Consider the following 115,343-nt stretch of genomic DNA (forward strand, 5'->3'; position numbering starts at 1 on the left):
GTGCAGCAGACGATGATCGCCCCGCCGCGCTGCCGGATGGGGCCGGTCACCGACGCCGAACGTGCGCAGGTACGCGCCGGCAGCCCAGTCGGCAGCCGCTACGACACCGCAATCAACCGCGAATCGGCCGCCGAACTGCTGGCCCAGCGCGCACAGAAGACGGTCGAGCAGGCGCAGGCCCCGGCCGCGCGCAGCCGCGAGCAGGACGATGCGCAGGAAGGCGGATTCGGCCAGTCGATCAAGGATGCGATCTTCGGCACCAAGCGCCGCCAGGGCATGATCGAGACCATGGCCAAGCAGACCACGCGCACCGTCGGCACCAAGCTGGGCAACCAGATCGTGCGCGGCATCCTCGGCGGCATTTTCGGCGGCAAGCGCTGAGATCGCTTCATGGGGTCAGAGCCCTTTCCGTGGGAAAGGGATCTGACCCCGGGTCGGATCCCTTCCGCAAGGAAGGGCTCCGACCCCATCGTTCCCCCTGAAAAGAAGTCTTACCGCATGTCCCGTTGGCGTCCCCCCGCAGAGAAAAGCACCGCCCTGATCACCGCCTCCGGGCACGCACGCCTGAAGGCCGAGCTGGATGAGCTCTGGCGCGTGCGCCGTCCAGAAGTGGTCAAGGCGCTGGCCGCCGCGGCCGCGGAAGGCGATCGTTCCGAGAACGCCGAATACACCTATCGCAAGAAGCAGCTGGGCGAGATCGACCGCCGCGTGCGCTACCTGACCAAGCGGCTGGAATCGCTGCGCGTGGTCGACACCACGCCGACCGATCCGCAAGCGGTGTTCTTCGGCGCATGGGTGGAACTGGAGAACGTGGACAGCGGTGACACCACGCGGTACCGCATTGTTGGCCCGGACGAGACCGACGCGGGGCTGGGCTGGATCAGCATCGATTCGCCGCTGGCGCGGGCGTTGCTGAAAAAGCGCCTGGATGACGAGTTCTCGGTGGAGCTGCCCGGCGGGCAGTTCACCTTCGCGGTGATCGGCGTGGAATACGAGCCGTTGTAGAGTCGAGCTTGCTCGACTGCGTCGCCGTTGTAGAGCCGAGCCCACGCTCGGCTGCACCTGCCACCAGTCGAGCAAGCTCGACTCTACGCATCAGGCCAGTCGAGCAAGCTCGACTCTACGCATCAGGCCAGTCGAGCAAGCTCGACGCTACAAAGGCGGCGGGTAGTGGCGCCCCGCGCGCAGCGGGCGGAAGTAATCGGTGTTGGCATGGAAGGCGGCGTCCTGCCCCTCGTGCCAGCCCGGGATGCCGGCCAGCGGCAGCGGTCGCAGCTGCAACGGATCGGTCAGCACCCGGCCCTCGCGGATGGCCGCAGCAACTTCGGCGATACAGGCATCGTCATCGTCGCCCTGCACCACCACGCATTTGCCGACCAGCAGGCGGCCCGGCAGCAACGCCTGTTCCATCAGCGCATGACCGAACACCGCCGCGACGGCCACAACGCCGCTTCGCCAGTGCATCGGTTCAAACAGCGTTGGCCAGTCGTGTGCATCCCATGCCGCCAGCACTCTCTCATCGCGCACCCGCGCGATCACGCCGCTTTCGTCGAACTGGGTCAACGCGGCCTGAGCGCGATTGCGCTGACCTGCTGGCATGGCCTCGATATGCAGGCACTGCTGCACATTGAGCACATGCTTGAGCTGCCGATGGCGTGCCCAGGCCAGCGCATTGAACAGGTCATGCCAGTTGTCGGCGCGGGTGGCAATGCATCCCTGTGCGATGCGCGCCTCGTAGTGCAGGCCGTCGGCCAGCAACGCGGCATCCTGTTCAACCAGGCGCTTGCCCGGCACGGCCAGGCGTGCATCAAGCGCCGCGATGGAGGGCCATGCCGTACCGTCCAGCAGGTCGCGGAAGTCCTGCATGCCGGCAAACAGCGGGTGCGCGAACAGCCGTGGATCGACCGCTGCGCGTGGCGGCGGTACGAAGCGCCGTGAACCGCCGTCGTCACCGGTGGCGGTCGGCACCGTGGTCACAGCACCTTGAGGTCGAACGCCGGACGCGCGGCGGCGGCCAAGGCATCGCCGTACAGGTCGTGCTCGTCGCTCTCGGTGATTTCCACGTCGACGAACTCGCCCACCCGCAGCGGAACCTGGTCGGCGTTCTGGATATGCACCAGACCGTCGATCTCCGGCGCATCGGCCTTGGAGCGGGCCACCGCGATGTCACCCTCGATGGCATCGACCAGGCACTGCTGCACGGTCCCGACCTTGGCTTCCAGGCGCGCGGCGGAAATCTGCGCCTGCTTTTCCATGAAACGGGCCAGGCGTTCCTGCTTCACCGCTTCCGGCACGGCATCGGGCAGGTCGTTGGCGGTGGCCCCCTCGACCGGCGAGTAGGCAAATGCACCGACGCGGTCCAGCTGTGCCTCGTCCAGGAACGACAGCAGTTCTTCGAACTCGGCTTCGGTCTCGCCCGGGAAGCCGACGATGAAGGTCGAACGCACGGTGATGTCCGGCGCGATGCGGCGCCAGTTCTGCACGCGCTCGAGGGTTTTCTCGACCGCGCCGGGGCGCTTCATCAGGCGCAGGATGCGCGGACTGGCGTGCTGGAACGGGATATCCAGGTACGGCAGGATGCGATTCTCGGCCATCAGCGGCACCACCTCGTCCACGTGCGGATACGGGTAGACATAGTGCATGCGGACCCACGCATCCAGCTCCGACAGGCCTTCGCACAGTGCCTTCAGGCGGGTCTGGTAGGCCTTGTTGCGCCACATCTTCTCGGCGTACTTCACGTCCACGCCATAGGCCGAGGTGTCCTGGGAGACCACCAGCAGCTCGCGCACGCCGCCGCGCACAAGGCGCTCGGCCTCGCGCAGCACTTCATCGACCGGGCGCGAAACCAGCTTGCCGCGCATCGACGGGATGATGCAGAAGCTGCACTTGTGGTTGCAGCCCTCGGAAATCTTCAGGTAGGCGTAGTGACGCGGGGTCAGCTTGATGCCGTAGTCGGGCACCAGGTCCACGAACGGATCGTGCTTGGGCGGCAGCGCTTCGTGCACCGCTTCCATCACGCTCTGGTAATCCTGCGGACCGGACACCGCCAGCACGTTCGGGTACGCCTCGCGGATCTGCTCCGGGCGCTTGCCCAGGCAGCCGGTGACGATCACCTTGCCGTTCTGGTTCATCGCCTCGCCGATGGCGTCCAGCGACTCGGTCACCGCCGAATCGATGAAGCCGCAGGTGTTGACCACCACCACGTCGGCCGAATCGTAGGACGGGACGATGTCATAGCCCTCCGAGCGGAGCTGGGTAAGGATGCGCTCGGAATCGACAAGGGCCTTCGGGCAGCCAAGGCTGACGAAGCCGACTTTGGGGTTCAGCTGGGACATGGAATCGCGGGACTCTGGGGGCCTGGGCCCCTGCCGGCATGGCAGGGGGTCCTGGGGGCCGGGGCCTGAAAGGGCGCCAGTATACCGGGGTTGGGGCCGCGCCCTGAATCGCCAGCCGCCCGATGCTGCACAGCCGCTGACGCCGCGCTAACCCGCGCACCACCGACAATGCAGCCCTGTCCCCTGCAACTGAGGTAGATGACGATGGCCGAGTGGATCACCCTGGATACGCACCATGGCCCGGTGCGGGCCTGGCAGGCCCTGCCGGAGGGCACCCCGCGCGGCGGCCTGGTGGTGGTGCAGGAAATCTTCGGCGCCAACCCGCATATCCGCGGCGTGGCCGAGCGTTTCGCTGCCGAAGGCTACGCGGTGCTCGCCCCCTCGTTCTTCGACCTGGTCGATGGCGCCGATGCCGATCCGGACGCCCTGCCCTATGATGCCGACGGCGTGAAACAGGGCCTGGAACGGGTGGCAGCGCTGGGCATGGAGAAGGCACTGGAAGTGGTCCGCGCGGCAGCCACGCGGCTGGCCCCCTACGGCAAGGTCGGCACCGTCGGCTACTGCTGGGGTGGCACGGTGGCGATGCTGTCCGCAGTGCGCCTGGGGCTGCCGTCGGTCAGCTACTACGGTGCGCGCAACGTGCAGTTCCTCGACGAAACGCCCAAGGCCCCGGTGATCTTCCACTTCGGTGCCCAGGACCGCAGCATCCCGCCGGAAGCCGTCCAGGCCCACCGCGAGAAGCTGCCGCAGATGGCCACCTACGTCTATCCGGCCGACCATGCCTTCAACCGGGAGGTCGGACATGCGTATGATCCAGACAGCGCCGCCCTGGCGCTGCAACGCACCCTGGACTTCTTCTCGGAGCATCTTGGATGAGCGAATTCGAACTCGATTCACGCCTGGCCACCGATAGCGTGCTGGTGGCCGAAGGACCGTTGTCGCAAGTGCGGCTGATGAACGACGAACGATTCCCCTGGCTGGTGCTGGTACCGCGCCTGGCGGGGGTGACCGAGTGGATCGAGCTGGACGGCGAGCAGCAGGACAAGCTGCGCACCGAGCTCAACCGCGCCTGCAAGGCCCTGAAGGGCGCCGACGGGGTGGAAAAGATCAACATCGGGGCGCTGGGCAACATCGTGCGCCAGCTGCATTTCCATGTGATCGGCCGCCATGACGGTGATCCGGCGTGGCCGGGCCCGGTCTGGGGCAGCGGCCCGGCGCACCGCTACGAGCCGGCCGCACTGGACCAGCATGTCGCCTACTGGAAGGAACGGCTAGGATATCAGGCCCAGTCCTGAGCCCTTGCCGACCCGATGCGATTCAATCTCGTTGCCGCCATCCTGCTGATCCTGATCGGACTGTTCATGCTCGCCAGCAATCTGGGCTGGACGCACCTGAACCTGTCCCGGCTGCTGATGACCTGGTGGCCGGTGGCCCTGGTGGGTGTCGGCATCGCGATGCTGTTCGGTCGCGGCAAATAAGGAAGGCGGCGCATTGCGCCGCCTTCGTTCATGTAGAGCCGAGCCATGCTCGGCTGCCCTGCCAGCAAGCCGAGCATGGCCCGGCGCAACCGCTCAGGTCCGCGGCAGGGTGACCCCGGTCTGGCCCTGGTACTTGCCACCGCGGTCACGGTAGGAGGTCTCGCAGACGTCATCGGCAGCGGCCTGGAAGAACAGCATCTGCGCCACGCCTTCGTTGGCGTAGATGCGCGCCGGCAACGGCGTGGTGTTGCTGAATTCCAGCGTGACGTGGCCTTCCCACTCCGGCTCCAGCGGCGTCACGTTGACGATGATGCCGCAGCGCGCGTAGGTGCTCTTGCCCAGGCACACCACCAGGGTATCGCGCGGAATGCGGAAGTACTCGACGGTACGCGCCAGCGCGAAACTGTTCGGCGGGATGATGCATTCGTCGCCGACGATATCGACGAAGCTGCCCGGATCGAAGTGCTTGGGATCGACGATGGTGGAGTTGATGTTGGTGAACACCTTGAACTCGCGCGAGCAGCGCACGTCGTAGCCGTAGCTGGAGGTGCCGTAGCTGACGATGCGCTCGCCGTTGGCCTGCTTGACCTGCCCGGCCTCGAACGGCTCGATCATGCCGTGCTGTTCGGACATGCGGCGGATCCAACGGTCACTCTTGATGCTCATGCTTTGTCCTGGGGGTACGAGGGGGCGCGAGGATTCTAGCAGGGGGCCGGCGCCTGCCGGCGGCCCCTGCCCGGGCACTTACAGCAGCGACGACAGGATCGGGATCGAGGCCCGCGGGCGCTTGCCGACTTCCTCGATCAGGCGCTGCGCGGCATGGCGGTAGGCCTGGGCCGGTGCCGAATCCGGCTGGGCCACGGTGATCGGGGTGCCAGCGTCGCCCTGTTCGCGGATGCCGATCTGCAGCGGCAGCGAACCCAGCAGCGGCACGCCGTACTGGGCGGCCATGCGCTCGCCGCCGCCCTCGCCGAACAGGTGTTCAACATGGCCGCAGCTGCTGCAGGTGTGTACCGCCATGTTCTCGACGATACCCAGCACCGGCACCTCGACCTTCTCGAACATCTTCAACGCCTTCTTCGCATCCAGCGTGGCGATGTCCTGCGGCGTGGTGACGATCACCGCCCCGGCCAGCGGAATCTTCTGGGTCAGGGTCAGCTGGATGTCACCGGTACCCGGCGGCAGGTCGATCAGCAGGAAATCCAGGTCGTCCCACAGGGTGTCGTTGAACAGCTGGGTCATCGCCGAGGTGGCCATCGGGCCGCGCCAGATCATCGGCGTGTCTTCCTCGATCAGGTAGCCGATGGACATGGTGTCCACGCCGAATGCACGCAGCGGCTCGATGCTCTTGTTGTCCGGGCTTTCCGGGCGGCCGGACAGGCCCAGCATGGCCGGCACGCTGGGGCCGTAGATATCGGCGTCGAGCACGCCGACGCGGGCCCCCAGCTGCTGCAGCGCCACGGCCAGATTGACCGCCGTGGTGGATTTGCCGACGCCGCCCTTGCCCGAGCCCACCGCGATGACGTTGCGGATGCGGGCATGCGGCGTCAGTCCCTTCTGGACCTGGCTGGCATGGGGACGGCGGGGAGAACTGTTCACAACGGGCACCGGCGGGATCGGAAGGAGTAACCCCGCATCATACAAGCTGGATGCAACCTGACTGAAATTCAGGATTGCGACAGATTCGTCCACGGATTGTTAAGTTCATGTTACGTTCGCCGCGCACTGTTTCCAGGCCTCGGGGCTGGTTGTCCAGCCCGCGCGACGGCGTATGCGCAGTGCCGTTTTTGTTTTTGCTCTTATTGGAACTACATGAAACACTTCAGCAATACCGCACGTCGCAGTACGCTCTCCGTCGCCCTGATTTCCGCCCTGATGGCCGCCGCACCGGCCATGGCCCAGGACAAGGCGACCAACCTGGACAAGATCACCGTCACCGGTTCGCTGATTCCGCAGACCCAGGTTGAAACCCAGACCCCGGTGATGTCCATCACCGCCGAAGACATCCAGACCCGCGGCTTCAGCAGTGTTGCTGAAGTGCTGCAGCAGTCCTCGCTGACCACCGGCGGCCTGCAGGGCGGCCAGACCTCGGGCGCCTTCACCCAGGGCGCCGAAGCGGCCGGCATGTTCGGCCTGAACCCGGGCTACACCAAGTACCTGATCAACGGCCGCCCGATGCTTTCGTATCCGGCGCTGTACAACGGCAGCGAGTCGTTCAACAACATCAGCGGCATTCCGATCGACATCGTCGAGCGCATCGAAGTGCTGCCGGGCGGCCAGTCCTCGCTGTACGGCTCGGACGCGATCGCCGGCGTGGTCAACATCATCCTGAAGGAGCGCATGGACGGCGGCACGATGACCGTCCGTGGCGGCACCTACACCGAAGGTGGTGGTGGCAACATCCGCTTCAGCGCCGCCAAGGGCTTCAACGCGTTCGACGACCGCTTCCACGCGCTGGTCAACGTGCAGATCGAAAACGGCAGCCCGATCTGGGGCTACCAGCGTGACATCACCAAGCAGAACAACCCGGTCGGCTACACCGCACAGGTGCCGTCGAACGACTTCGCCGTCATCACCAACGCCGACAACAAGCTGCTGATGATGGACCCCAGCCGCTGCGCCAACGTGGCCGGCCTGTATGACGGCACCACCACCGTCGGCAAGCGTGCTTCGGGCGAATCGTGCGGTTCGGTGTACAGCGCCGGCTACAAGACCCTGAAGAACGGCAAGAACAGTGGCCAGTTCTACTCGTCGATGACCTTCGACGTGAACGACAACTTCCAGCTGTTCGCCGACGTGCTGTACAGCAAGGAAAAACCGAATTCACCACCGGCTCCAGCGCCCTGTGGTGGGGTACCAAGTCGGTGATGGGCGGCTTCTACGACCAGGGCCTGGGCAAGGTGGTGAACCTGCAGCGCGCCTTCGCACCGGAAGAAATCGGCCCGGGCCACTACAACAACATCCTCAATTCCGATGAAAGCCGTTCCTACCAGGTCACCCTGGGTGGCAAGGGCATGGTCGGCGACTGGGATTACAGCGCCAGCTTCACCCGTGGCGAATACCGCCTGGACCAGAACCGCTTCGCACGCTGGAAGGACAAGATCGAAGGCTTCTTCGGCGACACCGTGCTGGGCCCGCGCCTGGGCACCACCGCCGATGGTTTCGGCATCTACAACCCGAACTACGCCGCGTTCTACTCGCCGATCACCCCGGACCAGTTCGCCAGCTTCACCGGCTACGGCACCCACCGCAGCAAGACCTGGCAGAACCTGGGCCGCGTGCAGGTGACCAACGGTTCGCTGTTCTCGCTGCCGGGCGGCGACGCCGGCCTGGCCGTGGTGCTGGAAGGCGGCAGTGAAGGCTGGGACTACTCGCCGGACCAGGCCTTCATCGATGGCAACGCCTGGGGCGCGAGCGCCGTGGCCGGTGCCGGCCACCGCAGCAACTACGCGGTGACCAGCGAACTGCGCATGCCGGTGTTCGAATCGCTGACCATCAGCGCCTCGGGCCGCTATGACGCCTTCAAGATCGCCGACAAGACCGTGGACAAGGCCACCTACAGCCTGGGCCTGGAATACCGTCCGATCGAAAGCCTGCTGCTGCGCGGCAAGTACGGCACCGCGTTCCGCGCGCCGACCCTGTCCGATGCCTTCCAGGGCATGAGCGGTTCGTTCGCCTCCGGCCAGAACGACTACTACCGCTGCAGCCAGCTGAACTACGCGCTGCATGACGACGCCTGCTCGTTCTACAAGACCACCTCGGTGTACAGCGAAAAGTCCGGCAACCCGGACCTGAAGCCGATCACCGCCGACGTGTGGAGCGCAGGCGTGGTGTGGGCCCCGGTGAGCAACTTCTCGCTGTCGGTGGACTACTACAACTGGAAGATCAAGAACGAGGTCAAGACCCTGAGCACCGACCAGCTGCTGCTGGCCGAGTACCAGTGCCGCAATGGCCTGCCGAACAACACCTCGGCCAGCTGCCAGAACGTGACCGACTGGGTGAGCCGTGACGCCGCCGGCAACCTCACCCGCGTGTACACGCCCAAGCTCAACGTCGCCAGCCAGAACCTGCAGGCGGTGACCGTCGGTGCCAAGTACCAGCAGGACATCGGCCGCTTCGGCTCGCTGATGTTCTCGGGCAACTACACCAACATGCTCAAGCGTGAAGTGGAGCCGCTGCCCGGCGCCAAGAAGCTGGACCTGCTGAGCGATCCGTACAACATGTGGTACTACGACAACTTCGCCAAGGTCCGCGGCGACGTGTCGGTGGCCTGGGCGATCTCCAGGTTCACCACCACCGTGTACGCCAACTACGTCGGCAGCACCCCGAACTACCTGGCCTACACCGGCCGCAGCTATGACTACGTCCACTCCTCCGGCGCCAAGGCCGGCAAGTGGGGCTCGTACACCACCTACAACATGAGCCTGAACTACCAGGCGCAGGATGATCTGACCCTGTCGCTGATGGTCAACAACGTGTTCAACAAGCTGCCCGAGGGCCAGCGCTACAACTACCCGGGCAACGAATCGACCCCGTTCAACAGCGGCTTCTACAGCGTGTACGGCCGCCAGATCTCGGCCCAGGTCAAGTACGACTTCTGATCCCGTCGTTTTCCGGACTTCGTGTCCGGGCCAGGCCCCGCTTCGGCGGGGCCTTTTTTGCCTGCGATCTGGCCGAACCCGCTTGTTCAGAATCCAGACACCTTCGATCACGCCCGGAACAATTCAAAACAGATCAATGAGATATGCAGAAATCGACGTGCTTTGTCGCAGTCAGGACGGCGCGTGACGCACAGCTCCATGACTGCATGATGAACGTTTGACAGCCTTGGTTAATGTCGTGTTAATCTCGGATCATCGGCACGTGAAGCCGGTACCAGCGCCGGGCGGCGGCACGCTGCCGACACCGGGCAAGGGGCACACGGAGACGTCGACAAGGACCAGTCCCGGTGTACGACGCAATCATTCGATTCAAGGGGATTTCAGATGATCAATCGCAAGTCGCTCAGCAAGCATCCGCTGAGCTTCGCCCTCGCCTCTGCCGTGCTGCTCGCCGCAGCCGCCCCGGCGATCGCACAGGACGCCTCCAGCACGACGCAGACCGAGGAAGCGCCCAAGTCGAAGGCCACCAACCTGGACACGGTGACCGTCACCGGTTCGCGCATCAGCCGCGACGTGTTCAACTCGGTTTCGCCGGTGCAGGTCGTCACCCGTGAAGAGACCACCCTGGCCGGCTTCAACTCGACCACCGCCGCCCTGCAGAGCACGGCGGTCACCGCCGGTGCGGCACAGATCAACAACGCCTACGGCGGCTACGTCACCGACGGCGGCCCGGGCGCCAATACCCTGGGCCTGCGCGGCCTCGGTCCGACCCGCACCCTGATCCTGCTCAACGGCCGCCGCGTATCGCCGGCCGGTACCCGCGGCTCGGTCGGCTCGACCGACCTGAACGTGCTGCCGAATTCGATCGTCGACCGCGTCGAGATCCTGAAGGACGGCGCCTCGTCCATCTACGGCTCCGACGCCGTGGCAGGCGTGATCAACATCATCACCAAGACCAAGGTCGACGGTGTCACCTTCGAAGCGCAGCACAACGCCACCGACGGTGGCGGCGGTGAAGAGCGCCGTTACTCGATCATGTTCGGCTCCACCGGCGAGCGTTCGCACTTCTCCGGTTCGTACGAGTACTACACCCGCAACGAACTGACCCTGGCCGACCGCAGCTGGGCCGGCGGCTGCCCGACCGACATGTACCGTGACATCGAGGCCGGCGACTCCTGGGGCAGCGGTGACTTCATCGATCCGCTGACCGGCAAGCCCAAGTGCTGGTCGCTCGATGCCGGCGGCACCACCCTGAACACCATCGGCACCAACACCCGTACCGGTGTGGCGGCCCCGGGCGGCGCCGGCACCCGCTTCAACCGCTGGCGCCCGAACGCGGCGATCACCACCGGCCTGGTCGGCTACGAAGGCGTGGACCTGAACACCCGCGACACCTTCGACCCGGCCATGCGCAACGAGTCGCTGATCTCGCCGACCAAGACCCATACCCTGTACTTCCAGGGCGGCTTCGACCTCAATGCACTGGGTGATGCCGAGCTGTACTACGAGTTCCTGGGCAACAAGCGCAAGTCGACCCAGACCGGCTACCGCCAGCTGACCCTGGACTACGCCGTGGGCAGCCCGCTGATCCCGGCCAACCTGCGTGACAGCGTGGCCGGCGCCCCGACCGACCAGACCAGCGGCAAGAACCTGGGCGTGCGTGCGTTCATCGGCTTCGGCAACGACACCAACAAGCAGAACGTCGACTTCCTGCGCTTCAATGCCGGCCTGCGTGGTCACCTGAGCTCGGAGTGGAACTATGACTTCAACGTCATGCACGCCCGCAGCGACGCCGACTACACCTTCGAAAGCTTCCTGACCAGCCGCCTGCGCCAGAGCCTGGACGTGGTCTCCAACGGCGCCGGTGGCTATGTCTGCCGCGACGCTTCCAACGGCTGCATCGCCGCGCCGGCGCTGAACACCAACACCATCGGCGGCAAGCTGCCGCAGGACTGGAAGGACTGGGTGTTCGTGCCGGTCACCGGCAACACGCTGTACAAGGAAACCACGGTCAACTTCAACGTCAACGGTCCGCTGTTCGACATGCCCTACGGCTCGGCCGGCGGCGCGTTCGGCGTCGAGTACCGCAAGGCACGCATCGACGACACCCCGTCGCCGTACTCGATCAATGCCGACCTGTACAACCTGACCAACGCCACCCCGACCCGCGGTTCGGACTCGGTGCTTGAAGCCTACGGCGAACTGGAACTGCCGCTGCTGTCCGGCGTCACCGCTGCCGAGGAACTGACGGTCAACCTGTCCGGCCGCTACACCGACTACAAGTCCTACGGCTCGGATGAGACCTACAAGATCGGCGCGCTGTGGACCCCGGTGAAGTGGCTGTCGTTCCGTGCGTCGTACGGCACCTCCTACCGCGCACCGGCCCTGTTCGAACAGTTCCTGGGCGGCACCACCGGCTTCCTGAGCAGCAGCGCCGACCCCTGCAACGAATACGGTGATCGCAACCCGAGCTCGCCGCGCTACCAGAACTGCGCATCGCTGGGCCTGGCGCCGGACTACCTGGCCACCCAGGGCGTGACCGTGGTTACCCAGGGTGGTGCCGAGGCCGGCCTGGAAGCCGAAACCTCCAAGGCCAAGACCCTGGGCGTGGTGATCCAGCCGGAATTCGGCAGTGGTTTCGGTGACCTGTCCTTCGCCGCCGACTACTTCGACATCGAAGTGAAGAACGGCGTCGACAGCGCGGGCGGTGCGAACATCCTGTCGCGCTGCTACGACAGCGGCAGTGCCGACTTCGCCTCCGGTTCGGGCCTGTGCCGCCTGGTGGCGCGCAACCCGGTCAACAACCAGCTGGTGGTGACCAACGGCTTCATCAACCTGTCCACCGACAAGGTCCGCGGCCTGGACTTCACCACCCGCTATGTCCGCGAAATCGGCCCGGGCACCCTGCGCACCACGCTGCAGTTCACCCACTACCTGGAACAGGCCAGCAAGGTCTTCTCCGACGATCCGCTGGTGGACTACAACGGCATGCTGTCGCGTCCGGAAAACACCGCCTCGCTGGACCTGAGCTACAAGTGGAAGAACTGGCAGGTGCGTTACGGCCTGGACTGGATCGACAAGATGGACAGCTACGCGTACTACGAGGAGCGCAACCCGGGTGACTTCGATCCGGCCACCTCGGCGTACAAGCTGTACACCCCGAACTACTTCCTGCAGGCCATCTCGGTGAAGTATGAAGCGGACAAGTGGTCGGTCACCGGTGGCGTGCGCAACTTCGCCGACCGCAAGCCGCCGACCATCTCCCAGGGCATCTACAGCACCGTCGGCAACGCGCTGCTGTACAGCGGCTTCGACTACTTCGGTCGCAGCTACTTCCTGAACATCACGCGTTCGTTCTGATCCTGCTCCCTGCAACCGCCGCCCTTCGGGGCGGCGGTTCCATTTCCGGCACTGCCTTTTCCGCAGGCAGGTGCCACTGCATTCCGAGGTTGCAATGAAGCGAACCCTGTTGCTGGCGGCCCTGGCCAGCGTTTCCCCGTACCTGCACGCCAAGCCCGAAGCGCCCACCATCGAGCAGATGGCCGCCTTCCCCGCCATCTCCAGCCTGTCGCTGTCGCCCGATGGCCAGCACATCGCCGGTCTGCGCGCCAATGGCGAAGAGCGCGTGATCGTGGTGTGGCGCACCGACGCGCTGGACAAGCCGCCAACGGTGATCGGCGCCAACCGCATGAAGTTCCAGAGCGTGTCGTTCATCAAGAACGGCCAGCTGGCAGTGGTGCTGTGGCAGCCCTACGACCTGCGCGCAGACCGGGTGACCAAGACCTTCGTCAGCAAGTTCTTCATCACCGACATCGAAGGCAAGCAGTGGAAGGAGCCGATCACCCCGCCGCGTGCCAGCAGCCGCAGCGAGGAACTCGAGCAGGCCCTGGCCAACGCCACGGTACTGGACACCCTGCCCAACGATCCGGACCACATCCTGGTGGTCAACGGCAGTGGCAGCAGCTCCGGTGACGTCTACAAGGTCGACCTGCGCAACTTCACCTCCCAGCGCATCCAGAAGACCGAAGAACGCGTGGCCGGCTACATCACCGACCTCGACAGCGAGCTGCGCGCACGCCTGCGCCAGGATGTCGACGGCACCGGTGCCTACGTCGCCACCGAATTCCGCTCGCCCGCCACGGGCACCTGGGAGGAGCACTTCCGCTCCTACGTGAAGAACCGCGACGTCAACCAGGTGATCGGCTTTGCCGATGACCCGAACATCGCCTTCGTGCTCAGCAATGTCGGCCGCGACAAGGCGATCGTGTACGAGTACGACATCAGCGCGCGCAAGCAGAAGGAAGTGCTGTTCGAGCACAAGCTGTTCAATGCCGGTTCGATGCTGATCAACCGTTTCCGCAACGGTGCGGTGCCGTTCGGCGAGATCATGGGTATCGGCTACGCCGGTCCACGCGGTGACGACATGCAGTGGACCTCGCCGCGCATGAAGGCGCTGGACCAGGGCCTGCGCCAGGCGCTGGGCATCACCCAGGAACCGCTGGCGATGGTCGACACCGCCAACGGCCAGCGCTTCACCGCCAACTACGATACCGGCGTGAGCCTGCGCATCCTCGACTACACCGCGGACCTTGCCAACGTGCTGGTCGCGACCTCCGGGCCGTCCAATCCGCCCGAATACCACCTGCTGCACAACGGCAAGCTGACCCTGCTGGCCAAGACCTACCCGCAGATCCAGCCTGCCGCACTGGGCCAGACCCGCCTGGTCTATTACAAGGCACGCGACGGGCTGGATATTCCCGCATTCCTCACCACGCCCAGCACCGAACTGTGCGGCGCCGGCCCCTGGAAGGCGGTCGTGCATCCCCACGGCGGGCCATGGGCGCGCGATGGCATGGACTTCGACGGCTCGATGTGGGTCCCGCTGATGGCATCGCGCTGCATGGCGGTGCTGCGTCCGCAGTTCCGCGGCTCGGCCGACTGGGGCCGCAAGCTGTGGATGGCCGGTGACGCCGAGTGGGGCCAGAAAATGCAGGATGACAAGGACGACGGCGCACAGTGGATGATCGACCAGAAGATCGCCCGCCCCGGCCACATCGCCATGTTCGGCTTCTCCTATGGCGGCTACTCGGCGTTTGCTGCCTCGGTGCGCCCCAACGGCCTGTACAAATGTGCCATTGCCGGTGCCGGCGTCTCGGACATCAAGAAGATCTGGTCGCGCTTCTATACCAATCCGTTCTTCCGCCAGGCCCAGGCCCCCACCGTGGCCGGCCTGAACCCGGTGGACAAGGCCGGCGAGATGAAGATCCCGTTGATGGTCTACCACGGCGATCGCGACCGCACGGTGCCGATCGAACAGTCGGAGTGGTTCGTGAACAAGGCGAAGGGTTCCGGCCAGCCGGTCGAGTTCCACGCCATCGCCGACTATGCCCACGGGCCGGCCTGGACGCGCCGGATCATGGCCGACCAGTTGCAGCTGATCGACGACTACCTGGGCAAGGGCTGCGGCGGCGGCGGCCTGTAAGCGTTACCGGCCCACAGCAGGGGCGCCCGCCGGGCGCCCTTGCACGTTCTGGCCCTTGCGCCCGGGCATGACCTTCGACACCCTTGCAGCGCAGGCCGGCGGCGTATCGTTCGGCCCACGGCCGTACCTGCGGCTCTTTCCTGACTCACTCGGCCTGGAGGCCAACAATAGTGATGACGCGCACTCCCAAGATCGTCCTGCTCAGCCTGGCCGTGTCGGCCGTGCTGGCCGGCTGCGGCAAGAACGAAACCCCGGCCAAGGATGCCGCGGCCCCCGCCCCGGCCACCGCCGAAGCCACCGTTTACAAGCTGGATGAGAGCAAGCTGCCGGCCTACAACGCCTTCCAGCCCAGCGACCTGGATACCACCAAGGACGCCTGCACCGCCTTCGGCGACTACGTCAACAGCAAGTGGCTGGCCGCCAATGAGATTCCGGGCGACCGCACCAGCTGGGGCGCGTTCACCATCCTCGACGAGCGTTCGGTGGCCGTGCAGCACCAGTTGGCCGAACAGGTCGCACAGGTGAAGAACCCGAACCACATCGAGAAGATCGTCGGCGACCTGTGGGCCACCGGCATGGACGAAGCCAAGATCAATGCCCAGGGCATCGAGCCGCTGAAGGCCGACCTGAGCGCGATCGACGGCCTGCAGGACAAGGCGGCCATTGCCAACTACCTGCGCAGCAGCGCCGCCAAGGGTGACAACGTCCTGTTCGGCTTCGGCGCTGAAGCCGACTTCAAGAACTCGGCCGTGAACCTGGCCTACGCCAGCCAGGGTGGCCTGGGCCTGCCGGACACCACCTATTACACCGACGCCAAGAACGCCGACAAGCTGAAGGCCTACCAGGCGCACGTGGCCAAGGTGCTGGAACTGTCCGGCGTCGCTGCCGCCGATGCGGCCAAGCAGGCCGAGGACGTGGTCAAGTTCGAGACCCGCCTGGCCAAGGCATCGAAGTCGCGCGTGGAGCTGTCGCGCAACGTCGAGCTGTTCTACAACCCGGTCACTCTGGCCGACGCCGACAAGCTGACCCCGAACTTCAGCTGGACCGAGTTCTTCAAGTCGCAGGGCGTGGCCGCGCCGGAGAAGTTCTCGCTGGCCATGCCGGCCTTCCATGAAGAAGTGAGCAAGGCGCTGGGCGACACCGATCCGTCGGTGTGGCGCGCCTACCTGCGCTTCCACACCGTGGACAGCGCCTCGCCGTACCTGGCCGATGCCTTCGTGCAGGAGAACTACGAGTTCTACGGCAAGACCCTCAACGGCCAGAAGGAACAGAAGCCGCGCTGGAAGCGCGTGCTGGGCACCATCGAGAACGATGCCGGCGAAGCCTTCGGCCAGCTGTATGTGAAGGTGGCCTTCTCGCCGGAAGCCAAGGCGAAGATGGAAGAGCTGGTGAAGAACCTGGCCGCATCGCTGAAGGAACGCATCCAGGGCCTGAGCTGGATGAGCGAGGAAACCAAGGCCAAGGCCATCGCCAAGTGGGAAACCTTCACCCCCAAGATCGGCTACCCGGACAAGTGGCGTGACTGGTCGGGCCTGCAGACCCAGCGCGACAGCTTCCTGGGCAACGTGCGCGCGGCCAACGAGTTCAACTACAAGTTCAACCTGTCCAAGATCGGCAAGCCGGTGGACAAGACCGAGTGGGGCATGACCCCGCAGACGGTCAACGCCTACTACAACCCGCTGCAGAACGAGATCGTGTTCCCGGCCGCCATCCTGCAGCCGCCGTTCTTCGACCCGAAGGCCGACGACGCGCTGAACTACGGCGGCATCGGTGCGGTGATCGGCCACGAGATGACCCACGGTTACGACGACCAGGGCGCGCGCTTCGGGCCGACCGGCAACCTGGAAGACTGGTGGAGCCCGGCCGACAAGAAGAACTTCGAAGGCCTGACCGGCAAGCTGGTCAAGCAGTTCGACCAGTACAAGGTTGACGGCCAGGCGGTGAACGGCCACCTGACCCTGGGCGAGAACATCGCCGACCTGGGTGGCCTGGCCACCGCCTACGACGCCCTGCAGAAGGCCAGCGCCGGCAAGGAAGACGCCAAGGTTGACGGCTTCACCCGCGACCAGCGCTTCTTCTTCAACTGGGCCACCGTGTGGCGTACCAAGTACACGCCGGAAAACGCCAAGGTGCGCCTGGCCACCGACCCGCACGCCCCGGCGCAGTTCCGCGCCATGGGTGCGCCGTCGAACCTGCCGACTTTCGCCGCAGCGTTCCAGTGCAAGGCCGGTGCGCCGATGGTCCGTGCTGGCGATCAGCAGGTGGTGATCTGGTAAGCCCCGGCTGACGCTGCGGCAGACCTGCAAAGGCCCGGGGATTCCCGGGCCTTTGTTTTATTGCCGAACCGCCATCCACGCATGGCGTGGATCTACTGATCCCGTCGCTCTCCGGTAGCTGCCGGCCTTGGTCGGTGAGAGCAGCGTGATGCGTGCATGCCGCGTCCATGCCCGGCTTGCTATAGTGCGCGCGCCCTCAATCCATCACGGATTCGTTCTACATGCCCAACTTCCGTCCGCTTGCCATCGCCCTGGGCATCAGCCTGGCGACCCTGGTCCCGAGCCATGATGCGTTCGCCGCCGCCAAGAAGAAGGCCGCGCGTGCCCCGGCCGTCAGCGCCCAGTGCAGCGATTTCTATGCGGCCACCAATGCGGGCTGGCTCAAGGCCAACCCGGCGCCGCAGGTCGGTGCCACCACCGCGCTGGGCCAGCTGGTCGAGCGCAGCCGCCAACAGCAGCGTGAACTGCTGGACGCCTCGATGAAGGCGCCGCAGGGCAACGTGCAGAAGCTGCTGGGCGATTTCTGGGCCAGCGGCCTGGACGAGGCTGCGGTCGAAGCCGACGGCTCCAATCCGATCGCACCGCTGTTGACCCGCATCAACGCCATCAAGAAGGCCAAGGATGTTCCGGCCTCGATCGCCGCGCTGCACCAGGTCGGCATTCCGGTGGCCTTCAACTTCGGTCCGGACGTGGACCTGAAGGCATTGGACCGCCACATCGGTTACTTCATGCAGGGCGGCATGGGCCTGCCCGATCCGGCGTTCTACACCCGTACCGACGCCGATACCGTGGCGTTGATGGGCCGCTACCGCAACTACGTCAAGCAGATCCTGGCGCTGACCGGCACCCCGGCTGCCAAGCTGGATGCCGAATCGCAGGCAGTGATCGCGCTGGAAACCGAACTGGCGCGCAATGCGCAGTCGCTGGCCGGCATCAACAATCCGTTCAACAACTACGCGCCGATCTCCACCAAGGAGCTCAACAGCCGCTACCGCAACCTGCAGCTGGATGCGTTCCTGAAGGCGCAGGGCGTGGACGACGACCTGGTCTCGCTGGCCGACCCGGGCCTGTTCAAGCAGCTTGACGGCATGGTCACCAAGCTCAAGCCGGACCAGTGGAAGGCCTACCTGCGCTGGCGCGTGGGTGACTCGATGGCGCCGTATCTGTCCAAGGCCTACCGCGACGCCGAGTTCGAATTCCGCGGCCGCGTGCTGCGCGGCGAAACGCTGCCGCCGCAGCGCTGGGAAGACGTGCTGGACGCGATCAACGTAGCCGCCGGCCCGATGGTCGGCCGCGAGTATGCCGCGCGTTACCTGTCGGCCGAAGACCGTCGCCAGGCGGCATGGATCGTCGACAAGGTGCGCGAGGTGCAGATCGAGGCGGTCAAGAACAGCAGCTGGATGAGCGCCGAGGCCAAGACCGAAGCGCAGGCCAAGCTGGCCGCGCTGAAGATCGAGATCGGTACGCCGCTGCGTGACCTCGACTACACGGTGCAGCCGATGGGCCGCGGCTCGTTCGGCGGCAACATGCTGATCGCATCGACCTGGCGCCACCGTGAGGAGATGCGCCGCATCGGCAAGGGCAATGCCGACCGCCGCTGGGACGTGCTGCCGCAGCAGCCGTCGCTGGCCTATGACCTGGCGCAGAACCGCCTGATCGTCACCGCTGCGATCCTGCAGGGTCCGGTGTTCAACGCCAAGGCCGACGCGGCCGACAAGTTCGGCAGCTTCGGTGGCCTGGTCGGCCATGAGCTGACCCGCGCGATCGACGCCAAGGGCGCGCTGGTGGATGCCAAGGGTGAACTGCGCAGCTGGTGGACCCCGGCCGACAAGACCGCCTGGACCCTGCTCGGCAACCGCGTGGCCGCCCAGTACGGCGCCTACGAATTCCCCGGCGTGAAGGGTGCCAAGGTCAACGGCACGCTGACCCAGGAAGAGAACCTGGCCGACATCGCCGGCCTGGAACTGGCCTGGGCCGCGTATACCGCGCAGGAACCGAAGGCCAAGCAGGCACAGCAGCAGGGCTTCTTCCGTGCCTGGTCGGCGCTGTGGGCACAGCAGCTGTCGCCGAACGAAGCTGTGCGCCGCCTGACCGCCGACATCCGTGCACCGGGCGTGTGGCGCAGCAACGGCACGCTGGCCAACCTGCCCGCGTTCGGGGCCACCTTCAGCTGCAAGGCCGGCCAGCCGATGCAGCGCAGCGAGGCCGAGCAGATCAAGGTCTGGCGCTGAGCCAGGGCTGACGCAGCACAGCAAAGGGCGCCTTCGGGCGCCCTTTTTTGCGGGTGCAGCACGATCCCGGGTTAACACCGGGCATGTTATCGCTGCGGCCTCGTCCATCGTGGAGCCCCGACATGGCACACAAGAACACGATCTGCATCTGGTACGACAGCGGCGCACTCGAGGCCGCTACCTTCTATGCCAGCATCCTGCCCGACAGCGCGGTGACGGCCGTGCACCACGCCCCCGGTGATTACCCGGACGGCAAGGAAGGCAACGTACTGACCGTTGAGTTCAGCGTCTGCGGCATTCCCTGCGTCGGCCTCAATGGCGGCACTGCGTTCAAGCACAGCGAAGCCTTCTCCTTCCAGATCCAGACCGAAGACCAGGCCGAGACCGACCGCCTGTGGAATGCCATCGTCGGCAACGGCGGCCAGGAGAGCCAGTGCGGCTGGTGCAAGGACCGCTGGGGCATTTCCTGGCAGATCAGCCCACGCATGCTGATCGAAGCGGTGACCAGCAAGGACAAGGCGCTGGCCAAGCGCGCCTTCAACGCGATGATGCCGATGAAGAAGATCGACATCGCGACCCTCGAAGCGGCAATAAAAAAGGGGACGGAGGGAATTAAGTCGTTTCTCCCCATCCCCGGCGCATCGATGCAGAATGCGACTTGATCCCCTCCGTCCCCTTTTTGCGAGGTGCAGATGTCCTGGGATGCGATCATCATCGGTGGCGGTCACAACGGGCTGGTCTGCGCGGCCTATCTGGCGAAGGCCGGGAAGCAGGTGCTGGTGCTGGAACGGCGCAGCGTGCTCGGCGGGGCGGCGGTCACCGAGGAGTTCCATCCCGGCTTCCGCAATTCGGTGGCCTCGTACACGGTGTCGCTGCTGCAGCCGAAGGTGATCGACGATCTGCAGCTGCATGCGCATGGGCTGCGCATCGTTGCGCGGCCGGCCAACAACTTTCTGCCATTGCCCGATGGCCGCTACCTGTTGTCGGCGCCGGGCCGTACCCAGGCCGAGGTGGCCAAATTCTCCCAACGCGATGCACAGGTGCTGCCCGCCTACGAGGCGCGGCTGGAGGTCTTCGCCGACGTGCTGCGTGCGTGGGCCCTGCGCGCGCCACCGGATCTGGGCATGGCGGGTGGTTGGCGCGCGCTGCCCGCACTGTGGCAGATGGGAAAGCTCGGACGCGAATTGTCGGCGCTGGATGCTTCACTGCGCCAGGAACTGCTGGACCTGTTCACGCTGTCGGCGGCCGAGTACCTGGACCGCTGGTTTGAAAGCGAGCCGATCAAGGCCTTGTTCGGCTTCGATGGCATCGTCGGCAACTACGCCAGCCCCTACTCGCCGGGCAGTGCCTACGTGCTGCTGCATCATGTGTTCGGCCAGTGCAATGGCGTGAAAGGCGCGTGGGGCCACGCGATCGGTGGCATGGGCGCGATCAGCCAGGCCATCGCAGCCGCTGCACGCCAGGCCGGTGCCGAACTGCGCGTGGATGCCGATGTGCGGCGAGTGCATGTCGAGCAGGGCCGCGCGGTCGGCGTGGAACTGGGCAACGGCGAAACGCTCCGCGCACACGCGGTGATCGCCAACGTCAACCCGAAACTGCTGTACGAACAGCTGCTGGAACCGGCGCAGGTACCGCAAGCAACCCGCGAGCGGATGACGCACTGGCGCTGCGGCTCCGGCACGTTCCGGATGAACGTGGCGCTGTCGCGGCTGCCGGACTTCCGCGCCCTGCCCGGCTCGGGCGAACATCTCAGTGCCGGCATCATCCTGGCCCCCAGCCTGGACTACATGGACCGCGCCTGGCTGGACGCACGCCGCGACGGCTGGTCGCGCGAGCCCATCGTGGAGATGTTGATCCCCAGTACGCTGGATGATTCGTTGGCGCCGCCCGGGCAGCATGTGGCCAGCCTGTTCTGCCAGCACGTGGCGCCGGTCCTTTCCGAGGGTCGGCACTGGGATGACCACAAGGACAGCGTGGCCGACCTGATGATCGCCACCGTCGAACGTCATGCACCCGGCTTCGCCGACAGCGTGCTGGGCCGCCAGGTGTTGTCACCACTGGATCTGGAACGCACCTTCGGCCTGATCGGCGGCGACATCTTCCACGGCGCGCTCAGTGCCAACCAGCTGTTCTCGGCACGGCCGATGGTCGGCCAGGCCGGCTACCGTGGTGCCCTGCCCGGCCTGTATCTGTGCGGTTCGGGCACCCATCCCGGCGGTGGCGTTACCGGTGCACCGGGGCACAATGCCGCGCAGGTGGTGTTGCGGGATCTGTGAAGGCGTGCCGACCAACGGTCGGTACCTACGGCGTCAAATGATCCTTCGGATCATTTGACGCTGCGCAGATGGTTCGGGCGATTCGGTGGGCCCGGCGGGCGGCGCTTGTTGAACGGCGGTTGCCCGCGCCAGTAGCGGATCAGCAGCCAGCCGAACAGCATGCCGCCCAGATGCGCGAAGTGGGCCACGCCTGGCTGCCAGCCGGTCATGCCCAGCACCAGTTCGCCCACACCGAACAGGATCACGAAGGTCCGTGCCTTCATCGGAATCGGCGGGAACAGCAGCATCACCCGCTGGTTCGGGAACAGCATGCCGTAGGCCAGCAGCAGGCCGAACACGCCGCCGGAAGCACCCAGCACCGTGGCCGGATTCTCCAGCAGGGTACCGACCAGCAGCTGGCAGACGCCGGCACCGGCCACGCACACCAGGTAGTACAGCAGGAAGCGCTTCTCGCCCCAGGTCTGCTCCAGCGGCGCGCCGAACATGAAGACCGCCAGCATGTTGAAGAACAGGTGGCCGAAGCTGCCATGCAGGAAGCCATAGGTCAGCAGCTGCCACGGCTGGAAGTTGCCGCCCGGCGAGAACGCATCGAAGCCCTGCTGCAGCGGTTGCAGCATGAACGGCTCGAAGGTCTGCATGCCGAGCAGGAACGGCTGCTGCAGCAGGAACAGGATCGCGTTGGCGATCAACAGGGCCTTGGTGACGGTTGGCAGTCGCGGGAACATGGGAGCACCGGCATGGAACGGCCTCCATCATAGCCGCAGCACTGCGTCTTGTTGGCGACCGGCAGGCGCGGCCTGTTCAGTCGCCCGCCACGCTCAGCCGGGGCCCCACACCGCGGCATCCAGCGCAGCGGCCGGATCGGTCGCCGCCATTCGCACCCGGCCATTCTCCACCACCACGCCCTCGGCACGCAACCGCTGTGACTGCTCGCGCCAGCCGGCCGATCCCTCCGCCATCGCGATGCGCCCATCCGAGCGCAGCACACGGTGCCAGGGCAGGTCCGGGTCGTCGTTCTGGCCGAGGATGCGCGCGGTCAACCGCGCCCGCCCGGGCAGGCCGGCACGCATCGCCACCTGGCCATAGCCCAGCACCTGCCCCGGCGGAATCGCGCGGATCACCGCCAGGATGCGTGCACGCGCCTGCTCCGGCGTCAGCGCCGCAGGCGGGTCACCAGCAGTACGCCGATCAGCACCAGCACGGTGCCGGCGATCTGCGCCGGCCCCATCGGTTCGTCGAGCAGCCATAGGCTCATCACGATGGTGGAAACAGGGCCCAGCATACCGACCTGCGCGGCCAGCGACGAACCCACGCGCTGCACCGCCAGCATGATCGCCAGCACCGGCAGCACCGTGCACACGGTGGCGTTGACCAGCGACAGCCACTGCACCGCTGCCGGTGCCTGCCACAGCAACGGCAGTGGATGGGTCACCGCGAAATGCAGCAGCACCAGCACGCTGGCCACACAGCTGGCATAGGCGGTCAGCCGCACCGCACCGATGCGCGCCACCACCTGCCCACTACCAAACAGGTACAGCGCGTAGCTGAGCGCACTGCCCAGCACCAGCAGGCTGCCGACGATGATCTGCCCGCCCTCGCGCTGCAGATCGTGGCCGAAGGCCAGCAGCACGCCCAGGTAGCTCAGCACCAGCGCACCGATCTGCCAGCGCCCCGGCCGCTGCCGTGCCAGCAGCACGTTGATCAGCAGCACCAGGGTCGGGTTCAGGTACAGGATCAACCGCTCCAGGGTCACGCTGATGTACTGCAGGCCCTGGAAGTCGAGCAGGCTGGACAAGTAGTAGCCGGTGAAGCCCAGCCACAGCACGCGGGCGCGGTCGGCCCAGGACAGCGGCGTGGCCCGGCGCGCGGCCCACAAGGCCATCAACACGAACAAGGGCAGCGCCATCAGCATGCGCAGGGCGAGCAGCGTGGTGGCATCCACGCCGTGGCGCAGTCCGAGCTTGACGATGATCGCCTTGCCGGAAGCGGCAATGGCGCCGATCGCGGCCAGGCCGATGCCGCCCAGCGCGATGCGTGGGGAGGCGGTGGCGATACGGGAAACGGGGCTGGACATCAGGACAGCGGCAGGCCGCACGGGGCGGCCAGGGAAGGCGTGGGGGCGCCCATTGTCGCATGGGGGCGACAGGTGCCCGTAGAGTCGAGCTTGCTCGACTGCCGCCTTCTGTAGAGTCGAGCTTGCTCGACTGCGCTGTGAAGGCAGTCGAGCAAGCTCGACTCTACAACCGCAGCGCATCCGTCGAGCACGCTCGACGCTACCACCGCCGGTCAGCGCATCAGCACCACTTCCTCGGCCGAGGTCGGGTGGATCGCCACGGTGTCGTCGAACTGGGCCTTGGTCGCGCCCATTTTCACCGCCACCGCGAAGCCCTGCAGGATCTCGTCCGCCGCCTCGCCGAGCAGATGGATGCCCACCACCCGCTCTTCCGGGCCGGCACAGACCATCTTGAACAGGCTGCGCTGGGTACCGTTGGCCAGCGCCTGCAGCATTGGGCGGAAGCGGCTGTGGTACACGCTCACCTGCTCGAAGCGCGCACGCGCCTCTTCCTCGCTCATGCCCACCGCGCCCAGCGGCGGGTGCGAGAACACCACACTGGCCACGTTCTCGTAATCCATCTTCGATTGCGGGCGACCACCGAACAGGCGATCCATCAGGCGCCGCGATGCGGCCACCGCCACTGGGGTCAGGCCGACCTTGCCGGCGATGTCGCCGACCGCATGAACGCTCGGCACGCTCGTGGTCTGCCATTCGTCCACTTCCACCTGCCGGTGCTCGCCGATGCCGATACCGAGTGCTTCCAGGCCCAGGTCACGACTGTTGCCGCGGCGACCGGTGGCGAAGAACACCGCATCGAATGCGTTGTCGAGCGGGCCGTCACTGCCGAACGCACGCACGCGTTCGCCGTCGCGCCGCAGTTCGCGCAGGCGGTAGTCGAAATGGATGCGAACGCCCTGCTGCTTCAGGTTCTCGGCCAACTGATCGGTCAGTTCGTAGTCGAAGCGCTCCAGCAGCCGCTGGCCGCGCACCAGCAGGCTCACCTTGCTGCCCAGTGCCTGCAGCAGGCCAGCCAGCTCTACCGCGATGTAACCGCCACCAATGATTGCAACCTCGGCCGGTGCCACGCGCAGATCGAAGAAATCATCGGAGACCAGGCCCAGTTCCGCGCCGGGAATGTCCGGGCGCAGCGGGTGCGCGCCGGTGGCGATCAGGATGTGTTCGGCGCTGTAACGCACGCCATCGCTGCAGGCCACGGTGTGCGCGTCGAGCAGATGGCCGCGTGCCGGGATGCGCACCACGCCGGTTTCATCCAGGCGCTTGTGATAGCTGGTGTGGATGTTGCTGATGTAGGCCTGGCGATGGATCACCAGTTCCTTCCACGACAGCGACGGGCGTGCCTCGACATCGAAGCCCATCGCATTGGCCAGGCCGATGCGCTCGTGCAGGTCGGCCGCCAGCCACATCGCCTTCTTCGGCACGCAGCCAACATTGACACAGGTACCGCCCAGCTCGCCGGGCTCCAGCATCGCCACGCGCTTGCCATGCTGCGCGGCGCGGATCGCACCGGCCAGGCCGGCGGAGCCGCCGCCAAGGACGATCAGGTCGTAATCATAGGGTGCAGTGCTCATCGGAATCGCTCGGGTCGGTAAGGGGCGGGATCGATCGCGGGTGTGCGGCCGCAGACCAGATCGGCAATCAATTGGCCGGTGCCGGCGCTCATGCTGATGCCGAGCATGCCATGCCCGGCTGCAAGCCAGACGTGAGGATGTGCGGGCGCGCGGCCGATCAACGGCACGTCGTCCACGCTCATGGGACGCCAACCGCACCACTGTTCCTGCAGCTGCGCACCGCGCGGCGCACGCAGGTAATGATCGGCAGCCTGCTGCAGGGCACGCAGGCGGGTCGTGCGCAGCTGCGGATCGGCACCGGCGAATTCCATGGTGCCGCCCAGCCGCAGCGCGTCGCGCCAGGCAATCACGAACACGGAATGGTCCTTCAGGACCACCGGGCGCTGCGGCACCTGTGACGGTCGCGACCAGGTCAGCGAATAGCCCTTGCCAGGCTGGATCGGCACGCGCAGATCCAGCTGCCGCGCCCAGTGGCGCGACCACGGCCCGGTGGCCAGCACCAGCTCGCGCGCCGACAGGTGCTGGCCACCGGCCTGCACGCGTACACCGTGCGCATCGTCGCTGAAACCGTGCACGTCCTGCTGTTCGTCAATCACCACGCCCTGCGCGCGCAGCACGCGTGCCAGTTCGGCGGTGTAGCGGTCCGGTCGCAGCTGTGCATCACCGGGGAAGTGGATCGCACCGGCAAGCCGATCATGGAAGGCCGGGTTGTCACGCGCGTAGTCGGCGCCACCGATGCTGCGGGTGGCAATGCCCTGCGCGTTCAATGCCTCGCACTCGGCCGCGTACTGGTCGAAGTTGCGCGCATCACCGAACACGTAGTCCAGTCCGCGTGCCTCGAATTCGCAGTCCAGCGCATGCGCCTTCACCCACTGCGCCAGGCGCATCCGCGAATCATTCAACAGTGCGCCGCGTGCCCGCGTGGACTGCAGCCAGTCCCGCGCGTTGCAGCGCGCACCGAACTGCAGCAACCAGCGCCACAGTGTTGGATCCAGCCGCGTGCGCACATACAGCGGTGCGCGCGGGTCGAGCATCCAGCGCAGCGCACGCAGCGGTACACCAGGGGCCGCCAGCGGTGGCGCATGACTGGGCGTGATGGTGCCGCAGTTGCCATGCGAGGTCGCGCCGCCGATGCGTCCACGGTCGATCACCCGCACCTGCCGGCCCTGGGCGCGCAGCGCGAGCGCAGTGGCCAGGCCGATGGCACCGGCGCCCACCACGATCACATCCTCGCGCGCGCCCTGCATCGATCAGCCCTGCCCGGCTCCGCGCTGCATCGGCGGCCATTGCCGGTACGTCATCGCGCGCCACAGCCATTCCATCGGGCCGAAACGGAAGCGCCGCAGCCAGGCGTGCGAAATGCCCACCTGCACCGCAAACAGCGCCAGCGCGAACAACAGCTGCACGCTGCGCGGCATCTGCCCGAACGCGCCCAGGCCGTAGTGATAGAACAGCCAGGTGCACAGCAGCGACTGGCCCAGGTAGTGGGTCAACGCCATGCGTCCCACCGGCGCCAGCCACGCCAGCCGCGCGCGCCAGTGCACGATCCAGGCCAGGTAGCCCAGACACATCGGCAGACCGCCCACCGTCACCAGGGCCATCGCGGCGGTGACCGGCAGGTCATAGGCACCCGGTGCCAGATACGGCTTCCAGACAACCCCCAGCAGCGTGATCACCAGACCGAGCGGCAGCGCCACCCAGCGCAACACTGCGTACAACCGCACGAAGCGCTCCGGCGTGGCCAGTGCGCCGCTGCCGGCAAACCAGCTGCCGATCAGGAACATGCCCAGCACTTCCGGGCCGGTAATCAGCAGCGCCCCCATCGACGATCCGAACTCGCCCAGGCGCTGCGCGTTGGCCTGCATCCAGCTGCCCTGCCCGTACACCAGGCGCTGCTGGGCGATCTCCTGCTGCGCGTCGGCGAGCATCTTCTGCAGGTCCTCCACCGGCGCCATCGAGACCATCGCCCCGACCAGCAGCATCATCGCCACGCCGCCCAGATAGACGATCACGCCCATCCACGGCAGCCAGCTGCGCGGCGCCTCGCGGCAGGCCAGCAGCGGCAGCGAGACCAGCGCGTACAGCACCAGGATGTCGCCGGACCAGACCAGCAACGCATGGCACAGGCCGATCAGCAGCAGGCCGGCACTGCGGCGCAGGTAGAACGGGGTGAATGCACGCCCGGCCACCTCGGCGCGCTGCGCCATCACCGCGAAGCCAGCGCCGAACAGCAGCGAGAACAGGGTGAAGAACTTGCCCTGCACGAACACATAGACGAACGCATCGGCCCAGTAGTCCAGGCCCTGCCAGTGCGTGTCGATACCGGTGAAGGCCAGGTCCAGCGGTCCGCTGAAGGCCTCGATGTTCATCAGCAGGATGCCCAGCAGCGCGGCACCGCGCAGCACATCCAGCACCGCGATGCGTTCGCTGGAAGCCAGCGGTTGCAGGGAAGGAGAAGCGGCGTTCACGGGGCGTCCGTCGGGCAGGTCCGCCATTATGCCGCCGGCCCATGCGCCATGGATGGCCGCGCCGTGTTCCAGAAACGCAACGGCCCGCCGAAGCGGGCCGTTGCTGCCATCACGATCGCGCAGCGATCAGTGCTGGTGACCGCCGTCGCCGTGGACGTGGCCGTGATCGATCTCTTCCTTGCCGGCTTCACGCACGTCGACGATTTCCACGTCGAAGTGCAGGTCCTTGCCGGCCATCGGATGGTTCAGGTCCACGTCGACCACGCTCATGCCGACCTTCTGCACGGTCACCGCACGCGGGCCGAAGTTGGTCTGCAGCACGACCTGCTGGCCCGGGGCCAGCTTGGTGTTGCCGAAGTGCTTCTTCGGCACGCGCTGGGACAGGCCCTCGCGACGCTCACCGTAGGCATCGGCGGCCTTGACGTCGACGCTGAAGGTCGCGCCGGCTTCCTTGTCCATCATGGCGTTTTCCAGGCCCGGAATGATGTTGCCGTGGCCGATCAGGATCGCCAGCGGCTCGCCGCGGTCCTTGGACGACTCGATCGGCTCCTGGCCGGCTTCGGAAACGGTGTAGTGGAAGCGGACAACGCGGTCTTTTTCGATCTTCATGCGCAACTCTGTCTGGATCTGCCGGAGGCAGGCGGGTTGGGGCGGGTTGTGGCCCGGCGGGGACGCCGCCATCATGACGGCCAATCCAAGGTGGCGCATTATCCGGAGATCATGCACATCACGCCAGTTTCGTCCGGCCCGCGCCGGCTGCTCGCCCCGGCCCTGCTGCTGGCCCTGCCCCTGTTGCTGACCGCCTGCGGCGGCGGCAAGGCCACCCGCCCTGCTCCGCCACCGCCAACCGCGCACTGGCCGAAGACCGTGCCGGACAACCCCGAGGCGGCCAATTCGGTGCTGATGCGCGCCATCAGCCTGGTCGGCACGCCCTACCGTTACGGCGGCAACACCCCCGATTCGGGCTTCGACTGCAGCGGCCTGGTGGCCTACGTCTACCGCGAGATGCTGGACCTGAAGCTGCCACGTACCTCCCGTGACCTGGCCGCGGTACAGGGCCCGAAGATCGACCCGCAGCGCCTGGCCACCGGCGATCTGGTGTTCTTCGGCAGCCGCGGCAACGTCACCCATGTCGGCATCTACGTGGGTGAAGGACGTTTCGTGCACGCCCCGAGCACCGGCGGCACGGTCCGGCTCGACTCGCTCAGTGGGCCTTACTGGAAGGACCACTACACGGGGGCGAAACGCGTTCTTCGCTAAAATGAACAGGCGATATGTTCAAAACTGTGACGCCCATCACCATGAAACTAACGGATTACTAACGGAATTTTTAACTTATCCGCGCTTTTACAGGGCATGATGCCCCATCGTTTTTTTCCTGTGACCGACGCGTGACGACTGACGACCTGAAAAGCGAAGGCCAGACTTCCGTATCTTCACGTGGTGCCCGCCCGCTGTTGCTTGGCCTGGCACTGTGCCTGACCAGCCTTCCGGCCTGGTCACAGACCGCTCCGAACCGCTCCTCCGATGTGACCCCGGCCCCGGTGGCCGAGAGCACCGCCCGACCGGCCGCCAAGGCCGAGGCTGCCGCTCCGCAGCGCAGCCGCGTCGATGCCGCCGCCAGCGCGACACTGGCTGCCCTGCTGCCGCACCTGGCCGCCAACGACACCATTCCGCTGATGGACCGCTCGGCCGTGGTGGCCGGCGATCTCAGCCGCCTGCTCGCCAACTACGACACCAGCAGCGCCGCCAATGGCAGCGTTGTCGGCACCGCCGCCGACAATGGCAAGGTGCAGTCGCTGCTGCGCCGCGCGATGACCCTGCTGGGCACCCCGTACCGTTGGGGCGGCAGCAACCCGGACAGCGGCTTCGACTGCAGCGGCCTGGTCGGCTACGTGTTCCGTTCGGCGCTGGGTATCGAACTGCCGCGCGTGTCGCGCGAGATGGCCCACGACGACAACGCCGAACTGATCAACGACCGCACCGCGCTGGCCGCGGGCGACCTGGTGTTCTTCGGCCGCAAGGGCCGCGTCGACCACGTCGGCATCTATGTCGGCGATGGCCGCTTCCTGCACGCACCGAGCTCGGGCAAGGACGTCCGCGTGGACACCCTGCTCAGTGGCTACTGGGGCAACAAGTTCATGCAGGCCCGCCGGGTCGACCTCTGACACCCGCTGGCGCCACCGCGCCGCCTGAGAGACGAAAAGCCGCTGCCCTGCAGCGGCTTTTTGTTTACGCCCCCGGTGGTGCCGACCCTGGTCGGCACCGCGCCAGCTACCCCGGTGGGTGCCGACCGTTGGTCGGCACAGCGCCAGCTGCCCCGGTGGGTGCCGACCGTTGGTCGGCACGGCCGCCGTCCACGCATGGCGTGGATCTACCGGAACAAAACAAAAGGCCCGCCGGTCAGGGCGGGCCTTCCATCACCACCACGCAGCCTCAGCCGCGCGGCGGCGTCGGGTCGGGGTCATCCACGCCGACATTGCTGGACGGGTTGTCATACACCGCCTGGTCGAGCAGCCCGGTCTCCTTGGCCACGATCACCGGCACCAGCATCTGGCCCGTCACATTCGTCATCGTGCGCATCATGTCCAGGATGCGGTCGATGGCATACAGGTAACCGATGGTCTCCAGCGGCAGGTTGGCCGCGCTCAGCACCACCGTGGCCATGATCACGGCGGTGCCCGGTACGCCGGCGGTACCGAAGCTGCCCAGCACCGAAGCAATCAGCACCACCACGTACTGTTCCGGGGTCAGCGGCACGCCGCTGTACTGCGCGATGAACACCGCGCACAGGGCCGGATAGATCGCACCGCAGCCGTCCATCTTGATGCTGGCACCCAGCGGCACCGCGAACGAGCCGTAGTCCTTGTTCACCCCCAGGTTGTGGGTGATCGAACGCAGCGCCACCGGCATCGCCGCGAAGCTGGACGAGCTGACGAACGCCACCTGCATGCCCGGCGCGGCGCCACGGAAGAACTTCAGTGGGTTCAGGCCGTGCGCCATCAGCAGCGCGCTGTAGACCACCACGATGTGCAGCGCGCAGGCCACGTACAGCGCCAGCACGAAATGCCCCAGCGGCAGCAGCTTCTCGAAGCCGTAGCTGCCGACCAGGCCGGCGATCAGGCCGAAGGTACCGATCGGGGTGACTTCCAGCACGAAGCGGGTCACCTGGATCATGATGTCGCTCATCTGGCCGACCAGCTTGCGCGCCTCGGTCACCTTCTCGCCCAGCTTGACGATGGCAAAGCCCACCAGGCCGGCGAAGAAGATCACCGGCAGGATCGAGCCGCGGCCAGCCGCCAGCACGGTCTCACCGGCGGCATTGACCTTGGTGCCGATGCCGGACAGCGCGTAGAAGACATTGGCCGGCACCACGTCCAGCAGCACCTCCACCACGCTGGGCACTTCGCGCGGCACGTAGTTGCTGGCCATCGACAGCTGCAGGCCACCGGCGCCGGGCTGCATCACGGTACCCACGGCCAGGCCCACGCACACCGCCAGCGCGGCGGTGATCACGAACCACAGGAAGGTGCGGCCACTGAGCGCGGCGACCGACTTCTGGCCGTGCAACGACGAGATCGCGTTGATGACCGCGAAGAACACCAGCGGCACCGCAATCATCTTGATCAGGGTGACGTACAGCTCACCGAGCGGGCCAAACCACGTTTCCGCGGCCGGGCCGAGCGCCCAGCCGGCCAGCGCGCCGAGCACGAAGCCACCGACCACGCGCTGCCAGAATGGAATCCGCAGCCAGGCAGAGACCAGCTTCATAGGCAATCCAGAGGGGAAGGAAGGGATGCTGGCACGATAGCCCAACCTGGCTCGCGGAACGACCGCCCGGCCGGCAAATCAGTGTGTCATCGGCGTGCCTTGCAGGGCCGGGCATAATGAACGTCCCGTTACAGTTTGTGAGATCCCAGCGTCCATGCGCCGTTCCGTCTCCCTGTTGGCCGCCTGCGCCACCACCCTGCTGCTCGGCGCCTGCGCCAGCACCACCCCCGCCTCTGCCCCGGCCGGCCTGAAGGTCGCCGTCGCTCCCGTCGCCCACCCGGCTGGCGAGACCCCGCAGTGGTGGTACCGCAGCGGCGCGGCCCAGGCCGCGGCCAACGGCGCGATGTCCGGCAAGGCCAAAAACGTCATCCTGTTCCTCGGTGACGGCATGAGCCTGACCACCGTGGCCGCCTCGCGCATCTACGAAGGCCAGCGCAAGGGCGGCTCGGGCGAGGAGAACCTGCTGTCCTGGGAGCGCTTCCCGGCCACGGCGTTCAGCAAGACCTACAACACCGATTCGCAGACGCCGGACTCGGCCGGCACCATGACCGCCATCACCACCGGCGTGAAGACCCACATGGGCGCGATCGGCGTCAGCGCCGGCAGCCGCACCGACTGCGCCGACAGCCTGTCCAAGGGCCTGCTCACCTGGCTGCAACTGGCCGACAGCGCCGGCTTGGCCACCGGCGTGGTCTCCACCGCGCGCCTGACCCATGCCACTCCGGCGGCGACGTATGCGCACTCGCCCGAGCGCAACTGGGAAAACGACACCGACCTGACCGACGCGGCCAAGGCCGCCGGCTGCAAGGACATCGCCCAGCAGCTGCTGTCGACCTCGCGCTATGGCCGTGGCCCGCTGGTCGCCCTCGGCGGCGGCCGTGGTGAATTCACCACGGTGGAAGAGCGCGATCCGGAGTACGACGACAAGGTCGGCCAGCGTCTGGACGGCCGCAGCCTGGTGCAGGAATGGCAGCAGGCCCATCCGCAGGGCGCCTACGTGTGGAACAGCAAGCAGCTGGCAGCCGCAGCCAACGCGCCGGCCATCCTGGGCCTGTTCGAGCCGGACCACATGCGCTACGAATACGAGCGCCCGCAGGATCCGGCCGGCGAGCCGAGCCTGGCCGAACTGACCGCCGCAGCGATCAAGAACCTGGCCCAGCACAAGGAAGGCTATGTGCTGATGATCGAAGGCGCGCGCATCGACCACGCCAACCACAGTGGCAACGCCTACCGTGCGCTGACCGAAACGGTGGCGCTGTCCGATGCGGTGCGCGTGGCCAACGAACTGACCTCGGCCGATGACACGCTGATCATCGTCACCGCCGACCATTCGCACACGCTGAACTTCGTCGGCTACCCGGCGCGCGGCAACCCGATCCTGGGCAAGGTAAAGGACAAGGGCGGCGAAGACGGCGCCGGCAAGCTCGACTACGCCCTGGATGGCAGCGGCCAGCCCTATACCACCCTGACCTACGCCAACGGCCCAGGCCACACCGGCGCCAGCAACCAGCAGCCGGCCGGCCCCAAGCGCTACCCGCACAACCCGAGCAGCTTCGAACCGGCCAACGGCCGCCCGAACCTGCGCGAGGTCGACACCGAGCATCCGGACTACATGCAGGAAGCGCTGGTGCCGATGAAGTCCGAGTCGCACGGCGGCGAGGATGTCGGCATCTGGGCGCGTGGCCCGGGCAGCAAGGCGATCCGTGGCACGCTGGAACAGAACGCGATCTACCACATGATCGTGCAGGCCACCCCGGCCCTGCGCGAACGCCTGTGCCAGGCCGGCACCTGCGACGACAAGGGCGTGCCGGTGCAGCTGCCGGCACCGACCGCGTTCGAGCGCAAGGCCGAGGACAAGTGACCCTGCGGCAGGCCCGCCCTGCCCGCGCCGGCGGCCGCTTTGCGCGGTCGCTGGCCCTGTTCGGGATGGTGGCCAGTGCCAACACGCTGGCACAGGCACCGGCGTGCAAGCTGCTCACCGACGAACACGGCCTGTGGCCGCTGCCCAACTGCGAGGTGGTCGATCACCGGCCGAAGATCCAGCCGGACACGCTGAAGGACCTGAATTTTGATGATCACGGCCTGGCCGTGGTGTATGCCGACCAGGGCTTCCATTACGTCGACCGCAGCGGCCGCAGCCTGCCGGTGCTGACCTGGGACAACGGCCCGGAAACGCCGGAGGAAGGCCTGCTGCGCGGGCGCGTGGGCAATCGCGTGGGCTACTTCGATCTGACATTCCGCCAGGTGGTGCCGGGCACCTTCGATTTCGCCTGGCCGTTCCGCAACGGCGTGGCCGAGGTCTGCAACGGCTGCCGTCGCGGCACGCCGGATGGCGATGGCCATACACCGATGGAAGGCGGCGAGTGGTTCCGCATCGACCGCGCGGGCCGTCGGGTGAAGTAAGGTTTTCGGCAGGGCTGCGCCCTGCACCTGCTACGAGCAACAGCAACAGCCAAAGCGGCTCTGGTTTTCTGTGAGTTGGGCGGGGCGGTGTGGGTGGGCAGGACACGCCGTAAACCCCGCTCCGCGGTCCGGCCCAGCCGCTAGCGGCTGGGCGTTCGGGCGCTTGCGAAGCAGTGCTTCGCAAGCAAAGCTCCCTCACCCATGGGGGCTCGATGGCGCCATCCATGGCGCCAACGGCCCTGCCCACCCACACCGCCCCGCCCCTGACAGATTTCCGGTGACGGCTGGACCATCCACGCTTTGCGTGGATCAGATCTGTGAGAGATCGAATTGAATCCGGGGTCAGATCCGTTTTCCGCAGGAAAACGGATCTGACCCCATCGGCATTTCCGACAGCTCGCAGGAAACTGTCGAAGGCGGGGTGGGTCCGGTTGCGGGAGTGTCCGCGGCATGGATGCCGCGGCCAAGCCCCAAGGACGGGTTTACGGCGTCTCCCGCAACCGGACCCACCCCGCCAACCTTCAGGAAACCAGCTTCTGCCGTTGCTGTTGCTCTGGCTCGTAGCGGGTGCAGGGCGCAGCCCTGCCAAGTAAACCCCACCCTATACTTGCCACCGTGACCGCCTTACCTGCCCTCGTTCCGCTGGATGCGCCACTGCTGGTGGGCTACAGCGGCGGTGTCGACTCGACCGTGCTGCTGCACTGGCTGTGGCGCTGCGCCCAGGCCTCTGCCACGCCGCTGCGTGCGGTGCACGTGCACCACGGCCTGCAACCGGCCGCCGATGACTGGGTGCGGCATTGCCAGCAGCAGTGCGCAGCGCTGGGCGTCGAACTGGCCGTGCACCACGTGCAGGTTGATCTGCACCCTGGCCTCGGCCTGGAAGGCGCGGCGCGCCAGGCACGGCGCGCCGCGTTCGCCGCCGAACTGCGCGACGGCGAAACACTGGCGCTGGCACAGCACCAGGACGACCAGGCCGAGACCTTCCTGCTGCGTGCGCTGCGCGGTTCCGGCGTCGATGGCCTTGCCGCGATGGCCGAGCACAGTCAGCTCGGTGCACACCGCCTGTGGCGCCCGTTGCTGCACGCACCGCGCAGCGCGCTGCTCGACTACGCCCGGCAACACGCGCTGCGCTGGATCGAAGACCCCAGCAACAGCGATGACCACGCCGATCGCAACTTCCTGCGCCTGCACGTACTGCCGCTGCTGTGCCAGCGATGGCCGCATGCCGCTGCGGCATTGGCCGGCAGCGCGACGCACTGCGGGCAGACCCGCGAACTGCTGGACGAAGAAGACGCCGAACTGATCGCACACCTGGAAGTCGCACCACGCGTGCTGTCGCTGCAGCTGCTGCGCCAGGTTTCGCCGGGACGTGCCGCGCGCGTGCTGCGCGCCTGGGTGCTCGGTCACGGCGCCCCGCCGCTGCCGGCCACGGTGCTGCAGCAGGCGCTGGAAGAGCTGCTGCCGGCAGCCAATGACCGTCAGGCACAGGTACGCTGGCACGACCATGCGATCCGGCAATGGCGCGACCATGCCTATCTGCTGCCTGCGCGGCTGCCGGGTCTGCCCGCCGACTGGCAGGTGACATGGGATGGCCGCGCGCCATTGGCGCTGCCCGACGGCGGCCAGCTGCGCCTGCGGGGTGCCAGTGCTTTCGAGCAGCCGCTGCAGGTCCGTGCGCGGGTGGGTGGCGAGCGCATCCTGCTCCCCGGCCGCCAGCAAGCCCATGCGCTGAAGGACTGTCTGCAACGCGAGCACCTCGCGCCGTGGCGACGCGCGCAGCTGCCGCTGTTGTTTGCGGACGGGCAACTGCTGGCCGCCGCCGATGTGGTCATCAGCGCGCCCTTGCAGGCATGGCTGCTGGCCCGGGACGCGCAGCTGCAATGGCGTCCCGGCGGTTGGTGAATTGACCCCCGCGCGCAGCCCGTCCACACTTGCCGCATGGCCAAGAAGTCCCCCGAAAACGCCTCCCCGGTCGCCCAGTTCGAGCAGTCGCTTGAATCGCTGGAGCAGCTGGTGGAGCAGATGGAAACCGGCGAGCTGAGCCTGGAAGCTTCGCTCAGTGCTTACGAACGTGGCGTCGGCCTGTACCGGCAGTGCCAGCAGGCGCTGGAGCAGGCGGAACTGCGCGTGCGCCTGCTCAGCGATCCGGCCCAGCCGGAAACGGCCGAGCCCTTCGATCCGCCCAGCCATGACGGCTGAGCTGCTGTTCGCGCGCTGGCGCGACCGGATCGAAAGCCAGCTCGATGCCGCCCTGCCCTCACCCGCCGAAGCGCCGCAGCGCCTGCACCAGGCCATGCGCTATTCGGTGCTCGGCGGCGGCAAGCGCATGCGCCCACTGCTGGTGTACGCCAGTGGCCAGCTGTTCGGCGCGCAGGCCGAAACCCTGGATGCGGCGGCGATGGCGGTCGAACTGATCCACGCCTATTCGCTGGTGCATGACGATCTGCCGGCGATGGACGACGACGCACTGCGCCGTGGCAAGCCGACCACGCACATCGCCTTTGACGAAGCCACGGCGATCCTCGCCGGCGACGCGCTGCAGACCCGCGCCTTCGGCCTGCTGGCCGATGCACCGCTGCCGGCCACCCTGCGCGTGGCTTGCCTGCAGACCCTGGCGCATGCGTCCGGTGCGTCCGGCATGTGCGGCGGGCAGGCCCTGGATATCGATGCCACCGGCCAGCAGCAGTCGCTGGCGGCACTGACCCGCATGCACGCGCTCAAGACCGGCGCGCTGATCCGCGCGGCGGTGCGCATGGGCGCGCTGTGCGGCCAGGCCCACGAGCCGCAGTTGGCCCAGCTGGATCATTTCGCCGACGCGCTCGGCCTGGCGTTCCAGGTGCGCGACGACATCCTCGATGTCGAAGCCAGCTCCGAACAGCTGGGCAAGACCGCCGGCAAGGACCAGGCACAGGACAAGAGCACCTTCCCCGCGCTGCTCGGCATGGACGGCGCCAAGGCGCAGCTGCGTGAACTGGCTGCGCGCATGCAGTCCAGCCTGGCCGGCTACGGCGAAGAGGCCGATGCGCTGCGTGCGCTGGCGACGCTGGCGGTGGAACGCGATCACTGATCGCAGCCACGCTGCGCGCTCGCCGCGCGTGGCCCGGTGCGAGCACCAACAAAAAACGCCCGGCAGTGCCGGGCGTTTTCAGCTCCACATGCGGACGGTCTTACTTGACCAGGCGCAGCGCGAACGGATAGCGGTAGGCTTCGCCGTTGTTGGCCTTCACCGCCGCGATGATGCAGAACACCAGGTTCAGGATGCCGACGATCGGCGCCAGGATGCCGCCGATGATCACGATGGTCAGCACGATGCAGATCAGCATCGCGATGGTGATCGTGATCTGGAAGTTCAGCGCTTCCTTGGCCTGGTCGGTGACGAAGGCCTTGCTGGCATCATCCTTGTTGATCAGCCAGATGATCAGCGGGCCGATGAACCAGGTGAAGATGCCCAGCAGGTGGGCAGCCAGGGCCATGGTGCGCTGGTCGGCCGGCGCATTGGTGGTGGCCGGCGGCGGCGGGACGTTATCGAATTCACTCACGACAAAACTCCTTTTCATTGGGTGGTCTTGACCCACCAGCACCAGGCTGATTGCGTCAGGCGGGGATAGCTTACGCCATCAACGCCATCAATCATTACCGGCGATCGTCATTCGTCCAAGCAGGATCGAGCCGGTCCGGATGTGCGAGCGGGGGTCGACGTCGCTGCCAACGGCCTCGATGCTGCTGAACATCTCGCGCAGATTGCCGGCGATGGTGATGCCATCCACCGGGTACTGGATCTCGCCGTTCTCGACACGGAAGCCGCCGGCACCGCGCGAATAGTCGCCGGTCACCCCGTTCACGCCCTGCCCCATCAGCTCGGTCACCAGCAGGCCGCTGCCCATCCGGGCGGCGATCTCGTGCAGCGAGCCGGCATTGGCGGCCAGCTGCAGGTTGTGCACGCCGCCGGCATTGGCGGTGGTCTGCAGGCCCAGCTTGCGCGCCGAGTAGCTGCCCAGCACGTAGCGCTGCAGCACGCCGTCACGCACCAGCGCCGAGGCGCGGGTGGCCACGCCATCACCGTCGAAGGCCGCCGAACGCAGGCCACGGCGCAGGTGCGGCAGTTCGTCGATCTGCATCCACTCGGGGAACAGGCGCTGGCCGACGCTGTCCAGCAGGAAGCTGGCCTGGCGGTACAGCGCGCCGCCGGACACGGCCGTCAGCAGGTGTCCCACCAGGCTGCGCGCCACTTCCGGGGCAAACAGCACCGGCATGCTGCCGGTCGCCAGCGAGCGCGGCTGCAGGCGGGCCACGGTGCGCTCGGCGGCCTGGCGCCCGACCCGGCCCACGTCCTCCAGGTCCTCGCGGGCCAGCGCGCTGGTGTACCAGCCGTCGCGCTGCATGCCATCCCCCTGGCCGGCGATCAGCGCACAACCGATCGAATGATGGGTACCGCGCTCGCGGCCGATGAACCCATGCGAATTGGCGTACACCGACAGGCTCTGCATGCTCGACACCGAGGCGCCGTCGGAGTTGCGGATCTGTGCGTCGGCCTCGCGCCCGGCGTTTTCGCACGCCAGCGCCAGGTCCACCGCCTCATCGGCCTGCAGCGCCCATGGGTGCCAACTGTCCAGTTCCGGGAAGTGGGTGGCCATCAATGCGGCCTCGGCCAGGCCGGCGGCGGGGTCGTCCTCGGTATGCCGGGCGATCGCGCAGGCCTGCTCGACGGTGGCCGCCAGGCTGCTCTCGTTCAGATCACCGGTGCTGGCACTGCCCTTGCGCTGGCCGAAATAGACGGTCACGGCGATACCGCGGTCACGGGTGGACTGCACGGTCTCCACCTCACCCAGGCGGACGTTGACATCCAGGCCGCGGTCCTCGCTGCAGCTGACTTCGGCCTGGCTGGCGCCCAGCGCGCGGGCGCGGTCGAGCAGCTGCTGGGAAAGGTCGGCCAGCCGTTCCAGGCGGGCCGGGCTGTCGTCACCGACGGCGACTTCAGGGGCGATCACGTTCAATGCTTTATCCTGTGCAGGTTGGGCCCGGCATCACGCCGGGCGACTTTTTTGAAAGCAGGTGTGGACGATGCGCGGACGCGACGAAGAAACCGGTGAATTCCTTGACAAAAGCCGCAAGCAGAAGCGCGGCGAAGCCCTGGAAGTACTGGCCCTGGGTGAGAAGCTGGTGTCGCTGACCCCGGCCCAGCTGGCGCGCCTGCCGATTCCGGAGGACCTGCTGCCGCATATCGCCGAGTGCAAGCGGATCACCGCGCACATCGCCCACAAGCGGCAGCTGGCGTTCCTGGCCAAGCACATGCGCCGCGAGGACGAGGCCACGCTGGAGGCGATCCGCGATGCGCTGGACGCCAACAGCGAAACCGGCCGCCGCGAGGTGGCGATGATGCACCGCGTGGAAGACTGGCGCGAGCGCCTGCTGGCCGACGGTGACACGGCGCTGGCCGCGCTGCTGGACGACTACCCGCAGGCCGACCGCCAGCAGCTGCGTACGCTGGTACGCAACGCCCAGGCCGAGAAAGCGAAGAACAAGCCGCCGCGCGCCTACCGCGAGATCTACCAGGTGCTGCGCGGGCTGATGCTGCCGGCCGCGCTGGGCCTGAAGACGGCCGGCGGCGACGACGCCGACGACACGGTCGACGACGCCGACACGGACTGAGTCCGTGTCGGCCAGGGCGCGGGCCGCGGCCATGGCCCGGCTCAGGCCTGGGTACCGCCGACGGTGATGCCCTCGATCAACAGCGAGGGCTGGCCAACACCCACGGGCACGCTCTGCCCGTCCTTGCCACAGACGCCCACGCCCTCATCGAGGGCGAGGTCGTTGCCGATCATGCGCACCTTCTGCATGGTTTCCGGGCCGTTGCCGATCAGCGTTGCGCCCTTCACCGGTGCGGTGATGCGGCCATCCTCGATCAGGTAGGCCTCGGTGGCCGAGAACACGTACTTGCCGCTGGTGATGTCGACCTGGCCGCCACCGAAGTTCACGGCGTACAGGCCCTTCTTCACCGAACGGATCATCTCCTGCGGATCGTGCTGGCCGGCGCGCATGTAGGTGTTGGTCATGCGTGGCATGGTCAGGTGCGCGAAGGATTCACGACGTGCATTGCCGGTGGGCGCCATGCCCATCAACCGCGCATTGAGGCTGTCCTGCATGTAGCCGACCAGGATGCCGTCCTCGATCAACGTGGTGCACTGGGTCGGATGACCTTCATCGTCGATGTTCAACGAGCCGCGACGCCCGTCGAGGGTGCCGTCGTCGACGATGGTCACCCCCGGCGCCGCCACGCGTTCGCCGATGCGCCCGGCATAGACGCTGGTGCCCTTGCGGTTGAAATCGCCTTCCAGGCCATGGCCGACGGCTTCGTGCAGCAGCACGCCCGGCCAGCCCGGGCCCAGCACCACCGGCATCACCCCGGCCGGGGCCGGTACGGCGTCCAGATTCACCAGCGCCTGGCGCAGCGCCTCGCGGGCCAGCGCTTCGGGGCGGCCGCCGGCGAACAGTTCGTCGTAGCCGAAGCGGCCACCACCACCGGAGTAGCCGGACTCGCGGCGCCCGTTGTGTTCGACGATCACCTGCACGTTCAGACGCACCAGCGGGCGCACATCGGCACCCAGCACGCCATCGCTGCGGGCGATCAGCACGGTGTCGACGCCGCCGGACAGGCTGACCATCACCTGCTTCACCCGCGGGTCGGCGGCACGCAGGTAACCGTCCAGGCGCTTGAGCACCTCGACCTTGGCCTCGTTGCCGATGCCGTCGATCGGGTCCAGCGCCGGGTACAGCGCGCGCGCGGTGCCGCGCAGCAGCGAGCGACCCGACTGGGCCCCGCCTTCGCGCGAGATCGCACGTGCCGACTGCGCCGCCGTCAGCAGCGCGTCGGCGTGGATGTCATCGGAATAGGCGAAACCGGTCTTTTCACCGGCGATGGCGCGTACGCCCACGCCCTGCTCGATGGAATGGGCGCCGTCCTTGACGATGCCGTCTTCCACGCTCCAGCTCTCGCGCCGGGCATGCTGGAAATAGAGGTCGCCGAAGTCGACACCCGGGCCGAGCAACTGGCCGAAGGCGCGCTCCAGGCCAGCGGTATCCAGGCCACCGGGGCGCAACAGGCGGTCTTGGGCAAGCGTCAGGGCGATATCAGTCATGGTCTCGATCTGGGGATGCGGGGGCGCTCAGGCAACCCCGTGGGCGGAAGGCCGGGCTCAGCGCGAGCGCGGCAGGTCGGTGACGGTGGGCGGAATGGCCGGTGCCGGCGCCGGTACCGGCGCTGGCGGGGTCTTGTCGCGGCTGCGTTCGATCACTTCCACCTTCGGCTCCTTCCATGGACCGGTCACCTTGTAGGTACGGGCGCCAATCTCGCCCAACGGTTTGGACAATACCGCATTGGTGGCCGCGCCGAGCGCCGCCCCCACCGGGCCACCGGCCACCGCGCCGACCACGGTCAGCAGGTTGCCGGCGCGCGGGTTGACGTCGATGGTCTGGTCGAACTGCTGGTTGCGCAGGTCGGCCTGGCCGCGGATGGTGATGTTCGCCGCCGGGCCTTCGATCAGCACCTTGTCGGTGCGCGCCATGCCCTGGCCGAACTGCATGCGGCCGTCGATCTGGTTGAACGCGAAGCCCTTGGAGAAGAAGTCGCGGAAGTCGAACATCAGGCGGCGTGGCAGCTGGGTGACGCTCAGCAGGCCCAGCACGCGGCCGGCACCCGGTTCCAGCTCCAGCAGCTGGCCGTTGCGTGCATGCAGGTCCAGGCTGCCCTGCAGATTGGCCAGCTGGAAGTCCGACGGGCCGCCACTCCAGGAGGCCTGCAGCTGCGCCTGGCCGGCCCCCGCGCAACTGGCCGCCATAGTCGAGGTTCTGCATCAGCCCGCCCAGGTCTTCACTGCGCACCTGCGCGGTCAGTTCGGTGCGGGCACCGCCGCTGCGGCCCAGCCAGCGGCCGCTGATGTCGATTTCCTGGTCCGGCGCACGGAAGCGCAGCTCGTCCACGTTCAGGCCGTTGGCCAGCGGGCGCGTGCGCAGCACCGCCTGGCCCAGCACCACCTTGCCGAACTTCAGGTCGGCAATGTCCAGCGCGAACGGCGGCAGCTTTGCCGGGTCCATGTCATTGGCACCGGCCTGCACCCGCGCCGGTGCCGGCGTCGCCCCCGGTGCCGCCGGCAGCGATTGCCAGTGCACGCGGTCGAGCTGGCCACTGATGGTGCCGCCTTCGGCGTTGGGCACGGTCAGGCGGCCAGCCAGCGAAGGGCCTTCCAGGCGCACGTCCAGCGCCTGCGCGCCCGGGCGCAGCTGCAAGCGGGTCTGCTCGAACACCCCGCCGATCAGCTTCAGCTGGCCAACCTGCACATCCACTGCGCGCAGCGGCATCGCGTCATCGTCACTGCCGCCGCGTGCCAGGCCGATCCACTCCAGTGCGTCCAGGGTCGGGCTGCGGCCATTGACCGTCAGCCCGCTCGGCGGCGGCTCGCGGTCGACACGGTCGCTGCCGAGCGTGACCTGTACGCCGGTCTGGTTGTTGTGGCTGCGCGCGGCCAGGGCCAGGCGCTGGCCGAACGCCACGTCGATGCGGCCGGCGCCCATCGGCAGCTGCGCCGCCACCGTGGTCGCCAGCGGCTCGGTGGCCGGCTTGTCCAGCGGTGCCGGCAGGTCCAGGCGGGTGCCGACCAGATCCGAACTCAACCGCAGTTCGCTGGGCGGGGCCGGCGCCCCCGGCGCCACCTTGGGCAGGTTCACCGCGATGGTCCACGCCGAGGTGCCATTGATATAGGGCTTGAGCCAGGCCATTTCCGGCGCGCGGTCGATCAGCACCCCGGCATCGAGATGGGCCGACAGCTGCGATTCGAAGGCCTGCCTGCTGTCACGCACATAGCCACCGGCACGCAGGCTCAGGCGGCCGTCCTGGCCGAGATGCCGCACCGACAGTTCCTCGGCATCGAAACCGCCATTGCTGTAGCGCGCCTGCCCATGCATGTTGTCGAACGCCAGCTGGAAGCGCTTGTCGACCAGCTTCACGCCGGCCAGATCGACCGTGCCCTGCAGGTGGCCGCCCCCTTCATCGTGGTGCAGCGGCTGCAGCAGATCGAACGTCACGTGCGCAGGGCCGGCAGCGCTGAGATTGTCCAGGGTGTCGCCGTACTCCTTGTGCAGCGGGCTTTGCCGCAGCATCGCCAGCAGCTTGCCGGCCTCGCTCTGCGCGTCGGCGCGCACATACAGGGGCTGCTGGCCGAAGTCGGCAATGCCCGCTTCGAAGGTCTGCACCGCCACCCCGGCCAGATCACCGCGTCCGCGCATGTCGAAGCCGGGGCCGATGAAGGCGATATCGGCATCGACCTGGCTCATCAACGGCCAGTCATGCTGGAAGCGGATCTCGCCCTGGGTGATGTGGCCGGTGGCCTCGAAGCGGCCATCGTGGTTGTCGAACGGCCAGTCGTCCAGGTCACCGGTGACCAGGCCGACACCGCCGCGTACCTGGCCGCCGGCCAGCGCCATGTCCAGCCAGTCGGTAGCGCCCTTGCTCATCTTGGAATGGATCCAGAAGCGCTTGGCCGCGGTCATCGGCACGTCGTCCAGCTTGGCCGCCAGCTGCAGCCACGGCCGCGTGCCATCGCCCTGGAACCAGACCCCACCGCGCACATCTGCGGCGTAGTCGGTGCCTTCCACGCGCATCGCCGGCGTTCCGATGCGCCAGCCACCGCCTTCGTCACGCCAGCCCACCACCTGCCCCGCCAGGTGCAGATCATGGCGCACGCCAAAACCACTCGGCCAATCGAACTGCAGCTGGCGCTGCGGTTGCAGCTGCAGGCTGAACCCATTGGCATCGCCCTCGAAACGGCCGCCCACGCCGCGCACGCCCGGGGAACCGCCCACGCTGGCAAAGCCCAGCGACTGCAGTTCGCCCTGCGCCCACAACGGGCCGTCGCGTTCGCCGGCCAGCCGCAGCTCAGCGACCTCCAGTTGTGGCCGGGACAGGAACAGCCAGCGACGCAGGTCCGCCGGCAGGCGATCGCTCAGGGCCAGGCCACGCAACGCGGTCCCCGCTTGTGCCGCCGCGGCGCTCACCCGCAGCTGCCTGCCCACCTGCACCTGCAGGCCATCGAGCCGCTGCTCGCCCTCGTCCGTGGTCAGGCGCAGGCGCGGCACCTGCAATGCCCAGCCCTCTGCCTGGCGCTGCCAGCGCAGTCGCGCCTGCACGCGCTGCAGCTGCAGCTGCGGGACCGCCACACCGGGCATCGCAGCGCCCTGCACGCGCACCTCGCGCAGGTCCGAGTCGGTGGTCAGCGCCACCGGCGCGAAGTCGCGCAGGGTCAGCCACAGGTTCAATTCGCCCTTGCCTTCGCGCAGGCGCACGCCGCCGGCCGCCAGCAGTGGCGACCAGGCATGGAAATCAACAGGATCGGCACCCAGCCAGGCCTGGCCGTTGCCATGACGGCGGTCAACGTCCAGCACCGCGGTCAGCGGCAGGGCGTCCGCCTGCGCCCACGCACGCACGCCCACCCGCAGGCGGTCGCCATTGACCCGCAGGCGCAGGTCGATGCGCGGCAAGGTGGCATCGATGCCCAGCTGCGGCGCGTGCACACCCAGCCGGCCCTCGATCACCTGCAGTTCGCCGAGCCGGCGCAGTGCATCCAGCGGGTCACCCCCGCTGCTGGCCTGCGGCAGCCCACGCACCGACCAGCGACCGTCCTGGCCCTGTTGCAGGTCCAACGCCAGGCCGCGCAGGCGCAGCTCGGTCAGCGAACGCCCGGGCAGCAGGCCGCTGTACATCGACACCAGCACCTCGGCCTCGCCGATCGCCAGGCCCTGGCCGGCGCCGATGCGCAGGCCCTTCAGCTGCAGCAGCGGGCCGCGCCGGGTCCAGGCGGTCTGCAGCTGGTCAAAACGCACCGGCTGGCCGGCACGTTCACTCAGCCAGGCAGCAATCCTGTCGGGATGACGCTCGGCCAGCGGCAACAGCTGGCTGAGCGTGCCCACCAGCAGTGCAAGCCCAACCAGGCCCACCGCACAGGCGGCAATGAAATGACGGCGGATCCTTCGCAGTCGCAGGCGCGGTGGCGCGCTCATCGGCCACCGCCGGCCTGCAGCCGGCGAGGATCAGAGCAGAACGACATCGAACTGCTCCTGCAGGTACTGCTCGTCCGCCTGGAAGCGGATGCTCTTGCCGAGGAATTCCTCCAGCTCGGCCACCGCCGAGGACTCCTCGTCGGTGATGCGCGCGACCACCTTGGTCGAAGCGATCACCAGCAGGCGCGCCGCATCGAACTGGCGCACCGCACGGGTGATCTCGCGGAAGATCTCGTAGGTGACCGTCTCGGTGGTCTTGATGCTGCCACGGCCGCTGCACTGCGGGCAGGTTTCCGACAGCTGGCGCTCCAGGCTTTCGACCGTGCGCTTGCGCGTCATCTCCACCAGGCCCAACGGCGAGAAGTCATAGACCGTGGTCTTGGCATGGTCGCGGGCCAGCGCCTTTTCCAGGGTACGCAGCACCTGGCGGCGATGCTCGGCATCGTCCATGTCGATGAAGTCGATGATGATGATGCCGCCCAGATTACGCAGGCGCAGCTGGCGGGCCACCGCCTGTGCCGCTTCCAGGTTGGTGCGGAACACCGTCTCTTCCAGATTGCGCTGGCCGAGGAACGAACCGGTGTTCACATCGATGGTGGTCATCGCCTCGGTCTGGTCGATCACCAGGTAGCCGCCGGACTTCAGCGGTACCTGCTTGTCCAGCGCGCGGCCGATCTCGTCTTCCACGCCGAACATGTCGAAGATCGGGCGGTCGCCGGAATACAGCTCGATCTTCTCGGCCAGCACCGGCATGTACTTGGCAACGAAGGCCTGCAGCTGGGCAAAGGTCTCCTTCGAGTCCACCTTCACCTTGTCCACGTCCTTGCGGATCAGGTCGCGCACCGAACGCAACGGCAGGCTCAGGTCTTCATAGATGATGCTGCACGGCGGCGCTTCGCGGCCGCGCCGCTCGACCACGTTCCACACCCGCGACAGGTAGGCGATGTCCTCGGCGATGGCCTCGGCCGGCTGCCCTTCGGCATTGGTACGCACGATGTAGCCGTAGCCACCATGCTGGGCCGACAGTTCGGTCACCAGCGCCTTCAGCCGCGCGCGTTCGGTTTCATCCTCGATGCGCGCCGACACCCCCACCACCTTCGACTGCGGCAGCAGCACCATGTAGCGCGAGGGAATGCTGATCTGCGTGGTCAGCCGCGCGCCCTTGGTGCCGATCGGGTCCTTCACCACCTGCACCACGATGTCCTGGCCGTCGCGCAGCAGCTCGACGATCGGCACGCTGGCCGGCGGCGGCAGGGTGGTGTTCTCGGTATCGGCACTGGCCACCGGTGCCGGACGCACCACATCGTTGGCGTGCAGGAACGCCGCGCGTTCCAACCCGACCTCGACGAAGGCCGCCTGCATGCCGGGCATGACCCGCTGCACCTTGCCCCGGTAGATGTTGCCGACCACGCCACGGCGCCAGCCGCGCTCGATGTGCAGTTCCTGCAGCATGCCATTTTCGATCACCGCGACCCGGGTCTCGCGCGGGGTCACATTGACCAGGATTTCTTCAGACATCGGCAGCCTCCCTGGCGGCATCGGCAGTAGGAGCCGGCACGCCGCAACGTGCCAGCAGACGATCGGTGTGCAGCAGCGGCAGCCCCATCACGCCGGAGTAGCTGCCGGAAAGGTGTTCGATCCAGCGCTCGGCCCCGCCCTGGATGGCGTAGGCGCCGGCCTTGTCCAGCGGTTCGCCGGTGGCCACGTAGGCGGCGATGTCGGCCGCAGCGATCGGGGCGAAGGTCACCTCGGAAATGACCAGCTCGGTGTCCTCGCCGTCGGCGCCGACCACCACCACGGCCGTCATCACCTGGTGGGTACGCCCGGCCAGGCGTGCCAGCATCGCGCGCGCATCGGCCGCATCGGCCGGCTTGCCGAACACTTCACCGTCCAGCACCACTTCGGTGTCCGAGCCCAGCACCCGCGCCTGCGGGTCGTCAGCCCGCACCCGCGCCAGCCCGGCACGCGCCTTGTCGGCGGCGACCCGGCAGACATAGTGTTCGGCACTTTCAGTCGCCGCGCGCTGCTCGACGACCTCCAGGTCCAGGGCCTGGAAGGGGCGTCCGAGTCGGGCCAGCAGCTGGTTGCGTCGGGGGAGCGGGAAGCAAGATAGAGCATCGGCACAGCATAACCTGAGGCCGCCACCTGAATCGTCGGCAACCCGTTCCGGAATGCGTTCAACCCCGCACGGGCTCACAGCGCGTTCATCGCTACGACACCACCCTCACCGCACAACAAGGAGATCCCATGCGCCTGACCGCCACTCCGCTGCTGCTTGCCCTGTCCCTCGCCCTTGGAACCTCGATGACCGCCCATGCCGCTCCGTCGTCGCCGTCGATCGCCGCCCCGGCCGAAGGCACCCTGCTGAACGTCTCGGCCAACGCCGAAGCCACCCGCGTGCCGGACGTGGCCACCCTGTCGGCCGGCGTGGTCACCCAGGCCGCCGACGGCAACAGCGCGATGCGCCAGAACGCCCAGCAGATGGACAAGGTGCTGGCCGCGATCAAGGCCGCCGGCATCGCCGAGCGCGACGTGCAGACCAGCGGCGTCAGCCTCAGCCCGCAGTACCGCTACGCCGACAACGAAGCGCCGAAGATCACCGGCTACCAGGCCAGCAACACGGTCAGCCTGAAGGTGCGTGACATCGCCAAGCTCGGCAAGGTGCTCGATGCGCTGGCCGCACAGGGCGCCAACCAGATCAACGGCCCCAGCTTCGAGATCGACCAGCCCGAACCGGTGTATGACGAAGCCCGCCTGGCCGCGCTGAAGAAGGCCCAGGCCCGTGCCCAGACCTATGCCAAGTCGCTGGGCCTGCAGGTACGCCGCATCGTCAGCATCTCCGAGAATGCCGGCGGCGGTTACCGCCCGATGCCGATGATGCGCACGATGGCCGCCGGCGCGGCGATGGACAAGGCCACCCCGGTTGCCCCGGGCGAATCCACCGTGTCGGTCAATCTGGATGTGGTGTTCGAACTGGGGCGCTGATCGCGTTCTGGTCTGTAGACAGAGGCGGGCCCCGCAGCGGGTCCGCCTTTTTCATGCCTGTCGGCGGCGCTGGCTGAAGGCCAGCCCAACGATTCCGACCCTGCCTCTAGGCAGTCGCCGTTGCGCCGCGCTACTGATGCACTGCCAGCCGCGTGCGGCAACCCCGCCACGGGCCCTGGTGCGTTGAGGACTTCGTCACTGGCATGGAGGTGGACCATGGTTCGTACGTATCCCGTTGCATCCGCGCATTTCGACCCCGCCCGCGTTGCCGCCTGGAGTGCGGCCATCGCCCTGCATCTGCTCGCGTTCCTGTTGCTGCTGATCCCGGCCACCTACCAGGCCATCACGGCCCTGCCGCGCGACGACACCACGGTACGGCTGATTCCCAGGGAGCTGCCGCCGCCCACCGCGCCGGAACACGTGGACGTGGTGCCGAAGCAGCAGACGGTGCCAAGGCAAACCACGCCGCTGCCGCCGCCGACCGCCACGCTGGAGGAAGCGCAGGGCATCGTCGCCCCCGCCGCCGAATCCGCGCCGGTGCCGCCGGCGCCGACCATCGACCGTTCGACGCCCATGCCCGGCGCCCAGCTGCAGTACCTCAGCGCCCCGCCGCCGGCCTACCCGATCCAGGCCCTGCGCAATCACGAGCAGGGCACGGTGCTGCTGCGGGTGGAGGTGGACGACCGCGGCCAGCCGGTCACGGTGAGCATCGAGCGCAGCAGTGGTTCGCGCACGCTCGACCAGGCCGCCCGCCAGCAGGTGCTGCGGCACTGGCGTTTCGAGCCTGCCCTGCGTGACGGCGTAGCGGTTCCGGCCATCGGCCTGGTGCCGGTGCAGTTCTCCTTGCCCGACTGACCCGGTGGCCGGCCCGGCAGGACCCGGGCCGGCCCCGACAGCGAGCACGGCGGGTCTTTCCCGTCCAGATGTTACTGATTAAGCAAAATTTCACGGCGTCGTCACTCGCTGGAAACCTAGATTGGCGCGTCCCGGTACTGATCCGGCGACAGCCCTCAACGCTACGGTTTTCCAGTTAGGAGAGAAGCTGTGAAACACCCGATCCAACGGCCCGCCAGCCGCCGCCGCACCACCCTGGCATCGTCCATCACCCACATCCTTACCGGCGGCGCCCTGCTGCTGGTCGGCGCCGTCGCTTCCTCCTCCGCCTTCGCGCAGGAAAAAGCCACCAACCTCGACCGCATCACGGTCACCGGCTCCAACATCCCGCGTACCAACACCGAGACGCCGTCCCCGGTGCAGGTGGTGAGCCGCCAGGAAATCGACCGCAGTGGCAAGACCACGCTGGCCGAGTACCTGCAGACGATCACCGCCGATGGCGCCGGCTCCATTCCCAAGACCTTCGGCAACGGCTTCGCCGGTGGCGGCGCCGGCATCTCGCTGCGCGGCCTCGGTGCCGGCTCGACGCTGGTGCTGTTGAATGGCCGCCGCATGGCGACCTACGGCCTGGCCGACGACGGCCAGAAGGTGTTCACCGACCTCAGCACCATTCCGCTCGATGCCGTCGAGCGCGTGGAAGTGCTGAAGGACGGCGCTTCGGCGATCTACGGCTCCGACGCCATCGCCGGCGTGGTCAACATCATCCTGCGCACCGACTTCGAAGGTGCGATCCTGCGCGCGTCCTACGGCCTGTCCGGCGACAGCGACGGCGATACCAAGAAGGCCACCCTGACCGCCGGTACCGGTGACCTGTCCAAGGATGGCTGGAACGCATTCTTCAGCCTGGATGTCGGCAAGTCCGACGCGATCAAGATCAGCGACCGCAAGAACCGCAAGTGGATCGGCACCGGCGACACGCGCCAGTGGGGCTATGACGCCACCGACGCGCAGTTCCTCGGCGGCGCCTACCTCAGCGGCCGCACCAACGGCGGCGTCGGCCCGAACGGCTCGGTGTTCAACAATGATGCGCCGTCGCCGCACCTGGTCGCCCTGCCGGGCTGCGCCAACCTGAGCACCATTCCGGGCCAGACCGAAGCCTCTTCGGCGGCGCAGGGCTGCCTGTGGGATCCGGCGCAGCAGTATCGCGACCTGACCCCGGAAGAGAAGTACATCAACGTGTTCGGCCGCGCCACGTTCGCCTTCGGCGAAGGCGGCGAGATCTACACCGAGATCGGCTACTCGAAGAAGGAAACCATCTTCAGCAATACCCCTTCCGGCGTATCCGGTGGCTGGGGCTTCCCCGGCGGCCCGAAGAACGCCAGCAGCGGTGACGGCGCGACGATGCTCTATGCCGGGCATCCGGACAACCCGCTGCCGTATGCGGCGCGCCTGCGCTACAGCGCGTGGGACGTCGGCCCGCGCGTGACCGACAACACCAACGAGTTCAACCGCTTCCTGGTGGGCGCCAAGGGCAACTGGGGCGACTGGAGCTACGACACCGCCTACCTGCATTCGGGCACCGACCTGGTCAACAAGCGCACCGGCTTCCTGCGTTACAGCTCGGTGCTGTGCGCGCTGGGCAACCCGAACTGCGCCGGCGGCACCTGGCGCATCGGCGACAACGCCAACCTGAACTCGCAGGCGCTGTACGACTACATCTCGCCGACCATCAGCGCGCGCGCCAAGTCCAGCCTGGACATGTTCGACTTCACCGTGTCGCGCAGCCTGGCCGACCTCAAGGGTGGCCCGCTGGGCCTGGCCATCGGTACCGAGTGGCGCAAGACCAGCAACAGCCTGACCCCGCAGACCTACACCGACCAGGGTGACATCATCGGCCTGGGTTACTCGGCCTACGACGGCACCCAGAACGTGTACGCCGGCTACGTCGAGTTGTCCGCGCCGGTGCTGGAACAGCTGGAACTGTCCGGCGCGGTGCGTTACGACAAGTACGAAAGTGGTGAAGGCAAGGCCACGCCGAAGCTGGGCGTGAAGTGGACCCCGGCCGACTGGATCGCACTGCGCGCCAGCTACGCCGAAGGCTTCCGCGCGCCGAACCCGGCCGAGAACGGTGACGGTGGCCTGGCCGCCTTCTCCAACGCCCGCGATCCGGTGCGTTGCGCCATCAGTGCCGACGAGTGCACCCCGCGCTCGATCGCGATCATCACCCGCCCGAACAAGGACCTGAAGCCGGAAGAGTCCAAGAGCTATTCGGTGGGCCTGGTGCTGCAGCCGACCTCGACCACCTCGATGACCGTCGATGCCTGGCAGATCAAGCGCACCAACGAGATCGTGCAGGGCAACACCGCGGCCGCCATCCTGGCCGGCAACGTGCTGCGTGACTCCAACAACATCGGTGGCGTGCCCAACTCCGGCAGCATCCTGGCCGTCAACACCGGCTACGTGAACGCCAGCTCGTCGCGGGTCCGCGGTATCGATACCGATATCCGCCAGACCTTCGATATCGGCCCGGGCCAGCTGGAGCTGGACCTGCAGTGGAGCCACATCCTGAAGTTCGAGCGCACCGAAGGCGATGAGACCGTCGACTATGCCGGCACGCACGGCAACTGCGACGTGACCAACTGCATCGGTACGCCGAAGGACAAGATCAACTTCGGCACCACCTGGAAGCAGGGTGCGTGGAGCGTGAGCGGTGTTGCCAACTACATCAGCAAGATGGACAACACCGACAAGCGTGGCGGCGACTACCAGGCGTTCTATGAGGACGGCACGCCGGTGACGAAGATCTCTTCGTTCACCACCTTCGATCTGTCCGGCCGCTGGAACATCACCGACGCCTTCGAGCTCAATGCCTCGGTGGCCAACGTGTTCGACCGCATCGCACCGCTCGATCCGACCACCTACGGCGGCGTGAACTACAACCCGATGCACTTCTCCGGTGCACTGGGCCGTTACTTCACCGTGGGCGCCAAGTACACCTTCCGCTGATCCATCGCGGCGCGTCACCTGCAGAGGCCCGGGTTCATCCCCGGGCCTTTGCTTTTGTACACACGCGGCAACAGCGATGATGCAGTCCCTGACCGGAGCTCCGCCCATGCCCGCTTCCACCCAACGTCTCGGCCTGGCCGCACTGACCGCACTGGTGGTGGGTTCGATGGTCGGTGCGGGCATCTTCTCGCTGCCACAGAACGTGGCCCGCAGTGCCGGCCCGGCCGCCGCGATGATCGGCTGGGCGCTGAGCGGTGCGGGCATGTTGATGCTGGCCTTCGTGTTCCAGGCCCTGGCCAACCGCCGTCCTGACCTGGACACCGGCATCTATGCCTACGCCCGTGAGGGCTTTGGCAACTACATCGGCTTTTCCGCGGCCTGGGGCTACTGGGTGGCTTCGGTGCTGGGCAACGCCAGCTTCTTCGTGCTGATCTTCAGCGGGCTGGGCCATTTCCTGCCGGTCTTCGGCGAAGGCAACACGGCCGCTGCGGTAGCTGCGTCGTCGGTGCTGCTGTGGACCGTGCACCTGCTGGTGCTGCGCGGCCTGCGTACCGCCGCCATCATCAACGGCCTGGTGACCGTGGCCAAGCTGCTGCCGATCGCGTTGTTCCTGGTGCTGGCCGCCGGCGCGTTCCGCATGGACGTATTCCGTGCCGACTTCTTCGGCACGCCAACGCTCGGCGACCTTGGCCAGCAACTGCGCGGCATGATGCTGGTCACCGTGTGGGTGTTCATCGGCATCGAAGGCGCCAGCATCTATTCGCGGCGCGCGGCGCGCCGCGCCGATGTCGGCCGCGCCACGGTGATCGGCTTCCTCGGCGTCTGGCTGCTGCTGGTCCTGGTCAGCCTGCTGTCGATGGGCGTGCTGTCGCAGGCCGAACTGGCCGGGCTGCCCAACCCGTCGATGGCCTACGTGCTGCGCGCCATCGTCGGCGAATGGGGCGCGACGGTGATCATCGCCGGTTCGATCATTTCGGTGCTGGGCGCGCTGCTGGCCTGGGTGCTGCTGTGTGCCGAAGTGCTGTATGCCGCCGCCGGCGATGGCACCATGCCGACCTTCCTCGGGCGCGAGAATGCGCGCGGCGTGCCTGCCAATGCGTTGTGGCTGAGCAACGGGCTGATCCAGCTGTTCCTGCTGCTGGTGCTGTTCAATGCGGGAAGCTATACCGGCCTGGTGCTGCTGGCCGCCTCGATGAGCCTGGTGCCCTATTTCCTGTCCGCGGCCTTCGCCGTGCAGCTGGCCTGGCGCGGGCAGGCCTACGCCGGTGAGCCGGGCGTGCGTTGGCAAGATTTCGTGGTCGCGCTGCTGGCCAGCGCCTATGCGCTGTGGCTGGTGTATGCCGGCGGCCTGGACAACCTGCTGCTGTCGGTGCTGCTGTACGTCCCCGGCGTCGTACTGTTCGCGCTGACCCGGCGCCAGCGCGGCGAGCCGGTGTTCACGCGCTGGGAGTGGGTGCTGTTCGGCGCCATCGTGCTGGTGGCGATCGCCACGCTGGTGGCATATGCCAAGGGCACCCTGACCCCGTAGCGTCGAGCGTGTGGCGGCCGCATGCGAATCGTAGCGTCGAGCGGAACGCGGCAACAACGCCGTCGAGCAAGCTCGACGCTACGGTTCCTGCTTCGGCAGCATGCCGAGGTCCCGCATCCAGCGCTCGGCCAGCTGCGGCCATGCCGCGACCGGTGCATCCTTCACGCGCAGGCCGAAGGCGTGGCCGCCGCGGGCGAACAGGTGCATTTCCACCGGCACACCTTCATCGATCAATGCCTGGTAGTAGGCCAGTGATTCGCGCACGTCATCGGTCGGGTCGTCGCTGGCCTGCGCGATGAAGGTCGGCGGTACCGCCGCATCCACGACGATGTCCTTGACCAGCGACAGCCCCTTGCCATGCCCGGCCCACAGGTGCCCGGAATACATCACCATCGCGAAATCGGGGCGGCTCGGTTGTGCATCGGCGGCATCGACCGGCGCGTAGCTGCGCTGCGCATGCGTGCTCAGTCCTGCCACCACGTGACCACCGGCGGAAAAGCCGATCACCCCGACCTGCTTCGGATTGATTGACCAGCGCTGCGCCTGCGCGCGCAGCAGGCCCATTGCACGCTGTGCATCCTGCAGGGCCATCGGTACCTTCGGAAGGTCGCGGCAGTTGCATTCAGGATCCCAGTTCGGGCCGGATGCGGGCACGCGGTACTTCAGCAGTGCACAGGTGACGCCCTGCGCGGTCAGCCAGTCGCAGATCTCGCTGCCTTCCAGGTCCATCGCCAGCACCCGGTAGCCTCCGCCGGGCACCACCATTACCGCGGTGCCATTGGGCGGCCCCTTCGGCGCAAACACGGTAAGGGTCGGCACGGCCACGTTCTGCAGCATCATCCAGCGTTCGCCGCTGGCGTTGGAGGTCACCTCGCTGATCTGCTCGGGGCCCTTCAGTTTCGGCGGCGCCATCACCCTGCCCTGCGGCCACAGCGGAAACTCGGTGGTGCCCTGCGGAGGATGCCAGGTGGGAGGTGCCGCATTCGCCGCGGCGAACGTCAGCAGTGCAAGCAGCAGAGAGCCCGTGGACAGCAGTGCGCGCACGATCAGCATCCGTAGTCGATGACCCTGGATTGTAGAGTCGAGCTTGCTCGACTGTCGTGACCTGTCAGCAGCGCAGTCGAGCGAGCTCGACTCTACGTGGCACAAAAAAACCTGCATCTCGCGATGCAGGTTTCTCAAGGTGGCGCCCGAAGTTGGACTCGAACCAACGACCCCCTGATTAACAGTCAAGTGCTCTAACCGGCTGAGCTATTCGGGCAGACGACTAGTATAACCACTCTTCACGCGCGATGGTAGGGGTGATTGGCAATCATTGCGGCGGCCCGGTACAGCTGCTCAGCCACCACCAGCCGCACCAGCATGTGCGGCAGCGTCAACGGCCCGATCGACCACTTCTCATCGGCCAATGCCGAGACCTCCGGCGAATGCCCTTCCGGGCCACCGATCAGGAACGCCAGGTCCCTGCCCTGCCCACGCCAATGCTCCAGGCGCTGCGCCAGCTGTTCGGAACTGAGCTGGCGGCCCGGCACGTCCAGCGCGACCACGTAGGCATTCTTCGGCAGTGCGGCGATCACCCGCTTGCCTTCGTCTTCGGTGGCGCGGCGCGGATCGCGGCCCTTGCCACGCAGGCCAGGCTCGATTTCCACCAGTTCGAACGGCAGCCAGTGCGACAGCCGCTTCTGGTACTCGGCAAACCCCTGCGCAACCCAGCTGGGCGCGCGTTCACCGGTGGCGATCAGGCGGGCTTTCATCAAGGGATCTCCAAAACGTCGACGGCGCCATCGGCGCCGTCGAAGGATGCAGCAACGTGCGGCTCAGGCCACTTCGTCGTCGTCGCGGGACGGCGGCTGGTCGCCGACGGTCCACAGGCGCTCGAGGGCGTAGAACTCGCGCACGCGCGGCAGCATCACATGGACGATCACGTCACCCAGGTCAACCAGCACCCACTCGGCTTCGCGCTCGCCTTCAACACCCAGCGGCATCACGTCGAGGTTCTTGGCGAAGCGCACGACTTCATCGGCGATCGACTTGACGTGGCGGGTCGAGGTGCCCGAAACGACGATCATGTAATCGGCAACGCTGGACCGGCCGCGTACATCGATCTCGACCAGGTCCTTGGCCTTGAGGTCTTCGGTAGCTTGGCGGACGCTGGCCAGCAGTTCCGGCACGGACGGCGGCGGGCTGGGCAGATCGACCTTGATGGTCTGGGGCTGGGTCTGGTTGCTCAAAGTGGATCGACTCGATAAACGTGGGTGCGATTATACGGGCAAGCCGGGGCGGCGGCATTCACGGCGTTGCCGGGCGGTACAGGCCGTGGGCGGCCACGTAGTCGGCCACGGCGGGGGCAGCAGCGCGCGCCAGGGCCCAGCGGCGGCGATCTGGGCGCGTGCGGCGCTGGCCGATTCCTCGCGCAGCGGATGGTGCAGGCGCAGGATCCGTCCGGCCGGGCTGGCGAACAAGGCCTGTTCATTGTCGGTCCAACGGCCGTCCAGGGCGCGGCCGAGCTCACCGTCGATCGCCCCCTGCAGCGGGCTGCCGGGGCGCTCGGCCACCACGAAATGGGCCAGCCCGAACAGGGCTTCCCATTCGTGCCAGCGCGACAGGCCCAGCAGGCTGTCGGCACCGACCAGCCAGGCCAGGGGCCGGCTCGGGCCAAGCTCGCCACGCAGTTCGCGCAGCGTGTCGACGGTATACGACGGGCGTCCGGGAAAGCGCTGCGCGCGATCCAGCTCATGCCGGTCCAGCAGCAGGCCGGGTTCATCGCCGATGGCCAACGACAACATGGTGCAGCGTTGTTCGGCCGTGGCGCCGGGGGCGGCGCGATGCGGCGGGTCGGCGGCCGGCAGCAGGCGCACCGCCACCTGCAGTTCGTCGCGGGCGGCACGGGCAATGGCAAGGTGCCCCAGGTGCACCGGATCGAAGGTGCCCCCGTAATAGATCCGCAGGCTCACGACTCAGGCCCGCGCCAGCAGGCGCACCGCACGCGGTTCGGCCACGGCCACCAGCAGGCGCTCCAGCGCCAGCCAGGCATCGCCATCGGCACGCCCCTTGGCGATGCGGTCGACCAGCCCGGCTTCGGCCACGAAGCGCTCCCAGCGCTTGCCTTCCGGATGCCGCTGCAGCGCACGCTTGTACGGCGCCTGCCGCGATTCCCAGATGCCACGCGATTTCATCTCGGCGGCCAGGTTGCCGCCACGCGCCTGCACCCGCGCCAGGCCGGCCCCGGCCAGCAGTTCACGGATCACCATCGGCATCAGCGCAGCCACCGCTTCACCCTCGCCACGCAGGCCGGCCAGCATGCGCAGCACCGCCGGCGGCTGGCCCGAGAACGTGGCTTCCAGCAGCCGGAACACGTCGTAGCGGGCCGCATCGGCCACCAGCGACTCCATCCGCTCCACGTCCAACGGCTGACCATCGGCCAGCAGCGCCAGCTTGTCGATTTCCTGGGCCGCGGCCAGCAGGTTGCCTTCCACCCGCTCGGCCAGGCGCTGCACCGCGGCCGGGTCGGCACGCAGGCCCTTGCCGCGCAGGCGGCGCTCGATCCAGTCCGGCAGCTCGTGCGGCTTGATCGCCCACGCCACCGACAGCACGCCGATACGGCCGACCGCCTCGGCCCACTTGCCCTGGTGGGCCTTGCTCCATTCGTTGGCGGTGATCATCAGCACCACGTCCGGCGCCGGGTCGGCGCAGAACCGGCTGATCACTTCGGCACCGTCCTTGCCGGGCTTGCCGCTGGGCAGGCGCACCTCGACCAGGCGGCGGGCGCTGAACAGGCTGGGCGCATTGAAACTGGCGTCGAGCTGGTTCCAGTCGAAATCGCGCCCATCGGCGTCGAACACTTCGCGCTCGCCGATGCCGGCAGCGCGTGCCCGCGCGCGGATGGCGTCGGCCGCCTCCAGCACGCGCAGGGTTTCCGGCCCTGCAATCAGGTACACCGGCGCCAACGCGGTATCAGCGCCCTGGCTGGCCAACTGCTCCGGACGCAGTTCCATCGTCGCTGCAGCTCAGTGCTTGACCGCAGCGGCCGGGTCGGCCGGCACCGCCGGTTCAACCGGGGTGGCCTTCGGCGCGGTCAGGCTGCCGCCCTTCTCGAGTTCACCACGCACCACGCTGTCGATGCGGCGGATGATCGAGGCAGACATTTCCCGGCGCAGTTCATCGGCCAGGATTTCGCGTTCGGTGGTGGTACCGGTGGCGTCGGTCGGCGGCGACACGTAGTCGCGCGACAGTTCGATCACCTGCTGCGGCACCAGTTCGCTGCCATCCTCGCGGCGGAAGATGAAGATCACGGCGTAACGCAGGCTGTATTCCTGTGCGCGGCCCTGCGAGTCGATGGCGATCGGCAGATCGCCCCAGCGCTCGGACAGCACCTGCAGCTGGGTACTGGGGCCAGTGGTGTCCTCATCGGCCAGGCGCGCGCCGGAGGCCAGCAGGCTGCGGTTGAGCAGCTTGACCAGTTCACTGTACGGGGCGGTCGATACCACCTTCACCGGGGCGGTGTCGGTCGGCAGCATCAGCTTGTTGCGCAGATGGAAGCCGCAGCCGGCGAGGCCGAGGACAAGAACGAGGGCAAGCAGGATTCGGGTCATGGAGACAGTCTGGCGGAGCCGGGCGATCACGGCAACACACAGCCTGCCCGAAGCCGCGTGAATGCAGGGCCATCAACCACCGGGCCCGCACCGGGAAAACGCACCGGCCACCGTGCGGGTGGCCGGTGCGGGTACATCAGGCAGCGACGATGTTCACGATCTTGCCCGGCACGATGATGATCTTGCGCACGGTCAGGCCTTCCATGAACTTGGCCGCATTCGGCTCGGCCAGGGCGAGCGCTTCAACCTGCTCGCGCGCGGCGTCGGCGGCGACCTCGATGGTGCCGCGCAACTTGCCGTTGACCTGCACCGCCAGGGTGAGCGCATCGCGCACCAGCGCGCCGCTGTCGGCCTGCGGGAACGGCTGGTCCTCCAGCAGCGTCTCGCCATGGCCCAGCACCTGCCACAGGGCGTGGCTGGCATGCGGGGTGATCGGGTTGAGCAGCAGCACGATGGCCTGCAGCGCTTCCTGACGCACCGCGCGGCCCTGTGCACTGCCGTCCTCGAACTTGGCCAGCGCGTTCATCAGCTCCATCACCGCGGCAATGGCAGTGTTGAAGCTGTGGCGGCGGCCGTAGTCGTCGCCGACCTTGCCGATGGTCTCGTGGGTCTTGCGGCGCAGCGCCTTCTGGTTGGCGTCCAGCGCGGCCACGTCCAGCGCCGGGGCAACGCCATCGGCCGCGTGCTTCTGCACCTGGGCCCACAGGCGGCGCAGGAAGCGGGCCATGCCGTCCACGCCGGCCTCGTTCCACTCCAGCGACTGTTCCGGCGGCGCTGCGAACATCGAGAACAGGCGCACGGTGTCGGCACCGTACTTGTCGACCATCGCCTGCGGGTCCACGCCGTTGTTCTTCGACTTGGACATCTTCTCGGTGCCACCGACCACCACCGGCTGGCCATCGGCGATCAGGGTGGCGCCGGTGATGCGGCCGCGCTCGTCGCGCTGCACTTCCACGTCGGCCGGGTTGATCCAGTCCTTGGAGCCGTCCGGGTTCGGGCGGTAGTAGGTTTCGGCAATCACCATGCCCTGGCACAGCAGGTTGCGCGCCGGTTCGTTGCTGTCCACCATCCGCGCGTCGCGCAGCAGCTTGTGGTAGAAGCGGAAATACATCAGGTGCAGGATCGCGTGCTCGATGCCGCCGATGTACTGGTCGACCGGCAGCCAGTAGTTGCCGCGCTTGTCGACCGCATCGCGGGCACCCGGCGAGGTGTAGCGCGCGTAGTACCAGCTCGACTCCATGAAGGTGTCGAAGGTGTCGGTCTCGCGCTCGGCCGCGCCGCCGCAGTCCGGGCAGGTGGTCTTGCGCCATTCCGGGTCGGTCTTGATCGGCGAACCGGTGCCCGAGAACGCCACATCCTCCGGCAGCACCACCGGCAACTGTTCTTCCGGCACCGGCACCGCGCCGCACTTGGCGCAGTAGATCACCGGAATCGGGCAGCCCCAGTAGCGCTGGCGGCTCACGCCCCAGTCGCGCAGGCGATAGTTGACGCGGCGCTGGCCCTGGGCCTTGCGCTCGAAGCGTTCGGCCAGGGCTTCGAAGGCGCCCTGGAAATCCAGGCCATCAAACTCGGCCGAGTTGACCAGCTCGGTCTGACGGCTCTTGTCGCTGTACCAATCCTGCCAGCGCGCGCCATCCCAGTTGCGCTCGTCGTCGTTGCGCGGGTCCTTCAGCGCGATCACCTGCACGATCGGCAGGCCGTACTTGTTGGCCACTTCGTTGTCGCGCTGGTCATGGCCGGGAACAGCCATCACCGCACCGGTGCCGTAACCCATCAGCACGAAGTTGGCGACCCACACCGGCACCTTCTCGCCGGTGACCGGATGGATGGCGCGCAGGCCGGTGTCCATGCCGCGCTTTTCCTGGGTCTCCAGCTCGGCCTCGGACACGCCGCCCTGCTTCATTTCCGACAGCAGCGCGGCCAGTTCCGGGTTGTTCTTCGCCGCGTGCAGCGCCAGCGGATGTTCGGCGGCAATCGACACGAAGGTCACGCCCATCACGGTATCCGGACGGGTGGTGAACACGCGCAGCGGATCCAGCACGCCGCCATCGACGTCACGCACGTCGAACTGGATTTCCAGGCCCTCGGAGCGGCCGATCCAGTTGCGCTGCATGGTCTTGACCGAATCGGGCCAGCCGTCCAGTTCGTCCAGGCCGTCCAGCAGTTCCTGGGCATAGTCGGTGATGCGCAGGAACCACTGCGGGATCTCGCGCTTCTCGACCAGCGCGCCGGAGCGCCAACCGCGGCCGTCGATGACCTGCTCGTTGGCCAGCACGGTCTGGTCGACCGGGTCCCAGTTCACCACCGCGTTGCGGCGGTAGGCCAGGCCCTTGCGCATCAGGCGGGTGAACATGCGCTGCTCGTGGACGTAGTAGTCCGGGCGGCAGGTGGCGAACTCGCGCGACCAGTCCACCGCATAGCCCATGGCCTTGAACTGGCCACGCATGTGCTCGATGTTCTTGTAGGTCCACGCCGCCGGGGCGGTCTTGTTCTTGATCGCGGCGTTTTCCGCCGGCAGGCCGAACGCGTCCCAGCCCATCGGCTGCAGCACGTTGTGGCCGGTCATGCGCTTGTAGCGGCTGATCACGTCGCCGATCGTGTAGTTGCGCACGTGGCCCATGTGCAGTGCACCGGACGGGTACGGAAGCATCGACAGGCAGTAGTACTTCGGCTTGTCCGAGGTCTCGTCGACTTCGAAGGCGCGGGTGGCATCCCAGAACTGCTGGGCGGCGGATTCAACCTGCTGCGGGTCGTAGGCGTTGGGTTCAGCGCTGGTCATGGAACACGCGGATGCGGCGGCAAAGCGGTACAGCGTACCGCAGTGCGGCATATGGCTCCAATCCTGCCCCGCAAAGGCCGCCGGCGCGGTCCCGGCCGCCCGCGCAACACGGCCGGACGCGCGGGCCCGGGAGCGCGGGGGTGCGGCCCTACCCCACAACGGCAGCCGCACCTACCCCACGTGCCGGCACGGGCCTACGGCGCCCCGCCGGCTCCGGCGGCGAAGCTGTAAGCCTGATCCCGCCGCCCCCGGGGTCAGGTAGTCCCAGCAACGTTCAGGGGCCTTTGCCATCCATACACAGGGAAGATCAACCATGTCGATCCGCACCACCTGCGCCGCCAGCCTGCTCGTACTGCTTGGCGCGACCAGTGTCGCCCACGCCGCAAGCTACTCCTGTGCCTATCAGATCGGGAGTGGCGAACAGGCCGGAACCTCTGATGCCTATGTCATCGAGGCCGAGTCCGGCGTCGACGCCACCAACCAGGCGCTGTCACGGCTCAATGCCGAGTACGGCCCGGTGGCCTTCTCACTGCAGTGCACCGCCCTCTGACCCGGCACGCAGGGACGGCACTGCCGTCCCTGCAGTTCAGCGTCGGGCCGACAGCGGCAGCGCCAGTGCCAGCCACACCGCCCAGCAGGCAAAGGCCAGACGCTGCGCCAGTGGAGCCGACAGCACGCCCTGCAGGGCAAAGGCCGCCAGCGCCGCCAACACGCCGCAGGACACCGCCGCCAGCCCCTGCGCCTGGCGCAGCTGGGAGATACCCAGCAACAGGGTACCGGCGACGAAGCCCAGCACCCAGATCATCCAGGCGCTGGCGTGCAGCTGGCTGGCCGGCCCGTGCAGGTCATCCACATCCAGCGGCAGCAGGCCCATCGCGGCGAATGCGAGCCCGGCCAGCAGCAGCATCTGGCTGCCGACCCGTGGCGCCCAGCCGGCCGTGGCCGGCAGCCGGCGGCGCAGGCGCTCGGCCACCACCGCCGCCAGCAGGCCCGGCAGCACGAAGCCCAGCAGGTTGAAGGCCAGCGCGTGCGGCACGCCGTGTGCCCCCAGCAGGGCCACCGGGTGGCGGGCCTGCGCATAGCCATCCAGGCCGGCGCCGAAGCCCAGCACCGCCAGCACGAACAGCAGCGCGGCCATCAGGCCGGACAGGCGCAGCAGCGGGGACAGGAACGACATGCAGACTCCGGGAACAGCGGCGGCGGGAAAGGCGCATTGTCAGGCATTTGCCGCAGTCCGGGTTGAGACCGGCAGCGATCGTCACCATAGAATCGGTCTCCAGATGCCAATCGATGCCTCCCCCATGACCGAGACGACCTACGTATTCGACGCCACCACTGCGACCTTCGAGGCCGAAGTCCTGCAGAAGTCGCTGCAGACGCCGGTGCTGGTCGATTTCTGGGCCACCTGGTGCGGCCCGTGCAAGACCCTCGGCCCGATGCTGGAAAAGCTGGCCGCCGAGTACAACGGCGCCTTCGAGCTGGCCAAGGTCGATGTCGACAAGGAACAGCAGATCGCCGCCGCCTTCCAGATCCGCTCGGTGCCCACCGTGTTCCTGGTCAAGGGCGGCCAGCTGGTGGACGGCTTCCCCGGCGCCATCCCGGAAGGCCAGCTGCGTGAGTTCCTGGCCCAGCACGGCATCGTGCCGGCCGACGTCGGCGACACCGCCACCGAGGACGAGGCGCCGCTGGACCCGCAGGCGCAGGTGGACGTGCTGCGCGCCCAGATCGCTGCCGAACCGGACAAGGACGAACTGAAACTCGACCTGGCGCTGGCGCTGCTGCAGATCGGCGGGGTCGACGAAGCCGGCACCCTGATCGACGGCCTGCCGGCCAACCTGGCCACCGACGACCGCGCCGTGCGCGCCCGCGCCCGCCTGGCGTTCGCCGCTGCACTGAAGGATGCGCCGGCCGCCGACGTGCTGGAGGCGCGCATCGCCGCCGACGGCCAGGATCTCAAGGCCCGCCACCTGCGCGGCGTGCAGCTGCTGCTCGGCGGCCATGACGAGGCCGCCCTGGCGCAGTTCCTGGAAATGCTGCGGATCGACCGCGGCTTCGAGGACGGGTTGCCGCGCAAGGCGCTGATCGACGCCTTCAATGTGATCTCCGACGAGGACCTGGTCGGCCAGTACCGACGCCGGATGGCCTCCCTGCTGTTCTGAACGGGAACCCGCTTCGTTCAGAATCCCTGCACTGAGCACGGGCAATAATGCGCGCGATGGCGGCCATGCGGCCGCCACGATCCGTTCGGGGGGATGAGGTCGGGGCCATGAGGTCTTGCAGCTGCACCCCGCTTTGCCGGGATTGCAAACTGTGACCTTCGTCCGCTCGCTGTCGTTCGCCATGCGCTTCAAGGGCGCCCTGCTGTGCGTCCTGCTTCTGCTGCCGGCCATCGCCGGCGCCCAGGACTGGAATTACCGGGTCCGTCCCGGCGATACCCTGTGGGACCTCGGCGGGCTGTACCTGAAACCCTCTGTGCGCTGGCAGCAGCTGCAGCAGCACAACCGCATCGACAATCCCTACCAGCTGCCACCGGGCCAGCTGCTGCGCTTCCCGATCCGCTGGCTGCGCACCGAGCCGGCGCCGGCGCGGGTGCTGTCGGTACGTGGCACGGTCGAGCTGGCCGGAGCCGATGGCAGCGCGACACGCGCGATCCGCGCCGGCGAGCAGCTGCATATCGGCGACACCGTGGCCACTGAAGGCGACTCCAGCGTCACCCTTGAATTCGCCGATGCCTCGCGCCTGCAGCTGCGTGAATACTCGCGCCTGCGCCTGGACCAGCTCAGCCGCTACGGCCACACCGGCATGGTCGATACCCGCCTGCGCCTGCAACAGGGCCGGGCCAGCAACCGGGTGACTCCAGCACGCGGCCCCGCCTCGCGCTACATCATCGATGCCCCCACCGCGACCAGCAGCGTGCGCGGCACCGTGTTCCGGGTCAGTGCCGGCGACAGTGGCCAGATCGCGGCCACCGAAGTCCTGCAGGGCAAGGTGCAGGTCGGCAACCCCCATGGCCAGCGCATGGTCCAGCCGGGGCAGGCCAGCCGCAGCGGCAGTGCCGATACGGCGCCGGAGGCGGTCTCCGCCCTGCTGCCGGCGCCACAGCTGCGCAGCGATGAACTGCGCCTGGCACCATTGCCGACGCTGCTGGCCTGGGAGCCGGTCAGCGGCGCCGCGCACTACCGTGTCGAAGTGGTGCAAGCGGCGACGCCGGAAATCCTGCTGTTTGCCGCCACCACCCGCGACACCCGGCTGGCGATCGGCGACCTGCCGCCCGGCCAGCTGCGCATCCTGCTGCGCGCAGTGGATGCACAGGGCGTGGAAGGCCTCGACGCCAGCGCCGATTTCGAACTCAGCGATCAGCCCGCGCCGCCGATCACGCTGTCCCCGCTGCACGGGCAGACCGTCAACAGCGACCGCCCCCGCTTCCGCTGGACCCAGGCTCCCGGCGCGCGCAGCAGCGTGCTGCAGATCGCCGCCGAGCCGACCTTCCTGCAGCCGCTGCAGGAGCAGGCCGGCCAGGGCACCGACCTGCGCCTGGCGCAACCGCTGCCGCCGGGCCAGTACTTCTGGCGCGTGGCCTCGCGCGATGGCAATGGCCACCAGGGCCGCTTCGGCCAGGCACTGCCGCTGCAGCTGAGCAACGAACCGGTCGATCCCGCCCTGCAGCCGCCGCACGCCGCACACGGCGAACTGACCCTGCGCTGGCAGGCCGGCAGCGACGGCCAGCGCTACCGCGTGCAGGTCGACCGCCGCGGCGATTTCAAGGCGCCGCTGGTGGACGAAACCGTGCTCGAACCGCAGGTCAGCTTCAAGCGCCCGTGGCGCGGCACGCTGCATGTGCGCGTGCAGTACATCGATGATGACGGCCACGCCGGCGAGTTCTCCCCGGCGCAGCAGGTCACCCTGCCCTGCCGCCTGTGCTACGGCGCCGGCGGTGGCGCCCTGCTGCTCTGGTTGTTGTTGTGAGGCGCTCGCCGCTGCCCTGGCCGAAACGGATCGTGCTGGCGGTGCTGGCCGGCGTGCTGACCGCGCTGGCCAGCCAGGGCCAATGGCTGTGGCGCCAGGACGAAGCGGCCTACGATGCACTGGTCGGCAGCTGGGAGTACCGTCCCGACCCCAGCGTGCTGATCGTGGCCATCGACGAAGGCAGCCTGCAGCGCATCGGCCAGTGGCCCTGGCCGCGCTCGGTGCATGCACGCCTGCTGGACCGGCTGACCGACGCCGGCGCGGAGCGCGTCGCGCTGGACCTGATGCTGTCCGAGCCGGACCGTCGCGACAGCCGTCAGGACGATCAGCTGGCAGCGGCAATCCGTCGCAACGGCCGGGTGGTGCTGCCGGTGCTGGCGGCGCCAGCAGCTGGCGACCGCATGGCCGAGGAAATGCTGCCGATCCCGCAGATCGCAGCCAGCGCGGCCGCCATCGGCCACACCGATGTTGAAATGGATGGCGACGGCGTCGCCCGCGGCGTGTACCTGCATGCGGGCATCGGCCGAGCGCACTGGCCGGCGCTGGGCCTGGCCCTGGCCGGCCTGCCGGCGGACGCGGTGCGCGGCCTGCCCGACCCCGAACCGTCGCTGGATTCCCCTTACCAGTGGCGACGCGACGACTACGTGCGCGTGCGCTACGCCGGTCCGCCGGAACGGCTGCCGCAGGTGTCCTATGCCGATGTGCTCGACGGCCATGTCGACATGGCGATGCTGCACGGCCGCCGCATCGTGGTCGGCATGACCGCCAGCGGCATCGCCCCGCGCCTGCTGACCCCGACCACCCGCGAATTCTGGATGAGTGGCAGCGAGTACCAGGCCAACATCACCTCGATGCTGTTGCAGCACAAGCAGATTGAGGTCATGCCGCCGGCATGGCAGCACGCCATCAGCGGCGTGCTGGCTGCGCTGTGCGTGATCCTGCTCGGCCTGCGCCTGCCCTGGCTTGTGGCGCTGTGCTCGCTGCCGGCCGCCCCCTGCTGAGCTGGCTGCTGCTGCGTGCCACCGATCTGTGGTGGGCGCCGGCCAGCGCGATGCTCGGCATCGTGCTGGTGCTGCTGGTCTGGGCGATCTGGCGGATCTCGGCCTGGCACCGCCAGGCCAACCGCGATGCCCTGACCGGGCTGGGCAACCGCCTGCGCTTCGAGCAATCGCTGCAGCAGGAGTGCGATGCTGCGCGACGCAGCGGCAAGCCGCTCAGCCTGGCGCTGATCGATGTCGATCATTTCAAGCGCCACAACGATCGTCACGGCCATCAGGTCGGAGACCGCGTGCTGCGCGATGTCGCGCGGCTGATCGGTGCGCATGCCCGGCGCCCACGCGACATGGCCGCGCGCTACGGCGGCGACGAGTTCGCTCTGGTGCTGCCGGACACGCCCGCTACGGGAGCGCGGCAGGTGATCGAGGACCTGATCGATTGCGTGCGTGCGCTGCCAGCCTCGGGCGCAGGCAACGACGACCAGGTCACGCTGACCGTCGGCGTGTTTACCCGCATCCCCGACAGCGAGCTGCAACCCCATCACTTTGTCGAGGGCGCCGACACCGCCCTTTACCAGGCCAAGGCCAATGGCCGCGACGGGTTCGTGATCGACGGCGCATGACCGGCGCCGAAGGCCATCGGCCACGCCATTCGCCCGTAGCGTCGAGCCTGCTCGACTGCGCAAACGCCAAAGCCGTCGAGCAAGCTCGACGCTACATGCCCTGCCGGTCGGACGTAGAGTCGAGCTTGCTCGACTGCGCAAACGCCAAAAGCCGTCGAGCAAGCTCGACGCTACATGACCTGCCGATCGGACGTAGAGTCGAGCTTGCTCGACTGCGCAAACCGCATCACCGCTCATTCAAGCGGCCAGCGACACCACGCAAAGGGATACTCCCCAGGCATGACGCCAGACCGGACCGCACCGGGTTGGCCATCACATACATCGCCTGCCGCCGGACATCCTCTTCGCTGCGAACCAGGTGATCGTAATAGCCTCGCTGCCACACGGCCCGATGTTCCCCGCACCCCGCATTCACGGCGATGGCCACCCTGGACTTGAGCGACTGAACGCAGCGCGCGAGGGTTCCGGCACGCAGCTGCATCACCCAATGCAGATGATCGGGCATGATCACCCAGGCGAAGGATCGACTGATTCCGCTCCCGTCACTGTCACGCAGCCCCGCGATCAGCGCGTTCGCGCAGCGCACATCGGTAAAGGTGGGCCGGCGCCCAGCCGTGACGCTGGTGATGACATAGACATTGCCGATCGCTGAACACCGACCACGAAGCAGGGCTGGACTTGGCATGTGTAAAGCATCGCGCGGGCGCCGAGCATTGCCCATCAGCAAACCCTGAAATCTCCCTCCGACTGCGCCAACACCAAAAGCCGTCGAGCAAGCTCGACGCTACTTGCCCTGCCCGTCGCCCGTAGAGTCGAGCTTGCTCGACTGCGCCAACACCAAAAGCCGTCGAGCAAGCTCGACGCTACATGCCCTGCCCGGTCGCCCGTAGAGTCGAGCTTGCTCGACTGCGCCAACACCGAAAGCCGTCGAGCAAGCTCGACGCTACATGCCCTGCCCGGTCGCCCGTAGAGTCGAGCTTGCTCGACTGCGCCAACACCAAAAGCCGTCGAGCAAGCTCGACGCTACATGCCCTGTCCGTTCGCCCGTAGAGTCGAGCTTGCTCGACTGCGCCAACGCCGAAAGCCGTCGAGCAAGCTCGACGCTACATGCCCTGTCCGTTCGCCCGTAGAGTCGAGCTTGCTCGACTGCGCCAGCACCAAAAGCCGTCGAGCAAGCTCGACGCTACATGCCCTGCCCGTTCGCCCGTAGCGTCGAGCTTGCTCGACTGCGCCAACGCCGAAAGCCAAGCCACTCTGCCCCAGGGTGCAACATACGCATGCGAATGGTTAGACTGGAGCCCTCGCCCCGCGCCTCCGGATCCATATGAAAGCCAGCACGTTCCGCTTCGGCCTCAACCTCTGGCCGCCGTTCCTGTTCACCGGCATCCATGTCACCCGCATTACGCCGGACTATCGGCAGATCGACGTGGAACTGCGCCTGCGGCCCTGGAACCGCAATTACGTCGGCACGCATTTCGGCGGCAGCCTGTTCGCAATGACCGATCCGTTCTGGATGCTCGGCCTCATGCACACCCTGGGGCGCGACTACTATGTGTGGGACCGCGCCGGCGCGATCGACTTCCTCAAGCCCGGCCGCGGCACCGTGCGCGCCTCGTTCTGCATCGACGACGCGCTGCTGGACGAGCTGCGCGCCGAGGCCGCCAGCGGTGAGAAGGTGCTGCGCTGGTTCAGCAACGATGTGGTCGATGAAAGCGGCGAGGTGGTTGCCCAAGTGCGCAAGCAGGTCTACCTGCGCCTGAAACCGCACGCGCGCTGATCGCCGCGCGGGCGCTATCCTCTGCTCCCTTGCCATGGAGGCTCCGATGCGCCGTTACGCCCTTGCCGCACTGCTGGTTGCGCTGCCCTGCGCAGCGCACGCCCTGGATCTACCGCCAGCGCAGTACCCGGTGCTGCCGGCACAGGCCGCCGATGCGGCCGGATTCGTGCCCCTGGCTGGACCCTGGAATCGAGCAGCGAGGGCGATCTCGACCAGGACGGCCGCGCGGACCTTGTGCTGGTGCTGCGCCAGCAGGACCCGCGCAACGTCATCGAGCACGATGGCTTCGGTCCCTCGCCCTACGACAGCAACCCGCGCATCCTCGCCATCGCCTGGTCGCGTCTGTCCGGCTACGTGCTTGCGGCGCAGGACCACCAGCTGATTCCACGCCCGGACAACCCGGTGATGAGCGACCCGCTTGAAGACGGTGGCGTCAGCATCCAGCGCGGCACGCTGAAGGTAGCGTTGTTCTCTTTCTCCAGCGCAGGCAGTTGGTCGATGGGCACCACCGCGTTCACCTTCCGCTGGCAGGACGGTGCCTTCGTGCTGATCGGCTACGACCAGGATTCGGTGATGCGCAACTCCGGCCAGGCCACGTCGCTGAGCGTGAATTTCTCCACGCGCAAGGTGAAGCGGATCGAAGGCAGCATCGAGGACGACAAGGAACACGTGCGCTGGGAGCCGCTGCGCGGCCGCCAACGCTGGACGCTGCAGACCGTCGGCGACGGCTGGAGCTTCGATCCGCTGGTCGCCGGCCGCTGAGCCCGGCCTCAGTCAGCGGCGACGGTTGAACCCGCGCCCGCCAGCAGCGGAACCGACAACCACGCCGCTTCGTCCGGGCTGCGCGCTGGCGCGCGTCGCGGCACCTGCAGGCGTCGGCCATCGGCCGACAGCTGCGGCGCCCGGGTCGGCGAGCGGAACTGCGCTGGCAACCGCTGCAGGGCCTCGACCGGTTCATCGGCCTGCTGCCGCAGCCAGCGCTGCGCCGCCAGCAGGCGCACCGTCGCCGCCGCATCCTGGCTCCGCGCTGCGTAGGCGAGATAGACCGGCCCAGCCACGTCGGTCAGCAGGCACCCCAGGTAGTTCGACAGGCAGCCGAAATCGCGCTGCGGCGGCGCAGCGACCAACAGCGGGCGATCGGCCTTCAGTGCCGCCAGCGCCACCGGTCCGCAGGCTCAGCCGAGGTTGCCGGCGATGCGCGCCAGGGTACTGCCGTGGTCCAGCACCAGTGCGACACCAAACCCTTCCCCCGTTCGCTCGATCACCGCGCGGCTCATCGCGAACTCGCCCTGCAGAGCGCGGCACTGGCTCTGCTCTTCGGCCAGCATCGGTCGCATCGCCGCCTCGCATTCCACCGGCAACGGATGATCGGCCGGCAGTTCAACCAGCATGTCGGCCAGCAATTGTGCATTGGCCTGAACCAGGCTGGCGCCGATGATGCTGTCGACCAGATAGCTGCCGCCCGGCACCAGCCGGCGACCCAGCTGCAGCCCGCGGCAGCTGCTACGCAGTGCGCCGTCGACATCGCCCTGCACGTAGGCCAGCGCGCGTGCACTGGTCGCATCAACCATCAATCCGTAAGTGGGTAGCGGCACCACGATGCCCCCGCCCTTGGGCGGGAACGGCGATACGAAGTGGTCCGCGTCGGCCAGCTGGTCCAGGCGCGCGTGCAGCTGCTTGTGCCCGGCATGCGCGTCGATGAAGCGCTGCGGATCGGCACGCACCTGGGCCAGGCAGTTGCCGGCCGTCGGCCCGCAGCTGGCGCCCGGGCGCGGACGCAGCCCGTCACGCAGTGCGGTCAGATGAGGCTGTGCGCCGGTCTCGCCGCGCGGATCGGCCTTCCAGCGGCGCAGGTCCTCGGCCAGCGCCTGCTCGCGCTGGCCCGCATCCAGGTCATCGAACGCAATCGTCCACAACAGCGCATAGCCGTTATGTCCGCTTGCCGGCAACCGCGCCTCCAGCCGCTGCTGCGCCTGCCGCCTCGATTCAGGCACCGGCCACAGGCGCGAGGCGCACCACACCACGATGACCAGCACCAGCAGGGCCGCTCCGGCCCAGCCCAGTCCGCGCAGGATCTTCAACACAGCGTCCCTTCCATGAGTCATGGCCACCTTCGACATTCCAGCGTAATCGACCGGCGCCGGCCGCTACAATGCGCCCATGTCGCTCGAAGCCCCCGCCCTGGTTCCCCGCCCCTCCCTGCAGCGCCTGTTCCTGACCGGCCTGCTGACCCTGCTGCCGATCTGGCTGACCTGGGTCGTGGTCAAGTTCGTGTTCGTGCTGCTGTCGGGCATTTCCAGCCCGCTGGTGGTGCCGCTGTCGGAGCAGATCGCGACCAGCTTCCCGCATTACCTCGGCTGGGTCCGCGCCGAATGGATCCAGGACACCATCGCCCTGCTGGCCACCCTGCTGGTGATCCTGGCGGTGGGCGTGGCCAGTCGCCGCGTGCTCGGCCAGCGCCTGCTGCGCTGGGTCGGCGCGGTCATCAAGCGCATTCCGCTGGCCAGCATCATCTACGACAGCGCCAAGAAGCTGCTGGACATGCTGCAGACCGAACCGGGCAGCACCCAGCGTGTGGTGCTGATCGACTTCCCGCATCGCGACATGAAGTCGGTCGGCTTGGTCACCCGCGTCATCAAGGAACACGGCACCGATCGTGAGCTGGCGGCGGTGTACGTGCCGACCACGCCGAACCCGACCTCCGGCTATCTGGAAATCGTGCCGGTGGAGCTGCTGACGCCCACCGACTGGACCGTCGACCAGGCCATGAGCTTCATCATTTCCGGTGGCGCGGTGGCACCGTCCAGCGTGCCGTTCACCCGCGCTGGCGAACGCAGCGAATGACCCCCGCCCCGATCGAGCGCCCGCTGCAGGATCGCGCGGTCCTGCTGTTCATCGTGCTGGCCGCGTTCTTCTGCGGCAACGCGGTACTGGCCGAGCTGATCGGGGTGAAGATCTTCGCGCTGGAAGACACCCTGGGCATCGACCCGCTGAACTGGAACCTGTTCGGCCAGACCGGCTCGCTCAGCTTCACCGCCGGTACCCTGCTGTGGCCGGTGGTGTTCATCATGACCGACACCATCAACGAGTTCTTCGGCAAGCGCGGCGTGCGCTTCATCTCGTGGCTGGCGGTGGTGCTGATCGCCTACGGCTTCCTGTTCGCCTTCGCGGCGATCTCACTGGCGCCGGCCAGCTGGTGGGTCACCTCGATGGACCACCATGGCGTGCCGGACTACCAAGCCGCGTTCGCCGCGGTGTTCGGCCAGGGCATGTGGACCATCGGCGGTTCACTGGTGGCCTTCCTGCTCGGCCAGCTGATCGACGTGGCGGTGTTCCATCGCATCCGCCAGGCCACCGGCGAACGCCATGTGTGGCTGCGCGCCACCGGTTCGACGGCGGTCTCGCAGGTGGTGGACAGCTTCGTGGTGATCTGGATCGCCTTCGTACTGGGCCCACAGCAGTGGCCGACGTCGTTGTTCCTGGCGGTCAGCAGCGTCAACTACCTCTACAAGATGGGCTTTGCGATCGCCCTCATTCCCTTGCTGTACCTGATGCGGCGCGCGATCACACGCTATCTGGGGGCCGAGCGCGCCGCCGCGCTGCGTGCCGCTGCGTCGGCTGACTGAAGGCCCAGCAGCGGTAACCTGACTGCGCCTTCACGCTGGCCGTACGCGGCCGGATCGTGCAAGCTCCACGGTCTGTGTTCCACGGAAGCTCCTGATGCCGCATCCCACCCGCGTCCTGGCCGCCGCCATCGCCGCGTTGTTCCTGTTCAGTGCCGTGCCGTCGGCCGAAGCAGCGAAGAAGAAGGCCAGCCGCCCTGCCACCGCGCAGACCCGCCAGGCGGCCAAGCCCAAGGCCAAGCCCGCCCGCGCCACCGCGCCCGCCCGTGGCAGCAGCGCGCGCCGCGCCGCCGCGCGTCCGGTCGCCCCGGCCCGCGCCGTACCCAAGCAGGTGCAGCTGGAACGCCTGTATGACGAGTACTGGGATGCCTCGATGCGCTTGAACCCGCTGCAGGCCACGTTCCAGGGCGAAGCGCGCTACAACGATCAGCTGCCCAACATCCTGTCGGCCGCCTGGCGCCAGCAGTCGCATGACTTCACCACCCAATGGCTGGGCAAGGTCGAGAAGGTCGGCAGTGACGGCCTGCAGGGCCAGGATCTGCTCAGCTACGAGATCTTCGTGCGCGATGCGCGCGCTTCGCTGGCAGCCGAGCGCTACCCGAGCTGGATGATGCCGATCAGCCAGTACTACAACATCGGCAGCATCATGGCGATCCTCGGTGCCGGTGCCGGCGCGCAGCCGTTCAACACGGCGCAGGACTACGACACCTGGTCGCGCCGTTCGTTGGGTATTCCCGAGCTGTTCGACCAGGCCATCGACAACATGCGCCAGGGCATGAAGGCCGGCGTCGTGCAGCCGCGCGACCTGATGGAAAAGGTTCTGCCGCAGCTGGATGCGGTGATCAAGCCGACCGCCGAAGAGAGCATCTTCTGGTCGCCGATCCGTACCATGCCCACGACCATCGCGGCCGAAGACAAGGCGCGCATCAGCGCCGAGTACAAGCGCATGATCGAACTGCGCATCATGCCGGCCTACCGGGCCCTGCGCGGTTTCATCGCCACCGAATACCTGCCGGCCACGCGCGCCAGCAGTGGCCTGGGCGCACTGCCCGATGGACAGGCCTGGTACGCCAACCTGATCGTGCAGACCACCGCCAGCGATCAGAGCGCCGCACAGCTGCACGCACTGGGCGAGCAGCGCGTGCAGGAACTGCAGGCGCAGATCGCTGCGGTGATGAAGGATGCCAAGCTGCGTGGCACGCCGGCCAAGCTGCTGCGCAGCATGCGCAACGACCGCCAGTTCCAGTACAGCGATGCCAACGCACTGATCAACCGCTACCGCCAGGTGCAGCAACAGGTCAACGCGCGCCTGCCGCAGGTGCTCGACACGCTGCCCAGGTCCGCGCTGGAAGTGCGTGCGGTGGAACCGGAGCGTGCATTGACCGCCGCCGCTGCCGCCTACCAGCCGTCGCCGGCGGGGCAGCCGGGCGTGCTCTACATCAACACCCGCGACCTGCCCAGCCGCAAGCGCTGGAACGTGCCGGTGCAGTACCTGCATGAAGCGATCCCCGGCCACCATGTACAGCTGGGCCTGCAGCAGGAACTGGCCAAGTTGCCACGCTTCCGCCGCCTGGGCGGCGATCTTGCGTTCGTCGAAGGCTGGGGCCTGTACGCCGAAACGCTGGGCGAGGACCTGGGCGTCTACACCGATCCCTATGACCGCATCGGCTATCTGTACTCGCGCCTGCTGCGCGCAGCGCGCGTGGTGGCCGACACCGGCGTCAACGCCCAGGGCTGGAGCAAGCAGCAGGCGGTGGCCTACCTGCAGAAGACCGTGGACATGAGCAGCGATGATGCCAACGCCGAAGTCGAGCGGATCATGGCCCAGCCCGGCCAGGCACTGTCCAACGTGGCCGGACTGACCACCATCGTCGCCCTGCGCGACAAGGCCAAGGCCCGCCAGGGTGCCGCCTTCGATCTGCGCCGCTTCCACGCCGAACTGCTGAAGGACGGCTCGATGCCGCTGGATGTGCTGGACCGCAAGATGGAGCGCTGGATGGCCGAGCCGGCCAGCGCCGCGACCGCCCCATCCCCCTGACCCTGCCGGAGCCGCCATGCGCCCTGCCGTCGCCCTGTTCGCCGCCGTGCTGGGCCTGCTGCCCCTGGCGGGCGCCGCCGCTCCGGTGCTGACCCCGCCGGATGCGGGCATCGACGGCCTGATGCAGGCCTACGACGGCCAGGTACCTGGCGCTGCCGTGCTGGTGCTGCACAACGGGCAAGCGGTGTTTCGCCGCGGCTACGGTCTGGCGGTGCTGGAAGACAGCACGGCGGTGACGCCGGCCAGCAATTTCCGGCTGGCCTCGGTCAGCAAGCAGTTCACCGCCGCGGCGGTGCTGCTGCTGGTCGAGGACGGCCGGCTCGGGCTGGACCAGACCGCGCGGCAGTGGCTGCCCGAACTGCCGCCGGCCGCCGCGGCCATTACCCTGCGCCAACTGCTCTCACACACCAGCGGCCTGCTCGACTACGAAGACCTGATGGATCCAGCCGACAGCCGCCAGGTGCACGACGCCGACGTACTGGCCCTGCTCTCACGCCAGGACCGCCTGAACTTCGCGCCTGGCACACAGTACCGCTACAGCAACAGCGGCTACGCGCTGCTGGCACTGATCGTCGGCCGCGCATCCGGCCAGGATTTCGCCACCTTCCTGCAGCAGCGCATCTTCGTTCCGCTGGGCATGGCCCACACCGTGGCCCACCAGGACGGCGTCGATACGGTGGCCGCGCGCGCCTACGGCTACAGCCTGATCGACGGCCGCTGGCAGCGCACCGACCAGAGCACCACCAGCGCCGTGCTCGGCGATGGCGGCCTCTATTCCTCGCTCGATGACTTGGCCCGCTGGGATGCCGCGCTGTACGACAACCGCCTGTTGTCGACGGCCTCGCGCGATGCGATGTTCAGCCCGGCCACCCGTACCCCGGAACGCGACGTACCGCATTACGGTTTCGGCTGGCGGCTGCTGGGACCGGTGCAGTGGCACAGCGGCGAGAGCATCGGCTTCCGCAACGTGATCGTGCGCCATCCGGAAAAGCACCTGACCGTGATCGTGCTGACCAACCGCAACGACCCCGAACCCTATCCGCTGGCGCAGAAGATCGCCCAGCGCTGGCTGGATACCCTGCAATGACTGCCGCCCCCGACACCCTGCTGGGCTTCCACCACGCTGCGCTGATCTGCAGCGACTACGCACGCTCGAAGGACTTCTACGTGCGCATCCTCGGCCTGCGCGTGCTGGCCGAGAACCACCGCGCCGCTCGCGATTCGTGGAAACTGGACCTGGCCCTGCCCGATGGCGGCCAGCTGGAACTGTTCTCCTTCCCCTCGCCACCGCCGCGGCCCAGCCGCCCAGAGGCCCAGGGCCTGCGCCACCTCGCGTTCCGGGTGGCTGCGCTGGAGCCGTTCATCGAACGCCTGGCCCGCCACAGTGTCACCTGCGAACCGATCCGGGTGGATGAATACACCGGCCGCCGCTTCACCTTCTTCGCCGACCCCGACGGCCTGCCGCTGGAGCTGTACGAAGCCGGTTGAGGCCCTCGGGGTCGGCGGCCGGCACTACCGTGGGTGCAGGGCACAGCCCTGCCCCCTTCCCCATACTCCGCCGAATGGGTATACAGTCGGCGTGTACCGGCATCGTGCCGGAATGAACCCTGGGAGGGGACCATGCGCAAGACCTTCAAGACCCTGCTGCTGGCACTGCCGCTGTGCCTGGCCGCACTTTCGGCACAGGCCTCCGACAGCCCGGCCGGCCGCTGGAAGACCATCGACGACAAGACCGGCAAGGTGAAGTCGATCGTCGAAATCACCCAGGCCGCCAACGGTTCGCTGTCCGGCAAGGTGCTGGACGTGCTGCAGTCGGACAAGGGTCCCAACCCGGTCTGCGACGGCTGCGAGGGTGCCAACAAGAACAAGCCGGTGAAGGGCATGACCATCCTCTGGAGCCTGAAGCCCGACGGCGCCAGCAAGTGGGCCGGCGGCCAGATCCTCGACCCGGCTACCGGCAAGGTCTACAAATCCAAGATGGAACTGCAGCCCGGCGGCAACAAGCTGGACGTGGCCGGCTGCATCGCCTTCATCTGCCGCACCCAGACCTGGATCCGCGACTAAGCCCGACGGCCCGCGCAATCCCCGTGACCCGGCCCCGGCCGGGTCACCTCGTTGCGGGCATGCGATACTCTGCGGTTCCCCTCGGCTTCACCCCGCGACCATGACCCGTACCGCGCTCGTCACCACCGCCCTGCCCTACGCCAACGGCCCGCTCCACCTGGGCCACCTGGTCGGCTACATCCAGGCCGACATCTGGGTGCGTGCGCGGCGAATGAGCGGCGGCAAGGCCTGGTTCGTCTGCGCCGACGATACCCACGGCACGCCGATCATGCTGGCGGCCGAGAAGGCCGGGGTCACCCCGGAAACCTTCATCGCCAACATCCAGGCCAGCCACGAGCGTGACTTCGCCGCCTTCGGCGTCGCCTTCGACCACTACGACTCGACCAACTCGGCGGCCAACAAGGCGCTGACCGAGCAGTTCTACCTGAAGCTGGAAGCGGCCGGCCACATCAGCCGCCGTTCGGTGGCGCAGTTCTACGACCCGGCCAAGGGCATGTTCCTGCCCGACCGCTACGTCAAGGGCATCTGCCCGAACTGCGGCAGCCCCGACCAGTACGGCGACAACTGCGAAGTGTGCGGTGCCACCTATGCGCCGACCGACCTGAAGGAGCCGCGTTCGGTGATTTCCGGTGCCACGCCGGAAATGCGCGATTCGGAGCACTTCTTCTTCGAGGTGGGCCACTTCGATGCGTTCCTGCGCGAATGGCTGGCCGGCGACGTGGCGCTGCCCGGCGTGAAGGCCAAGCTCGGTGAGTGGCTCAATGCCGAAGGTGGCCTGCGCGCGTGGGACATCTCGCGCGATGCGCCGTACTTCGGCTTCCAGATTCCCGGCCAGCCGGGCAAGTACTTCTATGTCTGGCTGGACGCGCCGATCGGCTACCTGTCCAGCTTCCAGACCCTGTGCGGCAAGCTGGGCGAAGACTTCGACGCGCACCTGCGCGCCGGCACCAGCACCGAACTGCACCACTTCATCGGCAAGGACATCGTCAACTTCCACGGCCTGTTCTGGCCGGCGGTGCTGCACGGTACCGGCCATCGCGCGCCGACCCGCCTGCACGTGAACGGTTATCTGACCGTGGACGGCGCCAAGATGAGCAAGTCGCGCGGCACCTTCGTGATGGCTCGTACCTTCCTGGACGCCGGGCTGGAACCGGAAGCACTGCGCTATTACTACGCGGCCAAGTCCGGCGGCGGCGTCGACGATCTCGACCTGAACCTGGGTGACTTCATCGCCCGCGTCAACGCCGACCTGGTCGGCAAGTTCGTCAATCTGGCCAGCCGTTGCGCCGGCTTCATCAGCAAGCGCTTCGACGGCCAGCTGGCCGCGCAGCTGCCCGATGCAGCGCAGTATCAGCGCTTCGTCGATGGCCTGGCGCCGATCCGTGAAGCCTACGAGCGCAACGACCCGGCCGCGGCGATCCGCCTGACCATGACCCTGGCCGACGAAGCCAACCGCTACATCGACGACGTCAAGCCGTGGGTGATCGCCAAGCAGGACGGCGCCGACGCGCAGCTGCAGGCGGTGTGCAGCCAGGGCCTGAACCTGTTCCGCGTGCTGGTGACCGCGCTGAAGCCGGTACTGCCGGCCACCGCCGCGCAGGCCGAGGCCTTCCTGGCCGCGCCGGTGAACGACTGGACCGAGCTGGCGCAGCCGCTGCTGGGCCACCGCATCACCGACTACACCCCACTGTTCACCCGTATCGACCCGAAGAAGATTGACGCCATGATCGACGCCTCCAAGGACACCCTGCAGCCGGCCGCCGCGGCCGCCCCCGCCGCCAAGACCGAAGCGGTCAAGCCGGCCGCACCGGCACCGGCCAAGGACGACACCAAGAGCGCCGATGCGCCGGCCTACATCGGCATCGACGATTTCGCCAAGCTCGACCTGCGCATCGGCAAGGTGCTGGTATGCGAGTTCGTGGAAGGTTCGGACAAGCTGCTGCGCTTCGAACTGGACGCCGGCGAACTGGGCAAGCGCCAGATCTTCTCCGGCATCCGCGGCAGCTACGGCGAGCCGGAGCAGCTGGTCGGCCGCAGCGTGGTGTTCATCGCCAACCTGGCCCCGCGCAAGATGCGCTTCGGCCTGAGCGAAGGCATGATCCTGTCGGCCGGTTTCGACGGTGGCGCACTGGCGCTGCTGGACGCCGACAACGGTGCACAGCCGGGCATGCCGGTCCGCTGATGCCCACTGCGGGCGTGGCCACCGGCCGCGCCCGCCGGCACCGGAACGCACCGCGATGGGAGGGAACGGAATGGAACTGGCGCTGTTCGACTTCGACCACACCGTGACCACCTGCGATACCTATGGCCGCTTCCTGCGCCGTGTAGCTACCGCCGAACAGCTGGCGCAGGCGTGGTGGAAGGTCGGCCCGTGGCTGCTGGCGTACAAGCTGAAGCTGATCTCGGCCGAACGCATCCGCGCGCGCGTCACCCGCCTGACCTTCAGCGACCGCCACAGCGACGACATCGCCACGCTGGCCACCGGCTTTTCGCGTGAGTTCCTGCCCGAAGTGGTGCGCCCGGAAATGCTGGAGCAGATCCGCTGGCACAAGGAACAGCAGCACACGGTGGTGATCGTGTCCGGCTCGCTGGACCTGTACCTGCGGCCATGGTGCGAACAGCTGGGCCTGCAGTTGATCTGCAACCGCCTGGAAAGCCAGGACGGCCGCCTGACCGGTCGTTACGCCGGTGGCGACTGCGGCCCGCGCAAGGTCGAGCACATCCGCCGCCAGTTCGATCTGTCGCGCTACGTGCGCATCCATGCCTACGGTGACAGTTCCGAAGACAAGCCGATGCTGGCGCTGGCCCACGAGCGCTGGTTCCGCGGCAAACCCCTGAAGTGACCCCAACGCGCAGCCTTCGCCACGCATGAGCCTGATCCCGCCCCTGACCGAACGCCTCGACCGCCTGCTGCCGCAGACCCAATGCGGGCAGTGCGGCTACGACGGCTGCCGCCCGTACGCGCAGGCAATGGCGCGGGGCGAGGCCACGGTGGACCGCTGCCCGCCGGGCGGCGATGCCGGTGCGCGTGCACTGGCGCAGGTGCTGGGCGTGCCGGCGCTGCCGTACGACCGCTCGCGCGGCGAGCACAAGGCGCCGCAGGTGGCGCTGATCGTGGAAGCCGACTGCATCGGCTGCACCAAGTGCATCCAGGCCTGCCCGGTCGACGCCATCGTCGGCGGCGCCAAGTACATGCACACGGTGATCGCCGATCTGTGCACCGGCTGCGAGCTGTGCATTCCGCCGTGCCCGGTGGACTGCATCGAGATGCTGCCCCTGTAACAGGGGTCAGATCCCTTTCCGCAGGAAAGGGATCTGACCTATCCCGCAGTTACGGCACGGCCGCCGTCACCACGATCTCGACCTTCCATTCGGCATGGGCCAGCTTGGCCTCGACCGTGGCACGGGCCGGGGTCGCACCTTCCACCACCCACTCATCCCACGCCTTGTTCATGCCGTCGAAGTCGGCCATGTCGGCCAGGAACACTTCGGCGCGCAGCACGTGCTGGCGATCGCTGGCCACCAGCGCCAGCAGCTTGTCGATCTCGGCCAGCACCTGCCGGGTCTGCCCGGTGATGTCCTGGCTGGTGTCCTCCGGAATCTGGCCGGAGAGGTAGGCGACCTTGTTGTACACGGTCATTTCGGACATGCGCGGTCCGACGTCGTAACGCTCCATCATGGGCGTGGCTCCTTCGGGTGATCAGGCCTGCATTGTCCCCCAAACCGGTCAACGGTGGGTGCAGGACACCCCTGCACACGCAGTCACTACCCGCTTCCGACACCGCCGCTGGTCAAATGCCGAAGACAGGCGCACGATGCGCCACGCCTGCATTGACACTGCCCTCGCCCTCCCTGACGCACGCTTGCGCCGATGACCGAAACCACCGACCCCGCCACCGCTCCCTCCACCCCGGCATGGAAGCGGGTCCTGACCATCGTCGTGCCGCTGCTGATCCTCGCCCTGGCGCTGCACGGCCTGGCCAACGAGTTCGATGAGAACGGCTACCGCGCCATCCGCCACGCCTTCCACCAGCTCAGCGGCACGCAGATCGCGCTCACCGTGGTGCTGGGCCTGGCCAGCTACGCCTGCCTGATCGGCTTCGATGCCATCGGCCTGCGCCGCAGCGGTATCCGCGTGCATCCGGCGCGCGTCGGCATCACCGCGTTCCTGGCGCACACGCTGGGCCAGACCGTGGGCTTTGCTGCACTGACCGGTGGCGCGGTGCGCCTGCGCGGCTATCGCACGGCTGGCCTGGACCTGGCGCAGATCGGCCAGGTGGTGCTGATGAGCACGCTGGGCTTCGTGTTCGGTGCGTGGCTGCTGATCAGCGTGGCACTGTGCATGGAACCGGCGGCGGCGGCGCTGGCACTGCCGTTGGATCCCGATGCGGTGCGCGTGGTCGGCATCGTCGCCCTGCTCGCCTACGCGGCCACCCTGCTGCTGGTGGGGCGCGAGGGACGCCAGTTCAGCGTGTTCGGCCATGCGCTGTGGCTGCCCGACCGGCGCACCATGATCGGCGTCACCGTGCTGAGCGTCATCGAACTGGTGCTGGCCAGCGCCGCGTTCTACGTGCTGCTGCCCGATTCGACACCGACCGGCCTGCCCGGCTTCGTCGGCCTTTACCTGGTCGCGGTGCTGGCCGGCCTGGTGTCGACCGTGCCAGCCGGCCTGGGCGTGTTCGAATGGAGCCTGCTGAAGCTGCTGCCGCAGGTGGCGCCGGCGGCGGTGCTGGCGGCCGCGCTGATCTACCGCGTCACCTATTACGTGCTGCCGCTGCTGTTGGCCACCCTGCTGGCGCTGGCGCCGGCCCTGCGCCAACCGCTGCAGGCCAGCGCCGGCGCCACCCGTGCGGGTTGGAACGCGCTTCGCCCCTGGTTGCCGCAGATCATCGCGCTGGCGGTGTTCAGTGTCGGTGCCGCGCTGGTCATCGACGGCACCCTGCCGACCCCACGCCGCCACCTGCTCAACGCGTCGCTGCCGATCCTGGAAACCTCGCACCTGATCGGCAGCCTCAGTGGCGTCGCCCTGCTGCTGATCGGCCAGGGTCTGGCCCGGCGCAGCCACGCCGCGTGGATGCTGGCGATGGCGGTGTGCGTGATCACGCCGCTGCCGCTGTGGCTGCGTGGCGGCCAACCGCTGATCGCGGTCTCGGCACTGCTGGTGGCGATGGCGCTGTGGGCCGCGCGCCGCGAGTTCTACCGCCAGGGCGCGCTGCTGGACGAAGCCTGGTCCTGGCCCTGGCTGCGCAACCTGGGCCTGGTGCTGGTGGCAGTCACCTGGCTGCTGTTCTTCACCTACAGCCATGTCGAATACCAGAACGAGCTGTGGTGGCAGTTCGCGCTGTCCGGCAATGCACCGCGCGCGCTGCGTGCGCTGCTGGTGGTGGCCATTGCGCTGGTGATGTTCGGCCTGGCGCGGCTGCTGCACAGCACGCGCAGCCCGTTGCCCGCCGCCGATGAGGCCACGTTGCAGGCGCTGGCACCGGTGCTGGCCGGCGCCACCGATACCCAGGCCTGCCTGGTGCTGACCGCCGACAAGGCGGTGCTGCGCGATGATGCGAAGCAGGGCTTTGTGATGATGCAGCGCTATGGCGGCTCGCTGATCGCGATGGGCGATCCGGTCGGACCGCCGGAGGTCGCGCGCGCGTTGATCTGGCGTTTCCGCGAGGAAGCCGATCGGCTTGGCCTGCGCCCGGTGTTCTACCAGGTGGGCGAAACCTACTGGCAGACCTATCTCGATCTCGGCCTGGGCCTGGTCAAGCTGGGCGAGGAAGCGATGGTGCCACTGCACGACTTCGGCCTGGAAGGCCGCGAGCGCGCCGACCTGCGCCAAGCCTGGAATCGCGGCAAGCGCAGCGGGCTGTCGTTCCGCGTGGCGCCTACCGAAGAGATTCCCAGTCTGTTGCCGCGCCTGCATGCGATCTCCAACGCATGGCTGGAAGACAAGGCCGGCGACGAGAAGGGCTTCTCGCTGGGCAGCTACGACCCGGACTACCTGGCGCGCTTCCCGGTGGCGCTGGTCGAGGCCGAAGGGCAGATCGTCGCGTTCGCCAACCTGTGGCAGGCACCGGCCGGTGCCGAGCTGTCGGTGGACCTGATGCGCCACGTCAACGAAGCACCGAAGGGCACGATGGACTTCCTGTTCATCGAGCTGTTCCTGTGGGGGCGCGCGCAGGGCTATGCGCGTTTCTCGCTGGGCATGGCGCCGTTGTCCGGGCTGGCCCAGCATCGCCTGGCCGGGCGCTGGAACCGCCTGGCCGGCCTGCTGGCGCGGCACGGCGAACGCTTCTATGGGTTCAGTGGGCTGCGTCGCTTCAAGTCCAAGTTCGATCCGCAGTGGCGGCCGCGCTACCTCGCCGCGCCGGGCGGCATGCATCTGCCGGCAGCGCTGCTGGATGCCACGCGGTTGATCTCGCTGGACCCGCGGCGGAACTGACGCGCCGCTTGTCGCCGCGCATGGCCCGGCGCTACCGGCTCGCTCTGCGGGGTGTCGACCTTGGTCGACACGCTTCCCGGCGCCGACCAAGGTCGGCGTCTACCAACGTCCGTCGAGCATGGCTCGACGCTACATGAGCGTCAGGCGCCGCCCTTGAGGATCACGTCGGCCAGGCGATCGTAGTCGCCATTGAAGTGATGGTCGCCCGGCAGCTTCACCTTCTGCACGCCATCGTTGGCCGGCAGGCCTGGGCACAGCGCGTCATCGTCATCCTGCCCATACACGCACAGGGTCTTGGCGGCCGGCAGCTTCGCCACTTCCGGTGCGATCGGCAGCCCGTCGCCGCCACCGCCCAGCCAGTTGCTGACGTGGAATTCGAAGTCGGCCTTCTTGCCCACCGAAAGCAGCACGATGCGCTCCAGCGCCTCACGGGAAGCGGGATCGAGCTGGTTGATCGTCGCCGGCAACACATCGGCGCCCTGCGAGAAGCCGATCAGCATCACCTTGTCGCGGTGCCACTGCTGGCGATAGTGGTCGATGATCTTCTGCAGGTCGGCGGCGAATCCCTTCGGTGTGCGCTCGCTCCAGAAATAGCGCAGGGAATCGATGCCGACCACGGCCACGCCATGCTCGTTGAGCGACGACGCCACCTCCTTGTCCAGGCCGGCCCAACCGCCATCGCCGGAGACGAACACGGCCAGCGTATCGCCGTTGCCGGTGGCCGGCATTTCCACCACCGGCAGCCCCTTCAATGCGGCCGGCGGTGGCGCCAGGCTGACGCCCGCCTGCGCTCCCATCACCCGTGCCGCCGCGACCAGCCCGGGTGAGGCATCGCCACGCGCAGTGCGCTTGAATTCGCGCGCCATCGCTACCTGCTGCACGAACCGGCTGGCCTCGCCGACTTTGCAGCCGTGGTCGCCCGCGGCACTCAGCCACGGGAAATTCAACTCGGCAGGCTGCAACCTGTTGTGCTTCACGCCGTCGCCGCAGACCATGCGCTCGTGGCTGTGGTCCGGGCAGAAGCCGGTGGTCAGCAGGCCGGCAAACACCTGCGTATCGGCCTGTGCGGCCAGCGTGTAGGCCATCTCGGCGCCTTCGCCATCACCACCGACCAGCGGCAGGTGGTAGCCCGGCAGATGCAGCGACGCCTGCAGCCAGCGCGAGAAATTCTCCACATCACCGGCGCCGAACGAACAGGTCGGGTCGCCTTCGCGCTTGAGGACGCCACGCAGGTGCGCGACATCCACCGCAGCCACCAGTGCGCCGTCGGCGCGAAGGGCTTCGATGGGCAGGCGACTGGTATCTCCGCCGGCGCTGGGTTCATGGAACCAGATCACCACGCGCTGCGGTGTACCGGCCGGCATATGCACCGGAATCTGGTCGAAACGCCCGTGGCTGAACTGCTGCACGCTGCCTGCTGCCATCGCCGGCAGCGCAGCCAGCGCCAGTACCACACCCATTGCCCTGCCCAGCCCTGCACGCTTCATATCGCATCCCCGATGGAATGCGCACACGATACGCCGCCGCCGCGTGCACGGCACGTACCGGTGCAGGCCGTTGGGGCTTCAGCGGGCCGCAGCGCGGCGGCTGCGCCGGTACAACGTCAACGCCAGGTACAGCAGCCAGCCCACGATCACCGCGATCACCGCCTTCTGGCCCAGCCCGCGCGGTGGTCCGGCGCGCCACAGCACATGCAGCCACAACAGCACGAACGCCAGCCAGGCCCAGCCCCAGAGCAGGCCGGCCGCGGTCTTCCAGCCGGGCTCGCGGCGCAGATACCAGGCCTGCAGCAGCATGCCGACGCTGGCACACAGGAACGCCGTGTTGGCCGCCAGGCCATGGATGAAGGGCGCCAGCAGCGGGGTCGCCTCGGGCAACCAGCTGTCACCGATGGCGACGGTGGCCAGGCCCAGCGCGGAAACGGTGAACAGCAGGGGTGCGGCGGCGCTGCGGCGTGGGCCGACGCTGGCGCGATAGAGCGCGATGCCGAGTACCGCGATGGCCAGCGCCAGCAGGCAGTACGCCGCGCGCAACGCCAGCCCCCACGGGCCATGCAGGTAGAGGCTGAGCGTGGCCCGTACCCAGTCCAGGTCGGTGCGTGCGAACTGGGTCCACACCGCGGTAGCCACGAACACCAGCAGGGCCACCAGTGCCAGCAGCGCCGCCGGGCGCGCACGGCTCATGGCGCGGCCTCCGGATGTCGCGCCTGCCATTCCGCCAGCGCCTTGCGGTAACGCTGCAGTTCGTCGGCATACAGATCCAGCACGCACAGCGGGCAGCCGCTACCACAACATTCGTTGGGACCAGGCTCTTCCGGCGGCAGCGGACGGGGATCGGGATCGGGATCGGGAACAGGCACAGTGGCACGCGGCATGGGGGAAACAGGCGCCAGTGTAACGGCCCAGCTCAGCCGCCCAGCTGGCGGCGCAGGTTATCGCGGGCCGCGGCATCCAGGCGCTGGTGGAAGAAGTCGCTGAGGAAGATGCGCGGCGTACGCAACAGTCCCTGCAGGAAGCGGCGGCGTCCGGCACGGTACAGGAAGCCGGGCACCACGCCCTTGTACTCCTCGGCAACGCCACGGTCGTAGGCGCTGAACACCGGTTCGGGCGCGGCCAGGATCGCCATGTCGCAATCCAGGAACAGCGCCGCTTCGACATCAACGTCGTCGGGCCCCAGTTCGCCGTGGCGGGCGGTCAGCAGGATCAGCTGCTGCACCCGTCCGGCATCGATGCCGGCCAGTTCCGGCGCCTGCGCGATCGCCTGCAGCGCCAGCTGTGCCGAACGGGCCTCGTTGTCCTTGCGACCGGCCTGATAGATCGCATCGTGGTAGAGCACGGCCAGGTAGACCTCGGCCGGTTGCTGCCATCCGGGGCCGTCAGCCACCTCCTGACAGTGCTGCAACACGGCGCGCACGTGGCCGAAGTGATGGTAGGCCCGTGGCGGCGTTGCATAACTGTCCTGCAATGCCTGCCACTGCGCCGGGGCAAGTGCCAGCGGTGAGAAGTCCATGCCCGGATCATCCCGCCTGCGCGGGCCCCGGGCAAGCTGGCGAGTTTTTCACCATGCACTCACAACGCTTGCCACGCGTGGCCCTGGCACGGTTGTCCACAGCTTTGTCGAGCGCTGGTCCACATCCGCTGTGGATGAACGCGCGCGCCGACCAACGGTCGCGGCACCCGTGCAGCGGCGGGTCTACACTCGCCACAGGCGGGAGCGCCCGCCGCTGCCGGGAGCCGTCATGTACCGTCCTGCCGCCCGATTCCTGGTCATGGTGCTGGCCGCGCTGGCCACAGCGCCCGCCTCCGCACTGGACGCCCCGGCTGCGGCCTCCCCACCCGCAGCGCCGCAGTGGTCATTCCACCGCCGTCGCAGGTCTCGGAAATTCCGCCGGCCATGCGCGAGATGCTGCGCACCCAGGTGATCAGTCGTGGTTTCTCGCGCGAGCAGCGCCTGCAGGGGCTGGTCGAGATGATCTTCGACCGCCATGGACTGGACCTGCAGTACGACGCCGATGCCACCCTCACCGTCGCCGAAATCTGGCAGCAGCGCCGTGCCAACTGCCTGGCGTTCACGCTGATGTTCGTGGCCCTGGCACGCGAAGCCGGCATCCAGGCGCGCGTGCAGGAAGTCGGCCAGGTGGTGTCGTGGTATCAGGACCAGGATCAGGGGTTTGTCTACAGCGTCGGCCACGTCAATGCCGGGGTCGGCTTCGGCGGTCGCTTCGCCACCGTCGACCTTGATCGCAACGTGCTGTACGACCGTCGCGGCCCGCAACCGATCAGCGCGTCGCGGGCACTGGCGCACTTCTACAACAACCGCGGCGCCGAGCGCATGGCCAGTGGTGATCTGGACGGCGCACGCGCGTTCTTCAACGCTGCGCTGGCGCAGGACAACACCTTCGCTGCCACCTGGAACAACCTGGGCGTGCTGGAAAACCGCAGTGGCGATACCGCTGCCGCACGCCGTGCGCTGGAAATGGCCCTGCGCCTGGACGGGCGCCAGGATGCGGCACTGAGCAACGTCAGCGCGTTGTACCGCCGGCTGGGAATGGTGGTGCAGGCACAGGCGCTGGAACAGCGCCTGCGCTCGGTGCAACGCGAGGATCCGTTCGCGCAGTACATGTTCGGCGCACAGGCCGAACGTGCCGGCCGGCTGGACGATGCCATCCGCTACTACCGGCAGGCCGTGCGCCTGTATGACACCGCCCATCAATTCCACTTCGGGCTGGCGCGGGTGTACTTCCTGTCCGGCCAGCTTGGGCGTGCGGATCGTGAACTGCTGCGCGCCCAGGAACTGGGCGGCGCGCAGCAGCAGGCGCGCTACCAGGCCAAGCTGGACAGCCTGGCCCGTTGGCGTGCGCAGCAGCAGGCACGGCGCTGAAGCGGCTCAGGCCTTCTTGAGGAAGCAGGTCTTGAGCACCAGCCCCTTGATCTTGTCCGAGTTGCCTTCGATGTGTTCGGCATCGTCCTCGACCAGGCGGATGTTACGGATCACTGTGCCCTGCTTGAGCGGGATCGAAGAGCCCTTCACCTTCAGGTCCTTGATCACGGTGACGGTGTCGCCGGCCTGCAGCGTGTTGCCGTTGCTGTCACGCACGACCAGGGTCGAACCGGCGCCTTCCTCGGCGGTCCATTCGAAGCCGCAGTCGGCGCAGATCCACAGCGCGCCATCGGCGTAGGTGTTTTCAAGGGTGCACTGCGGGCAGGCGGGGACGGAAGACATCGGCAAGTACCTCAAAATGAATCAACAGCTGCCATTGTAACCGCCCGGCCCGCATGCCCATTTTCCGGGCGGGGTCCAGCGGCTCGCAGGCGCGACCAGGAACGCGGCGGCGCTGGAACTTGCAGTCGGCAGCGAACTGCCGCAGAGTGCGCGGCCCCCGCCCGCCCCCGGAACGCCCCATGCGCCTCGGCATCGACTTCGGTACCAGCAACTCCGCCGCCGCCATCGTGCATGAGGGCAAGCTGCTGCCGATCCGTTTCGGCGATGCCGAGCAGTTCCGCACCAGCGTGTATTTCCCCGGCGTGGTGCCCGACCCGGACGACTTCCAGCTCGACGATGGGCAGGAACACCAGCTGCAGCAGATGATCGACAGCGCCGCCCGCGCAGCGCGTGCCGCCGGCCAGGAACGCACGCCGCAGGCGCTGCGCCGCGAAGCCCTTCGCGCCCTGCGCCGGGAATGGATGGAAGCGCGCGCCGGCAAGGAACGCAGCGCCAGCGACCTGCTGCAGAACGCGATCTACGGCGATGAGGCCCTGGAAGCGTATTTCGAGGAGCACGAAGGCAACCTCGTGCAGAGCCCGAAATCGATGCTCGGCTACAACCTGCACCCGCGTGCGAAGCAGACCATCACCGGCATCGCCGCGCACATCCTCGAACACATCCGCCTGACCGCCAGCGCCCAGCTCGGCCAGCCGCTGCGCGCGGCACTGCTGGGCCGTCCGGTGCAGTTCCGCAGCTCGATCGGTGCGGCCGGCAACGACCAGGCGCTGGACATCCTGCGCGAAGCGGCCACCCAGGCCGGCTTCGACCACATCGACTTCCTCGAAGAACCCGCTGCGGCGGCCATGCACTACCACGCCGAAAGCCGCGAGCGGCACCAGGCGGTCATCGTCGACATCGGCGGCGGCACCACCGACATCGCCCACGCCGAAGTCGGCGGTGAAGCGGCACCGCGCATCCACCGTGCCTGGGGTATCGCCCGCGGCGGTACCGATATCGACCTGGCGCTGAGCCTGTCCAGCTACATGCCGCTGTTCGGTCGCGGCATCACCCGCGTGCCCGCTCACCATTACGTGGAAGCGGCCACCGTGCAGGACATGACCCGCCAACGCGATTTCCGCCAGCACAAGTACGACCATGTGGACGCACCGTGGGGCGACCGCCTGCAGGCGCTGCAGGACACCGGCAACACCGCCCGCCTGTACCGCGATGTCGAGCGGGCCAAGATCGCCCTCAGCGCTGCCAGCGAACACCGCAGCACGCTGGACTACATCGCCCGCGACCTGCACGCCGACAGCAGCGCCGAAGGCCTGGCCATGGCCGCCCATGGCTACCTGGAGCAGATCCGCGAACTGCTGGCCCAGGTGCGCAGTGACATCGGTGGCGACCCGGATGCGGTGTTCCTGACCGGCGGCATGTCCCGCGCCGGCTACCTGCGCCAGGTTGTGGCGGCGGCCTTCCCGGGTGCCCGCGTGGTCCACGGCGAGCCTTCGCTGGGGGTGGTCCAGGGCCTGGCGCTGGCGGCAGCCAGCCAGGATTAACAAATCGTTACGCGACCTAAGTTACTCTTGGTCGGCTAGAACTCCGCTGCACCTTCCATCGGCCACGCCGGTGTGTGTCTAACGTGCAGCCCGGCCCGCCCTGCGGGCCTAGCGGCCATGCCTTCCTGGCTCGTTCATGGTCCGCGTACCACCGGAGCCGCCATCGAGACCCGCTTTGGGCACCCGCCAGGCCCCAGAGGCCTTACAACCTGACGCAGCACCTGCACCCATCGACTGCCGCCGTTGTGACGCGGTCTGTTGCCGGCTGCCCGTGCTGCTGCAGCCCGGCGACCAGGTGCCCGGCCAGTTCCTTTCGCGCGACGCGCACGGCCGTGCCGTGATGGCGCGCAACGAGGAAGGCTGGTGCGCGGCGATCGATCCCTATCACCTGCGCTGCACGATCTATTCGCAGCGCCCGGCGATCTGCCGCCAGTTTTCGATGGGCGGCGATGACTGCCGCCGCGAGCGGCAGGACTACCTGCGCCAGGCCGATGCCTGGGCGCTTTCCTCCCCTTCCACCTGACAGGAGCAACCATGCCCCGCAAGGCAAAGACCCCCGCGAAGGCCAGCAACAGCATCCGCAGCGAACGCAAGGGCGCGGCCGCCAGCACCGTGGTCAGCAGTGATTCGATCGCTTCGGACCTGGCTGCGTTCCGCAAGGCCGGTGGCAAGATCGAAGTCCTCGGCACCACCTGGGCGCTGAAGAAAGCCAGCTGACCCCGCTCCGACCGCGGCGGCGCTGCCGCCGCGGCCTGCCCGATCGCGCTCAGCGGTCCAGGCGAACCTGCACGCTGCCCGAATGCGACTGGATGCGGATGTCACCATCACCGCCGCCCAGCCGCGTATCCAGATGGCTGCCCGGGCCATAGCGCGGCCGCTCCACCTGGCCGGCATCGCTGTTGATCGAACCGCTGAAGCTGTTCACCGACAGCTGTGCCGACACCGTGCGCGGCAGCCGCAGATTGACCGAGGCACTCACCGATTCGACGCTGATACGGCCGCCGGGTGCCAACCCGGCTGCTGCCAGGTCGATGCTGCCCGAGACGGTCTCCACGGCCAGCCGCTGCACGCGCCCGGCGTCCACCTCGACCCGGCCGGACACCGTCTGCGCCCCGATATCGCCCGACAAGCCGCCCCCGGCCTCGATCCGGCCGCTGACCGTGTTCACGTCCAGCTTCGGCGTCTGCAACCGCGCATTGACGCTGCCGCTGACCGTATTGAGCTTGCTGTCGCCACTGCGCCCGGATGCGGACAGGCTGCCGCTGACCGTGTCGGCCTGCAGGCGGCGTACGTCGATGCCCGCGATGTCCTGGCTGGCACTGACCGTGCTCAGCAGCAGTTCCACTGAACGCGGCACGTTCAGCACCAGCGTCGCCCCCATTGTTGTTGCGACGCGGGTACTCGATCTCCCAGCGCACGCGGTTGGCACTCTTCTCCTGGCGCAGCTGCAGGCCGTCACTGAGCGTGCCGGTGAGCTGCACGTCATTGCGATCCCAGCCGCGCACGGTCACCTTGCCGGCCACGTTGCTCAGTTCAATGCGCCCTCCTGTGGCCAGGGTGTGGCGTTCGTCGATGCGGGTGTCGGCCAGCGCCACGGCAGGCACCAGCAGCAGCGCGACGCAGCAGGACATCAGGGTTCGGGTCATGGGGGTCTCCTCAGGTCGTCAGGCCGGACTCGACGGCATAGGCCGCCTGCCGGGTCAGTTCCAACCGCAGCGCATAGGTGCGCTTGAGCTGGCCAAGCAGGTGCGGGGCGCGCGGATCCTGCGCCAGCGCGGCACGGATCTGCGCCGCACTTTCATCCAGTTCATGCAGCGCCGGCTGCCATTCCGGTGCGCGCCCATCGGGCAGCGCCGCAACGGCCTGCTGGTACTGTGCGGTCATCGCCGCCGCCTGCAGCTGCAGGGGGACGGCGCCGGCGCGTCCGGCGGCGCATGGCGCCACGGCGCCACCGCATACAGCGCCAGGCTGGCCGCCAGCGCAGCGCCCAACGGCAACCACACGCGGCGCGGCGAACGTCGCGGCAGCGCCACCACGTTGCCGGTGGTCACCGCAGCCGCCTGCGCCTGGCGTGGCGGCAGCCGGGCCGACAGGCGTGCCCAGCCATCGGCCGGCACACCGCGCTCGTTGGGCAGCGCGCGCAGCCGGGCCTGCAGGTCGGGGTCGGAATCGTGGTCGTGCGTACTCATGTCATGTCTCCCAGCCGTGCGCGCAACAGGCCGCGCGCACGATGCAACTGTGCTTTGGAACTGCCGACAGCCATCTGCAGCTGCTCGGCGATTTCCTGGTGTTTCCAGCCTTCGATATCGTGCAGTACCAGTACCGCACGCGCTCGTGGTGGCAGTGTCGACAATGCGCGCTCCAGGTCACGCTCGGTGCCCGCGCAACGGTCATGCACCGCCAGTTCCTGCAGGCCGCCGTCGACATCCTCCAGACTGTCGTGGTCCTGCCCGGCGGCGCGACCGCGCAGTTCCATCAGTGCGGCGTTGACCCCCAGCCGATGCAGCCAGGTCGACAGGCTGCTCTCGAAACGGAACCCCGGCAGCGCCTTCCACGCCTGCAGGAAGGCTTCCTGCAATGCATCCTCGGCACGTGCCTGCTGGCCGCCACACAGCCGCCACAGCACGGCGAACACGCGTGGCGCGTGGCGCCGGTACAGCAGTTCATAGGCGGCCGTATCGCCGGCGGCGGCCGCCCGCACCAACGCGGGTTCATCGACGGCGTCGTTGGCGGCAGGCGGCGCGGGCATGGTGGTGTCGAGCATATCGCTTGGATGCGGCGAGCCGGGAAAAGGTTTAGAGCCGACCCTCGCGTGAAGCGATGCAACCTTTCCGGTGGTTGCTGCATCCATGGGAAGTCCCTGCTGAAAACCTCCTGTGGAGCCCTGACATGTCCAGCCCAACCTGCGCCGCCCTGCTGGTGATCGCCGCCTGCGTCGTGCTGCAGGCCCTGGGCCTGTCGCTGCATCTGCGGGCCGACGCCGGCCGCGCCTGCCTGCACCAGCATCGCCAGGCGCTGGTGTGCCTGGCCTGGACACCGATGGTCGAAACACCGGCACGCGGCGGGTAACATCGAGGGCCGTTATCGCCACCTGTTGTCGCCCCCATGATGTTGTCGCTGAAGGATCACCTGCCGGCCTGGACCCACCCGTGGCTGAACTACGCAGGCGTCGCCCTGCAGATCGTGCTGGTGCTGCTGGTGGCCTGGCTGCTGCGGGTGCTCGCCCGCCGCCTGATCCGGCGCTTCGCCGAGCACTACACACTGCCACCGGAAATGGTGATGGGCGCGCGCCGCATCATCAGCTTCGTGGTCTATTTCAGTGCTCTGCTGTACATCCTCAGCCTGCTCGGGGCATCGCCGTCAGTGCTGTGGACCGCCTTCACCGGTTTCGCCGCAGTGGGTGCGGTGGCCTTCTTCGCAGCCTGGAGCGTGCTGTCCAACATCTTCTGCACGCTGCTGATCTTCACCACCCGCCCGTTCCGCCTGCACGACTACATCGAGGTGCTGGAGAACGGCGAAAAGCCGGGCCTGAAGGGCCGGGTGATCGACGTCAACCTGATCTACACCACGCTGCAGGAGACCGGTGACGGCCACGAGGGCACCGTGCTGCAACTGCCGAACAACCTGTTCTTCCAACGCACGGTGCGCCGCTGGCGCGACCCGGCGCAGGCCCCCGGCGGCATCCAGGGCGACGGCTGAGGCTTTTCTTAGCAGGGCTTGCAGCCCTGCACCTGCCTGGAGCAACGGCAACCTCAACGTCAGAAGCAACAGCTTGCTATCCGTGGGTTGGCGGGCTGGGTCCGGTTGAGGGGGACGCCGTAAATACGTCCATGTAGGCTCGGTCGCCGCATCCATGCGGCTCACGCCCCCTCAACCGGACCCACCCCGCCTTCGACAGTTTCCTCCGGTCTGTTGGACATGCCGATGGGGTCAGATCCGTTTTCCTGCGGAAAACGGATCTGACCCCGATTTATTTCGATATCTGACGGATTTCATCCACGCATGGCGTGGATCCACCCGATCGCGGGGATCTGTCAGAGGTGGGGCGGTGTGGGTAGGCAGGACCGTTGGCGCCATGGATGGCGCCATCGAGCCCCCATGGATGGGTTTACGGCGTGTCCTGCCTGCCCACACCGTCCCACCATCCCTCGGGAAGCCGCTTTGGCTTTGGACGCTGCTCTTGCCGTTGCATTGAGCAGGTGCAGGGCGCAGCCCTGCCGGACACCCTTACCTCAGCTGGCTGTCCTTGCTGCCGCGGCGGTTGTACCCGCTCTGGGCCTGTTCCGCTTCATCGTGTGCCTGCTGGCAGGCCACGCACAGGCGCACGCCGGGCACGGCCTGACGCCGCGCCAACGGGATCGGCGCATCGCATTCCTCACAGTGTTCCAGACCCGGGCCCTGGCGCAGCTGGCGCCGCGCACGCGCAATCGCATCGTCAACGGTGGCGTCGATCTGGTCCTGGACCGCGCCGTCTCCCGCCCAACCGGTGGCCATGGCCATCCTCCGCAGGTGTGTCGCCCGATATGGGGACGATGCACTCCGCCGCCAATGGTAGCGCCGGGCCATGCCCGGCGGGCGTAGCGGTCGGTTCAGCCGCGCCTTACCAGACCAGGTCGTCGGGTACCTGGAACTGGGCGTAGTAGGCATCGTCCTCGGCGTTGCCGGTGGAGATCTCGGCGCTCGAGCCCGGCTGACCGTGGTCGACGATGATCGCCTCCGGGGTGCGCTCGCGCACCTTCTCGGCGGCGGCGCGTGGCAGCAGCGCGTAGCCGTCACCGTGGGCCACGATCACCAGCACACCCACCGACAGCGCCTTGCGCAGCTTGGGGTCGATCAGCAGGGTGCGGATCGCCGCGCCGTCGCTGAAGCGGTACTCGTCATCGCCCTTGTGGGGCACGGCGTGGGCACTGATGATCTGCCTGGCCTGCGCCTTCTGTTCAGCCTGCTTGGCCTGGGCATTGCGCTCGGCGGCCAGCATGCGGTCGCGCTCGACCTTCTCGGCGCGGGCGCGTTCAGCTTCGCGCTGGACCTCGGCCGAGGTCGATTCGGCCTTGCCCTGCCGGGCCTTGGCCTGCTCGCGCGCGGCGGCGCTGGCCTGCGACTTCTTGGCCAGGCCGGCCTTGAGCAATTGTTCCTGCAGCGCGTTGGGCTTTGCCATGGTCGATGCGTACCGCGTGTAATCTGGATGCCCCATTCTACCGACGCCCCGCCGCCCCTGCATGGCAGTCCTGAAGTACCTCACCGGCTATCCCGAACCCCTGGTCGCCCAGGTCAGCGAACTGCTGGTGCAGGGCAAGCTCGGCCCCTGGCTGCAGCAACGCTATCCCGACCCGCACGAGGTGCGCAGCGATCGGCAGTTGTACGACTACACCCAGGACCTGAAGGACCGCTACCTGCGCAAGTCGGTGCCGCTCAACAAGGTCTGCTACGACAACACCCTGGAAGTGATCAAGCACGCACTGGGCACGCATACCGCCATTTCCCGCGTGCACGGCGGCCGCCTCAAGGCCAGCCGTGAGATCCGCATCGCTACCGTGTTCCGCCAGGCGCCAGCGGCGTTCCTGCGCATGATCGTGGTGCATGAGCTGGCGCACCTGAAGGAGGCCGACCACAACAAGGCCTTCTACCAGCTGTGCCAGCACATGGAACCGGATTACCTGCAGCTGGAGTTCGATACCCGCCTGTACCTGACCGAGCTGGCCAACCGCGGCCAGCGCTGACCGCCCGCAGCAGCTACACTGCGCGCCCCCTGCCCGACCTGCCCGCCATGGAACCGACCCGTCTCGACAAACACCTGTCCGCCCTGCTCGGGATCCCGCGCGGCGAGGCGCGGCGCTACATCGAGGGCGGCTGGGTTTCGGTCAACGGCGAGGTGGTGGAACAACCGCAGCGGCCGGTCGATGACAGCGCGGTGATCGTGGTGGCCGACCAGGCCAGCGACGACAAGGCCGAACGGGTCAGCATGCTGCTGCACAAGCCGGCCGGCGTTGCCGCCGAAACCCTGTGCGCGCTGGTCAGCAGCGACAGTCGCAGCGAGCTCGATGCCAGCGGCATCCGCCCCCTGCAACGGCATTTCCACGGCCTGCAGCTGGCCGCCTCGCTTCCGGCCAGTGACAGCGGCCTGGTGGTGGTCAGCCAGGATCCGGCCGCGCTGGCCCATCTGCAGCGCAATCTGGGCCGCACCGAGCAGGAATACCTGATCGAAGTGGCCGAAGGCGGCCCCGAGCGCGGGCCGTGGCTGATGGCGCGGCTGCAGCAGGAATCCGGTGGCGCCAAGGTCAGCTGGCAGAGCGAGCAGCGCCTGCGCTTCGCCGGCAAGGGGCTGACCGCCAAGGGCCTGCGCGTGGCGGTGACCGCCGCCGGCCTGCAGGTGCTGGCCGTGCGCCGACTGCGCATCGGCCGCGTGGCATTGGGGCCGCTGCCGCCGGCGCAGTGGCGTTACCTGGGCAGCGACGAGCGGTTCTGAGGCTCCGGGGTCGGATCCCTTGCCGCAGGCAAGGGCTCTGACCCCGAACTGATCCTGTAGACATTCCTCCACGCATGGCGTGGCTCTACCATCGGGGCATGAGCCCACCCAAGCCCCTGTGGCGACGCCTGCTGCGCATCGCTGCACTCCTCCTCGCCGCACTGTTGCTGCTGGTCTTGTCCGGCCTGCTGCTGGCCGACCATCTCACGCCGCAGGCGCAGGGCGCGCCCTCGCAGGTGCTGCCGTTGCAGCCGGCGCAGACCCGCATCGACCAGGAGATCGTGCCGCTGCAGGATGCCCATCCCGGCAAGTCCGGCGTGGCCTTCCTCAGTGATGGCATGGACGCGTTCGCCGCGCGCGCGATGATCACCGCACACGCCGGCCGCAGCCTCGACCTGCAGTACTACATCTGGCACGACGACCTGATCGGCCACCTGATGGCCAAGGCGCTGTATGACGCAGCCGAGCGCGGTGTGCGCGTGCGCATCCTGCTGGATGACATGAATGCCAAGGACAAGGACGCGCTGATGATGGCGCTCGATGCGCACCCCAACATCGAGATCCGCCTGTACAACCCGTTCCGCAACCGCAGCGGCATCGCCCGCACGCTGGAACTGGTGCAACGCGCCTTCAGCGTGAACCACCGCATGCACAACAAGAGCTGGATCGCCGATGGCCGCATCGCCATCGTCGGTGGCCGCAACATCGGCGAGGAATACTTCAGTGCGCGCGATGATGTGAACTTCCAGGACCTGGACCTGGTGGTGGCCGGGCCGGCCGTGCTGCAGGCCAACCAGATCTTCGACGACTACTGGAACAGCAGCGCGGCGATTCCGATTTCCGCACTGGCGTCCTACACCGATGCGCAGCTGCGGCAGCTGGTGCGCCAATCGGACCTGGATGCGATGCAGGCCAAGGCCCAGCCCTACCTGCAGCGCGTGGCAGCCTCGCGCCTGCTGCAGCGGCCCAGCCCGGAACCACTGCACTGGAGCGCCGAGGTCCGCATCGCCTCCGATCCGCCGATGAAGCATCGCGACGATGATCGCCGCAGCTGGCTGGTCAGCACGCTGAGCGAAGAACTGCGCAGCACCCGCCGCAGCGCGCTGCTGATCTCGCCCTACTTCGTGCCCGGCGACGATGGCGTGCATGCGCTGTCGACACTGGCCGCCACGGGCGCGCAGGTCGGTGTGGTCACCAACTCGCTGGCCGCCAACGATGTGGCCGCCGTGCATGGGGGTTACATGGGTTACCGCGTTCCACTGCTGCAGGCCGGCGTGCAGCTGTACGAACTGAAGGCGCACGGCCGTCCCGATACCAGCCTGTTCGGCAGCAGTGGCGCCAGCCTGCATACCAAGGCGTTCGTGGTCGACGACCGGCGCGGCTTCGTCGGCTCGTTCAACCTCGACCCGCGCTCGGCCTACCTCAACACCGAGATGGGTGTGCTGTTCGATGATCCGGTACTCGGGGCGCAGCTGCGCGAGGAGTACCTGCGCCTGGCCAACCCCGCGCACAGCTGGTGGCTGGCCCTGGACCACAACGACAGGCTGCGCTGGCTGGAACGGCAGCCGCCACCGCACTGGGTGGAGGCCGAACCCGGTGCCAGCCTGGGCAAGCGCTGGACCGCGCGGGTGATCAGCTGGCTGCCGGTGGAATCGCAGCTGTAGGTTTCAGGGTGCCGGGCCGGCCGCTTCCTGCCCGGCTTCATCCAGCGTTTCCACGCTGCGCCCGTGCAGGCGCCGCCAGATCCAGCGCAGCGCATGCGGCGGCGCCGACGGCAGTTGCTCCAGCAGCGCCAGCATGCGGCTCTGGCTGGCGTGGCCATGGCGGCACAGCAGGCTGGCCGCTGCGGCGGCACTGGCCAGGCGCAGGCTGTCGGCCAGTGGTCCCTCGGCCTCCGGCGCCAGCGCCTGGTGCACCGGTTCGGGCAGCTCCCAGGCCGCAGCCACGCGTTGTGCCAGCGGCAACGACCATTGCTGCAGCAGCTGCAGGGCCAATGCCGGCTCCACGCTTTCGCCGCGCGCCTGTGCCTCCTGCAGCAGCTGGCGCATCACCAGTGCCGAACCCAACCCCTGCACCAGGCCCAGCCATTGCGCGGCGAATGCATCGCCGAAAGTGACCGTGCGCGCGTGGTCGGCGGCGGCGCGCGAGGCCAGCAGGGCGTGCTCCCAGATGATCGCGCTGAACTGCGGGAACACCTCGCACTGCACCTGCATCACCGGCTGTACCAGCACGGCGCTGATGATCTGGCGCACGCCCTCGGTGCCGACCAGGGTCACCGCCCGCTGCAGGCTCTCCACCGGGCGCTCGTGCACCTTGTAGGCCGGGCTGTTGGCGATGCGCAGCAGGTTGCCGGTCAGCACCGGGTCCTGGCCGATGATCGCCGCCATCACCCGTGCAGACGCAGCGTCATCGTTGACGGTCTGGATCAGCTGCGGCAGCAGTTGTGGCCGGCGTGGCAACTGCCGGGCCGCCCAGTCGCGGGCCTGCAGCGCGCGCGCCACCGCATCGGCCAGCCCGGCGTTCTGCGCCGGCTCCGGCTCGCCGGCCAGCCGCGGGTACAGCGCCAGCGCGTGCAGGCCACGCTGCAGATGTCCGGCGATCTCGCCCGCAGGCAAGGCCTCGCCCTGCAGGCTGGCCGCTGCGGCGGCCACCGCCTGTCGCGAAACGGCCGCCAGGCGCGACGGTGCGGCCCCGGTCGAACGCGCCAGCCAGCCGCGCAGGCGTCGCCACCACGCCGCAGTCATCGCTGCCTGCCCTGTTGTTGTGGTGCCCTTGCCGTCACTGACCGCCTGCCTCTTCACGCCGATCCGGCCACCGGCCGTCGTCGCAGCATCGGCCGCACTTTCATCTTCTTTAACCGGACCGCCGCCGTTGTCGACGGCAAGCGCCGGGGAATGGACTAGAATGGCGCCGCGCGACCCGTCCCCCTGCACCGACGACGTCGCTTTTTTGTTTTGGGACCCTACCGTTCACTGGCCGTTCGCTGCAGTTCGCTGCTGTTCGCGCCATCGGAGACGCCATGCTATTCGAAACCCTCGCCACCACCGGCCACGAACAAGTGGTGTTCTGCCACAACCACGATGCCGGCCTGCAGGCGATCATCGCCATCCACAACACCACCCTGGGCCCGGCCCTGGGCGGCGTGCGCATGCGTCCGTATGCCAGCACCGACGAGGCGCTGGCCGACGTGCTGCGGCTGAGCCGGACGATGACCTACAAGAATGCGCTGGCCGGCCTCAACGTCGGTGGCGGCAAGGCGGTGATCATCGGCGACCCCAAGACCGACAAGACCGAAGTGCTGTTCCGCGCCTTCGGCCGCTATGTCGATTCGCTGGGCGGGCGTTACATCACCGCCGAGGACGTCGGCACCGACGTCAACGACATGGAGAACATCTACCTGGAGAGCCAGTTCGTGACCGGCGTGCACCAGGTCCATGGCGGTTCGGGTGATCCGGCACCGTTCACCGCCTACGGTGCGCTGCAGGCGCTGATGGCCTCGATGCGCTTCAAGTTCGGCCACGAGGAAGTGGGCAAGACCAGCATCGCCGTGCAGGGCCTGGGCCACATCGGCATGGAACTGGTGAAGTTGCTGCGCGACCGCGGTGCCAAGCTGTACGTGACCGACCTGGACAGCACCCTGGTCGATCGCGCGGTCAGCGATTTCGGCGCCGAAGCGGTCAAGCCGGATGAGATCCACGAAGTGAACGCCGACGTGTTCGCACCGTGTGCGCTGGAGGGCGCGATCAATGCCGACACCGTGCCGCGGATCAAGGCGAAGATCATCTGCGGCACCGCCAACAACCAGCTGTCGAGCCTGGACATCGGCGACCAGCTGCATGCGCGCGGCATCCTGTATGCACCGGACTATGCGGTCAATGCGGGCGGCGTGATGAACGTGTCGCTGGAAATCGACGGCTACAACCGCGAACGCGCGATGCGCCTGATCCGCAGCATCTATCACAACCTCACCCGCATCTTCGAACTGTCGCAGCGCGAGAACATCGCACCGCAGCGCGCCGCCGACCGCATCGCCGAAAGCCGCATCCTGTCCATCGGCAAGCTGAAGATGCCGTTGGGCCGCAGTACGCCGCGCCTGGGTAATCTGCGCGGCGGCTGAGGCTGAAGGCGTCGCGCCGGGCATCACCCGGCGCGACCGTTGCATCAGAACCCGGTGCTGTAGCGCAACGCGGCCTGGCGCGCGCCCTCGCCGCCGACGCGCTGGTCGAAGCCCACGCTCAGGCGGCCATTGCGACCCCACCACGACTCCAGCGCCACGCCCAGCAGCGCACTGCCACGCGGCGCGTTGCTGCCTGCCAGCGGCGCCCAGGCATCGACGCCGACAAAGCTGGCCTGCCAATCGGCGTCACCGGCGTCCAGCCGTTGCTGCCACTCGGCATGTCCACGCAGCGTCCAGCGCCCCCAGCCACGCTCGCCACGGATGCCGGCCAGCATCTGGCTGCGCTGCACGCGGTTGCCATCACCGCGCAGACCGAAGCCGAATCCACCCAGCTCGTTGAACGCATCGGTATCCACGCGCGTGGTGCTGGCCCCCAGGTACGGTGTCATCGAAGCGCCGGCACGGCCCAGGCGATAACCGCTTTCCACGCTGGCGCTGCTGAAACGACCGCCATAACGCGCAGAGACCCCATAGGCGCCGGCGCCCAGCAGCAGCTGGCGATCCAGCGCGCGGGAGAACTGGCCGCTGCCGACCTGGGCCAGCGCATAGCCGCGCCCCAGGTTCCAGCCGGCATACAGCTGCGCCTGCGCCTGGCGATCACGCCCGCGATCACCGCCGAAGTGGCTGCCGCCGTTGCTGCGGGTCTCGCCGAAGGCCACGCCCATCAGGCCGTTGCTGCCCAGCGGCAGGTCCTGGCCAGCCATCCAGCCACGGCTGTCGGCGCTGTTGCCGGCGAAACTGCCCTGCCCGGCTTCGCCCAGCGCGCTCTGCCAGCTACCGCGCAGCTGCGGCGTGGCCTGCACGCGATCGAAGCGCTCGGCAATCGCGCGCCGCGACATGTCGATGCTGTCGAACGTGGCGGCCTCGGCGCGCGCATGCGCCTGCCCGGACAGGCTCTGCAGGCTGGCCGCCAGGCCCTCACGGCCGCCACCGGTCCATTGCAGCGCACCGGCGGCCGCACCGAACGGCGTCGCCTGCAGGCCGCTGTTGCCATCAAGCGTAGTGAACGCGCTGTCCAGCCGCTGCGCCGCGGCCTGCGCCGAGGCCCCCAGCCCTGAGGCGGCGGCGGTGACGCTGACCCGGGTCAGGTTCAACCAGGCGTTGGTGCTGTCATAGCCATAGCTGGTCTGCAGCAACGACAGACCCTGCAGTCCACTGGAGGTGGCTGCGGTGCTGAATGTACCTGACAGCCCGCCCGCCGCATGGATCAGGTCCTGCCGGCTGCCGTCCTGCGGCACATAGCCGGACACGAAACCATGCACGCGCACGCCACCATCGATCGCCGCCGTGCCGGTGACCTGCAGCGCGCTGGCGCCGAGCGCGATCATCAGCTGCGCGCCGGCCTGCTGGGTGTAGTTGCCCTCGATGGTGCCGGTGGTGTTGCCGGTGGTCAGGAACACGCTGCTGCCATTGATCACGTTGCCGACCACGCGCGGCGTGCCACCGTTGAACTGCAGGCCGGTGGAATCCGGGTCAGGCTGGCCGAGGATGGTTACGTTGGAGCGGATCACACCGCCATCGCGAAGCGACAGGATGCCGCGTTCGATGCGGGTGGCGCCGGTGTAACCATTGTTGCCGCTCAGTACCAGCGTTCCGCCGCCGCGCTTGACCAGGCCACCGCTGCCGGCGATGTCGTTGCTCCACACCGACCCGGTCGAGGCGGTGTCCACGTCGGCCACCACATCGCCCCAGTCGAAGCGGCCGGGGCCGTTGATCGCACGGCCGATGTCCAGCAGGCCATACCCGAACACCGGATCGACACCGGCTGCGCCGATGTCCTTGGCCGTGCCCAGCAGGGTCTGCCGCACCAGGTTGTTGTCGAAATACGGGAAGCGCTGCCAGACCAGTGCGGCCGCGCCGGACACCAGCGGCGCCGCGAACGAAGTGCCGTAGTTCCAGTAGTAGGAGCCCCCGAGGCATCGGGATAGACCGCACTGCCCGGTGCTGCCAGGCAATAGCGTGCCGCCTGCCCGCAGGCATTGGCGTAGCTGGCCAGGGCGCCGGGCGAATACGGGTCCACCGCGGTCGCCACCAGCCAGCCCCGCTCCAGGTCGGCTGCCGGCAGCGAACCGGCCACGCCCTGCTGGCTGGGCAGTGCGGCCAGGCTGCTCGGCTCGCTGCGGCCGTCGTTGCCGGCAGCGAATACCACCAGCCCACCGTGGTTGATCACGAACGGGCGATACTCGGCGGCCACCTGCGCGGTGGTCGGCAGGTCGGTCCAGTACAGGCCGCCCCACGAATTGTTCATCACCTTCACGTTGTAGTTGATCAGGTCCTGGTGGACCTGGGCCACGCCCAGCGGGCCGCTGAATGCGTTGCCCTTGCCACTGCCGTCATCGGCCGGCGGCTTGTCGGAGATGATCCGTGCCGAGACGATCTGCGCCCCCGGCGCGATGCCGCCCGGCCACGAACCCACGGCGGTACCCGCGGCCAGACTGGCCACTGCGGTGCCGTGGCCGACCACGTCATCGACGCCGAGATTGTTGCGGGCCGGGTCGATGTAGTTGAGGTTGCCGATCACCCGGCCGTTCAATGCAGCGGCGTTGCGCTGCACGCCCGAGTCGACGATGCCGATGCGCACGCCCTGGCCGGTCAGGCCAGCCGCCTGTGCCGGCCGTGCATTGGTCACTGCCAGATGCGCGTCGAAGGTGGGCTCCTGCGGCTTGGCCGGCGCCGGGGGTGTCGGCGTGGGTGTGGTCGGTGGCGTCGGCGTGGTCGGCGGTGGGTCGACGCGCACATTGCTGCCGCCGCCCCCGCCACCTCCACAGGCCGTGAGCGCCATCGTCAGCGCGGTTGCCAGGACAGTCTTGACCGTTGTCGTGCGTTCCATCGAATCCTTCCCATGAACGTTGGCCTGCCTTCATCCCGGCAGGTAACCGGCGCTGCCCAGCGGCAGCCCTCCCCGACCCTCTATACTTGGGCCGACCCCCACGCAGTCTGCCGGGAAACCAGGGCGCTTCCAACGTCCGCGGTCTCCTTTCCGAACTTTGCTTACGCATCAACGAGATTGCCATGTCCAACATCGTCATCGCCGCCGCCAAGCGCACCGCCATCGGCTCCTTCCTCGGCCAGTTCACCGGCGTGCCGACCCCCACCCTCGGCGCGGCCGCCATCGCTGCCGCCCTGGAACAGTCGGGCGTGCCGGCCGGCGACGTCTCTGAAGTCCTCATGGGCTGCGTGCTGCCGGCCAACCTCGGCCAGGCGCCCGCCCGCCAGGCCGCGATTGCCGCTGGCATTCCGCTGTCGGCCGGTGCCACCACGCTCAACAAGGTGTGCGGCTCGGGCATGAAGACCATCATGCTCGGCCATGACCTGATCAAGGCCGGTTCGGCCAGCATCGTGGTCGCCGGCGGCATGGAATCGATGTCCAACGCCCCGCACATGCTGCCGAATTCACGCACCGGCAACCGCTTCGGCAACTTCCAGGCGGTCGACCACATGGCCCACGACGGCCTGGTCAATGCCTACGACGGCAAGGCGATGGGCGAATTCGCCGAATGCGCGGTGGACAAGTACCAGTTCACCCGCGAGGAACAGGACGCCTACGCCATCGAGTCGGTCAAGCGCGCACAGGCCGCGCAGGCCAATGGCGCCTTCGCCGACGAGATCGTCGCGGTGAAGGTGGCCACCCGCAAGGGTGAGGTCGAGTTCGCCACCGACGAACAGCCCGGCCGCTCGGACATCGCCAAGATCCCGACCCTGCGTCCGGCGTTCAAGAAGGATGGCAGCGTGACCGCCGCCAGCTCCTCCAGCATTTCCGACGGCGCCGCCGCCGTGGTGCTGCTGACCGAGGAAGACGCCGCTGCGCGTGGCATCACCCGCTGGCGCGGATCGTCGGCCATGCCACCCACTCGCAGGAACCGGAGTGGTTCACCACTGCCCCGATCGGGGCGATCCACGCGCTGCTGGCCAAGACTGGCTGGTCGCTGGAGCAGATCGATCTGTTCGAAATCAACGAAGCGTTCGCCGTAGTCGCCATGGCGCCGATGCGCGAGCTGGGCATCCCGCATGACAAGCTCAACGTGAATGGCGGTGCCTGCGCACTGGGCCATCCGATCGGTGCGTCCGGTGCCCGTCTGGTGGTGACCCTGGTCAACGCCCTGCGCACGCGCGGTGGCAAGCGCGGCATTGCCACCTTGTGCATCGGTGGCGGCGAAGCGACGGCAATCGCCATCGAATTGATTTGAAAAGATTTAACGATGATTTCGCAAAAATGAATGCGGGATCGCTTGACACCCAATCTTGGCTTGTCATCATGTTGTCGGCGCGCAGTTGCGCGTTGCCTAATCTAACGACGAGGATTCACACAATGAGCATCAACAAGCTGCTGGTCGCGATGTCCCTGGCTCTGGCCCTGGCCGCCTGCTCGAAGCAGGAAGCTGCCCAGGACGCCGCTGCTTCGGCCAACGAAGCCGCCACCGAAGCCCAGGCTGCTGCCGACCAGGCCGCCGCTGCCGGCGCCCAGACCGCCGACGCTGCCCAGCAGGCCGCTGACACCGCCGCCACCGCTGCTGACGCTTCGGTCGACGCCGCTGCCCAGGCTGGCGCTGCTGCCACCGACGCTGCTGCCGGCGCTGCTGCCGACGCTGCCAAGGCTGCCGAAGGCACCGCCGAGAAGGCCAAGGACGCTGCTGAAGAAGCCAAGAAGTAATCACTTCTTTCTTCATGCTGTTCTGGAAAAGCCGCTGGTCCGCCAGCGGCTTTTTCTTGCCCGGTCTTCACAACGGCATGAATAGGCTGGCGTCCCCATCCATTGCAGCAGCGGAGACCGCCATGAAGATTCGTCCGATCACCACCACCGTGCTGGCCGCCTGCCTGCTGCTGGCCCTGGCCGCCTGCAAGGGCCCGGAAGCCGAGCAGGCCAAACAGGACGCGCAGCAGGCCGCCGACAGCGCCGGTGCTGCCGCCCGCGACGCCGTGGACAAGGCCGCCGCGCCACCCGCGACGCCGCCGACAAGACCGCAGCCGCCTCTGAGCAGGCCGCCGCCGATACCCAGCAGGCCCTGGACAAGGCCGCTGATGCCACGGCCAATGCCGCCGACAAGGCCAAGGACGCAGCGACCGATGCCGCCGCGCACGCCAGCGACGCCACCGCCAACGCCGCGCAGAAGGTTGCCGACAAGGCGCGCGATGTCGCAAACGACGCAAAAGCGAATGCCGCCAAGGAAGAAGCCAAGCACTAAGCCCTGCCGGCAGCCGGGCATGGGCTCGGCGCTATACAGGAAAAGCCGCGGCATTGCCGCGGCTTTTCTGCTTTCCGCACCCTGCTTTTTCTGTTGATTCCGTGCTGGACGCGCGGAAAGTGTCCGCGGCCGCGCGGGTGGGTTGCGCAGGGGCGTGAGCCGCATGGATGCGGCGACCGAGCTTACATGGACGTACTTGCAGCGCCCCCTGCGCAACCCACCCGCGCGGCCCGCTCACAACGCAGACTCCGCAGCGCCCACCACGAGGGGCTCCGCCGTTGGCCGCCCGCTACGGCAACGCGCGCGCCACCATCGCCGCCAGATCCACCCCCGCCGGCAGCGTCCCGAACGCCAGCCCATGCTCACCGTGCAGCCGGCTGCGCACGAACGCCTCGGCCATCGGGCTGCGCGCGCGCAGCAGCAACGCCGCCTGCAACAGCAGCGCGGTGCGCTCGCAGAAGATCCGCGCCTGCGATTCTTCCGGCGGCGGTGCCGCTGCCCAGCGCTGCAAGGCCGCTGCATAACGCGCATCCCGGTCGGCCACGGCCGCCAGCTCACCGCGCAATGCCGCCAGCGCCTCCGGCTCGCGCGACAGCGTGCGCAGCACGTCCAGGCACTGGATGTTGCCGCTGCCCTCCCAGATCGAGTTCAACGGTGCCTGCCGGTACAACCGCGGCAGCATCGACTCTTCCACATAGCCGGCCCCGCCCAGGCATTCCTGCGCTTCGTTGACGAACACCGCCGCACGCTTGCACACCCAGTACTTGCCCAGCGCGGTCCCCAGCCGCGCCAGCGCTGCCTCATTGGCATCCACGCCGGCACGGTCGACCGCACGGGCGATGCGCATCGCCAGCACCGTGGCCGCTTCAGACTCCAGCGCCAGATCGGCCAGCACGTTGGCCATCAGCGCATGTTCCACCAGCAGCTTGCCGAAGGTGCGGCGGTGCCGCGCATGGTGCAGCGCTTGCGCCAGCGCCATGCGCATCTCTGCCGCTGCGCCGAGCATGCAGTCCAGGCGGGTCATCATCACCATGCCGATGATGGTAGCCACGCCGCGTCCTTCCTCGCCCACGCGCCATGCCTGCGCCCCGCAGAACTCGACCTCGCTGGAGGCGTTGGCCCAGTCGCCCAGCTTGTCCTTCAGCCGCATCAGCCGGAACGCGTTGCGATCGCCATCGGCAAGCCGGCGTGGCATCAGCAGGCAGGTCATTCCCGCCGGCGCCTGCGCCAGCACCAGGAAGCCATCGCACATGGGGGCGGAAAAGAACCATTTGTGCCCCACCAGGCGATAGCGCTCGCCGTCGATCGGCTCGGCACGCGTGCTGTTGGCGCGAACGTCCGAGCCGCCCTGTTTTTCGGTCATGCCCATGCCCAGGGTGATGCCGGTCTTGTCCGCCACCGGCACGTCGCGCGGGTCATAGACCGGCGCGGCCGCCTTGCGTGCCCACTCGGCCAGGTGCGGTTGCGACTGCAGCACTGCCACCGCCGCATGGGTCATGGTCAACGGACAGCTGGTGCCGGCCTCGGCCTGGTGATGCAGGTAGCTCAGCGCCGCACGCGCAACATGCGCGCCAGGCTGCGGCTCGTGCCAGGACAGGCCGGCCACGCCATGCGATTTCGCTGCGTCCATCAACTGGTGATAGGCCGGATGGAACTCGACGGTATCGATGCGATGGCCCTGCGCATCGTGCGTGCGCAGCCGTGGTCGATCGCGGTTGGCGTCGAAGCCGAGCCGATACAGCTCGTCACCGGCCAGCGCACCATACACCGCCAGCCGCGGTGCGAAACCGGCGGCGCCTTCGCGCTGCACCGCCTCCATCAGTGCCACGTCATCGGTCCACAACTGGCGGCCGGCGAAGGGCGGCGGCTGGTTCAACACCACGTGGGTTTCGAAGGGGGCGTTGCTGCTGAAGCCGGGTCCGCTCATCCGTTCCTTCCTGGCGGCAAGAGGTGTGCGCTCCGATTGTGCAGCATCCTCCGCCAAGCCCGTGTTCAGGCCGGTTCTCACCACCTGCACGAGGCGCAGGCCACAGTGACCACATGGCAGGCAATGACGATCTGGTGGTGCTGCGCCCGGAGGGGCTGTACTGCGCCGCCGGCGATTTCCATATCGATCCCTGGCGCCCGGTGCCGCGCGCGGTCATCACCCATGGCCATGGCGACCACGCGCGCCCGGGCATGGGCGAGTACCACTGCAGCGAAGGCAGCCTGCCGATCCTGCGCTGGCGACTGGGCGATGTGCAGGTGCACAGCCATGCCGACGGGGTGGCCTTCGGCATGGGCCGGGTGCAGGTGTCGCTGCATCCTGCCGGCCATGTGCTGGGCTCGTCGCAGGTGCGCATCGATGACGGCGAGCAGGTCTGGGTGGCCTCCGGCGATTACAAGCGCCAGCCCGACCCGACCTGCACGCCGTTCGAAGTGGTGCCCTGCGATACCTTCATCACCGAGGCGACGTTCGCGTTGCCGATCTACCGCTGGCCGGACACCGCCACGGTGGCCGCCGAGATCGTGGCCTGGCGCCGCGAATGCGCGCAGCGCGGCGAAGCGGCCATCCTGCTGTGCTACGCGCTGGGCAAGGCGCAGCGGGTACTGGCCGAGCTGCTGCCGCTGGATGACCGGCCCGCCTGGCTGCATGGCGCCATCGCCAATGGCGTGGCGGTCTACCGGCAGGCCGGCGTGCCGATGCTGGAAACGCTGGCCGTGGCCGAACAGGGACGACAGCCCGATGCCGCCGGCCAGCTGATCCTGGCCCCGCCCTCGGCGGCAGGCACGCCGTGGATGCGCCGCTTCGGACCACATCAACTGGGGTTCGCCTCGGGGTGGATGCAGCTGCGCGGCAACCGGCGCCGGCGCAATGTCGATCGCGGTTTCGTCATCTCCGACCACGCCGACTGGCCCGCGCTGCTGCACACCATCGAGCAGACGCGCGCCTCGCGGGTGATCGCCACCCATGGCAATACCGATGCGCTGATTCCCTTCCTGCGCGAGCGCGGCATCGCCGCCGAAGCCTTCCGCACCGATTTCGGAAGCGAGGAATGAAGGCCTTCGCCGCACTCTACCAGCGCCTGGACCGCAGCACGGCCACCCTGGACAAGCGTGCCGCGCTGGTCGACTACTTCCGCCACGCCGCGGCGCACGATGCGGCGTGGGCGCTGTTCCTGCTCAGCGGCGGCAAGGTCGGCGGCGCACGCCGCAGGATCGCCGCCAGTGGCGAGCTGCGCAGCTGGATCGCCGAAGAATCCGGTCTGCCCGCCTGGCTGGTGGAAGACAGCTATGCCCAGGTCGGCGATCTGGCCGAAACACTGACCCTGCTGCTGGATGATCCATTGCATCCCGCCGCCGACCGGCCGTTGTCGGACTGGATCGAACAGCACCTGCTGGCCGTGGCCAACCATGCCGAGGGCGAGCGCCGCGCGGCGGTTGTCGCCGGCTGGCGGCAGTTGCGCAGCGGCGAGCGCCTGGTGTTCAACAAGCTGCTGACCGGCGCCCTGCGCGTGGGTGTCTCGCAGCGGCTGGTGCAACAGGCACTGGCCGAATGGTCCGGCCTGGACATCGCGCGCATCGCCCAGCGCATGCTCGGTGCGTGGGTACCCTCGCCCGGGCTGCTGGCGCAGCTGTTGTCGGCCGACGAACTGCCGCAGGATCGGCAGCAGCCCTACCCGTTCTTCCTGGCCTCGCCGATGGAGGGCGAGCCGGGCGCACGGCTGGGCCCGATCGAAGACTGGCTGCTGGAGTGGAAATGGGATGGCATCCGTCTGCAGCTGCTGCGCCGGCGCGGCGAAGTGGCGCTATGGTCGCGCGGCGAGGAACGCCTCGATGGCCGCTTTCCCGAGATCGAACAGGCCGCGATGGCGCTGCCCGAGGGCTGCGTGCTGGATGGCGAGCTGCTGGCCTGGGATGAAACCGGCGACCTGCCGCGTGCCTTCACCGCATTGCAGACCCGCATCCAGCGCCGCAAACCCGGCGCGGCGACGCTACGCAATACGCCGGTGCGCGTACTTGCCTACGACCTGCTTGAACAGGACGGCGAAGATCTGCGCGCACTGCCGCTGCAGCAACGGCGTGCGCGGTTGGCCGAGCTGATCGGCACGCTGGATGACAAGCGCATCCAGATCTCGCCGGAGGTTGCTGCCGAGGGCTGGCAGCAGGCCGCCGCACTGCGCGATGGCGCACGCGACCGCGGCGTCGAAGGCTTGATGCTCAAGCGCCGCGCCTCCGTCTATCAATCGGGGCGACGACGCGGCGACTGGTGGAAGTGGAAGGTCGATCCCCTCACCATCGATGCGGTGCTGCTGTACGCGCAGGCCGGGCATGGACGGCGCAGCACGCTGTACACCGACTACACCTTCGGGGTGTGGGACGGCGACACGCTGGTGCCGGTGGCCAAGGCTTATTCGGGATTGGACGACAAGGAAATCCTCGCGCTCGACCGCTGGATCCGCGCCAATACGCGCGAACGCTTCGGCCCGGTGCGCAGCGTGCGTGCCGAACAGGTGTTCGAATTGGGTTTCGAGGCGGTCAACCGCAGTGCGCGGCACAAGTCGGGCATTGCCGTGCGGTTTCCGCGCATCCTGCGCTGGCGCCACGACAAGCCGGCCAGCGAAGCCGACCGGCTGACCGCTCTGCAGGCGCTGGCGCGATGACGCGCAGCCAGGCGCTGAGCCGGCTGGAAGACTGGTTCGCGGCACGCGGCTGGCGCTCGCTGCCGTTCCAGCGCGCGATGTGGCGGCACTACCTGGCCGGTGAGTCCGGGCTGCTGCACACGCCAACCGGCAGCGGCAAGACCCTGGCCATGTTCGGCGGCCCGCTGCTGCAGGCGATGATCGATCCGCCACCGGCACCGCGCCGTGCCAATGCGGTGCGGCCGCTGCAGGTGTTGTGGGTGACGCCGTTGCGCGCGCTGGCCAGCGACACCGCCCGTGCGCTGCAGACGGTGATCGACGGCCTGGGACTGGGTTGGCGGGTCGGCCTGCGCAGTGGTGATGCCAGCAACCGCGAGCGACGGCAGGCGCGCGAGGGCCGCATCGACGTGCTGGTGACCACGCCCGAATCGCTGGCGCTGCTGCTGAGCTATCCCGACACGCTGCCACGCATGCGCCAGCTGCGCTGCGTGGTGGTGGACGAATGGCACGAACTGCTGGGCAACAAGCGCGGCGCGCTGTTGCAGTTGAACCTGGCGGTGCTGCGCGATGCTGCGCCTTCACTGCAGCTGTGGGGATTGTCGGCGACGCTGGGCAACCTGGCGCAGGCCCGCGAGGTGCTGCTGCCCGACCGACCGGACGCCCCCATCGTGCAGGGCGTCCGTTCGCGCCCGATCACCGTGCGCAGCCTGCTGCCGGCGCCCGGCGAACGCTTTCCGTGGGCCGGCCACCTCGGGCTGGCGCAGCTGCCACGCGTGCTGGATGCGCTGATGGCCGCTCGCAGCAGCCTGCTGTTCACCAACACCCGCGCGCAGGCCGAGTTGTGGCACCAGGCGCTGGCGGCGGTATGGCCGGAAGACGCCGATACGCTGGCGCTGCATCACGGCTCGCTGGATCCGGCGCTGCGCCAGCAGGTGGAAGACGGCCTGCGCGCGGGTACGCTGCGCTGCGTGGTGGCGACCTCCAGCCTCGACCTCGGCGTGGATTTCCCCGAGGTTGAACAGGTACTGCAGCTGGGTAGCCCGAAAGGGGTGGCGCGCCTGCGCCAGCGCGCCGGGCGCGCACGCCATCGCCCTGGTGCCAGCGGCTCCATCCTGTGCGTCCCCAGCCATGCACTGGAACTGGCCGAATATGCGGCCGTGCGCCGTGCACTGCGCGAAGGCGTGGTCGAAGCCCGCCGGCCGCCCACGCTGTCGCTGGATGTGCTGGCCCAGCACGCGGTAAGCCGCGCATTGGCCGGCGGCTTCGACAGCCAGGCGCTGCTTGATCAGATACGGCGTACCCATGCCTTCGCCGCGCTGGACGACGCGCAATGGCAGGCCGTGCTGGAGTTCATCGTGCAGGGCGGGCAGGCGCTGACGCAGTACCCGGACTTCCACAAGGTCGTGCGCGATGCCGATGGCAGCTACCGCATGCATGATCGCCGCCAGGCGCTGCGGCACCGCTTGTCGATCGGCACCATCAGCAGCGATGGCAGCGTGCGCGTGCAGTTCCTGCGTGGTGGCGGGCTCGGTGCAGTGGAGGAACAGTTCGCCAGCCGCCTGCGCCGGGGTGATCGCTTCCAGTTCGCCGGGCGCCTGCTGGAGCTGGTGCAGCTGCGTGACATGACCGCCTTCGTGCGGCTGGCGCGCGGACGCGGTGATGGCATCGTGCCGCGCTGGCAGGGTGGGCAGCTGCCGCTGTCGATGACCCTGGGCCGCGAACTGGAAGCGGTATTGTCCGGTGCCGATGACAGCGCCGAATCACGCTGGCTGGCGCCGTTGCTGGCACTGCAGGCGCAGTTGTCGGCGCGGCCCGGTGCGGATCATCTGCTGGTGGAAGACGTGAGGCGTCGCGAGGGCCAGTTCCTGTTCGTCTATCCCTTTGCCGGCCGCCACGTGCACGAGGCATTGGCGGCGCTGCTGGCGCTGCGTTGTACCCGCCGGCAGCGCAACAGCATCGGCTATGCGGTGAACGATCATGGTCTGGTGCTGGCACCGGCGCAGGCCATCGAACTCGAACTGCCGCAGTGGCGCGCCTTGTTCAGCCGTGAACATCTGCTGGAAGACCTGCGTGCGGCGGTCAATCTGGGCGAGCTGGCACGCCGCCAGTTCCGCGGCATCGCGCGTGTGGCCGGCCTGCTGGTTCCCAGCCTGCCCGGCGGCATGCCGCGCTCGCTGCGCCAGCTACAGGCGTCGGCGGGATTGCTCTATGACGTCCTGCGCGAGCACGACCCGGGTCATCTGCTGCTGGCACTGGCCGAGCGCGAAGTCCTGCACGACAGCCTGGACCTGCCGGGCCTGCAGCAGGTACTGGATCGGATTGGCACCCAGGCACTGTCGCTGCAGCAGCCGGCATCACTCACGCCGCTGGGTTTTCCGCTGTGGGCCGAGCGCCTGCGCGGGCAGTTCAGCAACGAAGACTGGCGCACGCGGGTGCAACGCGCCGCGCAGCAGCTGGAGCGCCGCCATGGTCGATGAGCATCTGCTGCTTGCCGGCGAGCCCATGCGGTTGCTCGGTAGCCGCGCCCTGTACTGGCCGGCACGACAGGCGTTGCTGATCGCCGACCTGCACCTGGGCAAGGCCGATGTGTTCCGTCGTGCCGGCATCGCACTGCCCAGCGGCGGCACCGTTGACGACCTTCAGCGCCTGCAGGCGCTGCTCGATGCACATGCCTGCCGCGAACTGTGGATCCTCGGTGACATCCTGCATGGGCCGGCGCATCGCGCGCCGTGGTACCAGCACTGGCTGGGCTGGCGCGAACGCAATGCGTGGCTGGAGGTGCATGTCGTGCGTGGCAACCACGACCGGCACCTGGCCCACGCACAGCTGCAGGTCCGGATCCACGACAGTGTCCCGCTCGGGCCCTTCCTGCTGCGCCATGAACCTGTGGCCGATCCGGCAAGACATGTGATTGCAGGACATCTGCACCCACAGATCGCGCTGCCCGCGTTGCGGCGGCGCTTTCCCGCGTTCTGGCTGCGCGATGGGATGACGATCCTGCCCGCCTTCTCCGCCTTCACCGCCGGAATCGTGCCAGTCCCCGCCCCTGGCGAGCAGATGATTGCCTGCGTGGAGGGCGGGCTGGTGGCACTGCCGACGCGCTGAATCAGGCCGGGCGCACGCCCAGCTGCGGCATCAACTGGAAATCGGCGGTGTCATCATCGCGCCGCCGTGGCAGTGCCCGGATCGCGGCGAGCATGTCCTGCGCACAGCTGCGGATGCGCGCGTGGTGCTCCGGCGATGCATGGCTGATCAGGCTGCCGACATGGAACTCGAACACGTCTTCCAGTACGTCGGGCTGGTCTTCGTGCAGCATCTGCAGCAGACCGCGCAGCTTGCAGATTTCCGAATCCAGCTCCTCGACCGCGAACAACATGGCGTCCTCCTCGTTCAACATCACGCGGCACGTCCGGGCCGCAACAGGCCGCAACGGCGGTGCCGCCCGGGCCACGCGCGATGTTGATCACGGAAAGGAAAACGGGCGACGCGACTGTCGCGTGCTCACTTCTTTTCGCATAACCGCAGTGATGCAACCGTTAATTCACGTGACGGAATGCTTCACGCACGTGCTGTTGCCGCGATGACTGCAGGCGCCTGCTCGCGGCAGGCCATCGCAGCGATGAAAGCCGGATCCAGCGCCAGCGAACCGAACCAGCCATGCTGGGCGCCGCTGAGCACACGCAACATGTGGCCACGACCGCCCGGCAGCTTTCCCATCGGCCCCAGCAGCACATCACGCGCCTTCGCCCAGGCATCGCGCTCGGACTGGAACAGCGGCGTGAGCCAACGGCTCCAGCGCTGGTACACCGCCACGTGCGCGCGCCGCTGCGCCTGGTAGGCCTGCAATGCTTCGGCGCCTGCGCCGTGCCTGCGCAGCGCATCGCGCAGCGCCACGGCATCCAGCAGCGCCATGTTCACGCCCTGCCCCAGCTGCGGGCTCATTGCATGGGCGGCATCACCGGCCAGCACCATGCGGTCGTGATGCCAACGCGTCATCGCCGCATCGCGGTAGACCGCGCGCGCCAGCTGGCCGGCCTCGCGCAGATGCACGAAGCGGGCGCTGGCCTGCGGCCACAGCGCGTGCAGTTCGTCCAGCCACGGCGCCATGCCATCGGCCTGCCAACGATCGAAATCGCTGCGTGGCAGGCTCCAGAAGAAGCTCAGTCGCGGCGTGTCGTCGCCGGGCCGGGTGCCGACCGGCAGCAGCCCGATCATCTTGCGCGCGGCTACGTAGCGCTGCCGCAGTTCCTGCATGTGCGGCCAGTCTTCGGCCGGCAGCAGGCACCACAGCGCACCCCACGGATACACACGGTCCAGCGCAGCGCCACCGCCAAGGGTGCCGCGCAGGGTCGAGGCTGCACCGTCGGCGGCCACCACCAGATCGAACGGGCCGTGCAGGCGACCTTCGCTGTCGCGCACGCGGCCCTGCGCGCTGTCCACATCGACGATGGTGGTGCCGGCGTGCAGCTGGCCGGCACCGCCTCGTGCGTCGTCCAGCAGCGAGAACAGGGCACCGCGCTGCATGCCCAGGCCATGCAGCCGCGCGTCCAGGCCGTCATAGCGCATGTCCATCACCGCACGTTCGCACGGCGTGTCGCCGTACAGGCGGTGCACCGGTGCGGCATGCGCGCGCACCGCGTCGAGCAGGCCCATTTGCCACAGCACCTGCAAGCCGCTGGGCTGCAGCAGGAAACCGGCGCCGACCGGCCCCGGCGTCGGCACCCGTTCAAAGATCTCCACCTGGTGACCGTCACGGGTGAGCAGGATGGCCAATGCCTGGCCGGCGGTGCCGTAGCCGATCACGGCGATGCGCAGTCGTTCCGTCATGACTGCATTGTGCCCGAGGCGGCAACCTCATGGCCGCAACGGCGGCGCAAAAAACCCCGCCGAAGCGGGGTTTTCAACGCACTGTCGAGTGGATCACTCGGCCGGCGTGATGTTCGAAGCCTGGGCACCCTTCGGGCCCTGGGTCACGTCATAGGTGACACGCTGGCCTTCCTGCAGGCTGCGGAAGCCCTTGGAGTTGATGGCGGAGAAGTGCGCGAACACGTCGGCGCTGCCATCCTCCGGCGAGATGAAGCCAAATCCCTTGGCGTCGTTGAACCACTTGACGGTACCGTTCGGCATGGTGATGCGAGACCTTATGCAATGAATGGGTGGTGTACGCTGAACCCGCGCACAAGCTGAGTATGCAAAGCTTGCTCGGGGAAGACAATCACCCCCGTGCCAATTCGCCCACCAGTTCCGGAAGTCCGTTGCTGGCGGCCTGCACATTGGCCAGCACTTCGGCCATCGTAATCTCCTCGCCATCCCCGCAGCCGGCGGCCCAGTTGGCAATGATCGCCAGGCAGGCGTAATCCAGGCCCAGCTCCCGTGCCAGCGCGGCTTCGGGCATGCCGGTCATGCCCACCAGGTCACAGCCGTCACGGCGCATGCGGGCGATTTCAGCGATGGTTTCCAGGCGCGGGCCCTGGGTTGCGCCGTAGCAGCCACCGTCATGGACCGTGACACCGGTCACCTTGGCCGCCGCCAGGATCTTGCTGCGCAGCATCGGCGTGTACGGATGGCCGAAATCGACGTGAACCACGTCGGTGCCCTCTTCTTCACAGATGGTGCTGATGCGGCCCCAGGTGTAGTCAATGATCTGGTCCGGGCAGGCCAGCACGCGCGGACCAAAGTGTTCGGTGATGCCGCCCACGGTGTTCAACGCCAGCACGCGCTGCGCGCCCAGCTGCTGCAGCGCGGCCAGGTTGGCGCGGTAGTTGATCTTGTGCGGCGGCAGCGAGTGGCCTTCACCATGGCGCGCCAGGAACGCCACGCGGTGGCCGAGCAGCGTGCCCACCCGCACCGGGCCGGACGGACGGCCGAAACGGGTATCGACCTCGTGGGTCTGCACGTCGTCGAGCTTGGCCAGGTTGTAGACACCGGTACCGCCGATCACGGCCAGGGCGATCTGTTGCATTCGAAGCACTCCATGAAAAGACGAACGCCGGCACCCGAGGATGCCGGCGGTGGAAGCGGTGCGCCGCGGGCGGCCGCGCCGTTATTCCTTCATTGCGTAGATGGCCGGCACGCAGCGCAGGGTTTCGTTGACGTCCATGCCGAAGCCGAACACGTAACGATCCGGCAGTTCGATGCCGGCGTAGTCGGCGGTCACGTCCGGCAGCGCGCGGTCGTGCTTCTTCACCGTCATCGCGGCGATGCGCACGTCGGTCGCGCCCTGCTCCAGGCACCAGGTGCGCACGCCCTGCAGGGTGTAGCCCTCGTCCAGGATGTCGTCGACCAGCAGCACGCGGCGGCCGAACAGCGAGGTGGCCGGCTTGTGCTTCCAGACCAGGTCGCCACCGGTGGTTTCACCGCGGTAGCGGGTG

93 protein-coding genes, 1 tRNA gene and 12 pseudogenes (2 of these 106 running past the window's edge) are annotated in these 115,343 nt (G+C 67.9%); 57 read left to right on the forward strand and 49 right to left on the reverse strand.

Features of this window, described 5'->3' with window-relative positions; genetic code table 11:
- Positions 1–381: the end of a helicase HerA-like domain-containing protein gene (locus N4G47_RS13560; protein WP_475287758.1), read on the forward strand. The gene continues 1,125 nt to the left of window position 1, outside the view; the window shows 381 of its 1,506 coding nt (coding positions 1,126–1,506); the start codon falls outside the window, past its left edge; its stop codon occupies positions 379–381.
- Positions 382–498: 117 nt separating this feature from the next.
- Positions 499–1,005 carry a transcription elongation factor GreB gene (gene greB, locus N4G47_RS13565; protein ID WP_107231091.1) on the forward strand — a complete coding sequence of 169 codons (507 nt, stop codon included), beginning with the start codon at positions 499–501 and terminating at the stop codon, positions 1,003–1,005.
- A gap of 147 nt (positions 1,006–1,152) precedes the next feature.
- On the opposite strand, the gene N4G47_RS13570 is transcribed toward greB, so the two are convergent.
- Together N4G47_RS13570 and rimO are read right to left on the reverse strand one after the other, a co-directional pair.
- Positions 1,153–1,977 (reverse strand): DUF3025 domain-containing protein, encoded by an 825-nt coding sequence (locus N4G47_RS13570; RefSeq protein ID WP_475287762.1) that lies wholly within the window; start codon positions 1,975–1,977, stop codon positions 1,153–1,155.
- Entirely contained in the window at positions 1,974–3,335 is a 1,362-nt protein-coding gene (gene rimO, locus N4G47_RS13575; protein ID WP_249843311.1) for a 30S ribosomal protein S12 methylthiotransferase RimO, read from the reverse strand. Before rimO ends, N4G47_RS13570 begins: the two co-directional genes overlap by 4 nt.
- A gap of 204 nt (positions 3,336–3,539) precedes the next feature.
- Between rimO and N4G47_RS13580 the strand changes: the two genes are divergently transcribed.
- From N4G47_RS13580 to N4G47_RS13590, 3 genes are read left to right on the forward strand one after another with little or no spacing between them, the layout of a single operon-like run.
- Positions 3,540–4,211 carry a dienelactone hydrolase family protein gene (locus tag N4G47_RS13580; protein ID WP_475287766.1) on the forward strand — a complete coding sequence of 224 codons (672 nt, stop codon included), beginning with the start codon at positions 3,540–3,542 and terminating at the stop codon, positions 4,209–4,211.
- Positions 4,208–4,630: an HIT domain-containing protein gene (locus N4G47_RS13585; RefSeq protein WP_057495924.1), complete on the forward strand. Its 423-nt coding sequence runs from the start codon at positions 4,208–4,210 to the stop codon at positions 4,628–4,630. The genes N4G47_RS13580 and N4G47_RS13585 overlap by 4 nt, the downstream gene beginning before the upstream one ends.
- 15 nt (positions 4,631–4,645) lie before the next feature.
- A complete protein-coding gene (locus N4G47_RS13590; RefSeq protein ID WP_181358735.1) occupies positions 4,646–4,813 on the forward strand; it encodes a LiaI-LiaF-like domain-containing protein in 168 nt (55 codons plus the stop codon).
- Between the two features lie 93 nt (positions 4,814–4,906).
- Here N4G47_RS13590 and dcd read toward each other — a convergent pair whose 3' ends face one another.
- Positions 4,907–5,479 carry a dCTP deaminase gene (gene dcd, locus N4G47_RS13595; RefSeq protein ID WP_012511735.1) on the reverse strand — a complete coding sequence of 191 codons (573 nt, stop codon included), beginning with the start codon at positions 5,477–5,479 and terminating at the stop codon, positions 4,907–4,909.
- 78 nt (positions 5,480–5,557) lie between these two features.
- Positions 5,558–6,412 (reverse strand): iron-sulfur cluster carrier protein ApbC, encoded by an 855-nt coding sequence (apbC, locus tag N4G47_RS13600; RefSeq protein ID WP_006381643.1) that lies wholly within the window; start codon positions 6,410–6,412, stop codon positions 5,558–5,560.
- 213 nt (positions 6,413–6,625) lie between these two features.
- Here apbC and N4G47_RS13605 point away from each other — a divergent pair.
- From N4G47_RS13605 to N4G47_RS13635, 7 genes and pseudogenes are all read left to right on the forward strand, one after another.
- Positions 6,626–9,414 (forward strand): annotated as a pseudogene (locus N4G47_RS13605) (TonB-dependent receptor domain-containing protein).
- Positions 9,415–9,798: 384 nt separating this feature from the next.
- Complete coding sequence (locus tag N4G47_RS13610) at positions 9,799–12,774, forward strand: TonB-dependent receptor plug domain-containing protein (RefSeq protein WP_249843308.1); 2,976 nt, start codon at positions 9,799–9,801, stop codon at positions 12,772–12,774.
- Positions 12,775–12,868: 94 nt separating this feature from the next.
- A complete protein-coding gene (locus tag N4G47_RS13615) occupies positions 12,869–14,896 on the forward strand; it encodes an alpha/beta hydrolase family protein (protein ID WP_475287771.1) in 2,028 nt (675 codons plus the stop codon).
- A gap of 173 nt (positions 14,897–15,069) precedes the next feature.
- Positions 15,070–17,172, forward strand: a complete 2,103-nt coding sequence (locus tag N4G47_RS13620; RefSeq protein ID WP_475287773.1) for a M13 family metallopeptidase — start codon at positions 15,070–15,072, stop codon at positions 17,170–17,172.
- Between the two features lie 221 nt (positions 17,173–17,393).
- Positions 17,394–19,403: a M13 family metallopeptidase gene (locus N4G47_RS13625; protein WP_475287775.1), complete on the forward strand. Its 2,010-nt coding sequence runs from the start codon at positions 17,394–17,396 to the stop codon at positions 19,401–19,403.
- Positions 19,404–19,525: 122 nt separating this feature from the next.
- A complete protein-coding gene (locus N4G47_RS13630) occupies positions 19,526–20,065 on the forward strand; it encodes a VOC family protein (protein ID WP_475287778.1) in 540 nt (179 codons plus the stop codon).
- Between the two features lie 30 nt (positions 20,066–20,095).
- A complete protein-coding gene (locus N4G47_RS13635) occupies positions 20,096–21,679 on the forward strand; it encodes a phytoene desaturase family protein (protein WP_475287779.1) in 1,584 nt (527 codons plus the stop codon).
- A 50-nt stretch (positions 21,680–21,729) separates the two neighbouring features.
- Here the strand turns inward: N4G47_RS13635 and N4G47_RS13640 are convergent, their stop codons facing one another.
- From N4G47_RS13640 to N4G47_RS13670, 7 genes are all read right to left on the reverse strand, one after another.
- Positions 21,730–22,404 (reverse strand): rhomboid family intramembrane serine protease, encoded by a 675-nt coding sequence (locus tag N4G47_RS13640; protein WP_008267505.1) that lies wholly within the window; start codon positions 22,402–22,404, stop codon positions 21,730–21,732.
- Positions 22,405–22,497: 93 nt separating this feature from the next.
- Positions 22,498–22,836, reverse strand: coding sequence for an MGMT family protein (locus N4G47_RS13645; protein ID WP_249844968.1), 339 nt, complete (start codon positions 22,834–22,836; stop codon positions 22,498–22,500).
- Positions 22,833–23,753 carry a DMT family transporter gene (locus tag N4G47_RS13650; RefSeq protein ID WP_475287782.1) on the reverse strand — a complete coding sequence of 307 codons (921 nt, stop codon included), beginning with the start codon at positions 23,751–23,753 and terminating at the stop codon, positions 22,833–22,835. The genes N4G47_RS13645 and N4G47_RS13650 overlap by 4 nt, the downstream gene beginning before the upstream one ends.
- A gap of 212 nt (positions 23,754–23,965) precedes the next feature.
- On the reverse strand, positions 23,966–25,324 hold the full coding sequence (gene gorA, locus N4G47_RS13655) for a glutathione-disulfide reductase (protein WP_475287784.1): 1,359 nt from the start codon (positions 25,322–25,324) through the stop codon (positions 23,966–23,968).
- Positions 25,321–26,571, reverse strand: a complete 1,251-nt coding sequence (locus N4G47_RS13660; RefSeq protein WP_475287786.1) for an NAD(P)/FAD-dependent oxidoreductase — start codon at positions 26,569–26,571, stop codon at positions 25,321–25,323. Before N4G47_RS13660 ends, gorA begins: the two co-directional genes overlap by 4 nt.
- Positions 26,572–26,574: 3 nt before the next feature.
- A complete protein-coding gene (locus tag N4G47_RS13665; RefSeq protein ID WP_475287788.1) occupies positions 26,575–27,819 on the reverse strand; it encodes a DUF418 domain-containing protein in 1,245 nt (414 codons plus the stop codon).
- Between the two features lie 99 nt (positions 27,820–27,918).
- On the reverse strand, positions 27,919–28,401 hold the full coding sequence (locus tag N4G47_RS13670; protein WP_107231105.1) for an FKBP-type peptidyl-prolyl cis-trans isomerase: 483 nt from the start codon (positions 28,399–28,401) through the stop codon (positions 27,919–27,921).
- Positions 28,402–28,512: 111 nt separating this feature from the next.
- Between N4G47_RS13670 and N4G47_RS13675 the strand changes: the two genes are divergently transcribed.
- Both N4G47_RS13675 and N4G47_RS13680 read left to right on the forward strand, forming a co-directional pair.
- Positions 28,513–29,052 carry a C40 family peptidase gene (locus N4G47_RS13675; RefSeq protein ID WP_107231263.1) on the forward strand — a complete coding sequence of 180 codons (540 nt, stop codon included), beginning with the start codon at positions 28,513–28,515 and terminating at the stop codon, positions 29,050–29,052.
- Between the two features lie 131 nt (positions 29,053–29,183).
- Positions 29,184–29,960 carry a C40 family peptidase gene (locus N4G47_RS13680; protein ID WP_423172578.1) on the forward strand — a complete coding sequence of 259 codons (777 nt, stop codon included), beginning with the start codon at positions 29,184–29,186 and terminating at the stop codon, positions 29,958–29,960.
- A 268-nt stretch (positions 29,961–30,228) separates the two neighbouring features.
- Here the strand turns inward: N4G47_RS13680 and N4G47_RS13685 are convergent, their stop codons facing one another.
- Positions 30,229–31,563 (reverse strand): dicarboxylate/amino acid:cation symporter, encoded by a 1,335-nt coding sequence (locus tag N4G47_RS13685; protein WP_475287791.1) that lies wholly within the window; start codon positions 31,561–31,563, stop codon positions 30,229–30,231.
- A gap of 154 nt (positions 31,564–31,717) precedes the next feature.
- Here N4G47_RS13685 and N4G47_RS13690 point away from each other — a divergent pair, with 154 nt between their 5' ends.
- From N4G47_RS13690 to N4G47_RS13710, 5 genes are all read left to right on the forward strand, one after another.
- Positions 31,718–33,424: an alkaline phosphatase gene (locus N4G47_RS13690; RefSeq protein WP_475287792.1), complete on the forward strand. Its 1,707-nt coding sequence runs from the start codon at positions 31,718–31,720 to the stop codon at positions 33,422–33,424.
- The gene (locus N4G47_RS13695) at positions 33,421–33,966 is read left to right on the forward strand and encodes a WG repeat-containing protein (protein WP_475287794.1); all 546 of its coding nucleotides are present in this window, start codon (positions 33,421–33,423) and stop codon (positions 33,964–33,966) included. Before N4G47_RS13690 ends, N4G47_RS13695 begins: the two co-directional genes overlap by 4 nt.
- Positions 33,967–34,581: 615 nt before the next feature.
- Positions 34,582–35,868, forward strand: a complete 1,287-nt coding sequence (tilS, locus tag N4G47_RS13700) for a tRNA lysidine(34) synthetase TilS (protein WP_475287796.1) — start codon at positions 34,582–34,584, stop codon at positions 35,866–35,868.
- A gap of 36 nt (positions 35,869–35,904) precedes the next feature.
- Complete coding sequence (locus N4G47_RS13705) at positions 35,905–36,165, forward strand: exodeoxyribonuclease VII small subunit (RefSeq protein WP_006381978.1); 261 nt, start codon at positions 35,905–35,907, stop codon at positions 36,163–36,165.
- Entirely contained in the window at positions 36,155–37,033 is an 879-nt protein-coding gene (locus N4G47_RS13710) for a polyprenyl synthetase family protein (RefSeq protein WP_475287799.1), read from the forward strand. Before N4G47_RS13705 ends, N4G47_RS13710 begins: the two co-directional genes overlap by 11 nt.
- Before the next feature lie 100 nt (positions 37,034–37,133).
- Here N4G47_RS13710 and N4G47_RS13715 read toward each other — a convergent pair whose 3' ends face one another.
- Both N4G47_RS13715 and pmbA read right to left on the reverse strand, forming a co-directional pair.
- Entirely contained in the window at positions 37,134–37,505 is a 372-nt protein-coding gene (locus N4G47_RS13715) for a DUF4870 domain-containing protein (protein ID WP_040007321.1), read from the reverse strand.
- An 87-nt stretch (positions 37,506–37,592) separates the two neighbouring features.
- Entirely contained in the window at positions 37,593–38,960 is a 1,368-nt protein-coding gene (gene pmbA, locus N4G47_RS13720; RefSeq protein WP_249843293.1) for a metalloprotease PmbA, read from the reverse strand.
- 67 nt (positions 38,961–39,027) lie between these two features.
- Between pmbA and yjgA the strand changes: the two genes are divergently transcribed.
- Positions 39,028–39,615, forward strand: a complete 588-nt coding sequence (gene yjgA, locus N4G47_RS13725) for a ribosome biogenesis factor YjgA (protein WP_475287802.1) — start codon at positions 39,028–39,030, stop codon at positions 39,613–39,615.
- A gap of 41 nt (positions 39,616–39,656) precedes the next feature.
- Here yjgA and tldD read toward each other — a convergent pair whose 3' ends face one another.
- The 4 genes and pseudogenes from tldD to N4G47_RS13745 form a co-directional block, all read right to left on the reverse strand.
- Positions 39,657–41,102, reverse strand: coding sequence for a metalloprotease TldD (gene tldD, locus N4G47_RS13730; protein WP_107231114.1), 1,446 nt, complete (start codon positions 41,100–41,102; stop codon positions 39,657–39,659).
- Between the two features lie 57 nt (positions 41,103–41,159).
- A pseudogene (locus tag N4G47_RS13735) lies at positions 41,160–44,952 on the reverse strand (YhdP family protein).
- A gap of 93 nt (positions 44,953–45,045) precedes the next feature.
- On the reverse strand, positions 45,046–46,533 hold the full coding sequence (rng, locus tag N4G47_RS13740; protein ID WP_409460311.1) for a ribonuclease G: 1,488 nt from the start codon (positions 46,531–46,533) through the stop codon (positions 45,046–45,048).
- Positions 46,526–47,133, reverse strand: a pseudogene (locus N4G47_RS13745) (Maf family nucleotide pyrophosphatase). The gene rng and the pseudogene N4G47_RS13745 overlap by 8 nt, the downstream one beginning before the upstream one ends.
- A 129-nt stretch (positions 47,134–47,262) precedes the next feature.
- Between N4G47_RS13745 and N4G47_RS13750 the strand changes: the two are divergent.
- From N4G47_RS13750 to N4G47_RS13765, 4 genes are all read left to right on the forward strand, one after another.
- The gene (locus N4G47_RS13750; RefSeq protein WP_475287806.1) at positions 47,263–48,000 is read left to right on the forward strand and encodes an SIMPL domain-containing protein; all 738 of its coding nucleotides are present in this window, start codon (positions 47,263–47,265) and stop codon (positions 47,998–48,000) included.
- Between the two features lie 216 nt (positions 48,001–48,216).
- Positions 48,217–48,855: an energy transducer TonB gene (locus N4G47_RS13755; protein ID WP_475287808.1), complete on the forward strand. Its 639-nt coding sequence runs from the start codon at positions 48,217–48,219 to the stop codon at positions 48,853–48,855.
- Between the two features lie 189 nt (positions 48,856–49,044).
- Positions 49,045–51,840: a TonB-dependent receptor gene (locus N4G47_RS13760; protein WP_475287809.1), complete on the forward strand. Its 2,796-nt coding sequence runs from the start codon at positions 49,045–49,047 to the stop codon at positions 51,838–51,840.
- Between the two features lie 106 nt (positions 51,841–51,946).
- Positions 51,947–53,368, forward strand: coding sequence for a basic amino acid/polyamine antiporter (locus N4G47_RS13765; RefSeq protein WP_475287811.1), 1,422 nt, complete (start codon positions 51,947–51,949; stop codon positions 53,366–53,368).
- A gap of 78 nt (positions 53,369–53,446) precedes the next feature.
- On the opposite strand, the gene N4G47_RS13770 is transcribed toward N4G47_RS13765, so the two are convergent.
- The 8 genes and pseudogenes from N4G47_RS13770 to leuS form a co-directional block, all read right to left on the reverse strand.
- Entirely contained in the window at positions 53,447–54,412 is a 966-nt protein-coding gene (locus N4G47_RS13770; RefSeq protein ID WP_475287813.1) for an alpha/beta hydrolase, read from the reverse strand.
- Between the two features lie 140 nt (positions 54,413–54,552).
- Positions 54,553–54,629: transfer RNA gene (locus tag N4G47_RS13775), tRNA-Asn, on the reverse strand.
- Between the two features lie 22 nt (positions 54,630–54,651).
- Entirely contained in the window at positions 54,652–55,122 is a 471-nt protein-coding gene (rlmH, locus tag N4G47_RS13780; RefSeq protein ID WP_005418108.1) for a 23S rRNA (pseudouridine(1915)-N(3))-methyltransferase RlmH, read from the reverse strand.
- Between the two features lie 63 nt (positions 55,123–55,185).
- On the reverse strand, positions 55,186–55,599 hold the full coding sequence (rsfS, locus tag N4G47_RS13785) for a ribosome silencing factor (RefSeq protein ID WP_107231122.1): 414 nt from the start codon (positions 55,597–55,599) through the stop codon (positions 55,186–55,188).
- Between the two features lie 58 nt (positions 55,600–55,657).
- Positions 55,658–56,322 (reverse strand): annotated as a pseudogene (nadD, locus tag N4G47_RS13790) (nicotinate-nucleotide adenylyltransferase).
- Positions 56,323–56,325: 3 nt separating this feature from the next.
- The gene (holA, locus tag N4G47_RS13795) at positions 56,326–57,363 is read right to left on the reverse strand and encodes a DNA polymerase III subunit delta (protein ID WP_249843283.1); all 1,038 of its coding nucleotides are present in this window, start codon (positions 57,361–57,363) and stop codon (positions 56,326–56,328) included.
- Positions 57,364–57,375: 12 nt separating this feature from the next.
- Entirely contained in the window at positions 57,376–57,960 is a 585-nt protein-coding gene (locus N4G47_RS13800) for an LPS-assembly lipoprotein LptE (RefSeq protein ID WP_107231125.1), read from the reverse strand.
- Between the two features lie 136 nt (positions 57,961–58,096).
- Positions 58,097–60,739 carry a leucine--tRNA ligase gene (gene leuS, locus N4G47_RS13805; RefSeq protein ID WP_475287818.1) on the reverse strand — a complete coding sequence of 881 codons (2,643 nt, stop codon included), beginning with the start codon at positions 60,737–60,739 and terminating at the stop codon, positions 58,097–58,099.
- 313 nt (positions 60,740–61,052) lie between these two features.
- Between leuS and N4G47_RS13810 the strand changes: the two genes are divergently transcribed.
- A complete protein-coding gene (locus N4G47_RS13810) occupies positions 61,053–61,289 on the forward strand; it encodes a hypothetical protein (RefSeq protein WP_249843280.1) in 237 nt (78 codons plus the stop codon).
- Positions 61,290–61,325: 36 nt separating this feature from the next.
- Here the strand turns inward: N4G47_RS13810 and N4G47_RS13815 are convergent, their stop codons facing one another.
- Positions 61,326–61,916 carry a DUF998 domain-containing protein gene (locus N4G47_RS13815; protein WP_249843279.1) on the reverse strand — a complete coding sequence of 197 codons (591 nt, stop codon included), beginning with the start codon at positions 61,914–61,916 and terminating at the stop codon, positions 61,326–61,328.
- 124 nt (positions 61,917–62,040) lie between these two features.
- Between N4G47_RS13815 and trxA the strand changes: the two genes are divergently transcribed.
- From trxA to N4G47_RS13830, 3 genes and pseudogenes are all read left to right on the forward strand, one after another.
- A complete protein-coding gene (gene trxA / locus N4G47_RS13820) occupies positions 62,041–62,898 on the forward strand; it encodes a thioredoxin (protein WP_249843278.1) in 858 nt (285 codons plus the stop codon).
- 151 nt (positions 62,899–63,049) lie between these two features.
- On the forward strand, positions 63,050–64,705 hold the full coding sequence (locus N4G47_RS13825; RefSeq protein ID WP_249843277.1) for a FecR family protein: 1,656 nt from the start codon (positions 63,050–63,052) through the stop codon (positions 64,703–64,705).
- Positions 64,702–66,323: pseudogene (locus N4G47_RS13830) on the forward strand (CHASE2 domain-containing protein). The gene N4G47_RS13825 and the pseudogene N4G47_RS13830 overlap by 4 nt, the downstream one beginning before the upstream one ends.
- A gap of 233 nt (positions 66,324–66,556) precedes the next feature.
- Here the strand turns inward: N4G47_RS13830 and N4G47_RS13835 are convergent.
- Positions 66,557–67,008, reverse strand: a pseudogene (locus N4G47_RS13835) (REP-associated tyrosine transposase).
- Between the two features lie 639 nt (positions 67,009–67,647).
- Between N4G47_RS13835 and N4G47_RS13840 the strand changes: the two are divergent.
- Positions 67,648–68,100 (forward strand): DUF4442 domain-containing protein, encoded by a 453-nt coding sequence (locus N4G47_RS13840; protein ID WP_475287822.1) that lies wholly within the window; start codon positions 67,648–67,650, stop codon positions 68,098–68,100.
- A 240-nt stretch (positions 68,101–68,340) separates the two neighbouring features.
- Entirely contained in the window at positions 68,341–68,862 is a 522-nt protein-coding gene (locus N4G47_RS13845; protein WP_475287824.1) for a hypothetical protein, read from the forward strand.
- A gap of 8 nt (positions 68,863–68,870) precedes the next feature.
- Here the strand turns inward: N4G47_RS13845 and N4G47_RS13850 are convergent, their stop codons facing one another.
- Both N4G47_RS13850 and N4G47_RS13855 read right to left on the reverse strand, forming a co-directional pair.
- The gene (locus N4G47_RS13850) at positions 68,871–69,263 is read right to left on the reverse strand and encodes a hypothetical protein (protein ID WP_475287826.1); all 393 of its coding nucleotides are present in this window, start codon (positions 69,261–69,263) and stop codon (positions 68,871–68,873) included.
- Between the two features lie 12 nt (positions 69,264–69,275).
- On the reverse strand, positions 69,276–70,184 hold the full coding sequence (locus N4G47_RS13855; protein WP_475287829.1) for a hypothetical protein: 909 nt from the start codon (positions 70,182–70,184) through the stop codon (positions 69,276–69,278).
- 76 nt (positions 70,185–70,260) lie between these two features.
- Between N4G47_RS13855 and N4G47_RS13860 the strand changes: the two genes are divergently transcribed.
- The 9 genes from N4G47_RS13860 to rnfB all read left to right on the forward strand — a co-directional run bounded on the left by N4G47_RS13860 (position 70,261) and on the right by rnfB (position 79,107).
- The gene (locus tag N4G47_RS13860) at positions 70,261–70,944 is read left to right on the forward strand and encodes a DUF502 domain-containing protein (protein ID WP_111204456.1); all 684 of its coding nucleotides are present in this window, start codon (positions 70,261–70,263) and stop codon (positions 70,942–70,944) included.
- The gene (locus N4G47_RS13865) at positions 70,941–71,726 is read left to right on the forward strand and encodes a queuosine precursor transporter (protein WP_475287833.1); all 786 of its coding nucleotides are present in this window, start codon (positions 70,941–70,943) and stop codon (positions 71,724–71,726) included. Before N4G47_RS13860 ends, N4G47_RS13865 begins: the two co-directional genes overlap by 4 nt.
- Positions 71,727–71,820: 94 nt before the next feature.
- Positions 71,821–73,761 (forward strand): DUF885 domain-containing protein, encoded by a 1,941-nt coding sequence (locus N4G47_RS13870; RefSeq protein ID WP_475287835.1) that lies wholly within the window; start codon positions 71,821–71,823, stop codon positions 73,759–73,761.
- A gap of 16 nt (positions 73,762–73,777) precedes the next feature.
- Complete coding sequence (locus tag N4G47_RS13875) at positions 73,778–74,848, forward strand: serine hydrolase domain-containing protein (RefSeq protein WP_475287837.1); 1,071 nt, start codon at positions 73,778–73,780, stop codon at positions 74,846–74,848.
- Positions 74,845–75,249 (forward strand): SMU1112c/YaeR family gloxylase I-like metalloprotein, encoded by a 405-nt coding sequence (gene gloA2 / locus N4G47_RS13880; RefSeq protein WP_475287840.1) that lies wholly within the window; start codon positions 74,845–74,847, stop codon positions 75,247–75,249. The genes N4G47_RS13875 and gloA2 overlap by 4 nt, the downstream gene beginning before the upstream one ends.
- A gap of 132 nt (positions 75,250–75,381) precedes the next feature.
- Entirely contained in the window at positions 75,382–75,825 is a 444-nt protein-coding gene (locus N4G47_RS13885; protein WP_107231139.1) for a DUF2147 domain-containing protein, read from the forward strand.
- 100 nt (positions 75,826–75,925) lie between these two features.
- Positions 75,926–78,007, forward strand: a complete 2,082-nt coding sequence (metG, locus tag N4G47_RS13890; protein WP_475287842.1) for a methionine--tRNA ligase — start codon at positions 75,926–75,928, stop codon at positions 78,005–78,007.
- A gap of 70 nt (positions 78,008–78,077) precedes the next feature.
- A complete protein-coding gene (locus tag N4G47_RS13895; RefSeq protein WP_107231141.1) occupies positions 78,078–78,668 on the forward strand; it encodes an HAD family hydrolase in 591 nt (196 codons plus the stop codon).
- Positions 78,669–78,693: 25 nt separating this feature from the next.
- Positions 78,694–79,107: an Rnf electron transport complex subunit RnfB gene (gene rnfB, locus N4G47_RS13900; protein WP_249843267.1), complete on the forward strand. Its 414-nt coding sequence runs from the start codon at positions 78,694–78,696 to the stop codon at positions 79,105–79,107.
- 49 nt (positions 79,108–79,156) lie between these two features.
- Here rnfB and N4G47_RS13905 read toward each other — a convergent pair whose 3' ends face one another.
- A complete protein-coding gene (locus tag N4G47_RS13905) occupies positions 79,157–79,504 on the reverse strand; it encodes a RidA family protein (RefSeq protein WP_049426796.1) in 348 nt (115 codons plus the stop codon).
- Positions 79,505–79,696: 192 nt separating this feature from the next.
- Here N4G47_RS13905 and mprF point away from each other — a divergent pair, with 192 nt between their 5' ends.
- Positions 79,697–82,261: a bifunctional lysylphosphatidylglycerol flippase/synthetase MprF gene (mprF, locus tag N4G47_RS13910; protein ID WP_475287848.1), complete on the forward strand. Its 2,565-nt coding sequence runs from the start codon at positions 79,697–79,699 to the stop codon at positions 82,259–82,261.
- Between the two features lie 140 nt (positions 82,262–82,401).
- On the opposite strand, the gene N4G47_RS13915 is transcribed toward mprF, so the two are convergent.
- From N4G47_RS13915 to N4G47_RS13930, 4 genes are all read right to left on the reverse strand, one after another.
- Positions 82,402–83,748 carry a virulence factor family protein gene (locus N4G47_RS13915; protein WP_475287850.1) on the reverse strand — a complete coding sequence of 449 codons (1,347 nt, stop codon included), beginning with the start codon at positions 83,746–83,748 and terminating at the stop codon, positions 82,402–82,404.
- A gap of 78 nt (positions 83,749–83,826) precedes the next feature.
- Complete coding sequence (locus N4G47_RS13920; protein WP_475287852.1) at positions 83,827–84,444, reverse strand: DUF998 domain-containing protein; 618 nt, start codon at positions 84,442–84,444, stop codon at positions 83,827–83,829.
- Positions 84,441–84,635 (reverse strand): oxidoreductase-like domain-containing protein, encoded by a 195-nt coding sequence (locus N4G47_RS13925; RefSeq protein WP_475287855.1) that lies wholly within the window; start codon positions 84,633–84,635, stop codon positions 84,441–84,443. Before N4G47_RS13925 ends, N4G47_RS13920 begins: the two co-directional genes overlap by 4 nt.
- Before the next feature lie 32 nt (positions 84,636–84,667).
- Positions 84,668–85,270 (reverse strand): HD domain-containing protein, encoded by a 603-nt coding sequence (locus N4G47_RS13930; protein WP_475287857.1) that lies wholly within the window; start codon positions 85,268–85,270, stop codon positions 84,668–84,670.
- A gap of 229 nt (positions 85,271–85,499) precedes the next feature.
- On the opposite strand from N4G47_RS13930, the pseudogene N4G47_RS13935 reads away from it, so the two are divergent.
- Positions 85,500–86,641: pseudogene (locus N4G47_RS13935) on the forward strand (transglutaminase domain-containing protein).
- Between the two features lie 6 nt (positions 86,642–86,647).
- On the opposite strand, the gene N4G47_RS13940 reads toward N4G47_RS13935, so the two are convergent.
- Positions 86,648–86,983 carry a zinc ribbon domain-containing protein YjdM gene (locus N4G47_RS13940; RefSeq protein ID WP_249843261.1) on the reverse strand — a complete coding sequence of 112 codons (336 nt, stop codon included), beginning with the start codon at positions 86,981–86,983 and terminating at the stop codon, positions 86,648–86,650.
- A 179-nt stretch (positions 86,984–87,162) separates the two neighbouring features.
- Between N4G47_RS13940 and N4G47_RS13945 the strand changes: the two genes are divergently transcribed.
- From N4G47_RS13945 to N4G47_RS13955, 3 genes are all read left to right on the forward strand, one after another.
- Positions 87,163–88,524, forward strand: a complete 1,362-nt coding sequence (locus tag N4G47_RS13945) for an Hsp70 family protein (protein WP_475287861.1) — start codon at positions 87,163–87,165, stop codon at positions 88,522–88,524.
- Positions 88,525–88,753: 229 nt separating this feature from the next.
- Complete coding sequence (locus N4G47_RS13950) at positions 88,754–89,047, forward strand: YkgJ family cysteine cluster protein (protein WP_106551109.1); 294 nt, start codon at positions 88,754–88,756, stop codon at positions 89,045–89,047.
- Positions 89,048–89,058: 11 nt separating this feature from the next.
- Positions 89,059–89,241, forward strand: a complete 183-nt coding sequence (locus N4G47_RS13955) for a hypothetical protein (RefSeq protein ID WP_005410566.1) — start codon at positions 89,059–89,061, stop codon at positions 89,239–89,241.
- A gap of 49 nt (positions 89,242–89,290) precedes the next feature.
- On the opposite strand, the pseudogene N4G47_RS13960 reads toward N4G47_RS13955, so the two are convergent.
- The 3 genes and pseudogenes from N4G47_RS13960 to N4G47_RS13970 all read right to left on the reverse strand — a co-directional run bounded on the left by N4G47_RS13960 (position 89,291) and on the right by N4G47_RS13970 (position 91,288).
- Positions 89,291–90,170, reverse strand: a pseudogene (locus N4G47_RS13960) (DUF4097 family beta strand repeat-containing protein).
- 10 nt (positions 90,171–90,180) lie between these two features.
- A pseudogene (locus tag N4G47_RS13965) lies at positions 90,181–90,713 on the reverse strand (hypothetical protein).
- Positions 90,710–91,288, reverse strand: coding sequence for an RNA polymerase sigma factor (locus tag N4G47_RS13970; RefSeq protein ID WP_032965935.1), 579 nt, complete (start codon positions 91,286–91,288; stop codon positions 90,710–90,712). Before N4G47_RS13970 ends, N4G47_RS13965 begins: the two are co-directional and overlap by 4 nt.
- A 125-nt stretch (positions 91,289–91,413) precedes the next feature.
- On the opposite strand from N4G47_RS13970, the gene N4G47_RS13975 reads away from it, so the two are divergent.
- Together N4G47_RS13975 and N4G47_RS13980 are read left to right on the forward strand one after the other, a co-directional pair.
- A complete protein-coding gene (locus tag N4G47_RS13975; protein ID WP_057497409.1) occupies positions 91,414–91,593 on the forward strand; it encodes a hypothetical protein in 180 nt (59 codons plus the stop codon).
- A 36-nt stretch (positions 91,594–91,629) separates the two neighbouring features.
- Positions 91,630–92,223 (forward strand): mechanosensitive ion channel domain-containing protein, encoded by a 594-nt coding sequence (locus N4G47_RS13980; RefSeq protein ID WP_475287864.1) that lies wholly within the window; start codon positions 91,630–91,632, stop codon positions 92,221–92,223.
- A gap of 528 nt (positions 92,224–92,751) precedes the next feature.
- Here N4G47_RS13980 and N4G47_RS13985 read toward each other — a convergent pair.
- Positions 92,752–93,018, reverse strand: a complete 267-nt coding sequence (locus N4G47_RS13985) for a DksA/TraR family C4-type zinc finger protein (protein ID WP_107231154.1) — start codon at positions 93,016–93,018, stop codon at positions 92,752–92,754.
- A 106-nt stretch (positions 93,019–93,124) separates the two neighbouring features.
- A complete protein-coding gene (locus tag N4G47_RS13990; protein ID WP_475287867.1) occupies positions 93,125–93,682 on the reverse strand; it encodes a DUF2058 domain-containing protein in 558 nt (185 codons plus the stop codon).
- A gap of 61 nt (positions 93,683–93,743) precedes the next feature.
- On the opposite strand from N4G47_RS13990, the gene N4G47_RS13995 reads away from it, so the two are divergent.
- The 3 genes from N4G47_RS13995 to N4G47_RS14005 all read left to right on the forward strand — a co-directional run bounded on the left by N4G47_RS13995 (position 93,744) and on the right by N4G47_RS14005 (position 96,654).
- Entirely contained in the window at positions 93,744–94,244 is a 501-nt protein-coding gene (locus N4G47_RS13995) for a M48 metallopeptidase family protein (protein WP_475287868.1), read from the forward strand.
- A gap of 47 nt (positions 94,245–94,291) precedes the next feature.
- Entirely contained in the window at positions 94,292–94,990 is a 699-nt protein-coding gene (locus tag N4G47_RS14000; RefSeq protein WP_475287870.1) for an RNA pseudouridine synthase, read from the forward strand.
- A 74-nt stretch (positions 94,991–95,064) separates the two neighbouring features.
- On the forward strand, positions 95,065–96,654 hold the full coding sequence (locus tag N4G47_RS14005) for a phospholipase D family protein (protein WP_475287872.1): 1,590 nt from the start codon (positions 95,065–95,067) through the stop codon (positions 96,652–96,654).
- Between the two features lie 3 nt (positions 96,655–96,657).
- Here the strand turns inward: N4G47_RS14005 and N4G47_RS14010 are convergent, their stop codons facing one another.
- The gene (locus tag N4G47_RS14010; protein WP_475289947.1) at positions 96,658–97,734 is read right to left on the reverse strand and encodes an HDOD domain-containing protein; all 1,077 of its coding nucleotides are present in this window, start codon (positions 97,732–97,734) and stop codon (positions 96,658–96,660) included.
- A 275-nt stretch (positions 97,735–98,009) separates the two neighbouring features.
- On the opposite strand from N4G47_RS14010, the gene N4G47_RS14015 reads away from it, so the two are divergent.
- On the forward strand, positions 98,010–99,107 hold the full coding sequence (locus N4G47_RS14015; protein ID WP_475287875.1) for a Glu/Leu/Phe/Val dehydrogenase dimerization domain-containing protein: 1,098 nt from the start codon (positions 98,010–98,012) through the stop codon (positions 99,105–99,107).
- Between the two features lie 44 nt (positions 99,108–99,151).
- Here N4G47_RS14015 and N4G47_RS14020 read toward each other — a convergent pair.
- Positions 99,152–101,997, reverse strand: a pseudogene (locus tag N4G47_RS14020) (S8 family serine peptidase).
- Between the two features lie 182 nt (positions 101,998–102,179).
- On the opposite strand from N4G47_RS14020, the pseudogene N4G47_RS14025 reads away from it, so the two are divergent.
- From N4G47_RS14025 to N4G47_RS14035, 3 genes and pseudogenes are all read left to right on the forward strand, one after another.
- Positions 102,180–103,354 (forward strand): annotated as a pseudogene (locus tag N4G47_RS14025) (thiolase family protein).
- 122 nt (positions 103,355–103,476) lie between these two features.
- Complete coding sequence (locus N4G47_RS14030; RefSeq protein WP_004153024.1) at positions 103,477–103,818, forward strand: hypothetical protein; 342 nt, start codon at positions 103,477–103,479, stop codon at positions 103,816–103,818.
- Between the two features lie 122 nt (positions 103,819–103,940).
- Positions 103,941–104,350, forward strand: a pseudogene (locus N4G47_RS14035) (hypothetical protein).
- 289 nt (positions 104,351–104,639) lie between these two features.
- Here the strand turns inward: N4G47_RS14035 and N4G47_RS14040 are convergent.
- Entirely contained in the window at positions 104,640–106,277 is a 1,638-nt protein-coding gene (locus N4G47_RS14040; RefSeq protein WP_475287878.1) for an acyl-CoA dehydrogenase family protein, read from the reverse strand.
- Between the two features lie 113 nt (positions 106,278–106,390).
- Here N4G47_RS14040 and N4G47_RS14045 point away from each other — a divergent pair, with 113 nt between their 5' ends.
- Genes N4G47_RS14045 through pdeM form a run of 4 tightly spaced genes read left to right on the forward strand, consistent with a single transcriptional unit; the run spans position 106,391 to position 112,077 of the window.
- A complete protein-coding gene (locus N4G47_RS14045; protein ID WP_475287881.1) occupies positions 106,391–107,389 on the forward strand; it encodes a ligase-associated DNA damage response exonuclease in 999 nt (332 codons plus the stop codon).
- The gene (locus N4G47_RS14050) at positions 107,386–108,993 is read left to right on the forward strand and encodes an ATP-dependent DNA ligase (RefSeq protein WP_475287883.1); all 1,608 of its coding nucleotides are present in this window, start codon (positions 107,386–107,388) and stop codon (positions 108,991–108,993) included. Before N4G47_RS14045 ends, N4G47_RS14050 begins: the two co-directional genes overlap by 4 nt.
- On the forward strand, positions 108,990–111,449 hold the full coding sequence (locus N4G47_RS14055) for a ligase-associated DNA damage response DEXH box helicase (RefSeq protein WP_475287885.1): 2,460 nt from the start codon (positions 108,990–108,992) through the stop codon (positions 111,447–111,449). Before N4G47_RS14050 ends, N4G47_RS14055 begins: the two co-directional genes overlap by 4 nt.
- The gene (gene pdeM, locus N4G47_RS14060; RefSeq protein ID WP_475287889.1) at positions 111,439–112,077 is read left to right on the forward strand and encodes a ligase-associated DNA damage response endonuclease PdeM; all 639 of its coding nucleotides are present in this window, start codon (positions 111,439–111,441) and stop codon (positions 112,075–112,077) included. Before N4G47_RS14055 ends, pdeM begins: the two co-directional genes overlap by 11 nt.
- A gap of 1 nt (position 112,078) precedes the next feature.
- On the opposite strand, the gene N4G47_RS14065 is transcribed toward pdeM, so the two are convergent.
- From N4G47_RS14065 to N4G47_RS14085, 5 genes are all read right to left on the reverse strand, one after another.
- Positions 112,079–112,348, reverse strand: coding sequence for a hypothetical protein (locus N4G47_RS14065; RefSeq protein ID WP_107231168.1), 270 nt, complete (start codon positions 112,346–112,348; stop codon positions 112,079–112,081).
- Between the two features lie 182 nt (positions 112,349–112,530).
- Entirely contained in the window at positions 112,531–113,799 is a 1,269-nt protein-coding gene (locus N4G47_RS14070; protein ID WP_475287894.1) for an FAD-dependent oxidoreductase, read from the reverse strand.
- A gap of 93 nt (positions 113,800–113,892) precedes the next feature.
- Positions 113,893–114,099: a cold-shock protein gene (locus N4G47_RS14075; RefSeq protein ID WP_005410590.1), complete on the reverse strand. Its 207-nt coding sequence runs from the start codon at positions 114,097–114,099 to the stop codon at positions 113,893–113,895.
- Positions 114,100–114,187: 88 nt separating this feature from the next.
- Positions 114,188–114,934, reverse strand: a complete 747-nt coding sequence (locus N4G47_RS14080) for an S-methyl-5'-thioinosine phosphorylase (protein ID WP_049430529.1) — start codon at positions 114,932–114,934, stop codon at positions 114,188–114,190.
- Positions 114,935–115,015: 81 nt separating this feature from the next.
- Positions 115,016–115,343: the 3' portion of a hypoxanthine-guanine phosphoribosyltransferase gene (locus tag N4G47_RS14085; RefSeq protein WP_005410592.1), read on the reverse strand. 227 nt of this gene lie beyond the right edge of the window; only the last 328 of its 555 coding nucleotides appear in the window; its start codon lies beyond the right edge, outside the window; its stop codon occupies positions 115,016–115,018.

It is taken from the genome of Stenotrophomonas sp. GSD10 (assembly GCF_056172695.1).

Excerpts from the sequence above, each read along its gene's own strand:
- gloA2 (WP_475287840.1), top strand. The coding sequence starts at position 74,845 with ATGACTGCCGCCCCCGACACCCTGCTGGGCTTCCACCACGCTGCGCTG.
- dcd (WP_012511735.1), bottom strand. The coding sequence starts at position 5,479 with ATGAGCATCAAGAGTGACCGTTGGATCCGCCGCATGTCCGAACAGCAC.
- mprF (WP_475287848.1), top strand. The coding sequence starts at position 79,697 with ATGACCGAAACCACCGACCCCGCCACCGCTCCCTCCACCCCGGCATGG.
- N4G47_RS13940 (WP_249843261.1), bottom strand. The coding sequence starts at position 86,983 with ATGTCTTCCGTCCCCGCCTGCCCGCAGTGCACCCTTGAAAACACCTAC.
- N4G47_RS13990 (WP_475287867.1), bottom strand. The coding sequence starts at position 93,682 with ATGGCAAAGCCCAACGCGCTGCAGGAACAATTGCTCAAGGCCGGCCTG.
- N4G47_RS13590 (WP_181358735.1), top strand. The coding sequence starts at position 4,646 with ATGCGATTCAATCTCGTTGCCGCCATCCTGCTGATCCTGATCGGACTG.
- N4G47_RS14005 (WP_475287872.1), top strand. The coding sequence starts at position 95,065 with ATGGCGTGGCTCTACCATCGGGGCATGAGCCCACCCAAGCCCCTGTGG.
- N4G47_RS14000 (WP_475287870.1), top strand. The coding sequence starts at position 94,292 with ATGGAACCGACCCGTCTCGACAAACACCTGTCCGCCCTGCTCGGGATC.
- N4G47_RS13705 (WP_006381978.1), top strand. The coding sequence starts at position 35,905 with ATGGCCAAGAAGTCCCCCGAAAACGCCTCCCCGGTCGCCCAGTTCGAG.
- N4G47_RS13630 (WP_475287778.1), top strand. The coding sequence starts at position 19,526 with ATGGCACACAAGAACACGATCTGCATCTGGTACGACAGCGGCGCACTC.
- N4G47_RS13975 (WP_057497409.1), top strand. The coding sequence starts at position 91,414 with ATGTCCAGCCCAACCTGCGCCGCCCTGCTGGTGATCGCCGCCTGCGTC.
- N4G47_RS13765 (WP_475287811.1), top strand. The coding sequence starts at position 51,947 with ATGCCCGCTTCCACCCAACGTCTCGGCCTGGCCGCACTGACCGCACTG.
- N4G47_RS13580 (WP_475287766.1), top strand. The coding sequence starts at position 3,540 with ATGGCCGAGTGGATCACCCTGGATACGCACCATGGCCCGGTGCGGGCC.
- rnfB (WP_249843267.1), top strand. The coding sequence starts at position 78,694 with ATGAGCCTGATCCCGCCCCTGACCGAACGCCTCGACCGCCTGCTGCCG.
- N4G47_RS13675 (WP_107231263.1), top strand. The coding sequence starts at position 28,513 with ATGCACATCACGCCAGTTTCGTCCGGCCCGCGCCGGCTGCTCGCCCCG.
- N4G47_RS14040 (WP_475287878.1), bottom strand. The coding sequence starts at position 106,277 with ATGAGCGGACCCGGCTTCAGCAGCAACGCCCCCTTCGAAACCCACGTG.
- N4G47_RS13865 (WP_475287833.1), top strand. The coding sequence starts at position 70,941 with ATGACCCCCGCCCCGATCGAGCGCCCGCTGCAGGATCGCGCGGTCCTG.
- N4G47_RS13885 (WP_107231139.1), top strand. The coding sequence starts at position 75,382 with ATGCGCAAGACCTTCAAGACCCTGCTGCTGGCACTGCCGCTGTGCCTG.
- N4G47_RS13810 (WP_249843280.1), top strand. The coding sequence starts at position 61,053 with ATGTCGATCCGCACCACCTGCGCCGCCAGCCTGCTCGTACTGCTTGGC.
- N4G47_RS13815 (WP_249843279.1), bottom strand. The coding sequence starts at position 61,916 with ATGTCGTTCCTGTCCCCGCTGCTGCGCCTGTCCGGCCTGATGGCCGCG.
- N4G47_RS13875 (WP_475287837.1), top strand. The coding sequence starts at position 73,778 with ATGCGCCCTGCCGTCGCCCTGTTCGCCGCCGTGCTGGGCCTGCTGCCC.
- N4G47_RS13635 (WP_475287779.1), top strand. The coding sequence starts at position 20,096 with ATGTCCTGGGATGCGATCATCATCGGTGGCGGTCACAACGGGCTGGTC.
- N4G47_RS13945 (WP_475287861.1), top strand. The coding sequence starts at position 87,163 with ATGCGCCTCGGCATCGACTTCGGTACCAGCAACTCCGCCGCCGCCATC.
- N4G47_RS14065 (WP_107231168.1), bottom strand. The coding sequence starts at position 112,348 with ATGTTGTTCGCGGTCGAGGAGCTGGATTCGGAAATCTGCAAGCTGCGC.
- N4G47_RS14030 (WP_004153024.1), top strand. The coding sequence starts at position 103,477 with ATGAGCATCAACAAGCTGCTGGTCGCGATGTCCCTGGCTCTGGCCCTG.
- N4G47_RS13610 (WP_249843308.1), top strand. The coding sequence starts at position 9,799 with ATGATCAATCGCAAGTCGCTCAGCAAGCATCCGCTGAGCTTCGCCCTC.
- N4G47_RS13670 (WP_107231105.1), bottom strand. The coding sequence starts at position 28,401 with ATGAAGATCGAAAAAGACCGCGTTGTCCGCTTCCACTACACCGTTTCC.
- N4G47_RS13660 (WP_475287786.1), bottom strand. The coding sequence starts at position 26,571 with ATGCAGGGCGCGCGCGAGGATGTGATCGTGGTGGGCGCCGGTGCCATC.
- N4G47_RS13995 (WP_475287868.1), top strand. The coding sequence starts at position 93,744 with ATGGCAGTCCTGAAGTACCTCACCGGCTATCCCGAACCCCTGGTCGCC.
- pdeM (WP_475287889.1), top strand. The coding sequence starts at position 111,439 with ATGGTCGATGAGCATCTGCTGCTTGCCGGCGAGCCCATGCGGTTGCTC.
- N4G47_RS13955 (WP_005410566.1), top strand. The coding sequence starts at position 89,059 with ATGCCCCGCAAGGCAAAGACCCCCGCGAAGGCCAGCAACAGCATCCGC.
- leuS (WP_475287818.1), bottom strand. The coding sequence starts at position 60,739 with ATGACCAGCGCTGAACCCAACGCCTACGACCCGCAGCAGGTTGAATCC.
- N4G47_RS13650 (WP_475287782.1), bottom strand. The coding sequence starts at position 23,753 with ATGTCCAGCCCCGTTTCCCGTATCGCCACCGCCTCCCCACGCATCGCG.
- N4G47_RS13625 (WP_475287775.1), top strand. The coding sequence starts at position 17,394 with ATGCCCAACTTCCGTCCGCTTGCCATCGCCCTGGGCATCAGCCTGGCG.
- N4G47_RS13870 (WP_475287835.1), top strand. The coding sequence starts at position 71,821 with ATGCCGCATCCCACCCGCGTCCTGGCCGCCGCCATCGCCGCGTTGTTC.
- N4G47_RS13985 (WP_107231154.1), bottom strand. The coding sequence starts at position 93,018 with ATGGCCACCGGTTGGGCGGGAGACGGCGCGGTCCAGGACCAGATCGAC.
- N4G47_RS13920 (WP_475287852.1), bottom strand. The coding sequence starts at position 84,444 with ATGAGCCGTGCGCGCCCGGCGGCGCTGCTGGCACTGGTGGCCCTGCTG.
- yjgA (WP_475287802.1), top strand. The coding sequence starts at position 39,028 with ATGCGCGGACGCGACGAAGAAACCGGTGAATTCCTTGACAAAAGCCGC.
- N4G47_RS14055 (WP_475287885.1), top strand. The coding sequence starts at position 108,990 with ATGACGCGCAGCCAGGCGCTGAGCCGGCTGGAAGACTGGTTCGCGGCA.
- N4G47_RS13925 (WP_475287855.1), bottom strand. The coding sequence starts at position 84,635 with ATGCCGCGTGCCACTGTGCCTGTTCCCGATCCCGATCCCGATCCCCGT.
- N4G47_RS13585 (WP_057495924.1), top strand. The coding sequence starts at position 4,208 with ATGAGCGAATTCGAACTCGATTCACGCCTGGCCACCGATAGCGTGCTG.
- metG (WP_475287842.1), top strand. The coding sequence starts at position 75,926 with ATGACCCGTACCGCGCTCGTCACCACCGCCCTGCCCTACGCCAACGGC.
- N4G47_RS13640 (WP_008267505.1), bottom strand. The coding sequence starts at position 22,404 with ATGTTCCCGCGACTGCCAACCGTCACCAAGGCCCTGTTGATCGCCAAC.
- N4G47_RS14010 (WP_475289947.1), bottom strand. The coding sequence starts at position 97,734 with ATGACTGCGGCGTGGTGGCGACGCCTGCGCGGCTGGCTGGCGCGTTCG.
- N4G47_RS13905 (WP_049426796.1), bottom strand. The coding sequence starts at position 79,504 with ATGATGGAGCGTTACGACGTCGGACCGCGCATGTCCGAAATGACCGTG.
- greB (WP_107231091.1), top strand. The coding sequence starts at position 499 with ATGTCCCGTTGGCGTCCCCCCGCAGAGAAAAGCACCGCCCTGATCACC.
- N4G47_RS13915 (WP_475287850.1), bottom strand. The coding sequence starts at position 83,748 with ATGAAGCGTGCAGGGCTGGGCAGGGCAATGGGTGTGGTACTGGCGCTG.
- N4G47_RS13685 (WP_475287791.1), bottom strand. The coding sequence starts at position 31,563 with ATGAAGCTGGTCTCTGCCTGGCTGCGGATTCCATTCTGGCAGCGCGTG.
- N4G47_RS14045 (WP_475287881.1), top strand. The coding sequence starts at position 106,391 with ATGGCAGGCAATGACGATCTGGTGGTGCTGCGCCCGGAGGGGCTGTAC.
- N4G47_RS13895 (WP_107231141.1), top strand. The coding sequence starts at position 78,078 with ATGGAACTGGCGCTGTTCGACTTCGACCACACCGTGACCACCTGCGAT.
- rimO (WP_249843311.1), bottom strand. The coding sequence starts at position 3,335 with ATGTCCCAGCTGAACCCCAAAGTCGGCTTCGTCAGCCTTGGCTGCCCG.
- N4G47_RS14050 (WP_475287883.1), top strand. The coding sequence starts at position 107,386 with ATGAAGGCCTTCGCCGCACTCTACCAGCGCCTGGACCGCAGCACGGCC.
- trxA (WP_249843278.1), top strand. The coding sequence starts at position 62,041 with ATGACCGAGACGACCTACGTATTCGACGCCACCACTGCGACCTTCGAG.
- N4G47_RS13750 (WP_475287806.1), top strand. The coding sequence starts at position 47,263 with ATGCGCCTGACCGCCACTCCGCTGCTGCTTGCCCTGTCCCTCGCCCTT.
- N4G47_RS13755 (WP_475287808.1), top strand. The coding sequence starts at position 48,217 with ATGGTTCGTACGTATCCCGTTGCATCCGCGCATTTCGACCCCGCCCGC.
- rng (WP_409460311.1), bottom strand. The coding sequence starts at position 46,533 with ATGTCTGAAGAAATCCTGGTCAATGTGACCCCGCGCGAGACCCGGGTC.
- N4G47_RS13970 (WP_032965935.1), bottom strand. The coding sequence starts at position 91,288 with ATGCTCGACACCACCATGCCCGCGCCGCCTGCCGCCAACGACGCCGTC.
- N4G47_RS13860 (WP_111204456.1), top strand. The coding sequence starts at position 70,261 with ATGTCGCTCGAAGCCCCCGCCCTGGTTCCCCGCCCCTCCCTGCAGCGC.
- rlmH (WP_005418108.1), bottom strand. The coding sequence starts at position 55,122 with ATGAAAGCCCGCCTGATCGCCACCGGTGAACGCGCGCCCAGCTGGGTT.
- N4G47_RS14015 (WP_475287875.1), top strand. The coding sequence starts at position 98,010 with ATGCTATTCGAAACCCTCGCCACCACCGGCCACGAACAAGTGGTGTTC.
- N4G47_RS13710 (WP_475287799.1), top strand. The coding sequence starts at position 36,155 with ATGACGGCTGAGCTGCTGTTCGCGCGCTGGCGCGACCGGATCGAAAGC.
- tldD (WP_107231114.1), bottom strand. The coding sequence starts at position 41,102 with ATGACTGATATCGCCCTGACGCTTGCCCAAGACCGCCTGTTGCGCCCC.
- holA (WP_249843283.1), bottom strand. The coding sequence starts at position 57,363 with ATGGAACTGCGTCCGGAGCAGTTGGCCAGCCAGGGCGCTGATACCGCG.
- N4G47_RS14075 (WP_005410590.1), bottom strand. The coding sequence starts at position 114,099 with ATGCCGAACGGTACCGTCAAGTGGTTCAACGACGCCAAGGGATTTGGC.
- N4G47_RS13930 (WP_475287857.1), bottom strand. The coding sequence starts at position 85,270 with ATGGACTTCTCACCGCTGGCACTTGCCCCGGCGCAGTGGCAGGCATTG.
- N4G47_RS13800 (WP_107231125.1), bottom strand. The coding sequence starts at position 57,960 with ATGACCCGAATCCTGCTTGCCCTCGTTCTTGTCCTCGGCCTCGCCGGC.
- N4G47_RS13980 (WP_475287864.1), top strand. The coding sequence starts at position 91,630 with ATGATGTTGTCGCTGAAGGATCACCTGCCGGCCTGGACCCACCCGTGG.
- N4G47_RS13620 (WP_475287773.1), top strand. The coding sequence starts at position 15,070 with ATGACGCGCACTCCCAAGATCGTCCTGCTCAGCCTGGCCGTGTCGGCC.
- N4G47_RS13840 (WP_475287822.1), top strand. The coding sequence starts at position 67,648 with ATGAAAGCCAGCACGTTCCGCTTCGGCCTCAACCTCTGGCCGCCGTTC.
- gorA (WP_475287784.1), bottom strand. The coding sequence starts at position 25,324 with ATGAGCACTGCACCCTATGATTACGACCTGATCGTCCTTGGCGGCGGC.
- N4G47_RS14070 (WP_475287894.1), bottom strand. The coding sequence starts at position 113,799 with ATGACGGAACGACTGCGCATCGCCGTGATCGGCTACGGCACCGCCGGC.
- N4G47_RS13665 (WP_475287788.1), bottom strand. The coding sequence starts at position 27,819 with ATGGCGGACCTGCCCGACGGACGCCCCGTGAACGCCGCTTCTCCTTCC.
- N4G47_RS14080 (WP_049430529.1), bottom strand. The coding sequence starts at position 114,934 with ATGCAACAGATCGCCCTGGCCGTGATCGGCGGTACCGGTGTCTACAAC.
- N4G47_RS13615 (WP_475287771.1), top strand. The coding sequence starts at position 12,869 with ATGAAGCGAACCCTGTTGCTGGCGGCCCTGGCCAGCGTTTCCCCGTAC.
- N4G47_RS13690 (WP_475287792.1), top strand. The coding sequence starts at position 31,718 with ATGCGCCGTTCCGTCTCCCTGTTGGCCGCCTGCGCCACCACCCTGCTG.